This is a genomic window from Microbacterium gilvum, assembly GCF_039543865.1.
GTDB lineage: Bacteria > Actinomycetota > Actinomycetes > Actinomycetales > Microbacteriaceae > Microbacterium > Microbacterium gilvum.
This window is the reverse complement of the sequence record NZ_BAABKO010000004.1, coordinates 1-113474: the sequence shown is the minus strand read 5'-3', so window position 1 is coordinate 113474 and position 113474 is coordinate 1. Positions and strand designations below refer to the sequence as shown.

At 70.7% G+C, this 113474-nt stretch carries 108 protein-coding genes (1 of these 108 running past the window's edge); 28 read left to right on the top strand and 80 right to left on the bottom strand.

The window, feature by feature from the left end:
* The 4 genes in view from ABD998_RS11730 to ABD998_RS11715 are tightly spaced (at most 46 nt apart) and all read right to left on the bottom strand, a layout consistent with a single transcriptional unit that may run on beyond the window.
* Positions 1–1070: the 5' portion of a lipopolysaccharide biosynthesis protein gene (locus ABD998_RS11730; protein ID WP_345439331.1), read on the bottom strand. The gene continues 121 nt to the left of window position 1, outside the view; only the first 1070 of its 1191 coding nucleotides appear in the window; its start codon is at positions 1068–1070; the stop codon falls past the left edge of the window.
* 46 nt (positions 1071–1116) lie between these two features.
* Positions 1117–2244, bottom strand: coding sequence for a glycosyltransferase (locus ABD998_RS11725; RefSeq protein WP_345439329.1), 1128 nt, complete (start codon positions 2242–2244; stop codon positions 1117–1119).
* Positions 2241–3083 (bottom strand): glycosyltransferase family 2 protein, encoded by an 843-nt coding sequence (locus ABD998_RS11720; RefSeq protein WP_345439327.1) that lies wholly within the window; start codon positions 3081–3083, stop codon positions 2241–2243. Before ABD998_RS11720 ends, ABD998_RS11725 begins: the two co-directional genes overlap by 4 nt.
* Positions 3080–3640, bottom strand: coding sequence for an LbetaH domain-containing protein (locus ABD998_RS11715; protein ID WP_345439325.1), 561 nt, complete (start codon positions 3638–3640; stop codon positions 3080–3082). Before ABD998_RS11715 ends, ABD998_RS11720 begins: the two co-directional genes overlap by 4 nt.
* A gap of 51 nt (positions 3641–3691) precedes the next feature.
* Between ABD998_RS11715 and ABD998_RS11710 the strand changes: the two genes are divergently transcribed.
* The 5 genes from ABD998_RS11710 to ABD998_RS11690 all read left to right on the top strand — a co-directional run bounded on the left by ABD998_RS11710 (position 3692) and on the right by ABD998_RS11690 (position 9746).
* The gene (locus ABD998_RS11710) at positions 3692–4990 is read left to right on the top strand and encodes a glycosyltransferase (protein ID WP_345439323.1); all 1299 of its coding nucleotides are present in this window, start codon (positions 3692–3694) and stop codon (positions 4988–4990) included.
* Between the two features lie 161 nt (positions 4991–5151).
* Positions 5152–6216, top strand: coding sequence for a GDP-mannose 4,6-dehydratase (gene gmd, locus ABD998_RS11705; RefSeq protein WP_345439321.1), 1065 nt, complete (start codon positions 5152–5154; stop codon positions 6214–6216).
* Between the two features lie 33 nt (positions 6217–6249).
* Positions 6250–7230: a GDP-L-fucose synthase family protein gene (locus ABD998_RS11700; RefSeq protein WP_345439319.1), complete on the top strand. Its 981-nt coding sequence runs from the start codon at positions 6250–6252 to the stop codon at positions 7228–7230.
* Complete coding sequence (locus tag ABD998_RS11695; RefSeq protein WP_345439317.1) at positions 7227–9077, top strand: DUF4012 domain-containing protein; 1851 nt, start codon at positions 7227–7229, stop codon at positions 9075–9077. The genes ABD998_RS11700 and ABD998_RS11695 overlap by 4 nt, the downstream gene beginning before the upstream one ends.
* A 96-nt stretch (positions 9078–9173) precedes the next feature.
* Positions 9174–9746 (top strand): hypothetical protein, encoded by a 573-nt coding sequence (locus tag ABD998_RS11690; RefSeq protein ID WP_345439315.1) that lies wholly within the window; start codon positions 9174–9176, stop codon positions 9744–9746.
* A gap of 390 nt (positions 9747–10136) precedes the next feature.
* Here the strand turns inward: ABD998_RS11690 and ABD998_RS11685 are convergent, their stop codons facing one another.
* Positions 10137–10805: an endonuclease/exonuclease/phosphatase family protein gene (locus ABD998_RS11685; protein WP_345439313.1), complete on the bottom strand. Its 669-nt coding sequence runs from the start codon at positions 10803–10805 to the stop codon at positions 10137–10139.
* Positions 10806–10922: 117 nt separating this feature from the next.
* On the opposite strand from ABD998_RS11685, the gene ABD998_RS11680 reads away from it, so the two are divergent.
* The 4 genes from ABD998_RS11680 (at position 10923) to ABD998_RS11665 (ending at position 15795) form a co-directional block, all read left to right on the top strand.
* Positions 10923–12542, top strand: a complete 1620-nt coding sequence (locus ABD998_RS11680; protein WP_345439311.1) for a sensor histidine kinase — start codon at positions 10923–10925, stop codon at positions 12540–12542.
* Positions 12539–13672, top strand: coding sequence for a hypothetical protein (locus ABD998_RS11675; protein WP_345439309.1), 1134 nt, complete (start codon positions 12539–12541; stop codon positions 13670–13672). The genes ABD998_RS11680 and ABD998_RS11675 overlap by 4 nt, the downstream gene beginning before the upstream one ends.
* Positions 13669–14670, top strand: a complete 1002-nt coding sequence (locus ABD998_RS11670; RefSeq protein ID WP_345439307.1) for a glycoside hydrolase family 6 protein — start codon at positions 13669–13671, stop codon at positions 14668–14670. The genes ABD998_RS11675 and ABD998_RS11670 overlap by 4 nt, the downstream gene beginning before the upstream one ends.
* A gap of 69 nt (positions 14671–14739) precedes the next feature.
* A complete protein-coding gene (locus ABD998_RS11665; protein ID WP_345439305.1) occupies positions 14740–15795 on the top strand; it encodes a response regulator transcription factor in 1056 nt (351 codons plus the stop codon).
* A gap of 4 nt (positions 15796–15799) precedes the next feature.
* On the opposite strand, the gene ABD998_RS11660 is transcribed toward ABD998_RS11665, so the two are convergent.
* The 4 genes from ABD998_RS11660 to ABD998_RS11645 form a co-directional block, all read right to left on the bottom strand.
* The gene (locus tag ABD998_RS11660) at positions 15800–17242 is read right to left on the bottom strand and encodes a glycosyltransferase family 2 protein (protein ID WP_345439303.1); all 1443 of its coding nucleotides are present in this window, start codon (positions 17240–17242) and stop codon (positions 15800–15802) included.
* 100 nt (positions 17243–17342) lie between these two features.
* Positions 17343–18005: a fructose 1,6-bisphosphatase gene (locus ABD998_RS11655; protein WP_345439301.1), complete on the bottom strand. Its 663-nt coding sequence runs from the start codon at positions 18003–18005 to the stop codon at positions 17343–17345.
* Between the two features lie 263 nt (positions 18006–18268).
* Positions 18269–18901, bottom strand: coding sequence for a hypothetical protein (locus ABD998_RS11650; protein WP_345439299.1), 633 nt, complete (start codon positions 18899–18901; stop codon positions 18269–18271).
* 172 nt (positions 18902–19073) lie between these two features.
* Positions 19074–19937, bottom strand: a complete 864-nt coding sequence (locus ABD998_RS11645) for a tRNA pseudouridine synthase A (RefSeq protein ID WP_345439297.1) — start codon at positions 19935–19937, stop codon at positions 19074–19076.
* A gap of 220 nt (positions 19938–20157) precedes the next feature.
* Between ABD998_RS11645 and ABD998_RS11640 the strand changes: the two genes are divergently transcribed.
* A complete protein-coding gene (locus ABD998_RS11640; RefSeq protein ID WP_345439295.1) occupies positions 20158–21756 on the top strand; it encodes a DUF4832 domain-containing protein in 1599 nt (532 codons plus the stop codon).
* 49 nt (positions 21757–21805) lie between these two features.
* On the opposite strand, the gene ABD998_RS11635 is transcribed toward ABD998_RS11640, so the two are convergent.
* The 4 genes from ABD998_RS11635 to ABD998_RS11620 all read right to left on the bottom strand — a co-directional run bounded on the left by ABD998_RS11635 (position 21806) and on the right by ABD998_RS11620 (position 27826).
* Complete coding sequence (locus ABD998_RS11635) at positions 21806–23734, bottom strand: DUF2264 domain-containing protein (RefSeq protein WP_345439293.1); 1929 nt, start codon at positions 23732–23734, stop codon at positions 21806–21808.
* The gene (locus ABD998_RS11630; protein WP_345439291.1) at positions 23731–25611 is read right to left on the bottom strand and encodes a heparinase II/III family protein; all 1881 of its coding nucleotides are present in this window, start codon (positions 25609–25611) and stop codon (positions 23731–23733) included. The genes ABD998_RS11635 and ABD998_RS11630 overlap by 4 nt, the downstream gene beginning before the upstream one ends.
* A complete protein-coding gene (locus ABD998_RS11625; protein WP_345439289.1) occupies positions 25608–26636 on the bottom strand; it encodes a hydroxyacid dehydrogenase in 1029 nt (342 codons plus the stop codon). The genes ABD998_RS11630 and ABD998_RS11625 overlap by 4 nt, the downstream gene beginning before the upstream one ends.
* Positions 26637–26734: 98 nt before the next feature.
* On the bottom strand, positions 26735–27826 hold the full coding sequence (locus tag ABD998_RS11620) for a substrate-binding domain-containing protein (protein WP_345439287.1): 1092 nt from the start codon (positions 27824–27826) through the stop codon (positions 26735–26737).
* A 130-nt stretch (positions 27827–27956) separates the two neighbouring features.
* Between ABD998_RS11620 and ABD998_RS11615 the strand changes: the two genes are divergently transcribed.
* From ABD998_RS11615 to ABD998_RS11605, 3 genes are read left to right on the top strand one after another with little or no spacing between them, the layout of a single operon-like run.
* Positions 27957–29288, top strand: a complete 1332-nt coding sequence (locus tag ABD998_RS11615; protein WP_345439285.1) for an extracellular solute-binding protein — start codon at positions 27957–27959, stop codon at positions 29286–29288.
* A 4-nt stretch (positions 29289–29292) separates the two neighbouring features.
* Positions 29293–30288 carry a carbohydrate ABC transporter permease gene (locus tag ABD998_RS11610; protein ID WP_345439283.1) on the top strand — a complete coding sequence of 332 codons (996 nt, stop codon included), beginning with the start codon at positions 29293–29295 and terminating at the stop codon, positions 30286–30288.
* A 1-nt stretch (position 30289) separates the two neighbouring features.
* Positions 30290–31165: a carbohydrate ABC transporter permease gene (locus ABD998_RS11605; protein WP_345439280.1), complete on the top strand. Its 876-nt coding sequence runs from the start codon at positions 30290–30292 to the stop codon at positions 31163–31165.
* A 21-nt stretch (positions 31166–31186) separates the two neighbouring features.
* Here the strand turns inward: ABD998_RS11605 and mtnN are convergent, their stop codons facing one another.
* The 52 genes from mtnN to ABD998_RS11345 all read right to left on the bottom strand — a co-directional run bounded on the left by mtnN (position 31187) and on the right by ABD998_RS11345 (position 73992).
* A complete protein-coding gene (gene mtnN / locus ABD998_RS11600; RefSeq protein WP_345439278.1) occupies positions 31187–31876 on the bottom strand; it encodes a 5'-methylthioadenosine/S-adenosylhomocysteine nucleosidase in 690 nt (229 codons plus the stop codon).
* Positions 31873–32328, bottom strand: coding sequence for an S-ribosylhomocysteine lyase (locus ABD998_RS11595; protein WP_345439871.1), 456 nt, complete (start codon positions 32326–32328; stop codon positions 31873–31875). The genes mtnN and ABD998_RS11595 overlap by 4 nt, the downstream gene beginning before the upstream one ends.
* A gap of 159 nt (positions 32329–32487) precedes the next feature.
* Complete coding sequence (locus ABD998_RS11590) at positions 32488–33948, bottom strand: SulP family inorganic anion transporter (RefSeq protein ID WP_345439276.1); 1461 nt, start codon at positions 33946–33948, stop codon at positions 32488–32490.
* Positions 33949–34156: 208 nt separating this feature from the next.
* Positions 34157–34747 carry a 50S ribosomal protein L17 gene (gene rplQ, locus ABD998_RS11585; protein WP_345439274.1) on the bottom strand — a complete coding sequence of 197 codons (591 nt, stop codon included), beginning with the start codon at positions 34745–34747 and terminating at the stop codon, positions 34157–34159.
* 35 nt (positions 34748–34782) lie between these two features.
* Positions 34783–35772 (bottom strand): DNA-directed RNA polymerase subunit alpha, encoded by a 990-nt coding sequence (locus tag ABD998_RS11580; RefSeq protein WP_345439272.1) that lies wholly within the window; start codon positions 35770–35772, stop codon positions 34783–34785.
* 142 nt (positions 35773–35914) lie between these two features.
* Positions 35915–36313 carry a 30S ribosomal protein S11 gene (gene rpsK / locus ABD998_RS11575; RefSeq protein WP_345439270.1) on the bottom strand — a complete coding sequence of 133 codons (399 nt, stop codon included), beginning with the start codon at positions 36311–36313 and terminating at the stop codon, positions 35915–35917.
* 28 nt (positions 36314–36341) lie between these two features.
* Complete coding sequence (gene rpsM / locus ABD998_RS11570; protein ID WP_345439268.1) at positions 36342–36716, bottom strand: 30S ribosomal protein S13; 375 nt, start codon at positions 36714–36716, stop codon at positions 36342–36344.
* 167 nt (positions 36717–36883) lie between these two features.
* On the bottom strand, positions 36884–37000 hold the full coding sequence (rpmJ, locus tag ABD998_RS11565) for a 50S ribosomal protein L36 (RefSeq protein WP_005050492.1): 117 nt from the start codon (positions 36998–37000) through the stop codon (positions 36884–36886).
* A gap of 64 nt (positions 37001–37064) precedes the next feature.
* Positions 37065–37292 carry a translation initiation factor IF-1 gene (infA, locus tag ABD998_RS11560; RefSeq protein ID WP_156242004.1) on the bottom strand — a complete coding sequence of 76 codons (228 nt, stop codon included), beginning with the start codon at positions 37290–37292 and terminating at the stop codon, positions 37065–37067.
* Positions 37293–37457: 165 nt separating this feature from the next.
* Positions 37458–38147 carry a DsbA family protein gene (locus ABD998_RS11555; protein ID WP_345439265.1) on the bottom strand — a complete coding sequence of 230 codons (690 nt, stop codon included), beginning with the start codon at positions 38145–38147 and terminating at the stop codon, positions 37458–37460.
* A gap of 22 nt (positions 38148–38169) precedes the next feature.
* Entirely contained in the window at positions 38170–39012 is an 843-nt protein-coding gene (gene map, locus ABD998_RS11550) for a type I methionyl aminopeptidase (RefSeq protein WP_345439263.1), read from the bottom strand.
* 1 nt (position 39013) lies between these two features.
* The gene (locus ABD998_RS11545) at positions 39014–39610 is read right to left on the bottom strand and encodes an adenylate kinase (protein ID WP_345439261.1); all 597 of its coding nucleotides are present in this window, start codon (positions 39608–39610) and stop codon (positions 39014–39016) included.
* A complete protein-coding gene (secY, locus tag ABD998_RS11540; RefSeq protein WP_345439259.1) occupies positions 39607–40932 on the bottom strand; it encodes a preprotein translocase subunit SecY in 1326 nt (441 codons plus the stop codon). The genes ABD998_RS11545 and secY overlap by 4 nt, the downstream gene beginning before the upstream one ends.
* A 110-nt stretch (positions 40933–41042) precedes the next feature.
* Positions 41043–41504, bottom strand: coding sequence for a 50S ribosomal protein L15 (rplO, locus tag ABD998_RS11535; protein ID WP_345439257.1), 462 nt, complete (start codon positions 41502–41504; stop codon positions 41043–41045).
* Positions 41504–41689 (bottom strand): 50S ribosomal protein L30, encoded by a 186-nt coding sequence (rpmD, locus tag ABD998_RS11530; RefSeq protein ID WP_345439255.1) that lies wholly within the window; start codon positions 41687–41689, stop codon positions 41504–41506. Before rpmD ends, rplO begins: the two co-directional genes overlap by 1 nt.
* Positions 41689–42342: a 30S ribosomal protein S5 gene (gene rpsE / locus ABD998_RS11525; protein WP_345439253.1), complete on the bottom strand. Its 654-nt coding sequence runs from the start codon at positions 42340–42342 to the stop codon at positions 41689–41691. The genes rpmD and rpsE overlap by 1 nt, the downstream gene beginning before the upstream one ends.
* A gap of 20 nt (positions 42343–42362) precedes the next feature.
* Positions 42363–42722 carry a 50S ribosomal protein L18 gene (gene rplR, locus ABD998_RS11520; RefSeq protein ID WP_345439251.1) on the bottom strand — a complete coding sequence of 120 codons (360 nt, stop codon included), beginning with the start codon at positions 42720–42722 and terminating at the stop codon, positions 42363–42365.
* A 2-nt stretch (positions 42723–42724) separates the two neighbouring features.
* On the bottom strand, positions 42725–43261 hold the full coding sequence (gene rplF / locus ABD998_RS11515; protein ID WP_345439249.1) for a 50S ribosomal protein L6: 537 nt from the start codon (positions 43259–43261) through the stop codon (positions 42725–42727).
* Between the two features lie 7 nt (positions 43262–43268).
* Positions 43269–43667 (bottom strand): 30S ribosomal protein S8, encoded by a 399-nt coding sequence (rpsH, locus tag ABD998_RS11510; protein WP_345439247.1) that lies wholly within the window; start codon positions 43665–43667, stop codon positions 43269–43271.
* 152 nt (positions 43668–43819) lie between these two features.
* A complete protein-coding gene (rplE, locus tag ABD998_RS11505) occupies positions 43820–44410 on the bottom strand; it encodes a 50S ribosomal protein L5 (RefSeq protein ID WP_345439245.1) in 591 nt (196 codons plus the stop codon).
* Positions 44411–44412: 2 nt separating this feature from the next.
* A complete protein-coding gene (gene rplX / locus ABD998_RS11500; RefSeq protein ID WP_345439243.1) occupies positions 44413–44772 on the bottom strand; it encodes a 50S ribosomal protein L24 in 360 nt (119 codons plus the stop codon).
* Between the two features lie 3 nt (positions 44773–44775).
* Entirely contained in the window at positions 44776–45144 is a 369-nt protein-coding gene (gene rplN, locus ABD998_RS11495; RefSeq protein WP_345439241.1) for a 50S ribosomal protein L14, read from the bottom strand.
* On the bottom strand, positions 45141–45425 hold the full coding sequence (gene rpsQ, locus ABD998_RS11490) for a 30S ribosomal protein S17 (RefSeq protein WP_345439239.1): 285 nt from the start codon (positions 45423–45425) through the stop codon (positions 45141–45143). The genes rplN and rpsQ overlap by 4 nt, the downstream gene beginning before the upstream one ends.
* Positions 45425–45730, bottom strand: a complete 306-nt coding sequence (gene rpmC / locus ABD998_RS11485; RefSeq protein WP_345439237.1) for a 50S ribosomal protein L29 — start codon at positions 45728–45730, stop codon at positions 45425–45427. Before rpmC ends, rpsQ begins: the two co-directional genes overlap by 1 nt.
* Complete coding sequence (gene rplP / locus ABD998_RS11480) at positions 45730–46149, bottom strand: 50S ribosomal protein L16 (RefSeq protein WP_345439235.1); 420 nt, start codon at positions 46147–46149, stop codon at positions 45730–45732. The genes rpmC and rplP overlap by 1 nt, the downstream gene beginning before the upstream one ends.
* Complete coding sequence (rpsC, locus tag ABD998_RS11475; RefSeq protein WP_345439233.1) at positions 46149–46904, bottom strand: 30S ribosomal protein S3; 756 nt, start codon at positions 46902–46904, stop codon at positions 46149–46151. The genes rplP and rpsC overlap by 1 nt, the downstream gene beginning before the upstream one ends.
* Positions 46904–47299, bottom strand: coding sequence for a 50S ribosomal protein L22 (gene rplV / locus ABD998_RS11470; protein WP_345439231.1), 396 nt, complete (start codon positions 47297–47299; stop codon positions 46904–46906). Before rplV ends, rpsC begins: the two co-directional genes overlap by 1 nt.
* A gap of 22 nt (positions 47300–47321) precedes the next feature.
* Positions 47322–47603, bottom strand: coding sequence for a 30S ribosomal protein S19 (gene rpsS, locus ABD998_RS11465; protein ID WP_135063327.1), 282 nt, complete (start codon positions 47601–47603; stop codon positions 47322–47324).
* Between the two features lie 11 nt (positions 47604–47614).
* On the bottom strand, positions 47615–48454 hold the full coding sequence (rplB, locus tag ABD998_RS11460) for a 50S ribosomal protein L2 (protein WP_345439228.1): 840 nt from the start codon (positions 48452–48454) through the stop codon (positions 47615–47617).
* A gap of 21 nt (positions 48455–48475) precedes the next feature.
* Positions 48476–48775 carry a 50S ribosomal protein L23 gene (rplW, locus tag ABD998_RS11455; protein ID WP_345439226.1) on the bottom strand — a complete coding sequence of 100 codons (300 nt, stop codon included), beginning with the start codon at positions 48773–48775 and terminating at the stop codon, positions 48476–48478.
* The gene (rplD, locus tag ABD998_RS11450; protein WP_345439224.1) at positions 48772–49431 is read right to left on the bottom strand and encodes a 50S ribosomal protein L4; all 660 of its coding nucleotides are present in this window, start codon (positions 49429–49431) and stop codon (positions 48772–48774) included. Before rplD ends, rplW begins: the two co-directional genes overlap by 4 nt.
* 5 nt (positions 49432–49436) lie before the next feature.
* On the bottom strand, positions 49437–50096 hold the full coding sequence (rplC, locus tag ABD998_RS11445) for a 50S ribosomal protein L3 (RefSeq protein ID WP_345439222.1): 660 nt from the start codon (positions 50094–50096) through the stop codon (positions 49437–49439).
* Between the two features lie 8 nt (positions 50097–50104).
* Complete coding sequence (gene rpsJ, locus ABD998_RS11440; protein WP_156242027.1) at positions 50105–50413, bottom strand: 30S ribosomal protein S10; 309 nt, start codon at positions 50411–50413, stop codon at positions 50105–50107.
* Between the two features lie 374 nt (positions 50414–50787).
* Positions 50788–51741 (bottom strand): aggregation-promoting factor C-terminal-like domain-containing protein, encoded by a 954-nt coding sequence (locus ABD998_RS11435; protein WP_345439220.1) that lies wholly within the window; start codon positions 51739–51741, stop codon positions 50788–50790.
* A gap of 1 nt (position 51742) precedes the next feature.
* A complete protein-coding gene (locus ABD998_RS11430) occupies positions 51743–52570 on the bottom strand; it encodes an aggregation-promoting factor C-terminal-like domain-containing protein (RefSeq protein WP_345439218.1) in 828 nt (275 codons plus the stop codon).
* A gap of 310 nt (positions 52571–52880) precedes the next feature.
* Positions 52881–53783, bottom strand: coding sequence for a dihydrodipicolinate synthase family protein (locus ABD998_RS11425; RefSeq protein ID WP_345439216.1), 903 nt, complete (start codon positions 53781–53783; stop codon positions 52881–52883).
* A 98-nt stretch (positions 53784–53881) separates the two neighbouring features.
* Positions 53882–54100, bottom strand: coding sequence for a hypothetical protein (locus ABD998_RS11420; protein ID WP_345439214.1), 219 nt, complete (start codon positions 54098–54100; stop codon positions 53882–53884).
* Positions 54101–54202: 102 nt separating this feature from the next.
* Entirely contained in the window at positions 54203–55792 is a 1590-nt protein-coding gene (locus ABD998_RS11415; RefSeq protein ID WP_345439212.1) for a sugar transferase, read from the bottom strand.
* 103 nt (positions 55793–55895) lie between these two features.
* On the bottom strand, positions 55896–57992 hold the full coding sequence (locus ABD998_RS11410) for a DUF4012 domain-containing protein (protein ID WP_345439210.1): 2097 nt from the start codon (positions 57990–57992) through the stop codon (positions 55896–55898).
* A 38-nt stretch (positions 57993–58030) separates the two neighbouring features.
* Positions 58031–60217, bottom strand: a complete 2187-nt coding sequence (locus tag ABD998_RS11405; RefSeq protein ID WP_345439208.1) for a glycosyl hydrolase — start codon at positions 60215–60217, stop codon at positions 58031–58033.
* Between the two features lie 106 nt (positions 60218–60323).
* Positions 60324–61937 (bottom strand): DUF4012 domain-containing protein, encoded by a 1614-nt coding sequence (locus ABD998_RS11400; protein WP_345439206.1) that lies wholly within the window; start codon positions 61935–61937, stop codon positions 60324–60326.
* Positions 61938–61983: 46 nt separating this feature from the next.
* Positions 61984–63342 (bottom strand): acyltransferase family protein, encoded by a 1359-nt coding sequence (locus ABD998_RS11395; RefSeq protein ID WP_345439204.1) that lies wholly within the window; start codon positions 63340–63342, stop codon positions 61984–61986.
* A complete protein-coding gene (locus tag ABD998_RS11390) occupies positions 63339–64742 on the bottom strand; it encodes an O-antigen ligase family protein (RefSeq protein WP_345439202.1) in 1404 nt (467 codons plus the stop codon). The genes ABD998_RS11395 and ABD998_RS11390 overlap by 4 nt, the downstream gene beginning before the upstream one ends.
* Positions 64739–65845, bottom strand: a complete 1107-nt coding sequence (locus tag ABD998_RS11385) for a glycosyltransferase (RefSeq protein ID WP_345439200.1) — start codon at positions 65843–65845, stop codon at positions 64739–64741. Before ABD998_RS11385 ends, ABD998_RS11390 begins: the two co-directional genes overlap by 4 nt.
* Positions 65842–67140 carry a lipopolysaccharide biosynthesis protein gene (locus ABD998_RS11380; protein WP_345439198.1) on the bottom strand — a complete coding sequence of 433 codons (1299 nt, stop codon included), beginning with the start codon at positions 67138–67140 and terminating at the stop codon, positions 65842–65844. Before ABD998_RS11380 ends, ABD998_RS11385 begins: the two co-directional genes overlap by 4 nt.
* Positions 67137–68213 (bottom strand): glycosyltransferase, encoded by a 1077-nt coding sequence (locus ABD998_RS11375; RefSeq protein WP_345439196.1) that lies wholly within the window; start codon positions 68211–68213, stop codon positions 67137–67139. Before ABD998_RS11375 ends, ABD998_RS11380 begins: the two co-directional genes overlap by 4 nt.
* Positions 68213–68779 carry an acyltransferase gene (locus ABD998_RS11370; RefSeq protein ID WP_345439194.1) on the bottom strand — a complete coding sequence of 189 codons (567 nt, stop codon included), beginning with the start codon at positions 68777–68779 and terminating at the stop codon, positions 68213–68215. Before ABD998_RS11370 ends, ABD998_RS11375 begins: the two co-directional genes overlap by 1 nt.
* A 26-nt stretch (positions 68780–68805) precedes the next feature.
* Entirely contained in the window at positions 68806–69357 is a 552-nt protein-coding gene (locus ABD998_RS11365; protein WP_345439192.1) for an acyltransferase, read from the bottom strand.
* Positions 69354–70715, bottom strand: a complete 1362-nt coding sequence (locus tag ABD998_RS11360) for a hypothetical protein (RefSeq protein ID WP_345439190.1) — start codon at positions 70713–70715, stop codon at positions 69354–69356. Before ABD998_RS11360 ends, ABD998_RS11365 begins: the two co-directional genes overlap by 4 nt.
* Positions 70712–71809 (bottom strand): glycosyltransferase, encoded by a 1098-nt coding sequence (locus ABD998_RS11355; RefSeq protein ID WP_345439188.1) that lies wholly within the window; start codon positions 71807–71809, stop codon positions 70712–70714. The genes ABD998_RS11360 and ABD998_RS11355 overlap by 4 nt, the downstream gene beginning before the upstream one ends.
* Before the next feature lie 8 nt (positions 71810–71817).
* On the bottom strand, positions 71818–73194 hold the full coding sequence (locus ABD998_RS11350) for a tyrosine-protein kinase domain-containing protein (protein WP_345439186.1): 1377 nt from the start codon (positions 73192–73194) through the stop codon (positions 71818–71820).
* Positions 73195–73317: 123 nt separating this feature from the next.
* Complete coding sequence (locus ABD998_RS11345; protein ID WP_345439184.1) at positions 73318–73992, bottom strand: arsenate reductase/protein-tyrosine-phosphatase family protein; 675 nt, start codon at positions 73990–73992, stop codon at positions 73318–73320.
* 98 nt (positions 73993–74090) lie between these two features.
* Between ABD998_RS11345 and ABD998_RS11340 the strand changes: the two genes are divergently transcribed.
* The 7 genes from ABD998_RS11340 to ABD998_RS11310 all read left to right on the top strand — a co-directional run bounded on the left by ABD998_RS11340 (position 74091) and on the right by ABD998_RS11310 (position 83146).
* Positions 74091–75044 (top strand): NAD-dependent epimerase/dehydratase family protein, encoded by a 954-nt coding sequence (locus ABD998_RS11340; RefSeq protein ID WP_345439182.1) that lies wholly within the window; start codon positions 74091–74093, stop codon positions 75042–75044.
* A gap of 52 nt (positions 75045–75096) precedes the next feature.
* Positions 75097–76617, top strand: a complete 1521-nt coding sequence (locus ABD998_RS11335) for a glycoside hydrolase 5 family protein (RefSeq protein WP_345439180.1) — start codon at positions 75097–75099, stop codon at positions 76615–76617.
* A 169-nt stretch (positions 76618–76786) separates the two neighbouring features.
* The gene (locus tag ABD998_RS11330) at positions 76787–78334 is read left to right on the top strand and encodes a hypothetical protein (RefSeq protein WP_345439178.1); all 1548 of its coding nucleotides are present in this window, start codon (positions 76787–76789) and stop codon (positions 78332–78334) included.
* A 20-nt stretch (positions 78335–78354) separates the two neighbouring features.
* The gene (locus ABD998_RS11325) at positions 78355–79296 is read left to right on the top strand and encodes a glycosyltransferase family 2 protein (RefSeq protein WP_345439176.1); all 942 of its coding nucleotides are present in this window, start codon (positions 78355–78357) and stop codon (positions 79294–79296) included.
* Positions 79297–79597: 301 nt separating this feature from the next.
* A complete protein-coding gene (locus ABD998_RS11320; protein WP_345439174.1) occupies positions 79598–80800 on the top strand; it encodes a polysaccharide biosynthesis protein in 1203 nt (400 codons plus the stop codon).
* Positions 80800–81792 carry a glycosyltransferase family 2 protein gene (locus ABD998_RS11315; RefSeq protein ID WP_345439869.1) on the top strand — a complete coding sequence of 331 codons (993 nt, stop codon included), beginning with the start codon at positions 80800–80802 and terminating at the stop codon, positions 81790–81792. Before ABD998_RS11320 ends, ABD998_RS11315 begins: the two co-directional genes overlap by 1 nt.
* A gap of 364 nt (positions 81793–82156) precedes the next feature.
* Positions 82157–83146, top strand: a complete 990-nt coding sequence (locus ABD998_RS11310; RefSeq protein WP_345439172.1) for an endonuclease domain-containing protein — start codon at positions 82157–82159, stop codon at positions 83144–83146.
* Between the two features lie 191 nt (positions 83147–83337).
* On the opposite strand, the gene ABD998_RS11305 is transcribed toward ABD998_RS11310, so the two are convergent.
* The 3 genes from ABD998_RS11305 to ABD998_RS11295 form a co-directional block, all read right to left on the bottom strand.
* Positions 83338–84366: a hypothetical protein gene (locus ABD998_RS11305; RefSeq protein ID WP_345439170.1), complete on the bottom strand. Its 1029-nt coding sequence runs from the start codon at positions 84364–84366 to the stop codon at positions 83338–83340.
* Entirely contained in the window at positions 84363–85790 is a 1428-nt protein-coding gene (locus tag ABD998_RS11300; protein WP_345439168.1) for an O-antigen ligase family protein, read from the bottom strand. The genes ABD998_RS11305 and ABD998_RS11300 overlap by 4 nt, the downstream gene beginning before the upstream one ends.
* Positions 85791–85865: 75 nt before the next feature.
* Entirely contained in the window at positions 85866–86873 is a 1008-nt protein-coding gene (locus ABD998_RS11295) for a LacI family DNA-binding transcriptional regulator (protein ID WP_345439166.1), read from the bottom strand.
* Between the two features lie 146 nt (positions 86874–87019).
* On the opposite strand from ABD998_RS11295, the gene ABD998_RS11290 reads away from it, so the two are divergent.
* From ABD998_RS11290 to ABD998_RS11270, 5 genes are read left to right on the top strand one after another with little or no spacing between them, the layout of a single operon-like run.
* The gene (locus ABD998_RS11290) at positions 87020–88336 is read left to right on the top strand and encodes an ABC transporter substrate-binding protein (RefSeq protein WP_345439164.1); all 1317 of its coding nucleotides are present in this window, start codon (positions 87020–87022) and stop codon (positions 88334–88336) included.
* A 2-nt stretch (positions 88337–88338) separates the two neighbouring features.
* Positions 88339–89208, top strand: coding sequence for a carbohydrate ABC transporter permease (locus ABD998_RS11285; RefSeq protein WP_345439162.1), 870 nt, complete (start codon positions 88339–88341; stop codon positions 89206–89208).
* Positions 89205–90035 carry a carbohydrate ABC transporter permease gene (locus tag ABD998_RS11280; protein WP_345439160.1) on the top strand — a complete coding sequence of 277 codons (831 nt, stop codon included), beginning with the start codon at positions 89205–89207 and terminating at the stop codon, positions 90033–90035. Before ABD998_RS11285 ends, ABD998_RS11280 begins: the two co-directional genes overlap by 4 nt.
* Positions 90032–91909 (top strand): alpha-L-rhamnosidase-related protein, encoded by a 1878-nt coding sequence (locus tag ABD998_RS11275; protein ID WP_345439158.1) that lies wholly within the window; start codon positions 90032–90034, stop codon positions 91907–91909. The genes ABD998_RS11280 and ABD998_RS11275 overlap by 4 nt, the downstream gene beginning before the upstream one ends.
* A complete protein-coding gene (locus ABD998_RS11270) occupies positions 91906–94467 on the top strand; it encodes a glycoside hydrolase family 78 protein (RefSeq protein ID WP_345439156.1) in 2562 nt (853 codons plus the stop codon). Before ABD998_RS11275 ends, ABD998_RS11270 begins: the two co-directional genes overlap by 4 nt.
* 25 nt (positions 94468–94492) lie before the next feature.
* On the opposite strand, the gene ABD998_RS11265 is transcribed toward ABD998_RS11270, so the two are convergent.
* From ABD998_RS11265 to ABD998_RS11255, 3 genes are all read right to left on the bottom strand, one after another.
* The gene (locus ABD998_RS11265) at positions 94493–95464 is read right to left on the bottom strand and encodes a glycosyltransferase (RefSeq protein ID WP_345439154.1); all 972 of its coding nucleotides are present in this window, start codon (positions 95462–95464) and stop codon (positions 94493–94495) included.
* Positions 95461–96534: an acyltransferase gene (locus ABD998_RS11260; RefSeq protein ID WP_345439152.1), complete on the bottom strand. Its 1074-nt coding sequence runs from the start codon at positions 96532–96534 to the stop codon at positions 95461–95463. The genes ABD998_RS11265 and ABD998_RS11260 overlap by 4 nt, the downstream gene beginning before the upstream one ends.
* An 87-nt stretch (positions 96535–96621) precedes the next feature.
* Positions 96622–97662: an LLM class flavin-dependent oxidoreductase gene (locus ABD998_RS11255; RefSeq protein WP_345439150.1), complete on the bottom strand. Its 1041-nt coding sequence runs from the start codon at positions 97660–97662 to the stop codon at positions 96622–96624.
* Between the two features lie 229 nt (positions 97663–97891).
* Here ABD998_RS11255 and ABD998_RS11250 point away from each other — a divergent pair, with 229 nt between their 5' ends.
* Positions 97892–98596: a DUF3800 domain-containing protein gene (locus ABD998_RS11250; RefSeq protein WP_345439148.1), complete on the top strand. Its 705-nt coding sequence runs from the start codon at positions 97892–97894 to the stop codon at positions 98594–98596.
* A gap of 434 nt (positions 98597–99030) precedes the next feature.
* Here the strand turns inward: ABD998_RS11250 and ABD998_RS11245 are convergent, their stop codons facing one another.
* The 7 genes from ABD998_RS11245 to ABD998_RS11215 form a co-directional block, all read right to left on the bottom strand.
* Positions 99031–99948, bottom strand: coding sequence for a siderophore-interacting protein (locus tag ABD998_RS11245; RefSeq protein ID WP_345439146.1), 918 nt, complete (start codon positions 99946–99948; stop codon positions 99031–99033).
* A gap of 154 nt (positions 99949–100102) precedes the next feature.
* Positions 100103–101200, bottom strand: coding sequence for a glycosyltransferase (locus ABD998_RS11240; RefSeq protein WP_345439144.1), 1098 nt, complete (start codon positions 101198–101200; stop codon positions 100103–100105).
* A gap of 78 nt (positions 101201–101278) precedes the next feature.
* Positions 101279–103099 carry a DUF4012 domain-containing protein gene (locus tag ABD998_RS11235; RefSeq protein WP_345439142.1) on the bottom strand — a complete coding sequence of 607 codons (1821 nt, stop codon included), beginning with the start codon at positions 103097–103099 and terminating at the stop codon, positions 101279–101281.
* A gap of 81 nt (positions 103100–103180) precedes the next feature.
* The gene (locus tag ABD998_RS11230) at positions 103181–104320 is read right to left on the bottom strand and encodes a glycosyltransferase (protein WP_345439140.1); all 1140 of its coding nucleotides are present in this window, start codon (positions 104318–104320) and stop codon (positions 103181–103183) included.
* Positions 104320–105243 carry an NAD-dependent epimerase/dehydratase family protein gene (locus tag ABD998_RS11225; protein ID WP_345439139.1) on the bottom strand — a complete coding sequence of 308 codons (924 nt, stop codon included), beginning with the start codon at positions 105241–105243 and terminating at the stop codon, positions 104320–104322. Before ABD998_RS11225 ends, ABD998_RS11230 begins: the two co-directional genes overlap by 1 nt.
* A gap of 31 nt (positions 105244–105274) precedes the next feature.
* Positions 105275–106285: a glycosyltransferase family 4 protein gene (locus tag ABD998_RS11220; protein ID WP_345439137.1), complete on the bottom strand. Its 1011-nt coding sequence runs from the start codon at positions 106283–106285 to the stop codon at positions 105275–105277.
* Between the two features lie 165 nt (positions 106286–106450).
* Positions 106451–107527: a hypothetical protein gene (locus tag ABD998_RS11215; protein WP_345439135.1), complete on the bottom strand. Its 1077-nt coding sequence runs from the start codon at positions 107525–107527 to the stop codon at positions 106451–106453.
* A 300-nt stretch (positions 107528–107827) separates the two neighbouring features.
* Between ABD998_RS11215 and ABD998_RS11210 the strand changes: the two genes are divergently transcribed.
* A complete protein-coding gene (locus ABD998_RS11210; protein ID WP_345439133.1) occupies positions 107828–109069 on the top strand; it encodes a polysaccharide pyruvyl transferase family protein in 1242 nt (413 codons plus the stop codon).
* 75 nt (positions 109070–109144) lie between these two features.
* On the opposite strand, the gene ABD998_RS11205 is transcribed toward ABD998_RS11210, so the two are convergent.
* Both ABD998_RS11205 and ABD998_RS11200 read right to left on the bottom strand, forming a co-directional pair.
* Positions 109145–110590 (bottom strand): lipopolysaccharide biosynthesis protein, encoded by a 1446-nt coding sequence (locus ABD998_RS11205; protein WP_345439131.1) that lies wholly within the window; start codon positions 110588–110590, stop codon positions 109145–109147.
* Between the two features lie 42 nt (positions 110591–110632).
* Positions 110633–112684 (bottom strand): glycosyltransferase, encoded by a 2052-nt coding sequence (locus tag ABD998_RS11200; RefSeq protein WP_345439130.1) that lies wholly within the window; start codon positions 112682–112684, stop codon positions 110633–110635.
* 306 nt (positions 112685–112990) lie between these two features.
* Between ABD998_RS11200 and ABD998_RS11195 the strand changes: the two genes are divergently transcribed.
* Positions 112991–113474: NAD(P)-binding domain-containing protein (locus ABD998_RS11195; protein ID WP_345439129.1), on the top strand; the 484-nt coding region annotated here is incomplete at its 3' end.

The following is a 113474-nucleotide window of genomic DNA, read 5'->3' as shown; positions in this document are numbered from 1 at the left end:
GCCACAGAGGCCAAGAGGAGGACCGTAGAGAGCACGCCTACGGCGACGACGTAACTCTCCTCGCCTCTTCCCTGCAGAACTCCTGCAACCGCGCTCGACATGCCGATGAGGACGATCGCGAGGAGGCTCCAGGCGAGGACATCGACACTCGACGCATACTCCTCCCCCAGCAGCCCGGTGATCATCCATGCGGGGATGAGGAAGGCTGGGAGGACGACGACGATGCCGCCGACCGTACCCCACAGGAGGCGCACGCCGGCCTTCCTCGCGAACACGCTGTCTCGCGTGGCCGAGTAGGGCAGCAGGACAGAGCCGATCGCACCGGGGATCAGCAAAGCCGGTTGGCCGAGCCGAGCGCCCGCCCCGTAGGCCGCGGAGACCGCTGGCCCTGCGAGCGCGCCGACGATCGCGACATCCATCAGCCGCAGTTGTCCGGCGACGTACGGGATCATGTACTTCACGCCTTGGCGGAGGACGATCTTCCGATCGGCATGGGGACCGTCGCTCGCCGTATGGCGGGCGATATACATGCGTCCAGCGACCACCGCGAAGAGCGCACCGCCGACATATCCAGCGGCGTACGCCATCACGCCATCGATGCCGAGCCCGTTCGCGATGAACATCAGTGCCAGCGCGACGATCCGGCGCCCCGTCACCGAAATGGTCGTCGCGGTCCTTGCGCCGTCCGCGATGGGGACGCCGAGCAATGTGTCCGCGTACTTCTCGCCGAAGAGCGCCAGGGCGAGGATGGCAATGGGAATTCTCATGCTGTCGTCGAGAACGATCAGGACGACCGCTGCAGTCAGCAGGTACCCCGCCATCGCTGTGACCTGATTGATGGCCAACGCGGCGCGGACGGCGGGGTGGTCGCCGAGCGCGCGTGCCTTCGAGATGTACCCTGCCATTCCCAGGTCGCACACGGCGCAGACGACGACGATCGCGCCCGTCGCCGCCGCTGTCACGGCGAACTGCTCCACCGAACTCCATCGAGCGAGCAGCACGAGCGCGAGAGCCTGGGCCACGCCCGAGATCCCCCTCGACAGGATGAGATTCAGAACCTGAGTCAGCATCTGCTGTCCTTCGCCTGGCGAGCGACGACCGACAGCGATACGACCGTCACGATGACGTGCCGTCGAGAACAGCGATCCAACGGCCGGCGACGGCTCCCCAGGAGAACTGCTCCTCGGCTTGGCTCCGGACCGACGCGCGGGTGGTGGAAGCGTAGGCCGAGATGACGCGCTCGACAGCCGCTGCGATGGTCGATGGGCGAAGGTCTTCCAGCATCTCGACGGCATCGCCGCGAAGGAGCTTCGCCGCAGCGACGTTCACCGACGCGATCGTCGGGAGCCCGTGGGCGGCTGCTTCGGCGACGCCGATACCGAAGTTCTCGTCCTCGCTCGGCAGGATGAAGATGTCCGCGTCGAGCAGTGCATCGGTCTTTTTGGGGCCCGCGAGGAGCCCTGCGAAGTGGACGCGGTCCTCCAGATCGAGACGGGCGACGAGGTCGCGTAGACCATCGACGTATTCTGTCTGCCCCGCACCAGCGACATTCAAGCGGACATCGATCCCGGATGCAGCAAGGACGGCGACCGCTTCGATGGCGAGATCGACTCGCTTCTTCGGCGCGAGCCGTGACAGTGTGAGGAGTCGCACGGGCGCCGACGGCGTTCTCGAGCCGATGACGATGTCCGCCAGTCGGGTTCCCACGCCCGCGTACGCCACTCTCGCGAACCGCCCCGAGCTGACGATCTCTTCGGCCTCGATCACCGATCCGGCAACGACCGCCGACACGCCTTTCCGTACGACCCAGCCCGCGGTCGCCTCGAACAGCCGCTTCTTGGTGGCGTTCCGCGCGCGATCGTATGCGGTCAGCGAACCGTGAGGCATCAGGAAGACAGGAACGTTCGCCGAGCGCGCGAACATCACCGCAAGCGGTATCCACCAGAGGAAATACCCATGCAGAATGACTGCGTCGGCCGCACGAATCGTCCGGATCGCATTTCGAAGCCCGGAAGACGCGTGCTCCGTCCGCGATGACCGGATCCGTCTCGGAGCGCTGTCGGGAAGGACACCGCCCTCATCGACATAAGACTGGACGACACTCCCCGCGTCGTCTCCGCGCAGCCAGAACAGCTGCGCCTGCACGTCCTCGACGGCGTTGAGGGCGAGATTCAGTTCGAACGAGTTCCTCGCTGGCCCCCCGTCTTCGTGGGCGAGGGTGTTCGCGATCTGTACGATCTTCACCGTCCGTCGGCCCCTGCGCGAGCGAGTTCGCGAGTCTTGACCTCGATCTGCCAGTAGTACATCGACAGCGCGAGCGCGTAGTCGATGCCGGCACGCCCATCGAGGAATCCTGCCCGCGCGACGACGGAGTACAGGAAGAACAGAACCGGTTTGAAAGGCACGGCGTCGAAGATGCGGCCCTTCGTGGTTCGCTTGCTCGCGATCTCCTTGCGCGCCGCATCGTGGAGTCGAAGGTGCGCCTCCCAATCCGAGTACCGGTTGTGCCGCGCGAACCAGCTCGACACCGGATCGCGGTCGTCATGCATGAGCCGCGCCTTCAGCGAGCCGATCGAGCCGTCGGCGACGGGCTGATAGTGGCCCTCGACCTCGCGGATTCCGGGGGCGCCGAGATCGTCGACCACGGGGAATCGGGCGCTCGTCGTGTCGAGCAGCGAGCGCTTGGTCACCCGATGACCGTGCATCAGGAACTTGCCCGCGAAACGGTAGGAGAGGTGGATGTCGTACGCGGAGTGAGTCCGTGCCTGCAGTTCCGCCTCGAGACCGCGGATCTCGTCGACGAGTTGCGAAGACGGATACTCGTCCGCGTCGAGGAGCAGCACCCAGTCGTTCTTCGCGCCCGCGTTCTCGAGGCCCCACTGCTTCTTCTTGGGGTACGAGCCATCCCATGTGAAGTTCACCACGCGGGCGCCGTGCGCCTCCACGATCGAGACGGTGGCATCATCGCTGTTCGAATCGATGACGATCACATCGTCGAAATCCTTGAGATGATCGAGCGTATTGCCGATCGTCGCCTCCTCGTTCTTGGCGAGGATCACGACCGAGACGTGGCTGATGGTCATGCGGATGCCCTTTCGAATCGTTCGCCGACTTCCCCGGCGGCATCCCACACGGCGTTCGCCGCGACGTCGGCGTCGACCCGAGTCATCGGCTTCACCAGCGCCGACCGCCCGACCGTCACGCCACCGAGCACCATGCAGCGGCTCGTGATCCAGGCGCCGTCCTCGATGCGGATGGGACGGGTGACGAGCGCCATGTCGCGTCGATGCGCGTGGCTGCCGGTCGTGAGCATCGTCTCCTGCGAGATGACGACGTCGCTGCCGACGTGGATGTGGTCCTGGTTGTGGAACCAGACGCCCTCGCCGATCCACGAGCGATCGCCGATGTGCAGCTTCCACGGGAACTTCACCCGCGTGCGCGGCCGGAAGATGACACCGCGGCCGATCTCCGCGCCGAAGGCGCGCAGAACGCGCACCCGCAGGCTCGAGCTGATCTGCCAGGCGTTCGTGACGAGCAGCAGCTCGCACACCGCCCAGAGGTAGACGACCCACCTCGGTCGATCCCACGCCGCGCGCTCTCCGGGTGCACGCGACAGGTCGATCACAGGAATGTTTTCCAACGGACCTCTATCCGAAATATTGGGTTATCTGGATCAGGGTATCCTGCCCACATGACCAGCCCGCTCCCCCCGGTAGTTGTGCTCGGGTTGAACTACCCACCCGAGCCCACCGGCATCTCGCCTTACACAGGCGCCCTCGCTGCTGGCCTCGCCGCGCGAGGCCACGAGACGCGGGCCCTGACGACGCATCCCCACTATCCCGACTGGCGCATCCGGGCAGGTTACGGGCAGTGGTCGCGGAACGAAAATATCGATCACGTGGCCGTCGAGCGGCTGCTTCATTACGTTCCGCGTCAGCCGCGTCGGATATCTCGACTCCTGTCGGAAGTCTCCTTCGGCCTGCGTCTCGCGCTCCGCTCATGGGGCCGACCGGGCGCGGTCGTCGCGGTGTCCCCCGCCCTCTTCTCGAGCGCGATCGCGTACGCCAGTGCGCGCCTGCGCTACCGCAGCGTCCCGTTCATCGTCTGGGTGCAGGATCTCTACTCCCAGGGGCTCGCCGAGTTCGACGGACGCGAGAGCGCCGGCGTGCGCCTCGCTCGCGTCGTGGAGCGCTGGCTCCTCGGGCGCGCCGACCGCGTCGTCGTCATCCACGATCGCTTCGTGCCCCGCGTCCGCGACGATCTCGGCGTCAGCGCGGATCGCATCTCGGTCATCCGCAACTGGACGCATCTGCCTCCCATCCCCGAGGTCGACGTCGCCGCCGCCCGCGCCGGATTCGGATGGTCCGAGGGCGAGAAGGTCGTCCTCCACTGCGGCAACATGGGCGTCAAGCAGGGCCTCGAGAACGTCATCGAGGCGGCGCGGCTCGCGGCGCAGCGGGGCGAGCACGTGCGCTTCGTGCTCGTCGGAGACGGCAGCGAGCGCGCCCGGCTCCAGAAGCTCGGCGCCGGCATCCCGACCCTGCAGTTCCTCCCGCCCCTCGACAGCCAGGACTTCCCGGCCGCCCTGCGCGCCGCCGACGTCCTGCTCGTCAACGAGCGCCCCGGCGTCTCCGAGATGGCCGTGCCGAGCAAGCTGACGTCGTACTTCTCCGCCGGCCGGCCCGTGCTCGCCGCGACCGACCCGCTCGGCATCACTGCGGAGGAGGTCCGCGCCGCCGGTGCCGGCGTCGCCGTGCAGAGCGGCGCTCCCGACGTGCTGCTCGACGCCGCGATCGCCCTGGTCGCCGACCCCGAGCGGGCCGCCGCCTACGGCGAGAGCGCCCAGCGCTATCGCGAGACCGTGCTCGACGCCGACTTCGCGATCGACCGCTTCGCGACGCTCGTCTCGACGCTCGCAAGCGCCGCGCCCGCCGCGGCGGCCGTCGGCCCCGCGACCCAGGAGCCCCCGATGCCCGCCCTTCCCGCCTGATCCGCACGCGTGCCACGACGCGAACGGAAATACCGGTACGACGACGACACGACCTCCGTCTACTCTCTCCCCTGTCGCCGCTCGCGGCGACACTCCACCCGCTGTTCCTCCCCTGCCCATCCGTCGCCTCCCAGGCGCACCTCCTCCCCCAGGAGAACACCGTGACCAAGCGCGCACTCATCACCGGCATCACCGGCCAGGACGGCTCGTACCTCGCCGAGCTGCTCCTCGCCAAGGGCTACGAGGTCCACGGCCTCATCCGCCGCGCATCGACGTTCAACACGTCGCGCATCGATCACCTCTACGTCGATCCCCACGACCCGTCCGCCCGCATCTTCCTCCACTACGGCGACCTCAGCGACGGTGCGCGCCTCGTCACGCTCCTCTCCGAGATCCGCCCCGATGAGGTCTACAACCTCGCCGCGCAGTCGCACGTGCGCGTCTCCTTCGACGAGCCGGAGCACACGGCCGACACGACCGGCACCGGCACCATCCGCCTCCTCGAGGCCGTGCGCCTGGCCGGCATCGAGACGCGCTTCTACCAGGCGTCGTCGTCGGAGCTCTACGGCGCCACCCCGCCGCCGCAGAACGAGGAGACCCCGTTCTACCCGCGCTCGCCCTACGCGGCCGCGAAGCTCTACAGCTACTGGATCACGAAGAACTACCGCGAGGCCTACGACCTCTTCGCCGTCAACGGCATCCTCTTCAACCACGAGTCGCCCCGACGCGGCGAGACCTTCGTCACCCGCAAGATCACGCGAGCCGTCGCGCGCATCAAGGCGGGCGTGCAGAAGGACCTCTATCTCGGGAACCTCGACTCCATCCGCGACTGGGGCTATGCGGCGGAGTACGTCGAGGGCATGTGGCGCATGCTGCAGGCGGATGAGCCCGAGGACTTCGTGCTCGCGACGAACGTCGGCTACACGATCCGCGAGTTCCTCGACGCCTCGTTCGGCCACGTCGGCCTCGAGTGGCAGGAGTTCGTCAAGTTCGATGAGCGCTACCTGCGCCCGACCGAGGTCGACGCCCTCATCGGCGACGCGACCAAGGCGCGTGAGAAGCTGGGATGGACCCCGACGGTCGACGGCGCCGCCCTCGCCAAGATCATGGTTGACGCCGACATCGCCTCCCTCGAGCACGAGGGCAGGCAGTGGATCGACACCGTCGACCTCGAGTCGTGGAGGAACCCGGCTCCACTGCCCTCCCAGGTCGTGTCCGTCAGCTGACGGCGCGACGCCCCTACCCGAAAGCAGAAGACCATGACCGCCGTTGACGGAGTCGAGTACTCCCCCGCCGAGCTCGATCGCGACGCGACGTTCTACGTCGCGGGGCACCGAGGCCTGGTGGGGTCGGCGATCTGGCGAAGGCTCGAGGCCGGCGGCTTCGAGAACCTCGTCGGCCAGACCTCGTCGGAGCTGGACCTCCGCGAACGCGACGCGGTCTTCGACTTCTTCCGCGCGACGCAGCCGCGCTACGTCGCCCTCGCCGCGGCGAAGGTCGGCGGCATCCTCGCCAACAGCACGTTCCCCGTCGACTTCCTGAGCGACAACATCCGCATCCAGACCAACGTCATGGATGCCGCTCGGGAGGTCGGCGTGGAGCGGCTGCTCTTCCTCGGCTCGTCGTGCATCTACCCGAAGTACGCACCGCAGCCCATCCGCGAGGACTCCCTCCTCACGGGCCACCTCGAGCCCACGAACGACGCCTACGCGATCGCCAAGATCGCCGGCATCCTGCACGTGCAGTCGGTGCGCCGGCAGTACGGCCTGCCGTGGATCTCGGCGATGCCGACGAACCTCTACGGCCCGAACGACAACTACTCGCCCACGGGATCGCACGTGCTCCCCGCGCTCATCCGCCGCTACGACGAGGCCGCGAGCGCCGGCGACGCCCGCGTCACCAACTGGGGCACGGGAACGCCGCGCCGCGAGTTCCTGCACGCCGACGACATGGCCGACGCGAGCCTGCACCTCCTCGAGCACTACGACGGCCCCGCGCAGGTCAACGTCGGCACCGGCAGCGACATCACGATCCGCGAGATCGCGGAGACGATCGCCGGCGTCGTCGGCTTCGAGGGCGAGACCGACTGGGACACGACCAAGCCCGACGGCACACCGCAGAAGCTGCTCGACGTCTCGGCCCTCGCCGCGGCCGGATGGACGTCGAAGATCTCCCTCGAGGAGGGGATCGAGCGCACGGTGGCGTGGTACCGCGCGCACGTCGGCGCACTGCGCGGATGACGACGGACACCCTCGTCGACACGGCGGCGCCCGCCGTCTCCCGGAGCGGGCGCCGCCGTCGTCGTGCGCGGACCCCGCGCGAGCGCGCGGGGCGCATCACGGCCGTCGTGGCGCTCGCGCTGCTCGGGCTCCTCGTCCTCGGTGCGATCTGGATCGGGGCACGCGGCGCGCTCGCGGCCTGGCACCTCGACCAGGCGCAGCAGAAGGCCGGGGGGCTCCAGGCGACCCTCGTCGAGAACCCCGCGGCGGCGTCCGCGACCATCGCGGAACTGCGCGACGACGCCCGCGCCGCTCGCGAGCTCACCTCGGATCCCCTCTGGTCGCTCGCACAGGGCCTGCCCTGGATCGGGCCCCAGCTGACGGCCGTCGCCACCGTCGCCGCGGCCCTCGACGACGTCGCCTCCGACGTCGCCGCGCCGCTCGCCGACGCGGCGCCCGCTCTGCTCGCGGCGCTCTCACCCGCCGACGGCCGCATCGACCTCGCCGCGCTCGAGGCCGCCCAGCCGGTCGCGGTGCGCGCCGCCGGCGTCGCGCACGATGCCTCGCTGAACGTCGCCGCCTTGCCGGTCCCCGCCCTCGTGGGGCCGCTGCGGAGCGCCGTGGAGCAGGGTTCGGGCGTGCTCGAGCAGCTCGACTCCGCGACCGACGCGCTCGCGCGCGCGCTCGTGCTCCTGCCGCCGATGCTCGGCGCGGATGGGCCGCGCACCGTCCTCGCCATCGTCGAGAACAATGCGGAGTGGCGCTCTCTCGGGGGCCTCGCCGGCTCCCTCGTCGAGCTGCGCACCGACGACGGCGCCGTCGCGCTCGGCGAGCAGGCGTCGGCGACCTCGTTGACGCAGTACGCCGCGCCGCTCGACGTGCTGCCCGCGGAGCTCGACCCCATCTACGACGGCAAGCCGGGCCGGTTCGCCCACAACGTGACGCAGATCCCCGACTTCGCGATCGCCGCGCAGCTCGCGCAGCGGTTCTGGCAGAACGACCACGACGTCGCCGCCGACGCGGTCGTCGCCCTCGATGCGGTCGCGCTCTCGTACCTGCTGGCGGCGACGGGCGATGTGACGCTCTCGACGGGCGACACCGTCGGCTCGGGCAACGCCGTCTCGTTCCTGCTGAGCGAGGTCTACGAGCGCTACGACGATCCGGCTGCGCAGGACGCCGTCTTCGAGGAGACGACCTCGCTCGTGTTCGCCGCCCTGTTCGACGGCCGCGCCGACGCCGCCGAGCTGCTGAACGCGTTCGTCCGTGCGGGAGCCGAGGGCCGCTTCCTCGTCTGGAACGACGACCCGGCGCTGCAGAGCGTGCTGGACAGCACGACGCTGCAGGGGGCTCTGCCCGCGAGCGACGCCGGCACGACGGCGTTCGGCGTCTACCTCAACGACGGCACCGGCTCGAAGCTCGACTACCACCTCGCAGCGGGTGCCTCGGCGGCCTGGTGCACGCGCGTGGACGGCGGGCTCGCGACCGCCGCGCTGCGCGTGGATCTGCGGTCAGACGTGCCCGCCGACGTGGGATCCCTCGCCCCGTACGTGACGGGCGCGGGCGACGACGGGCTCACGGTCGGCGGCACCGTCGCCGGCGACGCGCGCACGGTCGCCTACGTCTACCTGCCGACCGACGCCAACGTGCAGCGGGTGCGCGTCTCGGCCGGCACAGCGACCCCGGTCGGCTTCCACGACGGCCACGCCGTCGTGCAGTGGGACGTCGTCCTCGGCCCCGGCGAGGCCGCGCACCTGGAGCTGGTCGCATCGGGCACCGCGATGGGTGAGGACCTCGATATCGCGATGACGCCGACACTTCATGAAACGGAAACCTCATCGGTTGGCGCCGCGTGCGCGACTATGCCATAGTTCCTGTATATCGGCCATGTACCCGGGGAGTGCCCATCCCCGCGACCGGGCCTGACGTACCTCCTGCGCCACCCCGTTCTCCTCTCCCCTGGAGTCATGACCATGAAGAAGCCCGCTGCTCTCCTCGCCACGCTCGGCGTCGCGGGCGCGCTCGCCCTGAGCGCTCCCCTCACGGCGTCGGCCTACACCCCCTCCGCTCCCGAGGGAACCACCGCCGTCGCCCCCGGCGGCACCGCGACCCTCGGCTTCGGCGGCTTCGCCCCGGGCGAGACCATCACGTTCTCGCTCACGGGCTGGAACGCCTCCGGCGCGTCGCTCGCGACGATCGTCCGCACGGCCGTCGAGACGGCCTCGATCACCAAGCCCGCGGCGGCCGACGGGTCGACCACGGTCGACGTCACGCTCCCCGCTGACGCCGCCGGCGCCTACACGGTGACGGCGACGGGCGGCACGAGCGGCGCATCGGCGTCGGCCGCGCTCGACACCGGCATCCCCGTCCCGGCCGAGGCCGGAGGCGGCTCGGGAGACGGTTCCGGCTCCGACTCGCTCTCCCCCACCGGCGGCGACCTGACGTCGGTCGGCCTGTGGGTCGGCGGCGGTGCCCTGCTGCTCGGCGGCGCCGCTGTCGTGACGGCGACGGCCATCCGCCGTCAGCGCAGCGACAGCTGACACCCTGCATCACGCGAACGGCCGGCGAGCGAGAGCTCGCCGGCCGTTCCGCGTGTGCGGGGGTGAGAATCCGGGGGGGTGCGCAGCGAAGCGGCGAATAGACTGTCCCCGCCAGCTGGGGGACAGGTGGCGGGGACAGCCGTTCTTCACGGACGCGGATCCCAGAGACGGTCGACCGCGGCGTCGGCAACGGGGTCGGCCGTCTTTCCACATCGACGTGAAGCGAGCGAGCTGGCGCACGACGGTCGATCTGTCGGGTACGGTCGCCGGGTCATCCCTCGATCGAGAGGTGCGTGCGGCTGATCCCGTCGGGTGCGGATCCGCCGCCTCGATCGGAGAGGCGCTCTGCACTCGATGCTAGCGGATACCCGGGCAGCAGCGATATACCGATCATCGGTAGCTCGCGCTCACGAGGATCGGAAGGTGGTCGCTGCGCCCCTGCGGCAGCGTCGTGATGTCGTCGATCGAGAGCCCCGCCGAGGTCGCGAAGTCGTAGTGGCCCTTGAAGAAGCGGTACCGCGTGTACGTCCGCGCATCGCTCAGGGTGAGGTCGTAGCCGCTGCCCTTGATCCGCTCGTGCAGGCGCTCCTTGAAGACGGGGTAGTTGTAGTCCCCCACCATGAGCGTCGGGAGTCCCGGCCCCAGCCGCCCGAGCGCCCCCAGCGCCGAGCGGATCTGGTGCCGGCGCAGCGAGTTGAGCGCCGTGAGCGGAGCGGCGTGGAACGACGCGAACACGACCTCGCGCCCCGCGTCGATGTCGAACATCCGCGCACCCAGCAGCCGCTCGTGGGCGGGCTTCAGCACGATGTCGTGCAGCGAGCGCTTGAGCGACAGCACGACGACGTCCTCGAGCCGGAACATGTTCTCGCGGTAGTACAGCGCCAGCCCCAGCCGGTTCCGCTCGGTGGCCTGCGCGAGCGTGAGACCCGCGACCTGCCGGGGCAGGGCCGTCGTGTCGGCCTCCTGCAGGCACAGGACGTTCGCCTCCCACCGCTCCACGAGGTGCTCGAGCTCGGCCGCGGCGGCGTGCTTCCTCAGGTTGTAGGAGATGACCCTCATCTTCGTCAGGCTATGCCCGCGCGATGCGGACCGGCTATGGCTTGCATGCGCGTGTCCTGCATGGCAGGGGTGGGCGCCGGCGGCTGCCCGGGGCCCCGGCGCCACTAGGCTCTGCTCATGGGAGCGCACGGCGACGACGTCACGTCGTTCGGCGATCCCCGCTCCCGATCCGTCTGGCTGTGGCAGCTCGTGCTCGCCTTCGGCACGGTCGCCATCGCCGCCGTCGTCGCGCTGCTCGAGCCGTCGCTCTTCACGGGCGCCTCCTTCATCGGGGGCCTCACGCTCGTCATCGCCGTGACCGTGGCGACCGCGGCCATCCCCTGGCGCCGGCTCGGCAAGACGGCGATCTTCGCGGTGCCCGCCGCAGACATCGTCGCGATCGGCATCCTCGCGGCGGCGAGCGACGTGCGGCTCGGCTTCCTGTGGGTGTTCCCGATCGCGTGGATCGCGACCTACTACACCGTCCCCTGGCTCATCGCCGCCCTGTGCGGCGTCGGCGTCGTCATCCTCGTCACGGGCTTCACGACCGCCTTCACGACGACGCACGCGCTCCGCCTCTTCATCGTGCTCATCGCGCTCGCTTTCATGGGCACGACCATCCTCATCGGGACGAACCGCACGCGCGCATCCGCGCGTCTCCTGCGACGCCGATCGCGCCAGCTGCAGGAGGCGCTCGCGCGGGCGCAGCAGGAGGAGCAGCGCCGCGCCGCCCTGCTCGACACGCTGCAGACGGGCGTCGCGCAGGTCGACCCCGACGGGACCATCCGCACGACGAACGCCGCGTTCCGGCGGATGTACGGCATCGAGGCGCTCGCGCAGCTGCACCCCACGCGCGCCGTGGAGTACCGCGAGCGGCGAGGCGAGCCCGTGCCCGTCGACGAGACGACGATCGCCCGCGCCGCCCGCGGCGAGACCTTCTCGGGCCGACGGGTCTGGCTCTTCGACGCGGATGGCCGCTGGCGCGTCCTCGAGGTCGCCGCGCGCTACCGCCTCGACGGGATGATCGTCGTCGCGGAGGACGTCACGGCGCAGTCGGAGGCGGCGCGCGAGCGCACCTCGATCGCCCGCGTCGTCTCGCACGAGCTGCGGAGCCCCCTCACAGCCGTCCTCGGCCACACCGACCTGCTGCTCGAACGCGACGACCTGCCGGAGGCCGCCCGCGAGCAGCTGCGGGTCGTCGAGAGCGCCGCCGAGCGCATGGAGCGGCTCATCGCGGGCATCCTGCAGGATCCCGGCCGCGACCCCGCCGACTGCGACACCGTGCTCGACCTCGCCGCGGTCGTCGCGTCGTCCGTCGACGCGTTCTCCCCCGCCGCGGCGGCGGGCGGCGTCGCGCTCGAGCGCCGCGGAGCCGAGAGCATCCCCATCATGGGCGACGCGTTCCGGCTGCGTCAGGTCATCGACAACGTCGTCGGCAACGCCGTCAAGTACACCCCGCGCGGCGGCCGCGTGTCCGTGGAGGCGGAGCTGGCCGACGCCGGCGCGCGCGTCGTCGTGGCCGACACCGGCATCGGCATCGCCGACGACGACCTGCCGAACGTGTTCGACGCGTACTTCCGCTCCGCGTCCGCGCGCGACTCCGGCCTGCCCGGCACGGGCCTCGGCATGGGCATCAGCCGCGACATCGTCGCTCAGCACGGCGGACGGCTCGAGGTGCGCAGCGAGCTCGGCAGCGGCACGGCCGTCACGATCCACCTCCCCCGCACCGCCGCCGACGACATCGAGGAGCCCGCATGACCCCCTCCGCCACCGGCGTGCCGTTCATCGCCATCATGACGCTCGCCTGCGTCGCGATGATCGGCCTGGGGTTCCTCTCCCGCCCCTCCCGCGCGACGGCCATGTGGTCGTTCGCGTTCGTCCTCGGCATGCTCGCCTCCTACGCCATGCTGGCCGCCGCGATCGTCGACGACGAGGCGCTCCGCGCGCTCGGCGCGGGCATCTTCCTCCCGGCGAACGGCTTCATCTGGCTCGGCCTGCGGCACGCGTCGGGCTCGGGTCGGGGCGGATGGCCGTGGGCCGCCGGATACCTCGTCGCCTCGCCCGTCGCGCTGCTCGCGACGGCCCGCACCGACGCGTACTCGATCGCGTTCCGCATCGACTTCGTCGTCGCCGCCGTGTTCGCCGTGCTCATCATCGTCGAGCTCGTGCGCCTCTTCCCCGTGTTCCGGGAGGAGCTGCTGCCGCTCGGCTTCGGCGCCGCCATCTTCCCCGTGTTCGCCGTGTACACCCTCCTCGACGGCGTCGTGCGCGCGCTGGGCGCCCCCGCCGACGACGACCTCGCCACCGTCCGGGGCGTCAACGGCGTCGGGACGGGCGTGTACGTCGTCTGCGCGCTCATCACGCTGCTCCTCGTCGCACGACGACCGCGCGCCGCGGTCGGCGAGGGCGAGAGCGCCGCCTTCGAGGCCGTCGCCCGCGGTCGGCTCGCGCGGGCCGCGGCCGCCGACGACGCCTGGTGGTCGCTCGTCGACATCCGCCTCGACGACCCCGCCGACCTGCGCACCGCATTCGGGGGCACGGCGTTCGAGCGCACCGCCGAGCGCTTCCGCGCCGACGTGCTCGCCGTCCTCCCCGCCGACGCCGACATCGAGCGCCACGACACGCGTCTGGTGGCCCTCGTCCCCCGCTCGCAGGAGGCCGTGCGCCGTCTCCTCGTGACGCTCCTCGCGCGCGTGTCCGCCGCCGACCATCCGAACGGCATTCGGGTGTCGGCGAGCATCGGATGGGCGCCCGTCGCACCGGTCGGCTACGACCTCGAGGCGCTGCGGACGGCCGCCGCAGAGGCGCATGCCATGGCGTTCGAGAAGGGCGGCGACCGCTGGGAGCGCGCCGTCGAGCCGTGCGCGACGGACGCGGGCGGGCGGTGAGCCCGTCGTTCCGGTCCCCGCGCGTGCTCGTGCCGCTCGCGCTCGCGGCCCTCGTCGCCGTCGTCGCGGTGATCGTGGTCGTGGGCGTCGTCGTCGGCCGCTGGGTGCATGAGATCACGGCGCGACCGCCCGCCGTGGGCACGACGTTCATCGCGCCCGACATCTCCGAAGCGGCCCGCGCCGCCTCCGACGACGATGCGACGGATGCCGAGCGTGCGGCCGCAGCATTCCTCGCGTCCCAGCCGACGGCGTACTGGCTGACGCCCGAGCGCCATCCGGCGGGCGAGGTGGGCGAGACCGTGGGCGCCCTCGCCGCCCAGGCGCGCGACGAGCGGGCCGCCTTCGCGGTCGTCGTCTACGGCCTGCCGGGGCGCGACTGCGGCGGGCACTCCACGGGAGGGCTCGACCCCGACGCGTACGCCGACTGGGTCGGCGAGATCGGCGCCGCCCTCGACACGGCGCGCGACGTGCAGAAGGTCGTCGTGCTCGAGCCGGACGGGCTCGCCCTCGCGCCCGAGTGCGGCCTCGTCGAGGAGCGCACGGCCCTGCTGCGCGACGCCGTGGGCGCGCTGCAGTCCCCCGGCACGTGGATCTACCTCGACGGAGGTCACAGCGACTGGCTCGGGCCCGAGCGGATGGCCGAGCTCATCTCTGCCGTCGACGTCGCGGGCCAGGTGCGCGGCTTCGCGACCAACGTGTCGAACTACCAGGCCATCGCCGACGAGTTCGCGTACGCGCACGAGCTGTCGGACCTGCTCGACGGCATGCACGCCGTCGTCGACACCTCGCGCAGCGGCGCCGGCACCGCCCCGGCCGACTGGTGCAACCCGCCGGGTCAGCGGGTCGGAGAGGTGTCGGGGGAGTACGGCGACGACGTCGTCGACGCCAATCTGTGGCTGAAGCCGCCCGGAGAGAGCGATGGCCCCTGCCACGGCGGCCCCGAGGCCGGCGCCTGGTGGGCGGACGCAGCGGTCGCCCTGACGGAGGGCGCTCGCTGACCCGCGAAGACGCCGCACGCACTCCGGGTAGGGTGTCCGGAGCGGTATTCCGCGCGAGAGGAGACGAGGATGAGCGACCCCGGGGCCCCGCTGAAGACAGCGGTGATCGTCGAAGACGACCCCGACATCCGCCACCTCCTCGTCGACGTGCTCGAGGCGGCCGGGTTCTCGACGGTCTCGGCGGGCAACGGCATCGACGGCGTGCGCGCCGTGCTGCAGTACCAGCCGCTCATCACGACGCTCGACGTGAACATGCCGGGCATCGATGGCTTCGAGGCCGCCCGCCGCATCCGCGCCGGCAGCGACACGTACATCATCATGCTCACTGCCCTCGAGGACGAGGCCGACGTCGTGCTCGGCCTCACCTCGGGAGCCGACGAGTACCTGGGCAAGCCGTTCCGTCCCCGCGAGCTCCGTGCGCGCATCGAAGCGCTCCTGCGTCGACCGCGCTCTGCCGCGGCGCAGGCGCCGCGGCAGGACGCGTCCGGCCCGTCGTTCCCCGGAACGCGGCCGACGACCTCGGCCATCCCGACGACGCGCGAGCCCGCGGCGAGCGCCGGATGGCCGCAGGCGGCACCGCAGGGATGGCCGCAGCCTGCGGGCGCGGCCCCCGTCCCGCCGTCTGCGTCCGATGCGCCCGACGGCTCCGCGCCATCCGGCCCGCCGCCCCACGCGCCAGGGCAGGGCATCGGGTCCTCTCCCGGTCAGGGGCGCCCCATCGTCGTCGGACCCGACGCCGGTCCGCAGGAGGGCGCCGTCGCGCGTCGCACGGCGGGCCTCGGCCCCCATACGCTCGTGCACCGCGACCTCTTCGTCGACCCCGAGAGCCGCATCGCGCGCATCGACGACGCCGACCTCGATCTGACCCGCACCGAGTTCGACCTGCTCGCCGCGCTCATGGAGTCGAAGCGCCGCGTGCGCAGCAAGGCCGACCTCACGCTCGTGCTGCGAGGAGAGTCGTACGTCACGAGCTACTTCGTCGGCGAGGCCGACAAGCGCGCGATCGAGGCGCACATGACGAACCTGCGCCGCAAGCTCGGCGACAGCCCCGTGTCGCCCCGGTACATCGAGACCGTGCGCGGCGTCGGCTACCGCCTCACGTCGGACCTCTCGCAGGCGTACTGATTCGTCAGACCCGGTAGCCCTGGTGGCGGCGGAGCAGCGTGAAGAGCATCGAGACCGTCTGCACCACGGTCACGACGCCCAGCACGGGCCATCCGACCCAGAGGATCGACGACTGCACGACGGGACCGAGCATCGACCACACGACGGCCGTCGCGACGAGCACGACCGCGAACAGGGCGAACGGCAGCCAGTAGGTGCTGCGGCCTCCCGTCTCCGCCCTCGCCTGCATGGCCCAGTTGTCGACCTTCTTGCGCGACAGGAAGCGGCTCCACGACCGCAGGAAGTGGCTGAGACGCACCCACATGAACAGCTCCGCCGGGACGATGAGCCCCGCGAACAGGTAGTCGCGTCGCGACCTCGATGCCATGGTGTGCGCGATGCGCAGGTTGAGGGCGGTGGCGACGGCCGGCGGGATGAGCCACCATGCCGAGAAGACGAAGGCGTTGATGGAGAGCGATCCGGCGAGGAGCAGGAGGAACGCGACGCGCACGAAGAGGTTCGTGAGCATGCTGCCGTTCTCGAGCCACCGCAGGCGGAGGTTGGGGTGGAACGGCTGCCCCTTGGTGTCTCCGCGCTGACCCGGCCACATGAGCTCGATGGCGCCGTAGGTCCACTTCACCTGCTGCGCGTCGTAGGCGCGCAGCGTCGTCATGCCGCCCACGTCGGCGCGCGCGAACGGGCTGATCTTCGTGAGGTAGCCGGCGCTCTTGATCTGCAGCGACAGCAGCGAGTCCTCCACCTCGCTGTCCTTCACCCACGGCGTCGACTGGTGGTTGGCGGCCATGACGTCGCGCAGGGCCGCGGTGGCGAAGATCGAGAACTGGCCGCCGAGCACGGCCATGTTGCGGCCGCGCAGGAGGTTCTGCATGTTGAAGGCCGCGAACTGCGTGCGCTGCCCGGCGATGAGGAACTTCGCGATGCCGCCCGCGATCGGCCGGTCGTCGATCGAGTAGATGGCCGAGATGCCGCCGATGCGGGTGTCCGAGACGGCCTCGGTCTCGAGGTACTCGACCGCCCGAGGGTCGGCGACGGTGTCGCCGTCGACGCCGAGCAGGTAGTCGTACCCCTCCACGAGCGAGTAGCCGTAGTTGAGCGCCCCGACCTTCTTGTCGGGGTTCTTGCCGATGTCGTGGACGAAGACCTCGGTGAACTGGTCGCCCAGCTCCGTCGACAGCTCGTGCGCGCCGGCGTACTGCGACGCGACGCGCACCGTGCCATCCGAGGAGTTGTTGACCACGACGTGGATGACGTCGGGCACGCGCGTCTGTCCGAGGAGCGCCTCGACGACGGCGCCGATCGACTCCTCCTCGTTGTACGCGGGGATGACGCAGCCGATCGTGGATCGGTGTCCCGGCACGTCCTCGAGCACCGACGCGAAGTCGTCGGCGAAGCCGATGGGCTCGATCGCGCTCGAGGCGGTGATCGGAACGAGGTCCTGCGGCTCCACGTCGGCTCCTGTCGTGTCGGGTGCGATTCCAGTCTGGATGATCGACCTCGGGCGCCGCGCAGGGCCACCTCAAGATCGGCGCAAGGTGCCGGCGCCGGGATCAGCCGGCGAAGATCTCGATCGGGAGGGTGAGGTGCACGGTCTGCTCGAGGAACGAGGCGTCGTCGTTCGCCGCGCCCTCGGCCGAGAGGGTGAGCGCGAAGTCGAGGGTGAGGCCGGTCGTCCCCTCCGGCAGCTGGCCGATCACGGTCTCGGGCACGAGCAGCCCGCCCTGGAAGCTGTTGAGGAGCAGGCCGCGGTCGGAGCGCAGCGTGTCGGTCGGCACGAGCGTGCGCGGGTCGGCCGTGAACTGGAACGGGGCCGGCGTCTGCGATGGGCTGAGCGTGGAGGAGATCGAGACCTGCGACAGGTACACGCGCCGCTTCTGCTCGAGCACGGCCTTCTCGGGGACACGGTAGTCCGAGACGTTGACGGCGAACCCGAACGTCTTGTCGGAGGCCGTCGTCCACTCCTGCGTGCGCTTGGGGTCGGCCGCCCAGACGTCGACACGGACCTCGAGGTCGTCGGCGACGTCGACCGCGAGCGACACCGAGCCGTCCTGTGTGAACGCCGAATCGAACGCGGGCGCCGTCGCGTCGACGGCTGCCGCGTCGGGCGTGCGCTCGACGACGGGTGCCCCGATCGCCGCGACGATCTGGCTGCAGCCGGTGGCGGCGAGCGCGGCGGCGAGGAGCGCGGTGGCGGCGAGGATCCGGCGGTTCATGTCGGACGGCCCTTCGGAGGTCGGGGCCCGTGCGCGCCCGCAGGGGGATCGGGGCGCGCACGGGCACGGGATCTGCCCCCGCGCGCCAGGGGGGTTGGGCGCGGGGGCAGGGCATGCGCATTCGGGTTACGCATCGTTCGCCGCCCCTCCCCAGAAGGGCGACGAGACGATGCAATCACGTCGGACGTCCGGGATCGAGCGTCTCGCGCCTTCCCTCGGGCAGTCTTGCGCTCGTCTTGAGGTTCGGGCGTTCCCGACGAGGGTCAGCCCGCGATCGCGACGGTGAGCGTGTCGGTGGCCGTCTGCTTCGCGTACTCGTCGGATGTCGGGGTCGTCTGCACGAGCAGCTCGTACCTCATCTGCACGGTCACGGCGGTCGCCCCCTCGGGCACCCCGCCGATCGAGAACGTCTGCGAGTAGCTGTACGGCGAGCCGACGAGGTAGCCGTGCGGTTCGGTCGACGCGTCCTCCTGCACGGCGAGCGCGTCGCCCGTGTCGGGGACGACGGTCATGCTCGCCCGCTGGAGGTAGACGCTCTGTCCGTCGTCGGGCGTGATCGTCGTCGACAGCGAGAGGCTGATCGGCTTGACCGCCGTCGCCGTCCACTCGTCCATGGCGAGGTCCGACCAATAGGTCACATCGACGGAGACGGCGCCGGCCGTCAGCTGGCGCGTCGTGCTGCCGGTCGCGAGGTCGTTGGGCACGGGCGAGGGTGCCGCCGAGGGCGTCGCCGCCGTCGTCTGGTCGCCGAAGGTGCGGGTCGGCGTCGGGGTCGGAGTCGCCGCGCTCGGCGCGGTCGTCTCGGCCGCCGAGGTCTCGAGCCAGGGCGCGGAGCCGCATCCCGCGAGCGCCGCGGCGAGTACGACGATGCCGATGCCCGTTCCGAGCCTGCGCATGACGCGTCCTTCCCTCCCCCGCGCAGTATTCTACGGGCGCGGGTGGCGCCCCTCGCCGCGCGAGTTGGCGCCCATCGCCGCGCGAGTGGGGGCTTTCGGCCGCTCCCCAGCCCGGAAAGCGGCCGTTTCCACCCACGGGCGGGCGGCGCCGGGCGGGCGGCGCCGTCCGCGCTCAGCCGCCGATCTCGTCCGCGTCGCGCCGGTTGCGGGTCTGCTCGGCGCGCGCGCCCAGCTGATCGGCGTCGGGGTAGCCGACCTCGGCGAGCGTGAGGCCCCGCGCCGCGAGGACCTTGAACTCGTTGGTGCGGACGAGGGCGTCGCGGATGACCGGAAGGTGCTCCGGGGCGAGCCTCCCCTCCCCGACCGCGACGCACGCCCCCACGAGGGCGCGCACCATTGAGTGGCAGAAGGCGTCGGCGCGCACGTTCGCGACGAGGACGCCGCGCTCGTCGCGCCGCCAGTCGAACTCGAGCAGCGTGCGGATGGTCGTGGCCTCGGGCCGCGGCTTGCAGTAGGCGGCGAAGTCCCACAGGCCCACGAGCCCGCGCGCTGCGGCGTCCATGGCGGCGACGTCGAGGTCGGCGCGCACCGTCGTCGTGCGCAGCCGCTCGAGCGGGTCGTATCCGACGAGCTGATCCGCGATGCGGTACTCGTATCGGCGCCAGGTCGCCGAGAAGCGCGCATCGAAGCCGTCGAGGGCCGTGGACGTGCGCGTCACGGCGACGTCGGAGTACTGCCCCAGCACGCCGGAGAGCCGTTTCGCCACGGGGGCGATCTCGTCGTCGACGGGCGGGGCGTTGCGGCGTCGCTGCGTGAGGCGCTCCCACTGCTGGTCGTCGACATCGGCATGGGCGACCTGCCCGCTGGCGTGCACGCCGGCGTCGGTGCGTCCGGCGACGACGAGCTGCACGGCCGATCCCGCGATGCGCGAGAGGGCGGCCTCGAGCGTGCCCTGCACGGTGCGGAGCGCCGGCTGCCTCGCCCAGCCTCGGAAGTTCGTGCCGTCGTAGGCGATGTCGAGCCGGATCCGCCGCATCGGATCAGGATATCCGGGCCCGCGTGTTCGACTCGTGTGCGACCGGTCCGGATCCGTTGACCATCCGCCGCGCACCCCAGAAGGATGGTCGTCGACGAGGAGGTGCGCACCCCTCGTCCGGGCGCTCCGCCCGATCACCGACCCCGTCCGGAGCCGTCGTGCTCGTCGTCGATGACGCGCGCCCGCCTGCGGGGCCATCATCCGCTCGAAGGAGAGAACGATGGGAACGAGACCCGAATTCGACAGGCGCTCGGTGCTGGGCTTCGGCGTCGCCGGTGCCCTCGCGGCCGCGGCCGGCGTCATCGGCGCCGCCCCGGCGCATGCGACGGGCCAGGGCGCCGCGACGGGCCAGGGCGCCGCGGCGACGGCGGGAGCCACCGCGAAGCCGTCGCGCACGGTGCGCGCCGTGTTCGGACACGACGCGGTCCGCGTGCTGCGCAACCCGCTGAACGGCTGGGTGCTGTACAGCACCGCGACGCCCGCGCCGGACTACTGGGAGCACTACGACGCCATGACGGTGCCCGGCATCGACGGCCCGGTGAAGGTGTCGGACTACGCCCCGACGCTGTACATGCGCCTCGCCTGGTCGGTGCTGAATCCCGAGGAGGGCGTCTACGGCTGGGATGTCGACGAGCAGCTCAAGGGGATGATCGCCGAGGCGCGGGCGCGCGACATGCGCCTCGCGTTCCGCGTCGTCGTCGACAGCCGCGACAAGCCGCGCGGCTTCTCGCCCGACTACGTTCGCGCGGCGGGTGCGCAGGGCTACGAGTCGACGAGCGGCTCGCAGACGCTGTGGTCTCCGTATCCGGACGACCCCGTGTTCCAGGAGAAGTACGCGGCGTTCCTCGAGGCGTTCGCCGCCCGCTTCGGCGACCCTGCCGAGATGGACTTCGTCGACGGGTACGGCCTCGGCAAGTGGGGTGAGGGCCACTCGATGCTCTACCTCGATCCGGCCAACCGCGAGGCGGTGTGGAACTGGAACATCGACCTCTACACGCGTCTCTTCCCCCGCGTCCCGCTCGCCGTCAACTACCACCGGCTCATCGGCGCCGTGGGCAGCGGATGGGGCGCCGCCGATCCCGAGAGCCGGCGCATGCTCGACAGCGCGTACGAGAAGGGGTGGGTGCCGCGTCACGACGCGTTCGGCATGACGACCTACTACGGCCAGTGGGAGCGCGAGGTGGCCGGTGCCTGGCTCTATCGCCGCCCCATCATCATGGAGGGCGGCTGGGTCACGGGCAGCCACAGCTACTCCGACGACCCCCGCGGGTACGAGACGCCGGCCGACGTGCGGCAGGGGGAGTACGACGACTCGGCGCAGGCGCACGTCAACTCGATGGACTTCCGCGTGGGCGAGACCGACTCGTGGTTCGAGGAGCGCTTCGACCTCGTGCAGGCGTTCAACGCGCGGGGCGGCTACCGTCTGCACCCGGCCGCGGTCGAGGCGCCCGCCGCGCTCGCCCCCGGCGCGCAGGCCGTCATCTCCCACTCGTGGGTCAACGAGGGGTGGGGCTTCCTGCCCAACGACCTGCCGGCGTGGGCGCACAAGTACCGCATCGCGTTCGCGCTGCTCGACGGCGCCGGCGACCCCGTCGAGGTGCTCGTCGACGGTGCCGTGGAACCTGCCGAGTGGCGCGCCCACCGCGACAACGCGTACTCCTTCACGGGGCGGATCGGCCAGGTCCCCCGCGGCCGCTACCGGTGGGGCGTCGCGGTCGTCGACACCACCCGCGGCGACGAGCCCGGCATCGAGCTCGCCTCCGACGGCGAGACGACGGCGAGCGGATGGCTCGTCGTCGGCGGCTGCACGGTCTCCTGATCGGTCTCGGCGGACGGGCGAGGCGCGGAGGATCCGCCCCTCGCCCGTCTCATCGTGCGAGGACGCCGTCCCAGGGCACGAACGACGCGACGTCGACGACGTGGACGACGCCGTCGTCCCACCGCGCGGTGACGACCGTGCCGTCCACGTCGAGGGCGACGCGTCCGCGCGGATCGCGCGGCCGACGCGAGAGCGCGTGCAGGCTCGCGAAGACGGAGGGGTTCCGGTCGGTCTCCCCGCGGAGCACAGGCACCGCGGAGAACCGGGCGAACGCATCGCAGCCGTCGTGCTCGACGACCTCGGTGCGCGCCCAGCCGTGCAGACCGACGATCGCGCTCGAGAGGCCCGCCGTGTTGGTCACGGAGGCACGCCGCCCATCGGAGCGCCCGGCGACCGCCCGGTCGTCGGCGACAGCCCAGCCGCCCTCCCTCACGGATCGCGGGCCATCCGACAGCACGAGGTGGACGCGCAGCTCGTCGTCGCCGTGGACGATCGTCACGGACGTCACAGCGCAGCCGGGCAGGGGCCGGCCATCCCGCTGCGGGATGTGCACGGAGCCCGCGATCGCGCCGTCCGCGCGCATGGCGCGGATGACGCCGCGGCGGCTCGCACGCCCGTCATCGGCGATGAGGGCGAGGTGGCCGTCGACGCCGTCCTCCCACGCCCGCCCCGTCCCCGGCGCGGTGTGGCTCGAGTACCCGAGCTTGGCGTAGTGCGGGTCGTCCGGGTCGGGCCGTGTCGGCTCCACGGGGATCTCGCAGTGGTCGCTGCCGTGGTTCGCGAGGCGCACGATGCCGTCGCTCTGGCGCACGACGATCCACCCCGCCGCCGCGATCGCACGCGCGCCGGGGGCGCCGTCAGCCGGCTGCGCGCGCTCCGGCTCGGTCCACACCGGGGCGTCGGCGGGCAGCGCGAGCCCGAGGAAGCCGATGCCCGCGAGGTACGACGACCCGAAGCCGCTGTACGTCTGCGCGATCGGCTCGTGCGGGCGCAGCCATCCGAGGCCGAGGGGTTCGTCGATGCCGGCTCCCGCGTCGACGAACCGGCGCAGCACTCCCGAGGCGAGCCGCCTCGTCGTGCCGTGGGAGAGCGCGTTCGCGCCCGACATCTCCGCGCACCAGAGCGCGGCGAGCACCGCCGTCCGGTAGGTGAGCGAGCGCCCGATGTGCACGGGCGAGCCGTCGGCGGCGACGAGGTCGGCGAACGACTCCGTGAAGGCGCGCAGCCGCTCGAGATGGCGCGTGGCGGCCGATCCCGTCATGCGGTGCCAGGCCCAGAGGTACGGGTGGATCGCCCAGGCGTTGTAGTAGTCGACGGCGTGCTCCGGTCCGTCCGTGTACCACCCCTGTTCGAGGTACCACGACTCCACGCGGGCGACGTTGCGTGCGCCGATGGCGCCGGACGCGTCCTCCCCGACCGACCTCAGGAACCCCTCCGCCATGGCGGGGAACAGCTGCCAGTTGTTGTGCCACACCTCGAGTCGCGCATGGTGGCGCAGCCACGCCGCGATGCGCCGCTGCTCCGGCCGGGTGAGTCCACCCCACAGACGATCGCCCGCGATGTGCAGGCCGAAGGCGATGTTCGCGGCCTCGACGATCGAGTTGGTCACGCCCGTCACAGGAGCGCGGCACTGCACGCCGAGGGGCCATGCCTCCGCGCCATCCGGATCGGTCCCTGCGAGCAGGGCGCGGGCGTACCGCTCCCGGATGCGATCGGCCGCGTCCGTGTCCGCCCCCGCGATGACGGGGGCGGCGAGGAGGAACGAGCGGCCGATCGCCTCCATGCTCTCCCGGCGCTCGCCGTCGGCCGTCACGCGCCCCGGCAGCCGCGGCGCCGCCCCGCCCGGGCTCGCGAACCTCTCGACCTGGTCGAGCCAGCGCAGGGCGACGGCCTCCCAGTGCGCGCGCGTCCATCCCGTGAACGGCGAGAGCTCACGGTCTTCGGGCGGCGGGGCGAAGGCGGGCAGCGGCGCGCTCACGGGGTCCTCGTCTCGACGGGGCGGACGGCGATCCGCAGCGCGCCGGCGTGGGCCGGCTCCCGCGGGGTGAGAAGGACGCGGAAGACGGCGTCTCCCCAGGCTTCGGACAGGCGCTCGTCGTCGACGGGGACCCGTTCCACGACGACATCGAGGCCGTCCGCGGGGAACACCAGACGCGCGGGTCCGACGACGAGCCCGTGCTCGTCGTCGACGGGCTCGACGGCCGTCATGAGGACGAGCGTCATGCGCCGCGCGTCGGCGAACTCCCACGCGTCGTCGACGACGACCTCCCGCGCGGTGCGATCGAGCGAGACGGCGCGCGTGCAGCGGAGGAGGCCGCTCTCCGCGGGGTAGGCCGGCGCGAGGTCCATCGACAGCGCGGCGCGCACTCCGTCGTCGGAGAAGACGACATCGGCAGCGCGGAATCCGGCGCCCTCGCGCTGCTCGACGCCGTCGGGAAGCGGCACACCGTGCCATCCGGAGCGCATGGTCCAGATCGTGTAGCGGGTGGCCGGCTCGAACGTCGCGCGCCGGTAGGCGCCCACGCCGACGTCGATGAGCACGGGACGCCCGTCGAGCGACACGATCACCCCGCCTGCGTCGTTGTGGTTGTGGCTGACGTCGTTGTGCCCGCCCTTGGCGGCGATCGCGAACCCCGAGACGTCGTGCCCGCGTTCGCGCGCGACCGCGATCTCCGTGCTGGGCGCGAACCACGATGCGGGCATGCCCGGCTCCGCAGGTCCCGCCTGCTCCCAGCCCGGATCGCGCAGCGCCGCGAGCGTGCGGAGGAAGAGCGGCGCCAGCTGCCCGCCGAAGCCGAGCGGATGGGCGCGCCCCATCCAGCGCGCATGGCGCACGACGGCATCGTCGTCGATTCGCGCCCCGAACCGCGCGAGCAGGTGCCAGACCGCGTTCTCGGGGTGCACGGCCGAGCCGTCGGAGAAGTTCACCTGCCGCTCGGCGTCGATCTGCATGCGCAGCGGGAAGCGGCACATCTCCGCGACCGGCGGCACGCCGTATCCCTGGAACACGCCGCCGGTGAGGTGCTCGACGGCCTCGAGCGCCTCGAACAGCGTCGCGCCGGCCCACCACCAGTACGTCGCGCCCTCGTCGCACGACCCGTCCGGCGCGTACCCGTCTCGGAAGCGGTCGAGGATCGCCAGTGCGCGCTCGACGGCGCGCTCGAGTCGGTCGCGGTCGTCCTCGACGGCGGCTGCGCAGGCGAGCACGTTCGACACGATCCACGGCGCCCAGTTGTTCGGGGGCGCATCGACTCCGTGCCAGAAGTACGTCTCGCGCTCCCACGGGTCGAGCACACGTCGCCGGATCTCGTGGCGGACGCGGTCGCGGATGCCGGGGAACCGGCGGTCGAGCGCAGCGCCGGCGATGGCGTCGACGGCCGCGAGCATGCCGCCCGTCGCGGCGCACGCGAGATCGAGGATGTCGCGGCCGGGCTGCGGCAGCAGGGGGCGCTCGCCGGTCTCGGGCAGCGCGTAGTGGTTCGGCAGGCACCAGGCGCTGAGCTCGCAGAGCCGCCAGACCGCGTCGGCGAGACGCGGGCCCCACCCGTCGTCTCCCGTCGCCGCCCAGGCGAGCGCCGACGACGCCGTCTCGCCGAGCAGCGCCTGGTGGGCCCGCTCGTACGGCAGGCGCTCCCCCGTCTCCCCGTAATGGACCCAGAGCGCGAGGCTCGGTGCGGCGGCCGCCGCCTGGTCGCGTCGGCGGTCGGCCTCCGCGCAGAGCGAGGCGACGACGGAGGGCGGCAGGTGCGCCCACGCATCGCGGTCGTCGATCGGAGGCGCAGGGCGCCATGCGTCCGGGCGGACGGCCGCTCTCGCCATGGGGTCGAACCGACCGAGGAAGCTGTCGCGCGTCACGCGATCACCTCGAGCCGGTCGGCCGTGATCGTCTCGGCGAACGCCCCCGTCGTGCCGAAGCGCACGACCTCGTCGACGATGTGGGTCGCGAGGCGTCGCAGCTCGTTGCCCTGCGACCCGGCGATGTGCGGCGTGAGGAACGTGTGCGGCGTCGACCTCAGCCGGGAATCCGCCGGCAGCGGCTCCACGGCCGTGACGTCGAGCACGGCGGCGATGTCGCCGCGCTCAAGCCGGTCGGCGAGCGCCTCCTCGTCGACGAGATCGCCGCGTGCCGTGTTCACGAGCGTCGTGCCCGGGCGCATGAGGGCGATCGCGCGTCGGTCGATCATGTGGTGCGTCGTCGGCAGGGAGGGCGCGTGCAGGGTGACGACGTCGCTCGTGGCGATCAGCTCGTCGAGGGGCACGCACGGGACGCCGAGCAGCGCGCGCCCGGCGTCGTCGAGCGTCGGGTCCGTCACGACCACCTCCATGTCGAGCGAGGAGAGATGCCGCAGCAGGAGCCGGCCGATGTGCGATGCGCCGACGACGCCGACCCGCACGCCGTGCGCTCCGACCGTGGGCCATGCCGACTCCGCGTGACCGGGCCGGCCGGCGCGGAGCTCGTCCGCGGCCCAGAAGGCGCGCTTCGCGGCGAGGATGATCGCCGCGAGCGCGTACTCGGCGACGGGGACGGCGTTCGCGCTCGCGCTCGATGCGACGACGACGCCGCGCGCGAGCAGCGCATCCGAGACGACGGGACGGATGGTGCCGGCCGAGTGGGCGACGGCCCGCACAGCCGGCAGCGCCGCGAGCACGTCGCCCTCGATGACGGGCGTGCCCCATCCTGTGACGACGATCTCCGCGTCGGCGAGGAGCGCGCGGTGCGCGGGCTTCTCGGGGTCGAGAGGGTACGGGGCGAGCAGGCGCAGCGCCGGCTCGGCGTGCAGCCGCGCCGTGTCGGCGGCGTCGAACACCCGTCGGAACGTCTCGTCTGGCATGAGGAAGGCGACCCGTCGTCGCCCGTCGTCCTCGGTGGTGTGCGGCATCGTCGACCCCTCCATCGCATCGCGTCGGCGCCGACCATCTGAATACGGCGCTCACGGAGGCGTCAAGGTCCCGCGTTCAAACGATCATGAGTCGAACATCATCGAGGGGCACCGGTGGAGCGGCGGAGCACGAGGTTGGGCCTCAGGGTGACGTGCCGCGATGCCAGGGCACGCTGGGGCGTCGCCGAGACCCGGTCGAAGAGCATGTCCGCGGCGAGCCACCCGATGTCGCGCTTGGGCGGGCCGACGGCCGTCAGCGGCACCGCGGCGAGCGCGGCCACCTCGTCGTCGTAGGCCACGACCGACAGATCGCCCGGCACCGCGACGCCGAGCGCGATCGCGGCCTCCACGAACTCGACGGCGTATCGATCCGAGTGGACGAAGACCGCCGTCGTGCCGTCGGCGAGACAGCGCTGGATGAACGCCGCGCTCTGCTCGCGGATGCCCGAGCGGTGGTCGACCACGACCGTCTGCGCCGCCACCCCGAACGATGCGGCCGCCCTGTCGAAGCCGACGCGCAGGTGCGGCATCGTGGGCGTCTCGAACGTCACCATGCCGACACGGCGATGCCCGAGCTCGGCGAACAGCCTCACCGCCATGGTCGCGCCGGCGGCGTGATCCGAGCGGACGAGGTCGAGGGCGCTCGCCGTGGGGGCGTCGTCGAGCGAGCGCTCCACGACGACCGCAGGGACGGGCGAGTCGAGGAGCTGCTCGAACGTCGGCACGGCGTCGTTGACGCTGGAGGTGACGAGCAGCCCGTCGACGCCGGCCTCGATGAGCCGCCCGATCTGGAAGCGCTCGCGCTCGGCCTCGTAGTCGGAGATGCCCAGGACGAGTCGCCCGCCGAGCGTCTGCACGCGCTCGACGGCGCCGTCGACGATCGAGGGGAAGTAGTAGCTGGGGTCGGGCACGACGAAGCCGAAGGTGAAGAGCGGCTCGTCGTAGTCGGGCACCGGCCCGCCGGATGAGCGCGGGGCGGGGCGGTGCGCGCCCGCGGCTGGAGGGCCGCTCTCCATCGCCACCGCGCCGCCGTGCACGCGGCGGAGCAGGCTCTGCTCCGCGAGCTCGCGGAGGTCGCGACGGACCGTCATGGCCGAGATGCCCATGCGCTCGGCGAAGTCGGTCGCCGAGAGGCTGCCGTGCAGGCGAAGCTCCGAGAGGATGCGCTCCTGCCGCTGCGAGAGATCCATGTCCGCTCCATGTTCGATTTCTGATCGAGTGAATACGCTGCCTTGACTTTAGCGGCACGCGATTTCCAGGATGAGGATCGTTCCGGATGGCCCGCGCGCCCCGGACCCACGTAGCAACGGAGGTACGTCCATGCGCCCACCCGCGCCCTTCTCCCGCCGGGCCTTCCTCGGCGGAGCCCTGGCGGCGGGGCTGTCCGCCCTGACGCTGACGGGCTGCTCCACGAACGCCTTCAGCGGCAAGTCCCGCACCATCACCGTCATGACCGTCGCGAACGAGGTCACGGACGAGCTCCTCGCGTCGTGGGAGGCCGCCTACCCCGACATCGGGCTGTCGTTCATCACCTTCGACCAGATCCGGCTGAACTCGATGATCGCCGCAGGCAACCCGCCCGACGTCGTGCGGGCGACAGGGGCGTCGCAGTCGGCGTACTACGCCGCGCGCGGCATCTCGCATCCGCTCGACGACTACCTCCGCGCGAGCAGCGTCCTGCGCCTCGACGATCTCGCCGCCGTCAACGACGTCTGGCGGTGGGACGGCACGACCCAGGGCGCCGGCGCCTACTACGGGATCACGAAGGACTGGTCGCAGGACCTCATGTACTGGGTCAACACCCGCATGCTCGAGGAGGCGGGCCTGCCGCTGCCGACGGACGACGCCCCTCTGTCGCACGCCGACCTGCTCGAGTACGGCAAGGAGATGACCTTCCGCTCGGGCGGCAAGGTCACGCAGTACGGGCTGTTCCAGACCACGCCGCGGATCGCCGGGATCTCCACCATGGTGGCGTCGGCGGGCGGCAGCGTCTACAACGACGACCTGACGGAGATCGACCTCACCTCCCCCGAGGCTCGCCAGGCCCTGCAGTGGTACGTCGACGTCGCCGCGGCGCGCATCGGCTACACCCTCGTCGACGTCAGCCCGGAAGGCTGGGACTGGCCCGGCTTCTCGGCGCAGCGGCTCGCGATGGACGGCGCGGGCTACTGGATGACGGGCCAGATCACGCCCGACCAGGAGGTCGAGCCGTACGCCCGGCTCTGCGCCGCGCCCATGATGGGCAGGACGCGCGTGAGCCCGACGACGGCCGCGACGGGCTTCTGGATCTCGGCGAAGTCGTCCATGAAGGACGAGGCGTTCGCCTTCGTGGAATGGTTCTGCGGCGGCGAGCCCGCCGCGCAGCGGGCGACGACCGGATGGGGCATCCCCACGGTCGACAGCCTCGTCGAGCGTCTTCCGCAGGAGACCGAGCTGCAGAAGGCGGCCTACGCCACGCAGGTCAACGAGCAGAAGTACCTCTCCGTCGTGCCGGCCTCGCCGTTCATCGACGCCACGGCGATCGACGCCTCGCTCGCCGACGCCTTCGCCCGCGCCGTGCGCGGCGACATCTCCGTCGGCCAATGGGCCGACTCCGCCACCGACTCGGTGAACGCGCTGCTCCGCACGGGCGCGTCGCTCGTGGGGAAGTGATCGCATGGCCATCCTGACCACCGCTCCGGCCGCCGCACCGGCGCCCGACGCCCCCGCGCCCTCCCGCCCGCGCCGCCGGCCATCCGCGCGTCGTCGGATGGAGGGCCGCGCGTTCTACGCCTTCATCTCGCCGTGGCTCGCCGGCACCGTCCTGCTCACGCTCTTCCCGCTCGTGTACGCGTTCGTCATCAGCATGACGAACTGGGACGGCATCTCGCCGTCCTTCTCGTGGGTCGGGCTCGGCAACTACGGCGACGTGCTCGTCGACCCCGGCACGTGGGCCAGCCTCGGCCGCACGGGCGTGCTCGCGGCGATCGTCGTCCCGATCACGATCGTCGGAAGCCTGCTCCTCGCTGTGCTCCTCAACCAGCGCGTGCGAGGACGCACCTGGTTCCGGTCGTTCATCTACCTCCCGGCGATCGTGCCGCCCGTCGCCGCGACCCTCACATGGAAGCTCATCTTCGACCGCGACACCGGCGCCCTCAACGGCCTCCTCGCCCAGCTGGGCCTCGACGCCGTGGACTGGTTCAACGGCGACGCCGTCTTCGGCGTCCTCATCGTCGTCATGCTGTGGGGCATCGGCGGCGGGGTCATCATCAACCTGGCCGCCCTGCAGGACGTCTCCGCCGAGCTGACCGAGGCGGCGGTCCTCGACGGCGCGAACGCCGCCCAGCGCTTCTGGCACGTCACGCTGCCCGCCATCTCGCCGGTCATCCTCTTCCAGACCATCACGACGACGATCGGCGCCCTGCAGACGTTCGTGCCCGCGCTGCTCCTCTCCCCCGCGTCGGGTGCCGCGGCCATCACCGCCGTGCCGGAGGCGAACCAGATCTTCATGATCGACGTCTACGCCAAGTACTTCGCCTACTCGCAGTACGGCCCCGCCTCGGCCATGCTCTGGCTGTTCTTCCTCGCCATCCTGCTCGTCACCGTGCTGACCTTCAAGATCGGCGGGAGAACGGTGTTCTACGCGGTCGACCCGTCCGAGAAGGGACGCTGACATGTCCACCACCACCCGCGTCATCACGACCGCCGGCGCACCGCGCCGCGTCCGCGAGCGGCTGCGCGCCCGCCCCGTGCTGTTCGCCGTGCTCGCGATCATCTCGATCGCGCTCCTGCTGCCGTTCGCGCTGCTGCTCATCACGGCGCTCAAGACGCCGGAGCAGCTCTCCAGCGGCGACTTCGTGTGGTTCCCCGTGCCTCCGGCCCTGGGCAACTTCGCACAGGCCGTGACCGAGCAGCCGTTCTTCGTCTACGCCGCGAACTCGTTCTTCCTCGCCTCGCTCTCCGGCCTGCTGTCGACGTTCTTCTCCGCCCTCGTGGGCTACGGCTTCGCGCGCCTGAAGGGGCCGGGGAAGGGCTTCCTCTTCGGCGTCCTCATCTCGATGATGCTCGTGCCCGGCATCGTGACGCTGATCCCGACGTACCTGCTGTTCGCGCGGATCGGCCTGGTCGGCACGTACTGGCCGTGGGTGCTGTGGGGCATCGCCGGATCGCCGTACCTGATCTTCCTCTACCGCCAGTTCTTCGCGGGCCTGCCGCGCGAGCTCGAGGAGGCGGCCACGCTCGACGGGTGCTCGCGGTTCGGCACCTTCCTGCGCATCTTCATCCCCATGTCGAAGCCGATCATCGTGACGGTGTTCGTGCTGTCGTTCACGGGCGTGTGGGGCGACTTCATCACTCCCAACCTGCTGCTCAACTACGACAACACGACGCTCGCCGTCGCGCTCACGACGGGCTACGTCAACGACCAGGGGTTCCCGCTCAACAACCTCATCGCCGCCGCGTCGATCCTCTACGTCGTGCCGATGATCATCGTGTTCCTGTTCGCGCAGCGCAGCTACGTGGCCGGCTTCGCCACCTCGGGCATCAAGTAGGCGCCCTCGGGGGGGATCGCGCTACAGCCGCGCGATCCCCGCCAGCACGACGCGCGCCGACAGCTCGGCTGCGCCGTCGAGGTGCGTGCGGAACTCGGTGCCGTCGGGGGCGCACAGGTCGCTGATGGCGCGCACCGACACGAACGGCACGCCGTGGTTGTGGGCGATCTGCGCGACGGCGGCCGTCTCCATGTCGACGACGAGGATTCCCGGGAAGGTTGCGCGCAGCCCGCGCGCGATGTCGACCGTCACGAACTTCTCGCCCGAGCCGATGCTGCCGCGGCGCACCGTGACGCCCTGCGGCGCCGCCACGACGAACGCGGCGGAGGCCGCGCCATCCGCCTCGTACGACGCCGGCATGCCGGGAACCTGCCCCGCCTCGTAGCCGAAGGCACGGGCATCCGCCTCGACGTTGACGTACCGGTCGCCGACGAAGACGTCGCCGACCTCGACGCCCGCCGCGAGCCCGCCCGCCGAGCCGGCGGAGACGAGCAGCACGTCGTCGCCGTAGCGGTGGAGGGCTCCGACCGCGGCGTCTGCCGCGTTCACCATCCCGACGCCCGACTGGACGAGGACGACCGTGCGCCCGCCGACGACGATGCCGTGGTGCACGGCGCGCGCGATGCGGACGGGCTCGCTCACCTCGGAGGCCGCGTCGAGGAACGGCTGCGCCTCCTCCTCCATCGCGACCTGGACGACGAGGGTCGTCATGCCGCGAACACCGTCGTCCAGGCGTCGCGCTCCGCGAGGAACGCGCGCGCCGCCCGCTGCGCGCCGTCGAGCGTGTGGTTCGCACCCCATCCGCACTGCACCTCGTTCGCGGCGGGCACCTCGTCGGCCGCGAGGATGTCCTCGAGGGTCGCCTGCACGAGCGCCGCCACCTCGTCGACCGAGTGCTCGCCCTGCAGGATGAGGTAGAAGCCCGTCTGGCACCCCATCGGCGAGAAGTCGATGACACGATCGGAGTGGTTGCGGCTCTTCTCCGCGAAGAGGTGCTCGAGCGAGTGCACGGTCGGCATCTCGAGGTGCGCGACGTTCGGCTGCGCGAAGCGCACGTCGTACTTCACGATGACGTCGCCTGCCGGCAGCTGCTTGCGGTCGGCGAGGCGCAGATAAGGCGCGGCGACGATGCGGTGGTCGAGGTTGAACGACTCGACGTTCATGCGGGGCGTTTCGGTCACCCTCCGAGCCTACGCGGATGGCCGCGGCGCGGCGCGTGCATCCGGACACAGTGCAGGAGATCCACCCCGCAGACGGACCGGATGCCCCCGATCCGGGCGCGCCCGCCCTCGGATCTCCTGCGTCGTGTCCGGGCGACTCGCCTACTCGCCCCCGAGCGTCCCGCTCAGCCGCCCGTGGAAGCGCCGCGACGGGGCGTTCAGCCCGACGATCTCCACGGCGATGCCGCGGCGGGCGTACTTCGTCTCGATCGCGTCGAGCGCCGCGACCGACGACGCGTCCCACACGTGCGAACGCGACATGTCGATGACGACGTCCGGCGGGTCCTCCGCGTACGCGAACTGGTTCGTGAGGTCGTTCGACGACGCGAAGAACAGCTCGCCGTCGACCTCGTAGCGGGCCACGCCATCAGCCACGGTGCGGCGCACGGTCGTGAAGTGCGCGACGCGGCGCGCGAACAGCACCATGGCGAGGAGCACCCCGCCGCCCACGCCGATGGCGAGGTTGTGCGTCGCGACCGTGGCGACGACCGTGACGAGCATGACCGCCGTCTCGCTCCGGGGCATCCGACGCAGGGTCGACGGCCGCAGGCTGTGCCAGTCGAACGCCGCGACCGAGACCATGATCATGACGGCGACGAGCGCCGCCATGGGGATCACGGCGACGACGTCGCCGAGCAGCACGACGAGCACGAGCAGGAAGACGCCCGCCAGGAACGTCGAGATGCGGGTGCGGGCGCCCGACACGCGCACGTTCATCATGGTCTGCCCGACGACGGCGCAGCCGCCCATCCCGCCGAAGAGCGCGGACGAGAACTGCGCGACGCCCTGGCCCCATGCCTCGCGCGTCTTCGACGACCGCGTGTCGGTGATCTCGTCGACGAGCTTCGCGGTCATGAGCGACTCGAGCAGGCCGACGAGGGCGACCCCCACCGCGTACGGCGCGATGATGCGCAGCGTATCGAGCGTGAGCGGCACATCCGGTAGGAACAGCGACGGCAGGCTCTCCGGCAGCGCGCCCTCGTCGCCGACCGTGGGGATGTCGATGCGGAAGACGACGGCGACGACCGTGAGCACGATGATCGCGACGAGGGGTGCCGGGATGGCGGTCGTGAGCTTCGGGAAGGCCACGATGATCGCGACGCCCGCGACGACGAGCGGGTAGACGAGCCATGGGACGCCGACGACGTGCGGGATCTGCGAGATGAGCACGAGGATGGCCAGGGCGTTGACGAAGCCCGTCATGACGCTGCGCGGGATGAAACGGAGGAGCTTCGCGACGCCGAGCATCGCGAGGAGGACCTGGATGACGCCCGCGAGCATGATCGTCGCGATGAGGTAGTCGAGACCGTAGGTCGGCGCGACGGGGGCGACGACGAGGGCCACGGCTCCGGTCGCCGCCGAGATCATGGCCGGACGCCCGCCGACGAACGCGATCACGACGCCCATGATGAACGACGAGAAGAGCCCGACGCGCGGGTCGACGCCCGCGATGATCGAGAACGCGATCGCCTCGGGGATGAGCGCGAGTGCGACGACGAGTCCCGCGAGCACCTCGCGGGTGAGCAGTCGCGGAGACCGGAGCGTGCGGAGGACGGCGGACACGGGGCTCCTCGGGACGTGCGGGATGCGGGCGGACGACCCCTCCCCACCCTACGGCCCCTGGCGGCGCCTCCTCTCCGAAGTGGCCGGCCGGCGCCGTCGTCGCCCGTGCTCCCCGCAGGCGTGTCGACGAGCCGGGCTCCACACGACGGCACCCGCACGCAGAAGCGCCCCGCACCTGACGGTGCGGGGCGCTTCGAGAGCGGGAGGCTTACTTGGCCTCGGTCTCCTCGGCAGGGGCCTCGGTCTCCTCGGCAGGGGCCTCGGCGGCCTCGTCGGCGGCCGGAGCCTCGTCGGCGGCGGGGGCGTCCTCGGCCGGAGCCTCGACGACCTCGGCCTCAGCCACCTCGGCCTCAGCGGCCTCCTCGACCGGAGCCTCGTCCTCGACCGGCGCAGCAGCGGCGGTCTCGGCCTTCGGGGCGGCCTTCTTCGTCTTCGGCGACACGGGCTCGAGCACGAGCTCGATCACGGCCATGGGGGCGTTGTCGCCCTTGCGGTTGCCGACCTTCGTGATGCGCGTGTAGCCGCCCTCACGGTCCGCGACGAGCGGAGCGATCTCGTTGAACAGGACGTGCACGACTTCCTTGTCACCGATCACGGAGAGGACCGTGCGACGGGCGTGCAGGTCGCCGCGCTTGGCCTTCGTGATGAGGCGCTCAGCCAGGGGACGGAGGCGCTTGGCCTTCGTCTCCGTGGTCTTGATCGACTTGTGGGTGAACAGAGCCGCGGCGAGGTTCGCGAGAAGCAGACGCTCGTGGGCGGGGCCGCCGCCGAGGCGGGCACCCTTCGTGGGCTTGGGCATTTCTTGTTACTCCAGAATCGGGGCGGGAAGTCGGATCAGAGGGACTCTTCGTCGTAGCCGCTGTAGAAGCCGGTGCCGTCGAAACCGGGCACCGAGTCCTTCAGCGACAGACCGAGCGAGACGAGCTTGTCGCGCACCTCGTCGACCGACTTCTGACCGAAGTTGCGGATGTTCATGAGCTGCGTCTCCGAGAGGGCGACGAGCTCGCTGACCGTGTTGATTCCCTCGCGCTTGAGGCAGTTGTACGAGCGGACCGACAGGTCGAGGTCCTCGATCGGCATCGACAGCTCGTTCGAGAGGACGGTCTCCACCGGCGCGGGGCCGATCTCGATGCCCTCCGCCTCGACGTTCAGCTCGCGCGCGAGGCCGAACAGCTCGACGAGCGTGCGGCCTGCCGACGCGACGGCGTCGCGGGGCGCGATGGATGCCTTCGTCTCGACGTCCAGGATGAGCTTGTCGAAGTCGGTGCGCTCACCGGCACGGGTCGCGTCGACGCGGTAGCTCACCTTGAAGACCGGAGAGTAGATCGAGTCGACGGGGATCTGACCGGCCTCGGCGTACTCGTTGCGGTTCTGCGTCGCCGAGACGTAGCCGCGACCGCGCTCGATCGTGAGCTCGAGCTCGAACTTCGCGTCCGAGTTGAGCGTCGCGATGACGAGCTCGGGGTTGTGCACCTCGACGCCCGCGGGGGCAGAGATGTCGGCGGCCGTGACCTCGCCGGCGCCCGTCTTGCGCAGGTACGCCGTGATGGGCTCGTCGCGCTCGCTCGACACGACGAGCTGCTTGATGTTGAGGATGATCTCGGTGACATCCTCCTTCACGCCGGGGATCGTGCTGAACTCGTGCAGCACGCCGTCGATGCGGATGCTCGTGACAGCCGCGCCGGGGATCGACGAGAGGAGGCTGCGGCGGAGCGCGTTGCCGATCGTGTAGCCGAAGCCGGGCTCGAGCGGCTCGATGACGAACCGGCTGCGGAACTCCGAGATCTTCTCCTCGGTGAGGGTCGGACGCTGTGCGATGAGCACTATGTGTTCCTTTCGATCAAGTGCCCGCTATATGACACTTGCGTGGATGAGGTCTTGAGTTGTACTCGGGACCCAGCGCGAGCCGGGCCGGAACGGCGAATGCGCCGGGGTGCTCTCGCGAGCACCCCGGCGAAGACGGTTCTCAGACGCGGCGGCGCTTCGGCGGACGGCAGCCGTTGTGCGCCTGCGGCGTGACATCCGAGATCGAGCCGACCTCGAGGCCCGCGGCCTGCAGCGAGCGGATCGCGGTCTCGCGACCCGAGCCGGGGCCCTTGACGAAGACGTCGACCTTCTTGACGCCGTGCTCCTGCGCCTGGCGCGCAGCGGACTCCGCGGCGAGACCGGCGGCGAACGGCGTCGACTTGCGCGAGCCCTTGAAGCCCACGCCACCCGACGACGCCCAGCTGATGACAGCGCCGGACGGGTCGGTGATCGACACGATCGTGTTGTTGAACGTCGACTTGATGTGGGCCTGGCCCAGCGCGATGTTCTTCTTCTCCTTGCGGCGCGGCTTGCGCGCAGCAGTCTTGGGTGCAGCCATGTTCTTCTCCTGAACCTATCCGCGCGCCTTAGCGGGCCTTCTTCTTACCGGCAACGGTGCGCTTGGGACCCTTGCGCGTACGCGCGTTGGTCTTCGTGCGCTGACCGCGGACCGGGAGGCCACGGCGGTGACGGAGGCCCTCGTAGGAGCCGATCTCGACCTTGCGGCGGATGTCGGCCGCCACCTCGCGGCGGAGGTCGCCCTCCACCTTGTAGTTGCCCTCGATGTAGTCGCGCAGCGCGACGAGCTGGTCGTCCGAGAGGTCCTTGACGCGGATGTTCTCGTCGATGCCCGTGGCGGCGAGGATCTCGTTCGAGCGGGTACGGCCAACGCCGTAGATGTACGTGAGTGCGATCACCACGCGCTTGTCGCGCGGGATGTCGACGCCGGCAAGACGTGCCATGCGGTTCTCCTGTTGTCGATGGAGGTGTGGAGCAGGATCGGTGCCCGGGCCTCCGCCCCGAGGTGTCCCCCGCCGTGCGGGTTCTGATCCTGCCGAGATTCAGTTGTCGATGTCTGCGCTGAGCGCCTCGCGAGGCCCCGTATGAGGATCCTCTTGCGAGGCTCGGCTCAACCCTGGCGCTGCTTGTGGCGCGGGTTGCTCTTGCAGATCACCATGACGCGGCCGTGGCGGCGGATCACCTTGCAGTGGTCGCAGATCGGCTTGACGCTGGGGTTGACCTTCATGTTGCTTCCTGTTCGCTGTCTTCGTACCGGCGTGCGGGCACGCCGGTCGTTACTTCTCGGCCGATCAGCGGTAGCGGTAGACGATACGACCGCGCGTGAGGTCGTACGGGCTCAGCTCGACGACGACGCGGTCCTCGGGGATGATGCGGATGTAGTTCTGGCGCATCTTGCCCGAGATCGTCGCGAGCACCTTGTGCCCAGCGGGCTTGTCGAGCTCGACACGGAACATCGCGTTCGGCAGCGCCTCCACGATGGTCCCCTCGGACTCGATGACTCCGTCTTTCTTCGCCATAGCCTCGCTCGCGTAGCTGCAGACCGGCCGGTCTGCGGTGGGTGGGATGGTGGTGCCGGCTCGTCTCGACGACACGCCGCGATGAGGCGCAAGGCACCAAAGATCTATGTTAGGTCACGTCGGGCGTGTCGGCAACCTCGGCGTGTCGCCGCGTCGCGCCGGCGGTCACTGCGTGAGGAGAGGCGCGAGATCGGTCTCCGGGCCGGAGAACGTGAGGCTCACCATCTCGCCGTTGACGACGATCGTCGGCGTGGAGATGCCCGTGGCGCCCTCCGCGATCGGGGTGTCCTGCGTCTTCTCGGTGACGTAGTCCATGTACTCGCCGTCGGCGATGCACGACGCGGCATCGCCTGCACCGACCTGCGAGGCGTAGTCGGCGAGCTGGTCGTCCGTGAGGCCCTCCGTCGACTCGGCGGGCTGGTTCGCGAACAGCTTGTCGACGTAGGGGTAGAAGGCCTCGGGGTTCGACTCCGCGACGCAGTACGCAGCGCTCGCGGCGCGGGTCGAGTACTGGGTTCCCATCGACGCGTTGTCGAGGATCGAGATGGGGTGGATGACGAGGGTCGCGTCCCCCGACGACACCTTCTCGCTCACGTACTCGCTGTACCCGTCCCAGTACTGCCCGCAGTACGGGCACATGAAGTCGACGTACTCCTCGATGACGTCGGCGCCCTCGCCCAGGCTGATTCCGCCCGTGTCCTCGTTGACGACGCCGTCGGCCGGCGCCGCGGCGGGCGCCGAGGCGGCGTTGTTCATCGTCACGACGAGCGCGCCGACACCCACCACCGCGACCACGACGACGATCGAGATGATGATCGCGAACCAGTTCGTCTTCTTGCCAGGGCTTGCCATCATCACTGCAGTCTTCTCCGGTCGGTCAGGCGAGGGGCTCGGGGACGACGCCGAACGCGGCGAGAGCGGACGCTCCCCCGTCGGGCGCGGTGAGAACCCAGATGCCGCCATCATGCACGGCGACGCTGTGCTCCCAGTGAGAGCCGTCGGAGCCGTCGACGGTCGAGACGGTCCACTCATCGTCCTCGACGAACACCTCGTCCGATCCCGCCGTCATCATCGGCTCGATGCACACGGTGAGACCGGGGCGCACATCCGCGCCGCGCTCGGGGGTGCGGTAGTTGAAGATCGACGGGGCCTCGTGCATCTTCCGCCCGATGCCGTGGCCGACGTAGTCGCGGAGGATGCCGGCCGGCGCGCCCGTCGACAGCGGGTTCGCCTCGATGAAGTCCTGGATGGCGGCGCCCACCTCGCCGAGGTGGGATGCGCGGGCGAGCGCGGCGATGCCGGCCCACATGGACCCCTCCGTCACGCGCGAGAGCTCCTCGCGACGCGCGGCCACCACGGGGTCTCCCCCTGGCACCACGACAGTGATCGCCGAGTCGCCGTTCCAGCCGTCGGGCGTCTCGGCTCCCGAGTCGATCGACACGATGTCGCCCGCCTCGATGACGCGTCCGCCGGGGATGCCGTGCACCACCTGGTCGTTGACGGAGATGCACGTCGTGTGGCGGTACCCGCGCACGAGCTGGAAGTTCGAGCGCGCACCGCGTGCGACGATCACGTCGTGCGCCGCCGCATCGAGCTCGCCCGTCGTGATGCCGGGGCGGATGATCCGCCGCACCTCGTCGAGCGACGCCGCCGTGACGAGGCCGGGTGCGACCATCCCCCGCAGCTGCGCGGCGTTCTTGTAGGGCGAGCGCCGGAACACGCTACGCGGCCACGCGCGCGAGACCGCGCGCCCCGAGCGCGGCGAAGATGCGCTCGGTGATCTCGTCGAGCGAGCCGACGCCGTCGATCCGGTCGACGATGCCGCGCGCGCCGTAGACGTCGAGGATGGGCGCCGTCTCGGACTCGTAGATGTCGAGCCGCTTCGCGATCGCCTCGGCCGTGTCGTCGGTGCGCCCCTGCTCCTCGGCGCGCTTGGCGATGCGCGCGATCGACTCGTCGCGCGGCACGTCGAGGAGGATCACGGCGTCGAGGCTCTCGCCCCGGCCGCCGAGGAACGCATCGAGGTGCTCCACCTGCGCCGCGTTGCGGGGGTACCCGTCGAGCAGGAATCCGCCCTGCGCGTCGTCCTGCGACAGCCGGTCGCGCACGATCTCGCTCGTCACCTCGTCGGGCACGAGGTTGCCCGCATCGGTGATCGCCTTGACGGTGCGGCCGAGCTCGGTGCCCTGCTGGATGTTCGCGCGGAAGATGTCGCCCGTCGAGACGACGGGGATGCCGAAGGCCTCGGCGACGAGCACGCCCTGCGTGCCCTTGCCGGAGCCCTGCGGTCCGACGATCAGGAGGCGGGTCGCGGTCATCGGAGGAGCCCTTCGTAGTGGCGCTGCTGCAGCTGCGCGTCGATCTGCTTCACGGTCTCGAGGCCGACGCCGACGATGATGAGGATCGAGGCGCCGCCGAACGGGAAGTTCTGGTTGGCGCCGACCGTCGCGAGGGCGATGAGCGGGATGAGCGCGATGAGGCCCAGGTACAGAGAGCCGGGGAGCGTGATGCGCGTCAGCACGTAGTCGAGGTACTCGGCCGTCGGGCGGCCGGCGCGGATGCCGGGGATGAAGCCGCCGTACTTCTTCATGTTGTCGGCGACGTCGACCGGGTTGAACGTGATGGCCACGTAGAAGTACGTGAAGCCGATGATGAGGAGGAAGTAGACCGCCATGTACGCCGGGTGGTCGCCCGTCGTCAGGTAGTTGTTGATCCACGTGACCCAGCCGGGCAGATTGCCCTCGGAGTCGGGCGTGGAGTTGAACTGCGCGATGAGCGACGGGATGTACAGCAGCGACGACGCGAAGATCACGGGGACGACGCCCGCCATGTTCACCTTGATCGGGATGTACGTGTTCGTCCCGCCGTAGGTGCGGCGTCCGACCATCCGCTTGGCGTACTGCACGGGGATGCGGCGCTGCGACTGCTCGACGAAGACGACGGCCGCGACGACGACGACGCCGACCGCGAGCACGAGCAGGAAGATCTCGAAGCCGCGCGCCTGCCAGATCGACCACATGGCGGCGGGGAACGTCGCGGCGATCGACGTGAAGATGAGCAGCGACATGCCGTTGCCGATGCCGCGCTCGGTGACGAGCTCGGCGAACCACATGATGAGCCCCGTGCCGGCCGTCATCGTGATGATGAGGAGCAGCTGCGCCCACCACACGTCGTTCGTGAGCAGCTCGGTGCACTCCGGGATCCCCGTCACGCCGAACAGCTGACCGCTGCGCGCGACGGTGATGAGCGTCGTCGACTGCAGCAGCGCGAGCGCGATCGTGAGGTAGCGCGTGTACTGCGTGAGCTTCGCCTGGCCCTGCTGGCCCTCCTTGTAGAGGGTCTCGAAGTGCGGGATGACCACGCGCAGCAGCTGGGTGATGATCGTCGCCGTGATGTACGGCATGACGCCGAGGGCGAAGATCGACAGCTGCAGCAGTGCGCCGCCCGAGAACAGGTTCACGAGCGAGAGGAGGCCCTGCGCGCCGGACGTCTGGTCGATACAGCTCTGCACGTTCGGGAAGTTGACGAACGGTGCGGGGACGTGCGCGCCGAAACGGTACACGGCGATGATCCCGAGCGTGAAGCCGATCTTCCGACGCAGGTCGGGCGTGCGGAAGATCCGCGCGATGGCGCTGAACAAGGAAGGGCCTCCCAGTGGAATGGAGCGATGCGCGACCGTTATCAGGCGCACCACGCTCCAGAGTAACGGAAAGGGCCGGAGGCGCTCGCCTCCGGCCCTTTCACGGGGTCTTACTTGATGCTGCCGCCGGCGGCGACGATCTTCTGCTCAGCCGAGCCGGAGACCTTGTCGACGTCCACGGTCAGGGCGACGGCGATCTCGCCGCCTCCCAGGACCTTGACCTTCTCGTTCTTGCGAACGGCGCCCTTGGCGACGAGGTCGGCGACGGTCACGTCGCCGCCCTGGGGGTAGAGCTCCGCGAGCTTGTCCAGGTTCACGACCTGGTACTCGACGCGGAACGGGTTCTTGAAGCCGCGGAGCTTCGGGGTGCGCATGTGCAGCGGCATCTGCCCACCCTCGAAGCCCACGCGCACGGTGTTGCGGGCCTTCGTGCCCTTCGTGCCGCGACCGGCCGTCTTGCCCTTCGAGCCCTCACCGCGACCCTTGCGGGTCTTCGCGGTGTTGGCGCCGGGGACGGGACGGAGGTGGTGGGCCTTCAGCACGCCGGGGCGCTGCTCGTTGCTCTCAGCCATCAGTCGATCTCCTCAACCTTCACGAGGTGAGCGACCGTGCGCACGTAGCCGCGCGTCTGCTGGTCGTCGGGACGGACGACCGAGTCGCCGATCCGCTTGAGACCGAGGCTGCGCAGCGTGTCACGCTGGTTCTGCTTCTCGCTCACCTTGGACTTGATCTGCGTCACCTTCAGACGCGAAGCCATCAGGCACCTGCCTTTGCACTCGCGGCGGCCTCGGCCTCCGCACGCACGAGACGAGCCGGGGCGACCTGGTCGAAGTCGAGACCGCGGCGCGCGGCGACCGCACGGGGCTCCTCGAGCTGCTTCAGGGCCTCGACGGTCGCGTGCACGATGTTGATCGTGTTCGACGAGCCGAGCGACTTCGAGAGCACGTCGTGGATGCCGGCGCACTCGAGGACGGCGCGGACGGGGCCGCCCGCGATGACACCGGTACCGGCGGCAGCCGGACGGAGCAGGACGACACCCGCGGCCGCCTCACCCTGCACGGGGTGCGGGATGGTGCTGCCGACGCGGGGGACGCGGAAGAAGTTGCGCTTCGCGTCCTCGACGCCCTTGGAGATGGCCAGGGGCACCTCGCGGGCCTTGCCGTAGCCGACGCCCACGACGCCGTTGCCGTCGCCCACGACGACGAGCGCCGTGAAGCTGAAGCGGCGACCGCCCTTGACGACCTTCGACACGCGGTTGATCGTGACGACGCGCTCCAGGAACTGGCTGTCGGCGCCACGGCCGTTGCGGTCGTTCCCGCGGCTGTTGCGATCGCGACCGCCGCGGCGAGGCTCACGCTCGCGGCGCTCCTCGGTCTGCTCGGGCGCTGCCTGAGCGGCTTCGGTGGTCACTTCGGTCTCCTTGATCTCACTCACAGGTTCAGGCCTCCCTCGCGGGCGCCGTCGGCGATCGCGGCGACGCGGCCGGCGTAGCGGTTGCCTCCGCGGTCGAACACGACGGCCTCGATGCCGGCGGCCTTCGCACGCTCGGCGACGAGCTCGCCGACCTTGCGGGCCTTGGCGGTCTTGTCGCCCTCGAACGAGCGCAGGTCGGTCTCGAGCGTCGACGCGCTGGCGAGGGTGTGGCCCTTGCTGTCGTCGACGACCTGGACGAAGACGTGGCGCGCGGAGCGCGTGACGACGAGGCGCGGACGCAGCTCGCTGCCCACGACCTTCTTGCGAAGGCGGGTGTGACGACGCGACCGGGCGGCGGACTTCGACTTCACAGCCATGATTACTTACCAGCCTTTCCGGCCTTGCGACGCACGACCTCGCCGGCGTAGCGCACGCCCTTGCCCTTGTAGGGCTCGGGCTTGCGGATCTTGCGGATGTTGGCAGCCACCTCGCCGACGGCCTGCTTGTCGATGCCGCTGACGGTGAGCTTGTTGTTGCCCTCGACCGTGAACGTGATGCCGGTCGGCGGCTCGACGGTGACCGGGTGCGAGAAGCCCAGGGCGAACTCGACGGACGAGCCCTTCTGCGCGACGCGGTAACCCGTGCCGACGACCTCGAGGCCCTTGGTGTAGCCCTGGGTCACGCCGATGATGTTGTTGGAGATGAGGGTGCGGGTGAGGCCGTGCAGGGCACGCGACTCACGCTCGTCGTCGGGGCGGGTGACGAGAACCTGGTTCTCCTCGACCTTGACCTCGATCGGCTTCGCGACCTCGAGGGCGAGCTCGCCCTTGGGGCCCTTGACCGCAACCGTGGACCCGTCGACCGTCACAGAGACGCCGGCGGGGATGTCGATGGGAAGACGTCCGATACGCGACATGGTTCGATCACCACACGTAGGCGAGAACTTCTCCGCCCACGCCCTTCTGCTCGGCCTGGCGGTCCGTGAGGAGCCCGCTGGAGGTGGACAGGATGGCGACGCCGAGTCCGCCGAGGACGCGAGGGAGCTCCGTGGACTTCGCGTACACGCGGAGGCCGGGCTTCGACACGCGCTTGATGCCGGCGATCGACCGCTCGCGGTTGGGGCCGTACTTCAGCGTCAGCGTGAGGGTCTTGCCCACGCGGGCGTCAGACTCCTCCCACGACGCGATGTAGCCCTCCTGCTTGAGGATGTCGGCGATGTGCGTCTTGAGCTTGCTCGACGGCAGCGACACGGAGTCGTGGTGCGCCGAGTTCGCGTTGCGCAGACGGGTCAGCAGATCTGCGACCGGGTCTGTCATTGTCATATGACTTGTCCTTCGTTCATGAGGTTTCGGCTGCCGTTACACGACAGACGACCTTCGATGACTGGCTGTGTTCAGTTGTGGGATGCCATGCGTGTGGCCCCCGCGGCACACGACCGCGGGGGCCACACGCATGAAGCAAACGCCCTAGTGTATCAGGCCTCGTCGTTCTTGCCCACGAAGGGGAAGCCGAGGTGGCGCAGGAACGCGCGTCCCTCGTCGTCCGACTTCGCGGAGGTGACGATCGTGATGTCGAAGCCGCGGACGCGGTCGATCTTGTCCTGGTCGATCTCGTGGAAGATCGACTGCTCCGTCACACCGAAGGTGTAGTTGCCGTTGCCGTCGAACTGCTTCGGCGACAGGCCGCGGAAGTCGCGGATACGGGGCAGGGCGAGCGAGATGAGGCGGTCCAGGAACTCCCACGCGCGGTCACCGCGGAGGGTGACGTGCGCGCCGATGGCCTGACCCTCGCGCAGCTTGAACTGCGCGATCGACTTCTTGGCCTTCGTCACGACGGGCTTCTGGCCGGTGATGGCGGTGAGGTCTGCGACCGCGCCCTCGATGACCTTGCTGTCGCGAGCGGCCTCGCCGACACCCGTGTTCACGACGACCTTGACGAGGCCGGGAATCTGCATCGGGTTGGCGTAGCCGAACTCGTCCTGCAGCTTCTGGCGGATCTCGTCGCGGTAGACCTGCTTCTTGCGCGGCTGGATTTTGCCAGTCTGCGCTGCGGTGTCCGTGCTCATTGTCAGATGTCCTTACCCGACTTCTTCGCGTAGCGCACGCGAACCGTCTTCTTGACGCCGTCCTTGACCTGCTCCTCCACGCGGAAGCCGACGCGGGTCGGCTTCTTCGTCTCGGGGTCGACGAGCGCGACGTTCGACACGTGGATCGGGGCCTCGAAGGTCTCGATGCCACCCGTCTTGGTGCCGCGCTGCGTCTGGCCGACGCGGTTGTGCTTGGTGATGTAGTTGACGCCCTCGACGACGACGCGGTTGCCGCCGTCGACGATCTCGAGCACCTTGCCCTGCTTGCCGCGGTCTCCGCCGCGCTCGGGCTTGGCGCCGGTGATCACCTGGACGAGGTCGCCCTTCTTGATGTTCGCCATGAGTTACAGCACCTCCGGGGCGAGCGAGACGATCTTCATGAACTTGCGGTCGCGCAGCTCACGGCCGACCGGGCCGAAGATGCGGGTGCCGCGGGGCTCCCCGTCGTTCTTCAGGATCACGGCGGCGTTCTCGTCGAACTTGATGTAGGAGCCGTCGGCGCGACGAGTCTCCTTGACGGTGCGGACGACGACCGCCTTGACGACGTCGCCCTTCTTCACGTTGCCGCCGGGGATCGCGTCCTTGACGGTGGCGACGATCGTGTCACCGAGGCCCGCGTAGCGGCGGTTCGAACCGCCGAGCACGCGGATGGTGAGCAGCTCCTTGGCGCCGGTGTTGTCGGCGACCTTGAGTCGGGATTCGTTCTGAATCACTTGGCCTTCTCCACGATCTCGACCAGGCGGAAGCGCTTGGTCGCGCTGAGCGGACGCGTCTCGTTGATCACGACGAGGTCGCCGATGCCGGCGCTGTTCTGCTCGTCATGAGCCTTGAGCTTCTTGGTGCGACGGATGACCTTGCCGTAGAGGGGGTGCTTCACGCGGTCCTCGACCTCGACGACGATCGTCTTGTCCATCTTGTCGCTCACGACGTAGCCGCGGAACGACTTGCGGTAACCGCGCTCGACGGTCTCCTCGGTCTTGTTCTCGGTGGCCATCACTCAGCCTCTCCCTCGGCGGCAGCCGGCTCTGCAGCCTTCTTCGCCTTGCTCTTCTTGGCCTTGGTCTCCACCGGCGCGGGCGTCGCGCGGATCCCGAGCTCGCGCTCGCGGATCACCGTGTAGAGACGGGCGATGTCGCGCTTGACGGCGCGGATGCGGCCATGGCTCTCCAGCTGGCCGGTGGCCGACTGGAAACGGAGGTTGAACAGCTCCTCCTTGGCCTTGCGCAGCTCCTCGGCGAGGCGCTGGTCTTCGAACGTGTCGAGCTCCTTGGGGGCGAGCTCCTTGGTGCCGATCGCCATTACGCGTCGCCCTCCTCGCGCTTGATGATGCGTGCCTTGAGCGGCAGCTTGTGGATTGCCCGGGTGAGTGCCTCGCGAGCGAGCTGCTCGTTGACACCCGCGACCTCGAAGAGGACGCGGCCCGGCTTGACGTTGGCGACCCACCACTCGGGCGAGCCCTTGCCGGAGCCCATTCGGGTCTCGGCCGGCTTCTTGGTGAGCGGACGGTCGGGGTAGATGTTGATCCACACCTTTCCACCACGCTTGATGTGACGCGTCATGGCGATACGAGCCGCCTCGATCTGACGGTTCGTCACGTAGGCCGGCGTGAGCGCCTGGATGCCGTACTCGCCGAAGGAGACCTTCGTGCCGCCGGTCGCCGCGCCATCCCGCTTGGGGTGGTGCTGCTTCCGGTACTTGACCTTGCGGGGGATGAGCATTACGCCGACGCTCCTTCCGCGACCGGAGCGGCCTCGTCGTTGCGACGGGGCCCGCGGCGGCCGCCACGGTCGCGCGAAGCGGGCTTGCGCGAAGCCTCTTCACGCGCGAGTTCCTTGTTGGTGAGGTCGCCCTTGTAGATCCAGACCTTCACGCCGATGCGGCCGAAGGTGGTCTTCGCCTCGTAGAAGCCGTAGTCGATGTTCGCGCGCAGCGTGTGCAGCGGCACACGACCCTCGCGGTAGAACTCCGAACGGCTCATCTCGGCGCCGCCGAGACGGCCCGAGACCTGGATCCGGACGCCCTTGGCGCCGGCGCGCTGGGCGCCCTGCAGGCCCTTGCGCATCGCGCGGCGGAAGGCCACGCGGGCGCTGAGCTGCTCGGCGACGCCCTGGGCGACGAGCTGAGCGTCGGCCTCGGGGTTCTTCACCTCGAGGATGTTCAGCTGGATCTGCTTGCCCGTGAGCTTCTCGAGCTCGCTGCGGATGCGCTCGGCCTCCGCACCGCGACGGCCGATGACGATACCGGGGCGCGCGGTGTGGATGTCGACGCGCACGCGGTCGCGGGTGCGCTCGATCTCGATGCTCGAGACGCCGGCGCGGTCGAGCGTCGTCGTCAGGAGCTTGCGGATCTTGATGTCCTCGGCCACGTAGTCGGCGTAACGCTGACCCGGCTTGGTCGAGTCAGAGAACCAGCGCGAGACGTGGTCCGTGGTGATGCCGAGACGGAAGCCGTACGGGTTGACCTTCTGTCCCATTACTTGCTCGCCTTCTTCTGCTCCGCCGGGGCCGCCTCGGCGGCGTCCGGCGTGGAGAGCACGACCGTGATGTGGCTCGTGCGCTTCTTGATCTGGAACGCGCGGCCCTGGGCACGAGGCTGGAAGCGCTTGAGCGTCGTCCCCTCGTCCACGAAGGCGTTCTTCACGTACAGGTCCTGCTCGTTCAGGTACTCGCCGGCATTGCCGGCCTTGACCTGCGCGTTGGCGATCGCCGACTCGACGAGCTTGTAGATCGGGTCCGAGGCGGACTGCTGCGCGAACTTGAGGATCGCGAGCGCCTCCTGGGCCTGCTTGCCCTTGATGAGGGCAACGACACGGCGAGCCTTCTGAGGGGTCACGCGGATGTGTCGCACACGTGCGATGGACTCCACCATTTCTCTCTCCTCTCAGGTCGCCTTAGCGGCGACGGCCCTTCTTGTCGTCCTTCACGTGACCGCGGAAGGTGCGGGTGGGCGCGAACTCGCCCAGCTTGTGGCCGACCATGGTCTCGGTCACGAACACGGGGATGTGCTTGCGACCGTCGTGCACGGCGATGGTGTGTCCCAGCATGGCGGGGATGATCATCGAACGGCGCGACCAGGTCTTGATGACGTTCTTGGAACCCGCCTCGTTCTGCGAGACAACCTTGCGAAGCAGGTGCTCGTCGACGAAGGGGCCCTTCTTCAGACTGCGTGGCATCTTCTTGACTCCTACTTGCGCTTCTTGCCGGCGTTACGACGACGAACGATGAGCTTGTCGCTTTCCTTGTTCGCGTGACGGGTGCGGCCCTCAGGCTGACCCCACGGCGTGACGGGGTTGCGACCACCGGAGGTCTTGCCCTCACCACCACCGTGCGGGTGGTCGACCGGGTTCATCGCGACACCGCGGACGGTCGGGCGCACGCCCTTCCAGCGCTTGCGGCCGGCCTTGCCCCAGTTGATGTTCGACTGCTCGGCGTTGCCGACCTCGCCGATCGTGGCGCGGCAGCGCACGTCGACGTTGCGGACCTCGCCCGAGGGCAGGCGCAGCTGGGCGTAGGGGCCGTCCTTCGCGACGAGACGCACCGAGGCGCCCGCCGAACGAGCCAGCTTCGCACCGCCGCCGGGACGGAGCTCGATCGCGTGGATCACCGTACCGGTCGGGATGTTGCGCAGCGGCAGGTTGTTGCCGGGCTTGATGTCGGCGCCGGCACCCGACTCGACGACATCGCCCTGGCGCAGCTTCTCGGGCGCGAGGATGTAGCGCTTCTCGCCGTCGAAGTAGTGCAGGAGCGCGATGCGCGCGGTGCGGTTGGGGTCGTACTCGATGTGAGCGACCTTGGCGTTGATGCCGTCCTTGTCGTTGCGACGGAAGTCGATGACGCGGTACTGGCGCTTGTGCCCGCCGCCGATGTGGCGGGTGGTGATGCGGCCCTGGTTGTTGCGGCCGCCCGTCTTGGCGAGCGGGCGCAGCAGCGACTTCTCGGGGGTCGATCGCGTGATCTCGGCGAAGTCAGCCACCGACGAGCCGCGGCGACCCGGGGTCGTGGGCTTGTAATTGCGAATAGCCATTGTTCTCTCCTCCTCCGCGGGTCAGGCGACGGCCGTGAAGATGTCGATGGTGCCCGACTTCAGAGTCACGATGGCGCGCTTGGTGTCCTTGCGCTTGCCGGTGCCGAAGCGGGTGCGGCGGGACTTGCCGACGCGGTTGATCGTGTTCACCGAGGCGACCTTCACATCGAAGATCTTCTCGATCGCGAGCTTGATCTCCGTCTTGTTCGAGCGGGGGTCCACGATGAACGTGTACTTGCCCTCGTCGATCAGGCCGTAGCTCTTCTCGGAGACGACGGGCGACAGGATGATGTCGCGCGGGTCCTTGTTGAGCGCGGTCATGCCGAGACCTCCTGGGTGGCGCCGGACTTCAGCGCGATGAACGCGTCGATCGCGGCCTTCGTGAACACGACGTCGTCGGACGTGACCACGTCGTAGGCGTTGAGCTGGTCGGCCGACAGGACGTGCACGTTCGCGAGGTTGCGAACGCTCAGCCAGCCGAAGTCGTCGGTGCGGTCGAGCACGACGAGGACCTTCTTCGAGGTCGTGACCTGTGCGAGGAAGGACGCAGCGGCCTTCGTCGAGGGCTTCTCGGCGCCGAACGCGTCGACGACGTGCAGGCGGCCGCCGCGGAGACGGTCGCTGAGCACGCCCGCGAGGGCGGCGGCGATCATCTTCTTGGGGGTGCGCTGCGAGTAGTCGCGCGGCTTCGGGCCGTGGACGATGCCACCGCCGGTCATGTGCGGCGCGCGGATCGAGCCCTGACGGGCGTTGCCCGTGCCCTTCTGCTTGAAGGGCTTGCGGCCGGCGCCGGAGACCTCGCCGCGACGCTTGGTCGAGTGCGTGCCCTGGCGAGCCGCCGCGAGCTGCGCGACGACGACCTGGTGGATCAGCGGGATGTTCGTCTTGACGTCGAACACCGAGGCGGGAAGCTCGACCGTGCCGGTCTTCTTGCCGTCGGTTCCGAGAACGTCGAGGGCGAGCGTGGAGTCAGCCATCTAACTCAGGCTCCCTTCACAGCGTTGCGGACGAAGACGATCCGACCGCGCGCACCGGGGACGGCGCCCTTGACGAGCAGCAGACCCTTCTCGGCGTCGACGGCGTGGACCGTGAGGTTGAGGACGGTCACGCGCTCGCCGCCCATACGGCCGGCCATGCGCATGCCCTTGAAGACGCGGCTCGGGGTCGACGATGCGCCGATCGAACCGGGCTTGCGGTGGTTGCGGTGCGCACCGTGCGAAGCCGAGACGCCCTTGAAGTTGTGGCGCTTCATGACACCCGCGGTGCCCTTGCCCTTGCTCGTGCCGACGACGTCGACGAGCTGGCCGGCCTCGAACGTGCCGTCCACCGTGAGCTCCTGGCCCAGGGTGTAGTCGGCGGCGTCCGCGGTGCGGATCTCGGTGAGGTGACGACGGGGCGTCACGCCCGCGGCCTCGAAGTGGGCCGTGAGGGGCTTGTTCACCTTGCGGGGGTCGATCTGGCCGTAGCCGATCTGCACGGCGTTGTAGCCGTCCTTCTCGACCGAGCGCAGCTGCGTGACCACATTGGGGGCGAGCTCGATCACCGTGACGGGGATGAGCTTGCCGTTCTCGTTCCAGACCTGGGTCATCCCGAGCTTCGTGCCCAGGAGGCCCTTCGAAACCTTGTTGTTGATGTCAGCCATGTCGGACCTCAGAGCTTGATCTCGATGTTGACGTCAGCAGGGAGGTCCAGGCGCATGAGCGAGTCGACCGCCTTGGGGGTCGGGTCGACGATGTCGATGAGGCGCTTGTGGGTGCGCATCTCGAAGTGCTCGCGGCTGTCCTTGTACTTGTGGGGCGAACGGATGACCGCCACGACGTTCTTCTCCGTCGGGAGCGGCACCGGGCCGACGACCTGAGCGCCGGCACGGGTCACCGTGTCGACGATCTTGCGCGCCGACGAGTCGATGACCTCGTGGTCATACGACTTCAGGCGAATGCGGATCTTCTGTCCCGCCATTGTCTGTCTCTCTTTCCGCGTCGTACCTCGGGGGCATTGGACGCACAGGCGCATGTTCGATGCCGCCCGGAGGCGGCTGATGCTGCACCGCTGTTCATCTGTCAGTCCGCACTCCTCCCCCGGAGGGGTGGAGGGGGGTGATGTCGTTCTGCTGCCCGCGGCCTAGATCCCTGCGCGTTGCCGCGCCGTCTATGCACTGCCCTGGCAGTGATCCGCACGCGCCGAAGCGCACGCCGGAATGTGGAACCTGTCTATTCTGCCATCCCGCCGATGTCGGCGCAACCCGGGCGTGTCGCGTCGCGATGCCAGTCGTCCGTAGGAGACGACGACGGGGGCGCATCCCTCGGATACGCCCCCGTCGTGAGCCAGGCTGGTCAGTACCAGCCGACGGATTCGGAGTGGCTCCACGCCCCGCACGGCGTGCCGTACGTTCCGGCGATGTAGCCGAGCCCCCACGCGATCTGGGTGGCGGCGTTCGTCTGCCAGTCGGCGGCGACGGAGCCCATCTTGCTTCCGGGGAGCGCCTGCGGGATGCCGTACGCGCCGCTCGACGCGTTGTACGCGCTGGCGTTCCAGCCCGACTCCTTGTTCCACAGGGCGACGAGGCAGGAGAACTCGTCCTCGCCCCATCCGTACTGCGACGACGCCATCTCGCGCGCGATCTCCTGCGCCTCTGCGGCCGAGGCCGTCGCGGCAGCGGGAGCGGGCACCTCGACGGCCTGCTCCTCGACGGGCGCCTCCTGCGCGGCCTGCTCCGCCGCCTCCTGCGCGGCCTGCTCTGCCGCGGCCTGCTCCGCCGCGGCCTGCTCCGCCGCGGCCTGCTCCGCCGCCGCCTGCTCGGCGGCGGCCTGCTCCGCCGCGGCTTTCTCCGCTGCGGCCTTCTCGGCCGCCGCCCGTTCGGCGTCCGCCTTCTCGGCGGCGTCCGTCGCGGCGACGACCTCCGCCGTCTCCGCCTCCGTCTCGTCGACCGCCGCCTGCACCGACGCGACGGGGAGCTTGTCGTACGCGCCCGCGGTGCGGATGTCCGCGGCCAGCGCCGTCGTGTCGACCGAGGCGTGCGCGCCCTCGACGGCCTGCTCCGCCGCCGCGATGGCGTCGTCGGCCGACGCGACCGTGCCCGCGTCCTCCGCCGCGACCGCGAGCGCCTCGGCATCGCGCGGCACGGGTGCGAGCTCGGCGGCGGCCGCCGCGACCGTGCCGCTCGCGACGGTCAGGCCGACGGCGAGTGCGGCCCCGATCGTCCAGCGGCGACGGCGACGGCGCTCCTTCTCCCGGCGGAGCAGGGCGAGGTGGTTCGGCCGCGGGAACGGCGTCAGCAGCGGCTCCATGTCAGTACCAGCCCGTCGACTGCGAGTGACTCCATGCGCCGCACGGCGTCCCGTAGACCGAGGAGATGTACGACAGCCCCCATGCGATCTGCGTCGCCGCGTTCGTCTGCCAGTCGTCGCCCGCGGTCGCCATCTTGCTGCCGGGCAGCGACTGCGGGATGCCGTACGCGCCGCTGGAGGCGTTCTGCGCCGTGTACGACCAGCCCGACTCCTTGTTCCAGAGCGAGACGAGGCACGAGAACTGGTCGTCGCCCCATCCGTACTGCTCGGAGGCCATCGTGCGGGCCGTCTCCTGCGCGCCTTCCACGGTGTTCGCGGCGGCGAGCGCCTCGGCGGCGGCGGCTTCCGCAGCCGCCTGCTCCTCGGCGGCCTTCTGGGCGGCGGCCGCGGCCTCGGCCTGCACCTGCGCCGTCTCCGCCACGACGGCGTCCGTCTCCTGCTCGGCCTCGTCGACCACGCCCTGCACGGTCACGACGGGCAGCTTGTCGTAGCCCGCGAGGGTGTGCACGTAGGCGCTGAGCTTCGAGGTGTCGACGGAGGCCTCGGCTGCGGCGATGGCGGTCTGCGCCTCGTCGATGGCCGCGGTCGCGGCCTCGACGGTGTCGGAGTCTGCGCTGGCAGCCGTCACGGCGTCGACCGCGCGGGGGCCGGGCTCCGCCGCGGCGGCGGCGACGGTTCCGCCTGCTGCGCTCACGCAGAGCGCGAGCGCCGCGCCGATCGCCCAGCGGCGGCGGGAGCGGCGCTCCTTCTCCTTGCGGAGCAGCGAGAGGTGGTTCGGGCGTGGGAACGGGGTGAGAAGGGGCTCACCCGCTTCGAGATCACGGGGCAATGCAACGTCCTGTCATGGGGCTCGACAGAGCCGGGGGCAGACCGGTGTCGGGGTGCACCGGCCGCGGCGGCGTTCGGGCGCCGGCCACAAGACGAAGACCCTGGGCGCCGAATCTGGGCGGTTCCTGCGTGGGAGCCCGGAACGGGGTGCGCGGCGCCCGCGCGGCACCGACCTCCAGGTAACGGAAAGGTAACGGCAGATCCGCGTCCTGACGCGGATCGCGCGGTCGTGCACACCGGCGCGCGGAGACCGACCTCCGAGTCCCCTGGAAATCCGCTGTGCCGCTCGGTTTCCGGCGCCTTCGCGGGGACTAAAGCAGGCGCTCCGCCTCCAGGATGGCGCCGACGGCGTCGATCTCGGACGGGAGGAGCGCGCCGAGCGGCTCGGACGTGCGCGGCGAGTCGATCGCTCCGCGCAGCCACATCGCGGCCTTGAACGACCCGAGCGCCGCCGCCGTGGCGCCGATGCGGCCGCGGTCGGCGACCTCGACGATGCGGAACAGCCGGATGAGCCGCTCCTGCTCCGCGCGGGCGGCGGGCAGGTCGCCGCGCGCGACGGCGTCCGACAGCCGCACGTAGCCCTGGGGATCGACGTTGCCGAGCCCGGGGACGATGCCGGCGGCGCCGAGCTCGAGCGCGAGGTCGGCGAACAGCTCCGATCCCGTGAGCGCCGGCACGTCGCCCAGCGCCCCGAGCGCCCGACGGAAGCCCGCGATGTCGCCGCTCGAGTCCTTGAAGCCCGCGATCGCCCCGTCCCCGGCGAGCTCGCGGAGGACGGATGCGGAGAGCGGCACATGCGTCGCCGACGGGATGTCGTATGCCACCACGGGGATGGACACCGCCGCCGCCACCACGCGGAAGTGCCGCGCGATCTCCGCGGGGTGCGGGGCGATGTAGAACGGCGGCGTCGCGACGACCGCATCGGCGCCGGCCTCCTCGGCGCGCTCGGCCTGCCGGACGACGCGCGCCGTGCCCGTGTCGACGACGCCGGCGAGCACGGGGACACGGCCGTCCGCCGCGGAGACCGCGACCTGCAGCGCGCGGACGCGGACCTCGTCGGAGAGCAGAGCGACCTCGCCCGTGGAACCCGCGACGAAGACGCCGGACGCTCCGGCGGCGACCTGCTCGTCGACGACCCCGGCGAGGCTCGCCTCGTCGAGCGCGCCCTGCGCGGTGAGGGGAGTGACGACGGGGGGCACGACGCCGTGGATCATGCGTCGCACCCTAGCGGATGGCCGCGAACACGAGGGGTGCCCGCCCCGACGCAGACGGCACGGGGCCCCCGCTTTCGCGGGGGCCCCGTGACGTCAGCTCAGCGCTCGTTGCCGACAGCGCCGTCGAGGTTGTCGCGCACCTCGTCGATCTTGCCGTCCACCGAGTCGGGGAGCACCTTCTTCGCGAAGTCGGCGACGCCGCCGAGCACCTTGTCGCTGATGTCCTCGGCCTGGTCGCTCTTCAGCGCCTCGTCGACCTTGTCCTTGTTCTGCTCGTACAGGTCCTTGCCCTTGTTCACGAGGTCGTCGAGACCCATGTCACCCTCCTCCACGGCACCGGCCATCGGCACCGCGCTCATTCTGGCATCACGCCGTGGACGAGCGGAAGAGGGCGCGGAGGGCGGGATCCCCGGGGAGCGTCAGGACGCCGTCTCGCCCGGGAACAGGGCCGCCTTGCCGGTCTTGAGCAGGATGACGATGTCGCCCATCACGCTCCAGTTCTCGACGTAAGACAGGTCGAGGCGCACGCTGTCGTCCCACGAGAGCGTGGATCGTCCGGACACCTGCCAGAGGCCCGTGATGCCGGGCTTGACGAGGAAGCGCCGGTACACGTGCTCCGCGTACTGGTCGACCTCGCGCTGGATGGGCGGGCGCGGGCCCACGAGCGACATCGAGCCGCCCAGCACGTTGAAGAGCTGCGGCAGCTCGTCGAGGCTGAACTTCCGCATCACCCGGCCGACCTTCGTCACGCGCGGGTCGTCCTTCATCTTGAACTGGACCTCGTTGCCGTGGTCCTGCTGCGCGATGAGCTCCTCGAGCAGGTGCTCGGCGCCCACGACCATCGAGCGGAACTTCAGCATCTGGAACTCGCGCCCGTGCCGCCCGATGCGCGTCTGCTTGTAGATGACGGGACCGGGCGACGACACCTTGACGACGAGCGCGAGCACGAGGAAGACGGGGCTCAGCAGCGTCACGATGACGAGCGATCCGAAAAGGTCCATCATCCGCTTCACGAAGCGCTGGCCGGGCGAGAACCGAGGCGTCTCCACGTGCATGAGCGGAAGGCCGGCGACAGGGCGCATGTGGATCCGGGGGCCGGCGATGTCGGTGATGCTCGGCGCGAGCACGAGGTGCTGACGCCCCGCCTCGAGCGCCCAGGACACCTGCTTGACCCGCTGCGGACCGAGCTCGTCGGTGCTCGTGATGACGATCGTGTCGGCTCCCGTGACCTCGATGGCGCGTTCGACCGAGCCCACGGATCCCATCACGGGGATGTCGGTGTCGGTGAGCTGGCCGGCGACGCGGCCGGTCGGGATGCACGCGCCGACGATCCGGTAGCCCGCGCCCTTCGAGCGCTTCAGCTCACGGGCGATGTGCGCGACGGATCCCTCGGAGCCGACGAGCAGGACGCGTGCCGAGTACTCCCCCGTCGCGCGGCGGCGCGCCAGCCACCTGCGCCAGAGGAAGCGCTCGAAGAAGAGCGCGAGCACGCCCGTCGGGAGCGCGATGAGCAGGTAGCCGCGGGCGATCTCGACCTTGAGGAGGAACGCGGCGATGGCGATGACGCCGAACAGCATGAAGCTCGCGTCGAAGATGCGCTTGTACTCCGCCGTGCCCACGCCGATGACGCGGTCGGATCGCGTGTCGTTGAGCGCGAGCACCATCATCCACAGCAGGACGACGACGCCGGAGAGCAGCGTGTACGACGTGAGGCCCGGCCACGTCGGGATGGGCATGGCGATCACGGTGTGCATGCCGAGCCAGCTCAGCTGCGTGCCGAACACGACGATCGTGAGGACGATGAAGTCGGTGAGGCGGAGGAATCCCGCGTAACGGCGCCGCCAGCTGTAGGCGGGAGGGGCGCTGGCCGCGACGACGGGCACCTTGCCGCTCGCGGTGCGCAGCACGGCGGGGAAGTCCGTCGGTCCGGTCAGCGCGCTGTGGACGGCCGCCGCGGCGGACGAGTCCGCCGGGCCGGCCCCGGATGCGCGCGTGATCTCGGTCGTCAAACGTCTGCCCCCGGTCGATCGTCGTACGGATTGACTGACCGAGTGTACCGCGCGGAATATCTCCCGCCGGTATCACCGCGCTCACGCAGGGCAGGACTCCCCGTCAGCCGCAGGGCGTGACGGTGCCCGTCGTCGTCTGCACCATGGGCGTCGTCCGCAGCGCGAGGGGGCCGAAGTCGCCCTCCCCCGAGAACGTCGCCGTGACGGTCGCGAGCTCCGACGGGTTGAGGTACGTCTCGAACCAGGCGACCGGCCGGTCGAGGTCGACGACGTCGTCGCGCTTGAGCGCGACCTCGTCGCCCTCCACCGACACCGACTCGACCGTCGTGCCGGGAGGGCCGTAGACGTACACCTGGGTGCGGAACGTGGTCGGCCCCCAGTCGAGGTTGCCGCTCTTCACGTAGTCCGGCAGCGCGTCGGCCGCCTCCTGCGTGATGTCGAGGTGGAGGGTCGTCGTGACCTGCACGGTGGAGCCCTCCGCGGTACACGTCTGCGTCGCGTCGACGTTCGACTTCATGTAGTAGTCGATCTTCGACGCCGACTCGTCGCGGAAGAAGACGCCCACAGTCGTCTGGTCGACGTTGTCCTTCGGGAGGATGCCGGCGACGCGCTCGCCCGCGATCTGCGTCTGGACCTCGTCGTGCGAGGAGTGGAAGAGGATGTTCCCGCCCTCGATGCCGTGGTTGATCGCCCACAGCATGGACTGGATGTCGAAGTCGCCCGTGGAGACCTTCGCGAACACCTGCTCCGCGACGCTCGCGAAGAAGTCGTCGACGACGGCCGGGTCCTCGTAGCTGTTCCATCGGCTGTAGACGTCGCTGAGGAGCAGCTGCGCGGCGTTGCCGCTGTCCATGACGTCGCCCGTCGTGAGCGTGATGGGACCGGTCGCCTCGAGGATGTACCCCAGTGCGATGGGATCGATCGAGGCGACGCCGTCGATCGTGTCGTCGGCGATGTCGCGCTGCCAGAACCTCGTGACGATGTCGGCCATCGTCGGGAAATCGGGTCGCGACGACGACGTGTTGATGTGGTGCACGAGGTAGTCGCTGTAGAGGTCGATGGCGCTCTGGTCGACGTCGGCGTCGACCGGCACGAACTCCTGGTAGTCGGCGCTCGACGCCTGGTTCGCGATCGCGAGGTTGCCGGAGTCGGCGGTCATGAGCGTCTGCGAGGCGGCGGAGCCGCCGAGGCCCACCGACTCGGCGTTGTTCTGGAAGACGAGCAGGTAGTTGCGTGCCCCGTTGGCGCCGAGGAGCTCGGGGCCGTACTCGAACGCGGGGGCGGCGACCTGCATGACGGAGTCGACGAGGTTGACGCCCGTCTGCACCTGCGGGATGAGCGCGCCGGAGTCCTTGACGGCGGCGATGCCGTCCGCGATGCGCACGACGTCGTCGGTGGAGTCCTCGAGGAGCGGCAGCACGCGGGCGATGATCGACTCGTCGGTGTCCTTCGCCATCTCCTCGAGCGCGGGCGTGCCGATCTTGTTCGTCACGACGTCGAGCGCCTCGGCGGCCAGGCGGACCCCCCGCAGGTTCTCCCCCGCCCACGGGACGAACTCGGCGAGCCGCCACACGGGGTCGACCGACACGGCGGCCGCGGCCGCGGCGTGCTCGCCGAGGATCGGGACCGACACCGGCAGCGTGCCGCCGTCCTGGATGTGGTTGACGACGCGCTGCGCCGCCTCGAGCTCGCTCTTCACGATGAGGGCGCGGGCGCCCAGCCAGACCACGGCGAGCAGCAGCACCGACACGGCGATCAGGATGCCGTTGCGGATGCGGCGCCGACGGCGGCCTCGGTCGGCGCCGTCGGCGGAGGGCGGCACAGGGGGCTCGGCGGGCGGGCGGGTCATGTCGAGGCGCTCCGTCGGGGTCTCGTGGGCCGCGGGCAGGATGGTCGTGGCCGGCTCTGCGGCGCCGGACTCCGCGGGCGCACCGGACACCGCGGGCGCACCGGACGCGGCGGGTGCCGACGCGGTGGCGCGGCCGTCGTCGGGCCCCGTCACGGCCGCGCGGTCGAGGATGCCCCCGCGCGGCTTCCCGAGCTCGAGGCGCGCGGTGGCCGCGGCGTCGATGCCGGTCGCGTAGAAGCCGGCGACCTGCGTGGGGTCGGCTGCGCGCGCGGCCTCTGCGGCCTCGCGCGCGCGGCGCTGCTCGCGCCGGCTCTGGGGCGCTCCGGAGGCGCCGTCCTGCGTGTGGGGCATCCCCTAACCCTACGGAACGTTCTGGGAGAAAACCGCGATCACTCCTCCGGACGCGCGGACGTCTCGGAGGGCGACGGCGTCGCGGACGGCGTGCCCGTCGGCTCCGGCTCGTCGGCCGTCGAGAAGTCGCCGGCGAGGAACACCGCCTCGCCCGTGAGCGGCACCGTCACCTGGCCGTCCTCCGGCTGCAGCGTCGTGACGGCGCCCGACGCGTCGGTCATCTCGATGGGCCCCGACGCGGTGTAGGTCGCCGTCGCCTCGCCGTTCAGCGTCCACGCGACGCGCACGCCATCCGCCTCGTCGCCGAACAGGAACGAGAAGCTGCCGTCTCCGATGTCGTCCGCGCCCGCCGCAGGTCGCCCGCCCAGCTGGTCGATGAGCAGCGCCTGCGTGAACGCCGCGGGCTTCGGGGCGGCCGTCGCGACCGACTGCGCCTCCTGGTAGAACATGCCGAAGTTGCCCTCGTGGTTGTTCGCGTCGGTGCTGTCGTCGACGAGGTCATACCAGTAGTACTTCTCGACGCCGTTGGCGAGGCTCACGACCTGCGCGGCCACGACGTTCTGCGCCTGCACGTCGAGCGAGCGGGCCTGCCCGAGCTCGTTGCCCGTCGTCCATCCGAACTCGGTGATCCAGATCGGGATGGTCGACCCCGCGCCCGCGTTCATGTTGTTGTTCGCGTCGGAGATGGCGGCCGCGACGTTCTCCGGCTGCTGGTAGTAGCTCGGGTTGTAGGGGTGGAAGCTCATCGCGTCGGAGTGCGCGAGCGCGTCGGTCTGCGACCACAGCTGCGCGAACCACGGGCTGTCGTAGTTGGCCGTCGACCCCGATACGACCGGCACCGACTCGTCGACGTTTGCCTCCACGGCCGAGATGAGCGGTGCGTAGCACGAGGGCGCCGTGCCGCATCCGCCCGTGTTGAAGCGCTCGTGGTTGAACTCGTTGAACACCTCGAGCCCGACGACGTCGAACCGGTCGGCGATGGCGCCGGCGTACCGCCCGTAGGCGTCGAGCGCGGTCTGCGAGGACGGCGGGTTGCCGCCGTCGTAGAGCGGATTGCCGTAGTTGACGATGCCGAGGAGGCCGATGCCGTGGGCGTGCATCTTGTCGAACTCGGTCGTGTAGTGCTCGCTGAAGCTGTACACGCCGGGCGAGGTCTCGTTCTGCTCCCAGAGCACGTCGTTGCGGGCCGAGCCGAAGCCGACGGAGGAGAGGATGTCGGCGGCGTCGGCGTACCAGTACTGGTCGACGTGCGTGATGGCTCCGATGCGCTCGTCGGGGGCGATGCGGGAGCCCTCGTAGTCGACGACGGCGACCGGGGTCGACACGCTCGCCCCCGACGCGTCGGCGACCGAGACGGTGTAGTAGCCCTGCGTGACGCCCTCGAGCGGAACCGACGAGACGCCGTCGCGGAGCGCGGCCGTGCCCTCGGCGGCGACCGAGCCGTCCTGGCGCGTGACGGTCCAGCTCGCGTCGCCCGCGCCCATCCGCACGCCGAGCGCCGCGCTGTCCTGGCGCAGCACGAGGCTGTTGTTGAGGATGCCCCAGTCGGCCGTGACCGACTCGAACGAGGGGTTCGGGACGACGTTCTCGCCGCCGTCGGCGGAGAGGATGACGTCGTCGACCCCGAGGCCCGTGACGGGCCCGTCGATCTGGATGGCGACGGTCGTCTCGGTCGCGCCGGCGGGCGCCGTGTACTCCCCCGTCACCTCGGTCCACGTCGCGTCGAGCTCGGGCAGCTCGATGCGCGTCTCGCCGACGAGGATGGCGGCGGAGACCGGCTCGGGGAGCGTCGCGAGCTGCCGCACCTGGGCGGAGAACGCGTACGTCGTGCCCTCCTGGACGGGGGCGGTGGTCGTGAGGGCCGCGACGGGCGCGTCGACGACGGGCGCGTCGACGTACGCCGCCGTCTCGCCGCTCGCGGCATCGCCCGTCTGCGCGCCGACGTCGGCGATCTGCGCCGGCGAGGCGCCCGTCCATCCGTCGACGGCGCCCTCCACGGGCGTCGACACGGGGAGCTCGACGGGCTCGGGGGTCGGCGTCGGGGTGGGCGTGGGCGACGGCGAGGCCGTCTCCGTCGGCGTGGGCGTCGCGGCCTCCGTCTCGACCGGAGCGGGCTGCTGCGTGAGCGAGAGGGCGAGCGCGGCACCGCCTCCCAGCACCGCGACGGCGCCGACGGCGCTCGCGGTGATGATGGCGATCTTCTTGCGGTTCCGGCGCGGTGACATCGGCCTGTCCTTCCCCCGAGGGCTGTCGATGCGTCCATCCTCGCATCCGCGCGCGTCGCGGCGAGCCACCGGCGCCGGGGCGTCGGGTCCGAGGCGCCGGGGCCTCTCAGCAGTAGACGTCGACGACGCGCACGGGCGTCTCGCGGATCATCGGGGTCGACGTGACGTCGAGCTCGGGGGCGTCGACCCCTTCCGCGCGGAAGCGCACCGACACCTCGTCGGATGCCCCTGCCGCGAGAGCCACCCCGATCGTGACGACCGTGCGCCCGTCGTAGCGGCCGATCTCGAGGTCGTCGATCGCGATCCGCGCCGCGCCCTGGCGCACGCCGTCGACCGCGAACCCGGGCGGGGCGACGACGTCGACGCGCGTGACGGTCGTGCCCTCGGGCAGCTCGGCGTGCTGCAGCGCCTCGGGGAGGCCCTCGGCAGGCACGGACGACACGAGCGACGCCGTCACGGTGATGGCCGTCTCGTCGGCCTGGCAGCGGTCGGCGGCGACCTCGACCGTCGCATCCAGCCGCGCGTCGAGCTTGAGACCCGTGAGGTCGTTGAACGCGACGGCCACGTCGCTCTCGCGCACCTCGTTCTCGAGCTCGCCGGCCAGCCCCGTCCTCTCCACGAGCCGCTGCTCGGCGTCGTCGGCCGACCAGATCGAGAAGCGGCCCTGCTGCGCCGATTCCGCGAGGGCGGCGACGAGGGGCGGGAGCGGTGCCTGGCCGTTGACGACGGCGAGGAAGATCGACGAGCTCGCCCCCGCGTAGAAGGCGTCGTGCTCGAACGGGTCCGGATAGCGCTCGTAGACGTCCCACAGCAGCGTCTCGGCCGCGTTCTCGGACGTGAGCTCCGTGCCATCCGACAGGGTCACGGGGCCCGTCGCCGCGAGCAGGTTCCCGAGGGCGACGGGGTCGAACGACAGCACGCCGTCGACGGCGTCGCCCGTGACCTGCTGCCAGCGGGTCGCGACGACCTGCGCCGTGGTCGCGAAGTCGAAGGCCATCGCGGCGTGGTCGACGCTCGTCGCGGCCCCCTGCCCGAAGAGCGCGACGGTCTCGCCGTCGACGGCCTCGATCTCGTCATCGGCGGGCTCCCGCAGCTCGGCGGCGTCGACCGCCGGCGCGATCTCGATGCGGCCGCCGTCCACCGTGAGCTCCGCGAACGCCGTGAGGGCGCCGCCGTGCGTGCGCAGCTCGGCGTTGTTGGGGAAGACGAGCACGTAGCGCCGCTCCCCCTCCGCGCCGAGCGCGGCCGGCAGCACGTCGGCCGCCGTCGCGAGCCCGTCGACGATGTCGCCCACGCGGGCGAGCTGGTCGCGCAGCTGGGTGACGGGAGCGGCCACGGGACCGATGAGAGCCGAGGTGTCGATGCCGTCGAGCACCTCGCGCGCGGCGTCGATCGTCGCGTCAGCGCCGCGCACGGAGGGGGCTGTCGCCGCGAGCGCCGCGAGGTCGATCCGCCCGTCGACGGGGCGGAACGCCTCGATGTCGATGCCCGCGGCCTCCGCGACCGCTCCCTCCGCCACGGCGACCGCCAGATCGGCGGTCGCCGAGACGGCGCGGAGATTGGGCCCGGCGAGCGGGATGCGCTCGGCGGCGCGCCACAGGTCGTTGTCGACCGAGTCGGCGGCATCGCGCGTGTGCCGGAGGAAGGCGTCGAGGTCGTCGTCGAGCGCCTCCCGGTCGTCGGAGACGATGTCGGCCTGGATGTCGGCGACGAGCGGCATGGCGCGCTGCAGCGCCGCCCGCGCGATCGAGGGGCGACGAGGGCGTTCACGACGTCGACGCGGGGTCGCCGTCGCGCGCGGACGCGTTGCCGGCCACGGCGGGCTCCGCGGCGGCCGGCGCCGCGGGGGCCGGCTCCGCGGCAGGGGTCGGCGCGGCGGGTGTCGCGCCAGGGGGCCGTCGCCTCGCCTGGTCGGCGCGGCGGATGCGCGACGCCCACGCCTGGGCGGGCCGCTCCACCGCCCAGTACGTCGCCGACGCGGCCGCGACCGTCAGCAGCGCGACGACGACGACGTTCTGCGCCGCGCCGAGCGGGGTCTCGCCCGCGAACCAGCCGAGACGGGTGACGATGATGAGCACGGGATAGTGCCAGAGGTACGCGCTCAGCGAGATGACGCCGAGGTAGTGCAGGGGCTGCACGTCGAAGGCGCGCGCGAGTCGGGAGACCCCGCCGGCGTGCGTCGGCAGGAGCAGGAACAGCACGAGCGCCGCAGAGAAGAGCCCGAACGCCGCGCTGATGAACCGCGGCGCCGTGGCCATGCACACCGCCGTCAGCGCGAGGCCGGCGAGGCCGACGAAGACGCACAGCAGACGCAGCGGCAGGCGTCCGACGCGGATGTCGACCCCCGATTTGACGGCGAGGAAGAGGACCACGGCGATCATGCCGAGCCCGAAGTTGTCGCTCCAGACGAGCAGGCTGCGGCTGAAGACCCCGAGCGGGTTGTCGCCCCACTCCGCCTCGAGGATGCCCATGCCGGATGCCTTCTCGATCACGAGGCCGACGACGCGGGCGACGACGCCGATCGCGAGGAGCGCGATCGCGGGCAGGAGCGCGGCTGTGAAGCGGCCGACGCCGCGCCGCACGACGAGCCAGGCGGCGCCCGCCGCCAGAAGCGGCAGCAGCGCGTAGAACGTGAGCTCGACGGTGAGCGTCCACGAGGGGTTGAGCCCCGTCTGCAGCTCGCTCGGCAGGTAGTTCTGCAGCACGGTCATGTGCAGGAGCACCCGCAGCGGGTCGTGGATGCCGCCCGTGCCGGCGTCGGAGTAGTGCTCGAGCGACAGCGTCGCGTTGCTCACGTAGACCGCCGACAGCAGGACGGCGGACAGGAGGAAGATCGCGAGGTAGCCCGGGTACACGCGCAGCAGGCGCGAGGTGACGTACACCTTCAGCGACGGCTGAGGGCGGTCGCGCAGCAGCGCCGCGGCGAAGGGCCAGTAGATGAGGAACCCCGACATGACGAAGAAGACGACGATCGCCTGCCCGAAGATGTCGAAGCGCACCGTCGAGAGCACGACGGGGTTGAGGGCTCCCATGACGTGCACCGTGATGACGCACAGCAGGAGGATGCCGCGGAGGCCGTCGAGGCCGACGAGGCGGTCGGTGTTCCGGGCAGCGGTGGCGCTCATGTCGGCTGCTCCTCTCGGATGGCGGGGGTGGTGATCGGGGCGGGGATCGCGGCGCGCGCGGGGAGCGTCGCGACGACGTCCTGCGCACGCTGGACGAACACGAGGAAGAAGGCGAAGGCGGCCGTCACGGGCGGGATGGTGATGACCGGGAAGTCGAGCTGCAGCGCGACGGCGGTGAAGCCGATGAATCCGGCGCCGACGAAGCCGGCCTGCGGGTCGTGGCTGCGGAGCTGCCGGACCGACGCCACCAGGCCGTAGACCAGCACGGCGCAGAAGGCGAGGCCGACGAGCAGGCCGCCGCGGTACACGGCGAGGAGCGGGGCGTTGGCGACGTGGTTCACGCTGATGCCGACCGCTCCGTCGCGGAACTCGATGCGTCCCCAGCCGAGCCCGAAGAGCCACGCCCCCTCCATGTGCTTGGGGAAGTCGCGCAGCGCGTCGGAACGCGCCGACGAGCCGACGTCGCCCGCGCCGAAGGAGTCGAAGATGCGGTCCTGCACGCTCGGAACGGCGAGGAGCACGGCGGCGCCCGCGGCCGCGAGCATCACGAGCCCCGCTTTGGGCCCGAACCTGTCGCGCTGGAAGAGGATGTACACGGCGAAGGCGACGACGACCGCGCCCAGCGCCGCCCGGCTGAGCGTGAGGACGAGAGCCGCGACGAGGACGCCGGCGACCAGGATGCGCGCGGCGCCCGTGTACAGCGCGAGCGCGAGGATGAACGCGACGAAGAGGAAGATGCCGCCCGCGTTCGGATCGACGTAGGTGCCGGTCATGCGCACCGTCATTGTGCCCCCGTCGACGACGTAGCGGAGGTTGTCCTCGCCGCTCGTGCCGTATCCGAGGAACGAGAGCATCGCGAGGCTGGACCCGCTGCGGTCGAAGAGGAGGAGGGCGAGGCCGTACGCGCCCGCGAGCACCGAGCCCACGACGTAGGCGCGCCCCATCGTGCGCAGGGCATCCGGCTGCAGACGCAGGGCCGAGACGGTCGTCGACGTCGCGATGAGCCACTTCGCGAACTCCGTCACGTCGTACTGCGTCGACAGCGTGATGACGAGCGACAGCGCGGAGAAGACGACGAGGCCGAGCACGAGCCAGTCCATGGGCAGCAGCCGCGCGGAGCGGCCGGCGGGCAGCTGCACGACGGCGGTCACGCCGATGAGCAGCCCCATCATCAGCACGAGCGGCAGCGGCGATGACGGCAGCACGCCGAACGGCACGGCCGCGAGCAGGAACGCATACGCCGTCATGATCCACAGCGGACGGCGCAGCGCGACCCAGATGCCGAGCGGAAGGCCCGTCAGGAGCAGCGCCGCGAGCCGCACGAGCTCGTTCGCGTCGCTCGCGAGCGCCGCGCCGAGCACGGGGGCGAGGAGCGCCAGCAGCAGGATGACGGCCCTCATGAGGCGAGCCACTCCTCGATGCGCCGGTGGGGCACGCGCTCCTCCCAGCGCGAGCGGTTGACCTCGTAGAGGCGGTCGCTCTCGCGCACGGCCGCGTCGCGGTCGAGCAGGAACCGCCGGCAGCTCTGCACGAACTGCTCCCGGTCGTCGGCGACGGGGATGCCGAAGATGTCGGTGTGCGATCCGAGCGCGGCGGCGGTGCCGACGACGGGGAGCCCGCGGCTCGCCGACTCGAGCAGCTTGACGCGCACGCCGCCGCCCGTGAGCACGGGTGCGACGAGCGCTCGCGCCGACTCGAGCACGGCGTCGAGGTCGTCGGCGAAGCCGATGTCGGTCATGCCCTCGGGAAGGGCCCGGGGGCCGTCGCCCGCGCGGCGCCTGCCCACGACGACGAGCTCGGCGCCGGGGATGCCCCGTGCGATGTCGGGCCACCACTGCGCGATGAGCTCGAACGCCTCGTGGTTCGGCGGCCACGTGCGGTCGCCCAGGAACACGAGCCGCGTGCCGGTCGCCGCGACGGGCGCCTGCGCCGCGGGCGGCAGCGTCAGGTCGAGCCACGAGACCCGCGGGACCCCTCGCGACCGGTACATCTCGGCCTCGTCGCTGTCGTACACGCCCACCGAGACGGCAGCGCGCGCCGTGCGCACCTCGTCGGCGAGGATGCGCACGGCCTCGAGGCGCCCCGGCAGGCCGCGGATCTCGCGGAAGATGAGCGACTCGGAGTTGACGGTGTTGAGGTAGAGCGGGGTGCGCCCGCGGTGCGACGAGCGCAGGAACGACTCCGTCATGTAGTTGTGCTCGGCGACGAAGAGGTCGGGGTCGCGCCGCTCGATCTCGGCGCGCAGGGCAGGCACGTCGAATCGCTCGTGCACGGTGCTGCGGCGGTTCAGCAGGCTGCGCGCGACGAGCCGCGACGCCGAGACGGGGGGCTTGGAGATCCGGGTGACGTCGGCGTCGGGCGAGGGCTCCGGCCGCCGTGAGAGCGCGATCGAGTCGACCGACATCGACTCGCGCGCGATCCGCATGACGAGCCGCGACAGCGCGATGTCTCCGCCGTGGTCGACTGTGGGGTCCTTCGCGAGCAGGAAGGTGGCGCGTCTCACTGCGGGGTCCTCTCGGAGGGCGGGGCGGGGGCGTCCGCTGGAGGGTCGAGGTCGAGGTCGGCGGGGATGGGCGGGGTGCCGGCGACGACGGGCTCGACGGGAGGGGCGAAGACGACCGGTTCCGCATCGGGCGCAGCAGCGCGCGCCGGCGTCCACGCTCGGACGACGCGCAGGTACCAGACGACGAGGACGATCTCGGCGACGACGCAGGCGACGGCCGCGCCGATCGCCCCCGCCTCCGCGAGCAGGGCGACGAGCCCGAGCTTCACGGCCGCGGCCGTCCAGCCCGCGGCGACGCGATGGCCGTCCCGGTGCTGCACGTACAGGATCGTGGTGAGGATGAGCGCGAGCGCGTGCAGGGCGACGAACAGTCCCATGATGATCAGCACGACGCCGAGACCCGCCCACGGGTTCGGGACGACGACGAGCACGAGCCCGAGGAGGCTCGTGCCGCCCCCGAGGCCGAGGGCGACGATCGCGATCACCCGGGCGCTGGGCCCCGCCTTCGGGTCCCCTCCCGCCTCGCGCAGGCGCTCGTGGTAGGTCTGCACGAACATCTGCGCCACCGTCGTCGCCGCGAGGGCGAGGACGGAGGCGAGGGAGAAGACGCCGGCGATCTCCTCTGTCGTGAGGAGGCCCAGGAGCAGGATGTCGCCCTGCAGGTACACGGCGAGCGCCCCGGCGTCGAGCCACAGCAGTCCCATCTCGCGCGCGCGTCCGGGCACGGCGGGCCGGGCGCCCCGCGCGGTCCACAGGGCGAGGGCGCACACGACGAGGTAGGGGGTCGCGTAGAGGAGCATCGCGAGCGCCAGGGAGGCGCCGGGGACGAGCACGAGGTAGCCGCCCGCCACGAGGATCGACGCCGCCTGCCGGGCGGCGTCGCGCCGCATGACGACATGGGGATGCCCCTCGCGGAGGCTGCGGCTCTTGAGGGCGTTGAAGGAGATCTCTCCGCCCGCGATGAAGAGCGCGAACCCGGCGGACGGCGACAGCGCGAAGACGGCGGCGCCCGCGGCGAAGAGGCCTCCGCCGACGAGGGCGCGCGTGATCCGCTCGGCGCGGAACCGCCCGTCGTCGACGCGCAGCGCCCGGACGAGGAAGATGTTGTCGACGGGCGCGGCGATGATCGCCGAGACGGCGTAGGCCATCGCGTAGACGCCGTAGTCGCCGATGCCGAGCTGCGCGATGAGCAGCAGCGTCCACAGCAGCCCGATGACGCGGCCGAAGACGACCCACCCCGATGCAAGGCCGGCGCGTAGCAGGTGCGGGTTCCGCAGCAGGGCGAGGAGCTTCACGAGCTCCTCCAGTGCGCGAGGTAGCCGTCGACCACCCGCTCGGCGGATCGCGACGTGCGCAGCGCGCAGGCGCCGGCCGCGAGCGCCGCGAGCCGCTCGTCGTCGTCGACGAGGTCGTTCGCCGCTCGCGCGAGGTCGGCGCCGTCTCCGTCGACGACGACGGCGCAGCCATCCGCCTCGAGCTCGCGGAGCGAGCCCTGCGCCCGCGCGATGACGGGCGTGCCGTAGGCGATGGCGCGCGACACCGTGCTGGCGGCCGGCATCGCCTCGACGCCGTAGATGCGTCGCGCGACGTACGGCACGACGAGCGCGCGGATCGAGGTGAAGAACGCGTCCTCGTCTGCGCCGTTCACCTCGCCCAGCACCTCGACGCCGTCGATGGCCGGCAGCTGCTCGGTGCCGCGCCCCGCGACCCGGATCGCGATGGAGGGGTCGAGATGCGCGCGCAGCTCCGCGAGGCTGTCGAAGCCCTTGCCGCGGTACACGTAGCCGAACAGCCCCACGGCGCGGGGCCGCTCCGCGACGGGCGTCGCCTCGTCGCGCTCGGGCACGAACAGCGACGAGGCCCGCACCTCCGAGCGCGTCATGAGACCGCGCAGGTGATCGGCGCCCGTGCGGCTCAGGGCAAACAGGGTGCGTCCCGCGTTGACGCGGCGCTCGAGCCGCGCCGTGAGCCCCTTGATCGGATAGTGGATGCCGTGGCTCAGCAGCCGTCGCGACGCCACGAACCGCGTGCGGAACGGCCACCACACGGCGAGGGGAGGATCGTGCACGGTCGAGGTGACGGTGACGCCGTCGAGCCCGTACGGACCCCAGAACGGCAGCATCTCGCCGCCGGACTGCTCGGTGTGCACGATGACGGGCCCCGCGGCCTCCGCGACGATGCCGCGCACCTGGCGGCGGCCCGCACGCAGGCCGCGCACGGTGTCGGTGCCGGGACCGTCCGTGCGGATCTCGACCACGCGGCCGACATGCGGGCGGACGACGTCGATGAACTCGTCGGCGTAGTCGCCCACGCCGCTGCGACCCGAGCGGGGGGCGATGTAGACGAGCGTCGCGGAGGAGAGGTCCATCAGAAGAACGGCGGGCGGTAGCTGGGGCTGTACGCGAGCTTCGACTCGCGCTGCGCGCGGACCTTCGCGGGCACGCCCGCGGCGATCTCCATCTCCCCGATGTCGGACGTCACGAGCGACTGCGCGCCCACGACGGCGCCGCGGCCGATCGTCACGTCGGGAAGCACCGTCACGCGGCTCGCGATCCAGGCGTGGTCGCCGATGACGATGGGCTTGAGGGAGTAGTCGAAGGTGTCGGAGTGCGGGTCGTGGCTCCCGGTGATGAAGTGCACGTCGCTCGCGATGACGACGGAGTCTCCGATCGTGAGCCCGCCGCGCGCGTCGAGCAGGCAGCGGAAGGCGATCACGACGTCGTCGCCGATGTCGATGCGGTCGATGCCGAGCACGGTGGTTCCGCGGAAGATCCCGGAGCGCTTTCCGATCTTCGCGCCGAACAGGCGCAGCGTTCCGAGGCGCAGGGCGTGGCCGGGCAGATGCGTGATGAAGAAGTTGAAGAAGACGACGCCGAGCCTGTCCCAGATGCGGCGGGCCGTGGACGGCGCGTACTGCGGGTCGATCTCTTGCACGGGCTGATCCGTTCTCGCGGGGGCGGTCAGAAGAACTTGGGGCGGTAGACGGGGCGGTACGAAAGGTTCGACCGCCGGTCGGCGATGTGCTTCGCGGGGATGCCGGCGGCGATCGTGCGCTCCGGCACGTCCTTTCGCACGAGGGAGCACGCGCCGATGACGGCGCCGCGGCCGATGTCCACGTTGGCGAGCACCATCGAGCGGCTCGCGATCCAGGCGTGATCGCCCACCGTGATGGGCGCGAGGATGTACGAGAAGTCGTCCGAGTTCGGAAGGTGGTGCCCGGCGATGAAGTGGACGTCGCTGGCGATCACGACGGAGTCGCCGATCGTCAGCCCGCCGCGGGCGTCGAGCAGGCAGCGGAAGCCGATCACGCTCGCGTCGCCGATGTCGATCCCCGTGATCCCCAGCACGGTGGTCCCCCGGAAGATCGCGCTGTCCTTCCCGATGCGCGCTCCCCACAGGCGCAGCATCGCCTGTCGGAACCGGTGCGAGGGGACGTGCGTGAAGACGAAGTTGTAGAGCACCTCGCCGAAGTGCACCCACACGGCGTGCAGCTTGGTCCGCACCTTGTTCATGCCTTCTCCCTGATCGGTTCGATGGGCGTGGGGGTCGACGCGAGCCCGGCGTCGCGGGTCGCGACGCCGACGACGGCGACGCCGCGCAGCGTGCCGGCCGGCGCGAGTGCGCGGACGGCGGCCTCGAGCGCACCTCGCGTCGTGCGCCCGACGCGCGCGACGAGCACGACGTCGGAGACGTGACGGGCGAGCTCGCGCGTCGATGCGCGGTCGAGGACGGCTCCGCCGTCCACGACGACCTCGTCGTGATCGAGCGCCGCCTGCTCCAGGACGGCGGCCAGCACCTCGGCGTCGAGGAACGCGGCGGCGCCGGCGGGGAGCCGGCCCGTCGTGAGGGTGCGGACGGCGGAGCTCTCCCGCCAGGGGCGGACGGCGGTCTCGAGGGGCTGCTCCCCCGTGACGACCTCGACGAGCCCGCCAGACCCAGGATCGCCCGCCTCCGGCGTGGAGCGCCGGAGATCGGCGTCGACGAGGAGCGACGAGGCCCCCGCACGCGCGGCGGCCAGCACGAGGCCGGCCGCGACGGTCGACGCGCCCTGCCCCCGCTCGACACCGAGCACGAGCGTGACGCGACGGGCGGGCCCGGGGGCGGCGTAGCGCGCGGCCCAGCGCAGCGCGTCGACGCCGCCCGCGACGGGGTCGTCTCCATCGCCAGCGGCGTCGACGGGATCGCGGCGGCGGACGGCGGGGAGGATGCCCAGCACGGGCGCTCCGGAGGCCCGGCGGACGTCGGCGACCGAGCGGATGCGCCCGTCGAAGCTCTCGAGGAGCAGCAGCGCGCCGAGACCCAGCAGGCCGCCCGCGAGGGCTCCCTGGCCGAGCGAGGGCCACAGCAGCGGATAGGCCGCCGCCGACGGCACCGTCGGCTCGCGGATGACGACGACGGAGAGGGCGCTGCCCTCGCCCGTCATGGCGGACTCGAGCTGCAGCTCGATGACGTCGGCGAGCTGCTGCGCGACGGCGCCGGCGATCTCGGGAGCCTCGGTGTTGAAGGGGCTCGACGCCGTGATCTCGATCATCATCGCGTCGACGAGCGGGGTCGCGACGACGCGCTCCGCGAGCTCGTCGGGAGTCGTGTCGAGGTCGAGCTCGTTGACGACGGCCTGCAGCACCACGGGGGTCGACACGATCTCCGCGTAGCTGAGCAGCCGCTGCTGCGCGTAGATCGACACCGCCAGCTCTCCGAGCGGCGTCTCCGCGCCCTGGACCGTGAAGGCGACGGTCGCGTGCGCGTCGAAGCGCGGCGTCGAGAGCGCTGCGGTCGCGAAGCCGCCGAGCGTTCCGAGCAGGAGGAAGACGGGCAGCACCCAGGCGCGTCGGCGCACGGCACCGAGGGCGTGCAGGATGCGCGCCATCATGTCGCCGTCACCTCCGCCACGACGCGCCGCAGCTCGTCGGCGAAGCGCGCCTCCGAGAAGCGCTCGCCCGTGGCGAGGATGGCCCTCTCGTCCCAGTCGCGCTCCTCCAGCTCGTCGATCGCCCGTGCGATGAGGCCGGGCTGCGGCTCATCGAAGTAGACCCCGGTCTCGCCCTCGCACACGGTGTCGAGGAACCCGCCCCAGCGCAGCACGGCGCTCGGCCGTCCGAAGGCGGCGGCCTCGATGGGCGTCAGTCCGAAGTCCTCGTAGCTCGCCGCGACGACGCCGCGGCTGACGGCGTAGAGCCAGCGCAGCTGCGCGTCGGAGAGGTCCTTGACCATCCGGACGTTCGCGGGCGCCAGGGCGCGCAGGCGTGCTTCCTCCGGGCCGCGGCCGACGACGACCAGCCGCCGGTCGGGCATGCGGGCGAACGCCTCGATGACGCGGTCGACGTTCTTGTACGGCAGCAGCCGCGACACGCACAGGTACGCGCCCGGTTCGATGCCGTCCACCGGCTCGAGCGCTCCCGCCGCGTCGGTGGAGTGGGGGGCGGGGACGATCCGCGCGTCGCGCGCATAGGCGTCGCGGATGCGGCCCTGCACGACGGTCGAGATCGCGAGATAGCGGTCGGCGGTCGCGGCGGCGCGGCGATCCCATGTGCGCAGGGCGCCGCCGGCCAGCGAGAGGACGGCGCGCTTGAGCCTCCCCGAGTCGCCCAGATACGCGTCGGTCTGGTACAGCCAGCGCGCCGGCGAATAGCAGTAGACGATCTTCCGCCCCGTCGTCGGGAAGCCGTGAGCCCATCCGCTGCTGCTCGCGAGCACGACGTCGGCAGGGACGCGCAGCCGGCTCGCCGCGAACGGCAGCGCCAGCAGGGCGCTGCGGTGGTCGCGGCGGAGCCTGCCGATGCGGTTGAGCGGCGAGACGCGCACGTCGAGCTCGCGGAACTCGGGAAAGGTCCCCGCGGGGTCGTAGAGCGTCGTGTAGATGGGCGCCCCGGGGAACGCCCTCGCCATCGACAGCACGACCCGCTCGGCGCCGCCGCGCTGGGTGAGGTAGTCGTGGGCGATCGCGATTCGCGGCTCCGCGGGCATGTCGTCGCTCAGCTCTCGCGGGAGCTCGCGCCCTCGTACGCGTACCCGTACGACCCGTAGGCGTCGGGGCCGCGCGTGGCGAGCATGTTAACGACGATGCCGAAGATGTGCGCCCGGATGCTCTCGAGGTTGTGGAGCGCGTGCGTCAGCTGCGTCGTGCGCGTGCGGCCGACGGCGCACACGACGAGCGCGCCGTCGGCGACCTTGCTGAGCACGGCGGCGTCGGTGACGGGCAGGAGCGGGGGCGCGTCGATGACGATCTGGTCGAACTCGCCGCGCAGCTCGGTCAGGAGATCCTCGAGAGCCTTCGAGCTCAGCAGCTCGCTCGGGTTGGGAGGCCGCGTGCCGGCCGCGAGCACCGCGAGCGAGTCGGACTCGCCCCACGGCTGCAGCACGTCGGCGAGCTCGGCCGAGCCGACGAGAACGTCGCTGAGGCCCACGCCGCCCTCGATCCCGAGGTAGTCGGCGGTCTTGGGGCGGCGCAGATCGGCGTCGACGAGCAGCGTCAGCTTGCCGGCCTCGGCGAGCGCGATCGCGAGGTTCGCCGCCGTGGTCGTCTTCCCCTCGCCCGGGAGGGCGGAGGTCACGACGACGACGCGGTTGTCGGCGCCCAGGCTCGCGAACTGGAGGTTCGTGCGCAGGGAGCGGAAGGCCTCCGCGCGCGGGGCGAAGGCGTCGGCGTGCACGATGAGGGGCTGCTTGGCGGCCTCGGTGTCGAAGGTCATCCCGGCGAGGATGGGCACGTCGGTGTGGCTCGTGACGTCGCGCTCGCTGTGGATGCGCGTGTCGAGCGTCTGACGGGCGAAGCCCACGGCGAGACCCGCCACGAGGCCGATCACGCCGCCGACGACGAGGTAGAGCGGGATGGAAGGCGCCGACGGCGACTCCGGCGCGACGGCGCGTTTGACGAGCGCGAGGTTGACGAGGCTGTCCTCGTCGCCGACCTGGCTCTCGAGCTCGTCGACGACGACCGTGCGGAGGTTGTCGGCGACGGCGTTGGCGAGCTCCGCCGCGCGCTCGGGCGAGGCGTCCTCCGCCGTGATCTCGATGAGCACGGTGTCCGGCAGCACCCGGGCGGAGATCGCTCCCGCGAGCTCCTCGGCCGTCGTGTCGAGCTCGAGCTGCTCGATCACGGGGTCGAGCACGACGGGATCCGTCGCCACCGTGACGTACGACTGCATCCGCGCCTGGGTGTAGCTCGATCCCTGGAACGCCTCGACCGCCGACCCCACGGTCTGGGTCGCGACGAACAGCCGGGACGAGGCCTGGTACTGCGGCGTCGCCACGAGGGCGAGCCCCAGCGCGGCGGCGAGACCGAGGAGGACGGCGATCGTGATCGTGATCCACCGCCGTCGCAGGGTGTCGACGAATTCGCGCAGCTCCATCGGGTCAGGCCACCTCTTCCGAGAGTCGTCAGATCCGAGGGCGCACACGCGCGGGCTGGGTGCCCGGGCACATGCGGTGGACCCTCGAGAACGACCACGGGGGAGACGGTCGCGGCTCGAACACTACCGCACGGTTCGACCGGTATTTCGACCGCGGAGTTTCACGAAGGTTTCGGCGAGCAGGGCGACCTCCCCGTCGATGCGATCCGCGGCGTCCCGGTACCCGGGCCGTTCCCCGCCGAACGGGTCGGCGATCTCTATCGCGGCGGCATCCGGCGAGGGGGCGACCGCGCCCCGGCGCCGGGCGGCGGCTTCCGTCATACGACGCAACACCTCGGCGTCGCCGCCGCCCGGATGCCACTGCGCCGGCGGCCGCTCCGCGAGCGACGCCACCAGGTGCGCGTACTCGGGAAGCGTGAAGGCGCGGCGCACGAGCCGCGGTGCGCGGCGCACCGCGGCCGTTCGCTGGCCGCGCGTCATCGTCAGCACGAGGTCGACCTGCGCGAGCACGACGTCGTCGAGCCCGCGGGGCGGGGCGTCGTCGATCGCTCCGCCGAGCCGTTCGATCTCCTCGCGTACCGCGCCCGGTTGCGACACGCCCGAGGCGGGTCTCGTGCCGGCGCTCTCGACGATCAGCGAGCCGGCGTCGACGACGGCGCCCAGGCGGTGTGCGAGCAGGCTCTCCGCGATGCGCGATCGGCACAGATTGCCGGTGCAGAGGAGCAGAACGCGGAAGGGGCCGGCCGGGCCCTCCGCCTGCGAGCGGCGCAGCCGTTCGACGATCGAGGAGAGGGGCACCGGCTGATATTACGGTATCGTCCGGCGGGGGCGCTTCTCGCGCCCGCTTCCCCGATGCCGTCGCCGTCATCACGCCCCGACTCCCCGAAGGGACCGCCATGACCTCTGCTCGACGTGCCCGCATCGCCGTCACCGGCGCCGGAGGGTTCGTCGGCCGGCACGTGGTCGAGGTGGCGAGGGCGCAGGGTCACGAGGCGGTCGCGATCGTGCGCTCCGAACGGTCCGGCTCCGCTCTCGACGGCGTCGCGGACGAGGTCGTGATCGCCGACCTGGCCGCGGGATGGCCCGACGTCGGCGCCGATGCGATCATCCACCTCGCGGGGCACGCGGCCGTCGGGGAGTCGTTCGACCATCCGCAGCGGTACATCGCCGACACCAGCGCGATGATGACGGCTCTGAGCGAATCGCTGCTCGCCACCCCGGAGACGCAGCGGCCGCGCTGCGTCATCGTCTCGACGGGCGCCGTCTACGCATCGCCCGTCGACGACACCCCCCTCGACGAGGAGGCGCCGATCGCGCCGTCGTCGCCGTACGTCGTGAGCAAGATGCTCCTCGAGTTCCAGGCCGAGCACTATCGCCGCCGCGGACTCGACATGGTGGTGGCCCGCCCGTTCAACCACATCGGCCCCCGTCAGCGCAGCGGATTCCTCGTCCCCGATCTCATCGCCTCCCTGCAGGCACTGGCCGAGGGGCAGCAGCTGCGGGTGGGCAACCTCGACACGCGTCGCGACTACTCCGACGTGAGGGATGTCGCGGCCGCGTACCTCATGCTCGCGCTCGCGCCGCGCCTCTCGCGCGCCGTCTACAACGTCTGCTCGGGCGTCTCGCGCTCGGGGCGGGAGATCCTCGCGCTCGTGTGCGCCGCGCTCGACCGCCCCGTGCCGCCGTTGCGGCTCGACTCCACCCGCATCCGCGCCACGGATCCGGCCGTGATCCGCGGCTCGGCCGACGCCATCCGCGATGAGCTCGGCTGGACACCGCGCGTTCCGCTCACGCAGACCCTCTCCGACCTCGTCGAGGCGTGGGAGACGGAGGCAGGGCCCGGCCGCTAGGCTCGTGCCGACCGGCCGACGACGCCCCGCTCCCCCGTCCAGAAGGAGCCCGATGCGCCGACTCACCCGCCTCACCGCCGCCGGCGCCCTGCTCGCCCTGCTCACCGCGTCGGGATGCGCCGCCGAACGGCCATCCGCCCTCCAGCTGCTCGACGGGGTCGCGGTGTACGACGCCGACGCGGCGCAGGTGCGCGTCGCGACGCCGACCGACGGTGTGACCTACTCGCTGTCGGACGCGGAAGGCGGCACGGCGGCGTCGGGTGAGGCCCCCGCCCACGACGGCGTCGCGGTCATCGACCTCTCCGAGGCGGGGCCGGGCTACTTCACTCTCACCGCGGAGGACGGCACAGGCTCCCTCACCTCGAGCCTCGGCATCGTCGCGGACCTCGACGCCGCTCCGTCGCCCCGCTTCGGGACCACCGCGCACCCCTCGCTGCACGAGGGGGTCGACCAGACGGCCGCCGCCGTCGCGGTCGGGGCCGCCACGGTGCGCGTCGACTGGCGGTGGGAGGACGCGATCGAGGCGGAGGGGCGCCTGACGCCGGGCGACGATGTGGAGGCCGAGATCGCCCGCCTGCAGGCGCGGGGCATCACGCCGAACCTCGTGTTCGCCTACTACGGCGAGTGCGACGACGGCCGCACGCCGTCCACGCCGGAGTGCATCCAGGAGTACGTCGACTTCGTCGTGGAGGCGGCGCGCCACTACGGCACGGGTGTCGAGTACGGCGTGTACAACGAGTTCAACGCGACGACGACCACGAGCGCCTGCGGGACGACGGCGGCGTGCTACCTCGAGATCCTCGAGCCCACGGCCGCCGCGGTCCGCGCGGCGGTCCCCGGCGCCGTCGTGACGGGCCCCGCGCTCGGGGCGACCGACGGATGGTGGGACGTGGGAGGGGCCGCCCGGGTGTGGTTCCAGGAGTTCGCGGACCTCGGGGGTCTCGCGCTCGTCGACCGGGTCACCGTGCACGCGTACTCGCTGACGACTCCGCCCGAGGGCAAGCAGGAGGCGGTCGTGCAGGCCGTGCGCGAGATCATGGCCGCCGCGGGCGTCGAGCGGCCGGTGGTGATGGAGGAGACGGGGTACACGACGACGGCGTCCGGCCTGCCGGAGGACGCTCAGGCGGCGTTCCTCGTCCGGGACGCACTGCTCGTGCTCGCGGCGGGCGCGGAGCGCTACATGTACTACAACCTCGTCGACAACTGGGATCGACCGGAGGGCGGGGAGGCGAACTTCGGGATGTTCCGTCATGAGGACATCGCCCAGGGGACCCTCACGCCGAAGCCGGCCGGCATCGCGCACGCGGTGCTCGCGCGCCTCGTCGGCGCCGACTCCCTCGTCGCCGTCGAGACGACGGCGGACCCCGATCTGCACGTCGTGCGCATCGACCAGCCCGACGGCTCGCAGGATCGGGTCGTGTGGTCGGTCGAGCGCGGGCACGTGGTCTCGGCAGCGGCGTCGACCGCGCTCGACATGTTCGGCAGCCCCCTGTCGGCCGACCTCGACGCCGTCGAGGTGGGCGGCACCCCGGTGATCCTGCAGGATTGCGGACCCGTCTCGCTCGCCGGGTAGCGATATATTCCTCAACTCGCATAGCAAAGCCACAGGCTTCTCCGACGAAACATTCCCGACCTCGGATACTGGTATCTTCTGGCCAGAGTCGTCGCCCCCGAGACGACCTGACCCGGACCCCCGTCCGAGATCGGACCCCCCGATGTCCCGACCATCCCCCCTGCGCCGGATGCCCGTCCTCGCCCTCGCGGCCGCACTCATCGCCGCCGTGCTCGTGCCGTTCTCGGCGGCGCCCGCCGATGCGGCGAGCGCGCCGCGGATCACCGACCCGGTGACGATGTACGACGCGTCCTGGGTCGTGGTGACGTTCGCGTCGGCGTCCACCACCGTGACGTACTCGGCGGAGGACGAGAACGGCGTCGTCGCCGGCTCGGGGAGCGGCTGGGCGTACGGCGGGAAGGGCACGCTCGATCTCACGGCGCTCGGACCGGGGTACTACGACCTCACGATCACGGATGCCGCGGGCTCGACGACCACGAGCATCGGGATCGTCTCGCAGCTGAAGGCATCGACCGACACCTCGCGCTTCGGCATCACGGCGCATCCCGACATCCACGCGGCTTCGGTCGACCAGACGGCCGCCGCCGACGCCGTGGGGGTCGCGACCGTGCGCGTCGACTGGCGCTGGGAGACCGCGACGGTCACCCGCTCGGGCGTCACGCAGGACGCGAAGGTGACGAGCGAGGTCGACCGCCTGCTCGCCGCAGGCATCCGCCCCGTGCTCGTGCTCGCGTACTACGGATCGTGCGACGGCGGGAAGACGCCGTCGTCGCGTGCATGCATCGCCGCGTACGCCGACTTCGCCGCCAAGACCGCGCGGCTCTACGGCACGCGCGTCGACTACGCCGTCTACAACGAGCCGAACGCCGAGACGAACACGAGCACGTGCGGGAAGACGCCCGCCTGCTACATCGCGCTCCTGAAGCCCGCCTCCCAGGCCATCAAGGCCGCCGTGCCCCGTGCGACCGTGACGGGGCCCGCGGTGGGCGCCGCCGACGGATGGTGGGACGAGGGCGGCCAGGCGCGCACGTGGTTCGCGGAGTTCGCGGCGCTCGGCGGCCTCGCCTACGTCGACCAGGTCACCATCCACGCGTACACGCTCGCATCGACGCCCGAGGGCAAGGGCGAGAACGCCGTCCGCGTGGCGAAGGAGATCATGGCGAAGGCGGGCCGCGATCTCCCGCTCGTCGTCGAGGAGGCCGGCTACACCACGGCGGCCGGTGGGCTGCCGGAGCACGCTGCCGGCGCCTTCCTCGTCCGCGACGCCGCCCTCGTCCTGGCCGCGGGAGCGACGCGGTACATGCCGTACAACCTCATCGACGCGTGGAACGCGCCCGACAACGCCGCGGCGAACTTCGGCCTCTTCCATCACGAGGACGTCGCCTCGGGGTCGGTGTCGCCCAAGCACGCCGCCGTCACGATGGCCGTGCTGTCGCGGTTCGTGCAGAACGGCGTGCTCACGGTCGAGGAGACGGGGAACGACGACGTGCACTCCGTGAAGGTGACGTGGCCCGACGGCCGCGTCGGCCGCATCGTATGGGCGGTCGCGCAGGCGCACGCGATCGCCGTCGCCGACGGCGGCACCGTCACGGTGAAGGACGTCTACGGAGACGAGGCGTCGGCGACCGCCGTCGCGAACCTCACCGTGCTCGCGGTCGGCGGCCATCCCGTGTATCTCACGGGCACCGCGGCCGGCACCCTCCAGGTGCTGCAGTGACCCGATCGTAGGATGGGGGCATGCCTTCCCTCGACGTCGTCGTGCCCGTCTACGGCGGCTGGGAGCACGTCGAGCCCTGCCTCCGCGCGCTCGCGGCGCAGACCGTCGACGTCACCGTCATCGTCGTCGACGACCACTCCCCCGACGACACCGCCGATCGCATCGCGGCGGCCTTCCCCGAGCTGACGCTGCTGCGCAACACGCGCAACCGCGGCTTCGCGCACACCGCGAACCGCGGCATGGCGCATGGCGACGCGCCGTTCGTGATGCTCGTGAACAGCGACGTCGTCGCCGAGCCGACGCTCGCGGCGCAGGTGCTCGCGGCGTTCGACGAGGGAGGGGACGGGGTCGGGAGCGTCGCGCCGCTGCTCCTGCGTCCGGACGGCCGCATCGACTCCCTCGGGATCACGGCCGACGCGACGGCGGCGGGCTTCGTGCGCTACCACGGGGCGTCGCGCGCCTACCCGGAGACCCCGCCGCTTCTGGGACCCTACGGCGCGGCGGCCGCGTACCGGCGGCGCGCGCTCGGCGAGGTGGGTCTGCTCGACGAGGGCATCTTCATGTACGGCGAGGAGCTCGACCTCGCGTTCCGCCTCCGCGCGGCCGGATGGCGGGCGGTCGGCCTCGACGAGCCGGGCGGCGTGCACATCGGCGGCGCGTCGGCAGGCGAGGGCTCTCCGCGGCAGCGCTACCTGGCCGGGTTCGGGCGCGGCTACCTGCTGCGGGCGTGGGGCGTCCTGCGCACGCGCCGCGCCGCCCGCGCCCTGCTCGTGGAGGCGATCGTGTGCCTGCGCCGTCTCCTCCTCCACCGCGACGTGAAGTCGCTCACGGGGCGCATCGCCGGATGGCGCGCCGCGCGCCGCGAGGTGCGACCCGACTTCCCGCTCGATGCGGTCGATCCGTCGATCGGCCTCATGCTGTCGCTCCGGATGCGCGCGGAGTCGTACTGGGAGCGAGGCTGATGCGCCCCGCGCGGGCGCTGCGCGACTCGCCAGTGCGGATGTACCCGGCGGGGCGCCGTGGCGGCGGCGCTCGCCCGCGCGGCGCCGCTCGCCCGTGCGGCGGCGCTCGCCAGTGCGGCGGCGCTCGCCAGTGCGGCGGCGCTCGCCCGTGCGGATGTCCCGATGTGCGCGCTCACACTCACTCCCCAGTGCGGATGTACCCGGCGGGACGACACCCCCACGCCACTCGCCAGTGCGGATGTCGCGATGTGCGCGCTCACATCCACTCGCCAGTGCGGATGTCCCGGGCGGGACGACGCTGATGTCGCTCGCCCGAAGGCTGCTGAGCTTCTCGACGATCCCGGCGGTGTCGGCGCTCGTCCCCTTCCTCATCCTCCCGATCGTCGCCAGGGTCGGCGACGACGCCTGGGTGGGAGTCGCCGTCGGGCAGTCGGTGGGCGGGTTCTGCGCCCTCGTCGTCGGGCTCGGCCTCAACATCGTCGGGCCGACCCTCGTCGCGTCCGCGCCCGCATCCGAACGCGCCGACCTGTTCGCGACGGGCACGCGGGCGCGACTCCTCGCCAGCGCGCCGGCCGCCGCGATCGCCGCGGTCGCCGCCGCATTGCTCGCCCCCGCGACGCAGACGGCGACGGCGGCCGTCATGGCCGTCGCGATCGCGCTCGGCGGGCTCTCCGCGAGCTGGTACCTCGTCGGCGTCGGGCGCCCGCTGCCGCTCATCGCGTACGAGCTCGCGCCGCGCGCCCTCGCGACCGCAGCGGGAGGCGTCGTCATCCTGCTGGGCGGCGAGGTGCTGTGGTACCCCGCGCTGCTTCTCGCGGCGATCCTGGGTGGTCTGGGAGCGTTCGCCGTCTCCGTGGTCCGCCCCGGCCGGCTGCTGGGCGGCGGATGGCGCGGCTCGCTCGCGTTCGCCCGCGTCCACCTTCCCGCGGCGGCGACGGAGACCGTGAGCGGCGCCTACACATCGCTCGCCGTCACGCTCGTGACCGCGGGGACGACGACGGCCCAAGCCGCGGGATACGTCTCCGGCGACAAGCTGTTCCGGATGGGGCAGACCGTCATCGGCGCGCAGGGCAACGCCTTGCAGGGGTGGGTCGTGGAAGACGGGATGGCCCTTCTCGGAGGGCGGGCGCGGCGCGCGCTCGTCATGCATGCCGTCCTCGGCATACTCGGCTTCGCCGCGTTCGCACTGCTCGGCCCCTGGCTCACGTCCGTGCTCTTCGCCGACCAGGCGATGGATGAGGCCACCGCCATCCTGTTCGGCGTCGCCGTGCTGTGCATCTCGCTCACGACCTCGCTCGGCCGCCACGCTCTCGTTCCGCTCGGCCGCACCAAGGCCGTATTCGCGAGCGTCGTCGCGGGCGCTGTCGTGGGCGTGCCCACGACGCTCGTGCTCTCGGCGCTGTGGGGGTCGGTCGGCGGTGCGGCGGGGCTCGCATCCGCCGAGCTCGTCGTCCTCCTCGTGCAGATCGCGCTGCTGGTCGGCGCCCGGAAGAAGGCGGCGTGATGCGCATCCTCGTCGTGGTCCTCAACTGGAACGGCATCGCCGACACGGAGGAGTGCCTCGACGCGCTCTCGCGGCAGACGCAGCCGCACGACGTGCTCGTCGTCGACAACGGCTCGGGCCCCGACGACGTGCGGCGGCTGCGGGCGCGCGAGGGCGCGATGCGGCTGCGGCTCGAGCCGGAGAACCTCGGCTTCGCGGGCGGCGTGAACGTCGGCATCCGCCTCGCGCAGCACGAGGGCTACGACGCCGTCGCGCTCCTCAACAACGACGCGCTGCCAGAGCCCGGATGGCTCGCCGCGCTCGCGGCCACGCTGGAGGACGAGGATGCGTCGATCGCGACGGGCCTCCTCGTGCGTCGCTCCGACGACGCAGCTGTCGCCGGCACGATCGACACCGCGGGTGACGGGCTGAGCGTGTGGGGCATGCCTTACCCACAGCACCGCGGTGAGCCGCGCGAGGCTGCGCCGACGGCCGGCGAGGTCTTCTCCGCGAGCGGCGGGGCTTCGCTGTACCGCGTCGAGGTGTTCGACGCGATCGGGCTCTTCGACGAGATGTTCTTCGCGTACTTCGAGGACATCGACGTCGGATTCCGCGCACGCCTGGCGGGGTACCGCATCGTCTACACGCCGGACGCCGTCGCTCACCACCGCATCGGGGCGACGAGCGGGCGCATCCCGGGGTTCACCGTGCATCAGTCGTTCCAGAACCTGCCGCTGCTGCTCGTGAAGAACGTGCCGGCGGGTCTCCGCCGCGTCGTGTGGCCGCGGTTCGCCCTGCTGTTCACCCTGATGCTCGGGAAGGCCGTCGCGACGGGATCGGGAGTGCACGCCATCCGTGGGGTGGCCGACGCCGTCCGTCGGCTGCCGCACGCGGTGCGCGAGCGGCGCCGCATCCAGGCCACGGTCGTCGCCGACGTCGCGCCGCTGCTCCTGCGCGATCTGCCGCCCGAGCAGCACGGCATGCGACGGCTCCTGCGCGTTTTCCGTCGCTGACAGCGTGAGGGTGCGCCGACGGCGCGGCCGGCTTGACGGTGCCCGTCGCCCCGCGGGCCGGCGTTCGCCCCGCCGCCGTGCGTTCCCCCGTCGGCGTTCGCCCCGTCCCGTCGGCGTTCGCCCCTTCGCCGTCCGCGTTCACCAGTGCGGATGTCGACGGCGCCGCCACTCGCCAGTGCGGATGTCAGGCAAAACACCCCTTCACACCGACATCCGCACTGACGAACGACGCGACGATCCCCGACACGACAATCGCCCGGACACGGGACGTCCTCCCGTCCACACGGCGACGATCCCGGCGTGTGGCGGATGGTGCCTGTGCAAAACGACTCGCGGAGGAGCCGACCTCCCGCATCGTGGGGCCATGCGCGAACTACCTCCGATACCCGCCGCACTCGGCGACGCCTTCTCCGTCGCGGACGCGATCGCCGCGGGGGTGCCGCGCCAGCGGCTGCTCGCCGGCGACCTCGAACGCCCGTTCAGAGGCGCCCGCGTCCGCGAGGGCGCCATCCTCATCGGAGCGCCCGAACCGGTCGCCGGCCGCGCGCCATCCGATGCACAGCTCGAGGTGGTCGACGCGCTGAGGCGCATGCACTCCCTCGCGCCAGTGATGCCAGAGCGGGCCTTCTTCCTCGGCCCCTCCGCCGCCCTGGGGTGGAACACGCCGCTGCCCGCCGCTCTGCATGGCGTGCTCTACGTCGGCACGCTCCACCCCGGAACGCCGATGCGACGGGACGGACTCCGCAGCGTGCAGATCATGCCCCACCTCGTCGACGTCACCGAGCACGACGGATTCCGGCTCACCACGCCGGCCTCGACGTGGGCAACGCTCGCGCCGTTCCTCAGCGTCCGCGACCTCGTCGTCGTCGGCGACCACATGGTGCGGCTCGAACGCATCCCCGGGACGAGTCGGCTCCGGCGCCCGCCGCTCGCGAGCATCGATGAGCTCGCGGCAGCGGCGGCGGCTGGTCGACGCGTCGGCGTCGGCAAGCTCCTCGATGCCCTCCCTCACGTGAGAACCGGCTCCGCGTCGCGACCCGAGACCGTCACGAGGCTCATCCTCCTCGACGCAGGGCTACCCGAACCCGAGCTGAACGCCGACATCTTCGATGAGGATGGCGAGCTCGTCGCGTGCGGCGACCTCGTCTACCGGCGCGCCCGGGTGGTCGTCGAGTTCGAGGGAGACGGCCACCGCGAGCGCGCGCAGTTCCTCCGCGACATCGATCGGTATCAACGGCTGACGGAGATCGGTTGGGACCGAGTGCGACTCACCGGCCATCACGTCTTCAGGCAGCCCGCCGAGGTCGTGCGCAGGGTGAGCGACGCACTGCTCCGCGCGGGCATGCACTTCTGACCGAACCTCGGCGTTCGCCAGTGCGGATGTGGGCACCCCCGCGACTCGCCAGTGCGGATGTAGGCGAAAAGCCGCCTTCAGGCCCACATCCGCACTGGCGAAGCGCGAAGAGACCCACATCCGCACTGGCGAAGCGCCCCAAGCGCCCCAAGCGCCCCAAGCGTCGCAACCGTCGCACCCGCTGAAAGCCCCTACAACCCCGCGACGCCGTCGCGGCCGAGCTCGCGACGCACGAACGCGGCGGCCACCTCGCGGTCGAAGCGCTCGCGCTCGCCCGCGACGCGGGCGCGGTACGGCTCCTGGGCGGCGAGCGCCGCCGCAGGGTCCGAGAGCACGGCGTCGAGCACGCCGATCGCCGCGTCGACGACGTCGGGGAGCACATCGACCTTGTGCGCCCACGGGAGCGGCACGTCGACATCGTTCGCGCCGGCGCCGCGGCGGGCGACGAGCACGATCGCCCCCATCGCAGCGGCTTCGCGCGGCATGCGGTCCTTGCCGGGGTGCGTGCCGAGATCGAGGTACACGAGGGAGGTGCGCAGCGCCTCCGCGACCTCGTCGCCCGTCATCCCCCGCAGCGGCAGCAGCTCGAGGTCGGGGCGTCGACGCGCGAGCTCGCGCATGATGACCGCCGACTTCGCCGGGTTGTACGCGATCCGCGGCGCCCGGCCCTCGACCGACGCGGCGACCGGCGCGAGCGGCGTGTAGTCGGAGAGGATGGTCCCGACGCGGCCGAGGTGCGCGTGCACATGGTTCCAGGCGTAATGCGACTGAACGAGGTGCCCCGCCCTGGCGAGGATCGCGTCCTCCCCCGTCCGCCATCCGCGCAGGGCGCGCTTGAGGTGACGCAGCCACAGCAGCGGCGGCCGCGACATCCGCGTGCGCTCGATCGGCAGGGTCGAACGGCCCGCGCGCTCGATGACGAACCGCGGCGCGTAGTCGATCGACAGCCACCACACGAACGCGCGCGCGTGCTCGAGGTCGCGCAGCAGCAGCGCCTGCGTCTCGGGCACGACGACGTCGTTGCCCTCGGCGTCGACGACGGATGGCGCCTCCGGGGCGTCGTAGTGAGCGTAGCGCTCGGCGCGCGGCGCGCCCTCCGTGCCCGGCACCGGCACGAGGAACGCCTCCCTGCCCTGCCGGCGGAGGGAGTCGACGAGCTGGTGGAGCGCCTCGGGCCCGCCCGTGGCGAGCCCGCGCGGGTAGTAGACGTAGGTGGTCATGCGGCCTGACTGACGGTGGGCGACGGGACGGGTCCATCCTGCCGCCTCCCGAGGCGCGCCGAGAACGCGACGGCGACGATCGCCCCGAAGAACGGCAGCACGTGGTTGTCGCCGAGGAACGTGGTCGTGTCGAGCATGCCGTGCGCGATGACCCACGTCACGCCGACGAACACGACGAGCAACTCGGCCGACGAGCGCGAGAGCAGCTTCTCGCCGCGGTTCGCGGCGATCCGCCGCACGGTCGCGATCACGGGCCAGAACGACAGCGCCAGGGTGAGGAGCAGCGCGATGAGGCCGGCATCGGCCCATGCCTGGGCGAACAGGTTGTGCGGCGGGAAGAGCTGCAGCCCGCGGCCGGGGAACGCGATGCGCCACTGCTCGACGATGGTGAGCCGCCAGTTGCCGAACCCGAGCCCCGTGAACCAGTGCTCGGGCACCTCTCGCAGCACGACGCCCCACAGGCGCCCGCGCTCGTTGAGCGTGCGGATGGTCTCGAACAGCAGACCAGGACGCGCCGCCGCCACGGCCGCGATGCCGGCGGCGCCGACGACCGCACCCGCCACGGCGACGAGCACGGCGAGGAGGGGCCTGCGCACCGCGACGAGCAGCAGCACGCCGAGCACGGGCAGCGCCGCGATCGCGACGATGGGGGTCTTCGACCCGGTGCCGAGCGACGCGTCGAGCGCGATCGCGCCGATCGCGGCGAAGAGCCAGACCGTGAGACGTCCGGGGCGCTGCAGCGCCCCCCACAGGTAGAGGCAGGCGACGACGGCGAGGAAGAGCGACGCGGTGTTGGCGTTGAGGAAGGTTCCGCCGGCCTTCACGACGTCGTTGACGTTCTCCGTGCTGCCGAGCGCGATGAACTCGACGCCCGGCTCCGTGAACAGGCGCGCGATGGGCGACGTCAGGTACGCGCGCTCCAGGTCGGGGAAGAAGCGGAAGAGCGTCACGAGCCACGACTGCAGGAGCACGGCCGGAGCGCCGATCCTCAGCGCCGAGACGAGCCCGTCGGGCGAGACGCGGATGGTCTCCCTCGCCAGCAGGAACGTCGCGGCCAGCGCGACCGAGAGCAGCACGCCGTATGCGGCCGAGCCGACCTTGTCCGCCCACAGCACGGAGATCGTCTGCCAGACGGCGAGCGCGAGCAGGATCCAGAGCCATCCGTGCCCGCCCGTGCGCCGGAAGCGCCACAGTGCGCCCGGCAGCAGCGCGGCCGTCGCGACGAGTCCGAGGGATGTGAACCCGAACGGCCCGAAGAGCTGCAGCACGCCGAGGACGAACGCTCCCCCGAGGAGGACGCGCGCCGGCAGGCGGAAGGAGAGGAAGACGATGACGGCGGCGCCGACGGCCGCGGCCGCGAGCACGAGCAGGATCTCGATCGGGGTCCGCGAATCGAGGAACGACGGTTCCGCGACGACGATCATCGGCACCCCCAGTCCCGATCGGCTCCCTCCAGGCTAACCCGCGAGCGCTCGCGCGCCGGAATCGGCGTACCCGGGTTACACGGCGGGGGCGCGCGTGGAGCCGCGCACGCGGAGCGCGGCGGGGCTCACGGCGTGCACGGGCTGGTCACGCCCGGCGATGCGCTCGAGCAGCAGGCGCACCGCGGTGCGCCCCATCCCGACGCCGTCCTGGTCGATCGTCGTGAGGTCGATGCCGGGATGGCCGGCGATGTCGACGTCGTCGTACCCCGCGACCGACACGTCGCGCGCCCCTGCGTCGGCGAGCGCGCGCTGCGCCTCGAGGGCGAGCGTGTCGTTCCCGGCGAAGATCGCGGTGGGCGGCTGGTCGGCCGCGAGCAGCCGGCGCGCGGCGTCGTACGCGTCGTCGGCCCCCTGTCCCGACCGCGCGACGAGCGGAGTCGTGCCGAGCTCGGCGGCGATCCGCTCGTACACGCCGAGGCGTCGCCCGTGCGGAGACGTGTCGCCCGGCCGGGCCGTCGCGATCGTGATGTGGCCGATGCGCCGGTGGCCCAGGTCGATCAGGTGCCGGAGCAGCAGCTCGGCCCCGCCCTCGTCGTCCCCCGTGACGGTGTCGTACAGCGGCGAGTCGTCGTGGCGGCCGATCATGACGATGGGCGTCGCGGGCGCGAGCCGCTCGAGCCACTCCTGCTCCACCTCGGGCGAGATCGCGACGAGCCCGTCGACCTGCCGGTCGAGGAGGGCGTCGATGGGGCGGCGCTCCGACTTGCCGGGCGGCGTCGGCGCGACGATGAGCTGGTAGGCGGTGTCCTCGACGACCTCCGTGGCGCCCGTGAGGATCTTCGCGAAGAACGGGTTCGTCAGTGCGGGCAGCTCGAAGCCGATCGTGTGGGTGGCGCCGCGGAGGGCGCGTGCCCCGACACGCGGCCGGTAGCCCAGCTGCTCGATCGCGGCGTTCACACGCTCGCGCATCGCGGGGCTCACGCCGTAGGCGTCGCGGATGACCTTCGACACCGCGGCGCGCGAGACGCCAGCCAGGGCTGCAACGTCCTGGATGGTCGCCTGAGCGGCGGCGGTGCGCGTCACCGCCTCAGGATAACAGCGCGGCAACGATTCGTAGATCAATCTACGTAGATCGATTGACAAACGTTTCAACGCCTCCCTACAGTCGGGGATTGCCGCGCGAGGACGCGTGGCCGAGACGATGACGTTCCCCCTCAGGAGGCCCTCCGATGTCCCTTCGCTCCCCTCGCCGGCTGCTCGTCGGCGCGACCCTCGCGGGCGCCTCGGCGCTCGTCCTCGCCGGGTGCTCCGGCGGCAGCTCCTCGGACGACGGCTCCGAGATCTCGATCCTCATCGACAACGCCGAGACCACGGTCGCGACCATGGAGGCGCTCGTCGCCGCCTTCGAGGAGGCGCACCCCGACATCCACGTCGACATCGAGACGCGCCCGCAGGGCACCGAGGGCGACAACATCGTGAAGACGCGCCTCTCGACGGGCGAGATGACCGACCTGTTCGCCTACAACACCGGGTCGCTGCTGCAGGCGCTCAACCCCGACCAGATGCTCGTCGACCTCGGCGACGAGGAGTGGGTCTCGACGCTGCAGGACAGCTTCACCCCCGTGGTGTCGACCGACGAGGGCTTCTACGGCGCCCCGCTCGGCCAGACGTCCTCCGGCGCGATCTTCTACAACAAGACGGTCTACGCCGAGCTGGGCCTCGAGGTCCCGACGACGTGGGACGAGTTCGTCGCGAACGCCGAGGCGGTGAAGGCGCAGGCGCCCGACGTGGCACCGATCATCCAGTCGTACGGCGAGACCTGGACGTCGCAGGTCCTCGTGCTGGGTGACTTCGCGAACGTCATGGCAGCCGACCCCGACTGGGCCGACGCGTACACGGCGAACGAGGCGAAGTACGTCGACGACCCCGCGTTCGCGGGCTTCCGGCACCTCGAGGAGCTGAACGCCGCCGGCCTCTTCAACGAGGACTACGCGTCGACCACCTACGACGAGGCGCTCGCGATGCTCGCCGACGGCGAGGGCGCGCACTATCCGATCCTCTCGTGGGCCATCCAGAACATCGCCGCGAACAACCCCGACGCCGTCGACGACATCGGCCTGTTCGCCATCCCCGGCGAGTCGGCCGCCGACAACGCGCTCACCGTCTGGCAGCCCGGGGCCGTGTACGTGCCGACGTCGACCGAGGGGGCGCGCCTGGAGTCGGCGAAGACGTTCCTCGCCTGGCTCACGACGCCCGAGAGCTGCGCCGTGCAGGTCGAGGCGACGGGCGTGCCCTACGGTCCGTTCGTGATCGACGGCTGCGAGCTCGGCGACGACGTGCCGTCCGTCGTGACCGACGAGGTCGCGTACTTCGACGCCGGCACGGTGCAGAACGCGCTCGAGTTCCTCTCGCCCATCAAGGGCCCGTCGCTCGAGCAGATCACGGTCGCCGTGGGATCGGGCATCACACCCGCCGCCGAGGGCGCGCAGCAGTACGACGACGACGTGACGAAGCAGGCCCAGCAGCTGGGAATCGAAGGCTGGTGACCATGGCACGCCCCCGTCGCCGGAGCATGTACCCGTCGTGGTTCTTCCTTCCGGCCGGCGTCTTCTACGTCGTCCTGTTCCTCATCCCGACGGGGGCGTCCCTCTACTTCGCCCTCACGCGGTGGACGCTGTTCGACTCCGAGTTCATCGGCTTCGACAACTTCGTCGCGTTCTTCCAGGACCCCGCTCTCTCGACCGGGTTCGTCAACACCTTCGTGTTCGCCGCGGTCACGAGCGCACTCAAGGTCGTGCTCGGGATGGCCCTGGGCCTGCTCCTGAGCGCCCAGATCATCGGCCGCGGGTTCCTGCGGAGCGTCGTGTTCTTCCCCGTGCTCGTCTCCACGATCGGGGTCGGCATCACGTTCAAGGTGCTGCTCGACCCGTTCGACGGGCTCGTCAACCGCGTCATCGAGTTCTTCGGCGCCACGGGGCCGGGATGGCTGACCGACCCGGCGCTCGCACTGCTCTCGGTCGCGTTCGTGGATGTCTGGAAGGGCGTGGGACTCGCCGCGCTCATCTACATCGCCGGCATCGTCGCCATCCCGCAGGAGTACTCGGAGGCGGCGCGCGTCGACGGCGCGAGCGCCTGGCACCACTTCCGCCACATCACGCTGCCGCTGCTTCGGCCGGCGACCGTCACGGTCGTGCTGCTGTCGCTCATCGGCGGCCTGCGGTCGTTCGACCTCATCTGGGCGATGACGAAGGGCGGGCCGGGCTTCACGAGCGACGTCATCGCCTCGGTGATCTACAAGCAGTACCAGGCCGGCTTCTTCGGGCTCTCGACGGCCGGCAACGTCATCCTCTTCCTCGTGGTCGCGGCGATCATCTTCCCGCTGTCGGCCTGGCTCAACCGCAAGGAGACCGAGCTGTGAGCACCCGCGTCTGGCGTGTCGGCGGCGGGCTCGCCGCCATCGTCCTCTCCGTCGTCGTCTTCATCGTGCCGTTCGCGTTCATCGTGCTGACGGCGTCGAAGACGCAGCAGGAGGCCTCGCAGCTCGGCTTCACGTGGCCGACCGAGTGGGCGTTCGTCGAGAACCTCGTCGCCGTCATCGAGAACCGCGACTTCCTGCTTCTGCGCGCCTTCGTCAACAGCATCGTGCTGACGGTGGCGTCGGTGGCGATCATGGTCGTCCTGGCGGCGATGGTCGGCTACGTCCTGCAGCGGAGGTCGTCGCGGTGGAACCGCGTCGTGAACGCCCTCGTCCTGTCGGGGCTCATCATCCCTCCCGCCGTCGTCCCGACGATCTGGGTGCTGCAGTCGCTGGGCCTGTTCAAGACGCTGCCGGGGCTCGTGTTCGTGCACGTCGCGTTCGGGCTGTCGTTCTGCGTGCTCCTGTTCCGCGCGTTCGTGGCGACCATCCCGCGCGAGCTCGACGAGGCGGCGACGATCGACGGGGCGGGGCCGCTGCGGCTGTTCTTCACGGTCGTCCTGCCGCTCCTGAAGCCCGTCGTCATGACGGTCGTCGTCGTGCAGTCGGTGTTCGTCTTCAACGACTTCACCTACGCGCTGTACTTCCTCCCGGGAGACGAGAACGCGACCGTGCAGCTGACGCTCTTCACGTTCTCGTCGCAGGCGGTGAGCAACTGGAACCTCCTGTTCATGGACGTGCTCCTCATCACGATCCCGCCGCTCATCATGTACATCTTCTTCAACCGGCAGATCGTCGCGGGCATGACCTCTGGCGCGGTGAAGGGATGAGGGGGGACGAGATCCTCGCGCTGTCGCGCGCGGCGAGTCCCGATCCGTTCCCGCTGCGCATGGCCGCGGCCGGCGACCGCGACTGGCTGTACGCGCCGGGAGGGTTCGCCCGCGGGATGCTCGACACGGTCGTCGACGACGGCTATGCGGGCGCCGTCGACGTCGGCTACGACCGCAACCAGCGGCCACCCGCGGCGCGCGTGCGGTTCCGCGCCGCCGACGGCGCGATGGTGGAGGCCGTCTCGGATGACGGCGGTCCCGCGTGCCTCGTCGACGACGGACGCGGCTGGCTCGTCGAGCACGAGGGCGCCTGGGTCGAGCCCGACAGGCGGCGCGGGGGCGGCCGTCCGCCCCACCGCGACGACGAGCCGGTCGCCGTGCTGCGACCGGCCCCGCTCGGCGACGGCCTCTTCGACGCGGGGGCGACCGTGCTCGCGCGGCCGGTCATCCGCGCGGCGGCACCGCCCCGCGTGCGGGTGGGCGAGTCGATCGCGGAGGCACGGGCCGAGAGCGGGCACGAGGCGCGGGTCGAGGTCGTCCGGCGCGACGACGGCACCTGGACGACGCGAGCGCGCGTGGGCCTGCGGTACCTCGTCGTGGAGGGCGCCGACGAGGTCGTGCTGGAGGCCAATGCGCGCAGCGTGGAGCGCCCGGGCGCGTTCGCCTGCTCCGACGACGCGCTCACCCGCGTGTGGGCGGTCGCCGCGTACACGACGCGCGTGTGCGCGCAGCGCCTCGACGTCGACGGCCTCAAGCGCGACCGCATGCCGTGGGGCGGCGACCTCGCGCTCAACCTCCTGTCGCACGCCTACGCCCTGGGCGACGGCGAGGCGACCCGCGACACCCTCGACGCGCTCGGCCGACCCGACGGCTACGTCAACGGGATCGTCGACTACTCGCTGTGGTGGGTGGTGTCGCACGCCGCGCACCGCCTGCAGTTCGGCGACACCGTGCCCCTCGCGCGGCGGGCCGCCGACGTCGCCGAGCTGCTCGACGGGCTCTCGTCCGATGTCGACGACGACGGCGTGCTGCGTCCGCGGCGGCCCACCGGGTTCCCCGGCGGACCCGTTCTCATCGACTGGGGCGTCGAGTGGACGCCCGACCGCGACCTGTGTGCGCTGCAGATGCTGTTCGCGTGGGCGGCGCGGGCGGGAGCCGGGCTGCTCGCGCTCGCCGGCCATCCGCGCGCCGCGCACTGGTCGGGGGTCGCCGAGCGGGCGGGCGCCGTGCTGCGGACGCGCGGGTGGGATGCGGGGCGGGGGGTGTGGCGCGAGCACCTCGAGCCCGGGAGCGGCCCTTCGCCGTATCCGAACCTGCTCGCGGTGCTGGCCGGCGTGCACGACGACATCCCGGCGAGCGTGGCCGACGCGATCGCGTCGCGGCTCGACGACGTGCGGACGCCGTTCATGACGGGGTTCGCGCTCACCGCGCTCATCACGGCGGGGCGGCCGGGGGCCGCCGTCGCGCGCATCCGCGAGAAGTGGCTGCCGATGCTCGATCTCGGCGCGACGACGTTCTGGGAGGAGTTCCCGGAGGAGGGCCGCTCACCCTACGAGATGTACGGGCGGCCGTTCGGCAAGAGCCTCTGCCACGCGTGGGGTGCGGCGCCGGCTGCGCTGCTCCCCCGCGCCGTGCTCGGCATCGAGCCGCTCGAGCCGGGGTGGAGCGCGGCGCGGGTGGCTCCGGCACTCGGCGACCTCGTGTGGGGGGCTGCCGTCGTCCCCACGCCGCTCGGCGACCTCGTCGTGCACGCTGAACGTGACATCGTGACGGTGGACGTGCCCGCGGGCATGCGCGTCACAGGGCTGGGCGACGACGTCGTCGGCCCGACCCGCGTCGAGAGGCGCTTCGCCATGGAGGAAGGAACCGCATGACCGTGCACGTGACCCCCGTCCGCTTCGAGCACCTCGACGACGCGCTCGGCGTCGGAACGCCGACGCCCCGCCTCTCCTGGCGAACGACCGCCGACCCCGGATGGGCGCAGGCGGGCTACGAGGTGGAGGTCGTCCGCGGCGGAGCGGGCCGCGTGTTCGCGGTGCCGGGCGACGAGTCGGTGCTCGTGCCGTGGCCGGATGGCCCGCTCACCTCGCGCGAGGAGGCGGTCGTGCGCGTGCGCGTCGTCGGCGCCGACGGATCGGCATCGGGGTGGTCGGAGCCGTCGGCCGTGGAGGCGGGGCTCCTCGATCCGCTCGACTGGGAGGGCGCGGCCATTCAGCCCCCGTGGGACGATGCCGGCGACGACCGCCGGCCGCCGCTGTTCCGCCGGGCCTTCGTGCTGCCGGCGCCGGTGCGACGGGCGCGCCTGTACGCCACGGCGCACGGCGTGTACGAGCTCGAGGTCAACGGCCGTCGGGTCGGGGAGGACGTGCTCAACCCCGGGTGGACGGTGTACTCCGATCGGCTGCGGTACCACGCGTACGACGTGACGGAGCTGCTCGGCGAGGGCGACAACGTCGTGGGGGCCTGGATGGGCGACGGCTGGTGGCGGGGGCGCCTCGGGTTCGGCGGCGGCCAGGCGGACCTGTACGGCGCCGACATCGCGCTGCTCGCTCAGCTCGAGGTCGACCTCGCCGACGGGTCGCGCGTGGTGCTCTCGACCGACGGAGGGTGGACGGCCGCGCCGTCGCCCATCCTGCGCAGCAGCCTGTACCTCGGCGAGACGTTCGACGCGGGTGCCGTGCCCGCCGGCTGGAGCTCCCCCGGCTTCGACGACGCCGGATGGCAGCCGGCGCGTGCCGCGCACATCGCGCACGGCACGCTCGTCGCGCCCGAGGGCCCTGCGGTGCGGTGCACGCAGGAGCTCGCTCCGGTGTCGACGGATCGGCGGCCCGACGGGCGCATCCTCGTCGACTTCGGCCAGAACTTCGCGGGGCGCGTCCGGGTGCGGGCGGCGGGCGGCGTCTCGGGCGACCTGCTCATCCGGCATGCGGAGGTGCTGCAGGAGGGCGAGCTCTACACGCGGACCCTGCGCGACGCGATCTCGGAGGACCGCCACCTCGGCTCAGACGGCTCGATCGACTGGGAGCCGCGGTTCACGATCCACGGGTTCCGGTACGCGGAGGTGTCGGGCTACGACGGCCCGCTCGACGGCATCGAGATCACGGGGCGCGTGTACCACTCCGACATGCGCCGCACGGGATGGCTCGAGACCTCGGACGCGCGTCTCGACCGCCTGCACGACAACGTGCTGTGGAGCATGCGGTCGAACTTCGTCGACGTGCCGACCGACTGCCCTCAGCGTGACGAGCGCCTCGGGTGGACGGGCGACATCCAGGTGTTCGCCGCGACGGCGACGTTCCTGTACGACTGCGCGGGATTCCTCTCCAGCTGGCTGCGCGACCTGGCGGCGGAGCAGCGGCGAGTGGGCACGGTGCCCGTGTACGTGCCGTTCATCCCCGGCGGCTTCTGGTGGACGCCGGGGAGGCCGATCGCGGCGTGGGGCGATGCGGCGGCTCTCACGCCGTGGGATCTCTGGCGCCGCTACGCCGACCGCGAGCTGCTCGCCCGCCAGTTCGCGAGCGCGCGGGCGTGGGTCGACCAGGTGGCGGGGCGCGCGGGGGCGTCACGGCTGTGGGATGGCGACCGGCAGCTGGGCGACTGGCTCGACCCGACGGCGCCGCCGGAGGATCCGGCCGCCGCGCAGACCGATCCCGCCCTCGTGGCGACGGCGTTCCTCGCACAGTCGGCACGGCGCACGGGGCAGATGGCCGAGGTGCTCGGCGACGCGTCGGCGACGGCATACGCGGCGCTCGCCGACGAGGTCGCCGCGGCGTTCCGCGCGCGGTGGTTCGGCGCCGACGGGCGGCTCGTCGACCCGACGCAGACCGGGTATGCGCTCGCGATCGTCTTCGGGCTGCTCGACGAGCGGATGTCCGCGGTCGCCGGTGCGGAGCTGGCGAGCCTCGTCCGCGGCAACGGGTTCCGGGTCGGCGCCGGCTTCGCGGGCGTCAACCTCGTCGCCGACGCGCTCACGTCGACGGGCCATCCCGACGAGGCGTTCGCGATGCTCCTCGAGGACTCCACGCCGTCATGGCTGTCGATGGTCGACAAGGGCGCGACCACGATCTGGGAGCGGTGGGACAGCCTGCTCGACGACGGCACGGTGAACCCGGGCGAGATGACCTCGTTCAACCACTACGCGCTGGGATCGATCGCCGACTGGATGCACCGCGAGATCGGGGGCATCGCGCCGTCCTCTCCCGGCAGCCGCACGGTGCGCATCGCCCCGCGACCGGGCGGCGGGCTGACGTCGGCGCGGGCGCGGCACGCATCCCCGTACGGCGACATCGCGGTGTCGTGGACGCTGTCGGACGGCGTCTTCGTGCTCGAGGTGCAGGTTCCCGTGGGCGTGACCGCCGAGGTGGTGCTGCCGTCGGGCGAGACGTCGACGGTGTCGCACGGGAGTCACAGGTTCTCGACGCCGATGCACTGAGCGGATCTCCGCGGGGCACCGCCCCTCAGCGGCCGCCCGCGGCCGCCGTCTCCGCGAGGGTCGCGTCGATGATGCGCGCCGTGGCGTCCCAGTCGTAGCCCGTCGTCGGCGGCGCGACGCGGGCGGGCGACGCGAGCGACGAGCGGATCGCCGCGGCCCACGCCTCGACGTCGCGTGCGTCGTCGAGGGCGGTTCCGCGGCCATCCGCCGTCTCGGCCACGGCCGCGCATCCGCGCCAGTACAGCACCGGGGTGCCGGTCATGACGCTCTCGAGGGCGGGGAGTCCGAACCCCTCGAGGGTCGACGGCATGACCGTGGCCGCGGCGCCGCGGTACTCCCGGGCGAGCGCCTCGTCGTCGAGCCGCGGCAGCAGGTCGACGCGCTCCGCGATGCCGCGCTCGGCGAAGAGCCGTCGCGCGTCGTCGTGCTCGCCCCCGGGGAGCAGCGCGCGCAGGCGGGCGTCGGGCACGCGGGCGAGGGCGTCGAGCACCGTGACGAGGTTCTTGTGGAAGCGCAGGTTGCCGACGTAGATGACGTACGGGTCGGGGGCCTCGGCGGGCGCGATGTCGGCGCGGAAGGCCTCGGAGCATCCGATGCCGGCGTTGACGACGCGAACCGAGTCATCCCCGAGCCACTCCTCGACAGCGCGCTTCGAGGTCTCCGAGACGGTCAGCACGATGCCCGTGCGGCGGACGACGGGGCGCACGACGAACCGGTAGTAGGCGAGGAACTTGGCGCGGGCGGGCCAGGCGCTCTCGAGCTGGATGAGGTCGTGCAGCGTGAGTAGCTGCCGCTTCGCGCGGATGAACGCGTTGTAGCCGGGCGAGTAGACGAGGTCGACGTCGGGCACGCCGCGCAGGGTGTCGAGCGGGGCGAGGTGGTCGCCGTCGAACCCGAGCGAGACCCACGGGGTGCGCAGCCGCGGGAGGACCTCGCGGGAGTATCGCTGGATGCCGGCGATGCCGTCCCAGCGGGTGTCGATGGCGATGCGGGTCATGGGGTCCATTCTCCCGCCGCGAGGATCCGCCGACGCAGGGGGCGAGGGAGCTCGAACACGACGCGGGCGGGGGTGCGCGAGACGACCGCGTGCACGCCGATGCACACGAGGGCGATGGCGAGCGCGACGACGAGCGGCGCGATGCTGCGGACGACGGGACGGTCGATGAGGAGGCCCCAGTGCGGCACCCCGAGCGCGAGCGCTTCGAGGGCGATCCCGTGGAGGACGTAGATCGGCAGCGTGCGACGGCCGACCCAGGCGAGGGCGGAGCCGATCGGGCGGACGCGGCAGACCCCTGCCATCAAGGCGAGCAGCAGGATGGCCGCGGCCGTGTCGCGGGGGACGGAGAGCACGGCGGCGACGTCGGCGTCGCCTCCCGCCGCGATGATGCCGCCCGCGCCGAGGTAGGTCGCGAGGGCGGCCACGATGAGCGGGAGGTGGTGGCGGCCGATGCGGTCGCGCAGCCAGGCGGAGCCGTAGACGCCGATCGCGAAGAAGACGGCGTAGCGGAGGACGTTGCGGTACTGGTCGCTGTCGTCGGTGACGGGGACGTAGTGGCTGCAGATCGACAGCGCGGCGAGCATGGTGAGGATGAGGGCCGGGTCGACGCGGTGGAGCGTCGTGAGGACGGCGGTCCACACGGCGAGGGCGAAGACGTACCAGAGGAGGGTGCGCGGGAGGACGAGCTGGTTGAGGAAGGCGCCCCAGGCGATGCCCTCCCCCATGCCGATGGGGCCGGTCCAGACGAAGGAGCCGATGAGCCCCGCGAACAGGGCGAAGACGAGGAGCCAGACGGCGTACAGCCAAAACGATGAGGCGACGGAGGCGCGGACGCCGCGGTCGGACCATCCGGCCCGGATGCGGCGGGCGAGGAGGACGCCGCTGAGGAGGGCGAGACCGGGCATGCGGAAAGGGGTCATCGCGTCGATGAACCACGCCCAGAAGGCGGTCGAGTCTCCCGGCTGCAGGTAGCCGATGTAGGCGGACAGGGTCGTGTGCATGAGCACCACCGCGAGCACGCAGACCCCTCGAGACGCGTCGATCCACCCGATGCGGTCGTTCGCAGCCATGGGTTCGATCCTATGCACGGGCGGCGGCGCGGATGGCCGCGCCCCTCAGCGCCCCGGCTCCCGCGGCGCCCCGGCACCCGCGGCGGCTCAGCGCGGCGCGGCCGTGTCCATCCCGAGCCGCCCGCGCAGGGCGAGCGGTCCCGACGCGCCCCAGGCCATCCCGCGCTCGACGAGGCGCGGGGCGACCTCGTCGAAGAGCACGCGCATGGCCGTCCAGCTGGCGGGCAGCGCGATGAACCCGTCGATCGCGCCGGCATCGGCGAAGCGCGCGATGCCGTCGGCGATGGCGGCGCCGTCGCCCGCGAGCGTCCAGTGGGCGCCGCCCGCGCCTCCGACCGACAGCCCGGGGAGGAACCGGACCGCGTCGGGGTCGCGCCCCGCGCGCTCCGCGGCATCACGGAGCGCCGACCGCTGGGCGAGCGCCGCGTCGAGATCGCCCGCCATGCCGAACACGGCGTCGGCGGCTGATCCCGCGAACGCGACGCCGGCGGGCGATCCTCCGGCCTGGAACAGCGGCGGATGGCCCGAAGCGTGCGCCTCGACGGGCAAAGGGCCGGCGACGCCATGCGCATCCACGCGGCCGACCCCGTGCGCGAACCGACCCGATGCCCGGTCGGCGACGATCGCCCCGGCGGGATAGCTCTCCCACAGCGCGTGCACCGTCTCGACGAACCGCCGCGCCCGGTCGTAGCGCTCCTCCGAGGCCGGCGGTGTCGCGATGCCGTGGTTCTCGTGGCCTCCGAGGCTCGTGACGGCGTTCCATCCCGCTCGACCGCCGCTGATGCGGTGCAGCGACATGATGCGCCGCGCCGTGTCGTAGGGCGACGCGAACGTGGTCTGCACGGTCGGCACGAGGCCGATCCGCTGCGTCACCGCGGCGAGCGCCGACACGAGGGTGTGGGAGTCGAGCGTGCTGAACCCCGGCGAGCGATCGAGCACGTCGGGGTCGAGGTGACCGGCATCGGGTGCGAACAGGACGTCGAAGCCGGCGGCCTCCGCGTCGCGCGCGAGGTCGGAGAACGGGGCGAGCTCGAACAGCTCCTCGACACGGCTGTCCGCGCTGCGCCAGCGCTCCGCCCGCAGCCAGGTGGGCGATATCGAGATCCCGAGGGCGAGGCGTCGCGTCATCCCCTCACGCTAGAACAGCCCCGAGCCGGATACCGCGCGCACGCCGTCCTCACCGTGCAGCTGGTGTGGAACGGTGCGGCGTACGAGCTGCGTCAGCTGGGCGAGAAGCCCGCCCTGCCCGCGACGGAGCTCGGGCAGTGACCCGCCGATTGAGGACCCTGCCGAGGAATTGCTCGCCGTGCGTGTCGCGAGCGAGGAGGTCGCGGTCTGGCGCTGTGCGAATGGGATAGTGCCCGCAGAACTCAACCGACTCATCTATGTGGACGATTCCGGGCACCCTCAGTCGGGCCTGGTCGTTTACGGGTGGGTGGAGTTCGCTCCTCATCGATGGGCGGGGGTGCTGCGCGAGTGGCTCGAGATGCGGAAGCGCCTATGGCGTGAGGCTGGCGTACCTGTGACACAGGAGTTGCACACGACGGACTACGTCAACGGTCGCGGCAGAATCTCGCGCAGAGTTCCAGATCGCCATGTTCACGACGGAGTGGACTTCTGGAAGGACTTCGGTCGAGAGATCGCCGTCGAGTGCTTGGAGACCCTGCGATGCGCGGAAGGCCTTCGGGTAGGCGCTGTCTACCGTCGGCGTGGACCACAGGATCTAGCCCGAACCAAGCAGCAGACATACGCGGACCTCGTCGCACGGTTTGAACAGGAGCTCGCAGAAACAGACTCGCTCGCGATGATCTTCATGGACGGTGATGGGAGCGATACGTCCTATCGCTCCACTCACCGTTCCCTCAAGCTTCACCAGAGGCGCGTGATCGAGGACGCTCTGCACCTCGACTCCAAGCACTCCCAACTGGAGCAGATGGCAGATCTTGTCGCTTGGTCCGCCAACGCCTCACTCGACCGGCATCCCAGCAATGAGTTCGCGTGGGAGTGGTACTCGTCGTATCTCGCCGAACGGGATCCGCAGAGAGAGCCCCGACCCATCTGAGCGCAGACACAGCTAGACCCCCTTGATCCACGTGTGCGGAGGGGGTCTGCCCCTCCAGCATACCTCGCATAGGCACCCATAGGCACCCATAGGCACCCATAGACCCACATTCTCTCCGCCATCGCTTCGACGGTCTCGAGCGTCGCGGAGGTGACGGGACCCTGCTCAGCTTGCTCGATGACGGGCATCCGCGAGCAACCCACGACGGCCGCCATGACGGATCTGCAGAGACTGTGCGAGCGGACGTTCGACTGGCGACGTCAGCAGGCTTGGCCGCCGCTCCCCTTGCGCCCGATGGACGGGTGGGGACTCGCGCACGCCGACGCACGAGCGGAGACGGAGATCGACGGGAGCACTGCCGTGCTGCCGAACATTGAAGAGGCGCGCTCCTGGCTTGAGCAGACCATCGGCGTGATCACCTCGGCGCCTCGCGCTCATCCTGCGGGGCGCGACGCCTTCCAGTACCCCATGAGGGCCAGCTGCGAGCGTGGCACGGCGTGGCGGTCGACGAGGTGGCGCCGCAGCGTCGTGACGATCGCGCTCTCCCCCGCGATCCAGAAGTAGCGGTCACCGGCGGGGCCGCCGTCGTCATCGAGGGTCTGACCCGTCCGCGAGTAGATCCGCGTCTCCCACGCGGTCTCGTCGCCGTCGATGTCGACGATGTCGAGGGCGACCGGATGGTCGCCGAGGTGCGCGAGCACGGCGTCCATGAGCGCTCGTCCGTGCGGTGCCCCGTCGCGAGGGAGCCAGCGCACGTCGACCCCGGCGGGGTGCGCGATGGATAGCACGTCGTCGGCGCTCGGCACCTCGATGAGAGCGACGCCGCGGACGGTCGCGGGCGCGTCTTCGAGGATGCGCGCGATGGCGGGCGCGGCGGTCTCGTCGCCGGCGAGCACGACCGCGTCGTGCGGGCCGGGGGCGAACTCGATGCCTGCGCGACGATCGTCGCGGCGCGGCCCCGCGAGGAGGATGCGGTCGCCCGGCCGTGCGGCGCTCGCCCACCGGGTGGCGGGGCCCGTGCGGTCCGGCTCGAGATGCAGCACGAAGTCGACGTCGATCCGGGTGCCTGCGGCGTCCGCGCGCAGCGCGCGGATGGAGTACGTGCGCATGGGGCCGCGCTCGGGGTCGGGCAGAGCCCGGTAGTCGGCCATCCACGTCGCGCCGGCGAGCTGCGGCAGACGGCCGGATGACGATGGGAAGATCAGCCGGATGCGCGCGTCGAAGACGTGCCCAGGTGTCCCGATGCGATCGAGCCCGTCTCCCCCGAACGTGATGCGCACGAACGTCGGCGAAAGCCGCACGACGCCCACGACCTCGGCCGTCGCGATCTCCGGTTGGGGCGGCGCGGGCACGCTAGGCACCTGGTGCGTCCTCTGTCGTCGACACGCGGAGCTCCCTGGTCGTCGAGCACGCGAAGCGCGTCGAGACGCCGCGCCCGCTCCCGATCGTGGCGCCGAGAAGCGGAGGCAAGAACTCGATGACGGACGACGCCACCCGCGCTCCCGTTCAGGTGTGGCGGGCGACGAAGCCCTTGATCTCACGGTCGAAGACGTCGGCGCCGAAATCCTTCGCACGCTGGCGGCAGGCGTCCGCCGACGACGCCAGGGCGCGTTCGACGGCTGCGCGCAGCTCGCTCGGCGACTCCCAGTCGTGCACGTGGGCGCCCGTGACGCCGTCGATGACCGACTCGACCGCGCCGCCGATGGCGTTCGCGAGCACGGGGGTGCCGGCGGCCATCGCCTCGACGGGGATGATGCCGAAGTCCTCGATGGGGGCGAACACGAGCGCCGAGGCGCGCTGGAGGACGGCCGTGAGCAGCGGAGTCGACGGATGGTGCACGAACGTCACGCGGCCGGGGTAGGTCTCGTCGGCGATCGCGCGCAGGCGCTCCTCGTCGGGTCCGGAGCCGGCGAGCACGACGGGCAGGTCGGCGGCGCGGCCCGTGGCGATGGCGGCTTCGAGACGCTTGTAGGAGACGAAGCGCGAGAAGCCGAGGATGAACGCGTCGGGCAGGGAGTCGAGCACGTCGGTCTCCTGCGCGGTGAGCCGCGGCTCGGACATGAACTCGGCGACGGCGACGGGCGGGTAGATCACCTCGGCCTCGCGCTCCCAGGTGTCGGCGATGCGCTGCGCGATGAAGCGGCTGTTGGCCGCGACGGCGACGGCCTCCTGTGCGCGGCGGCGGTCGAGGGGCTTGAGGATGGCCGAGGCGGCACGGGCGGGCAGGCTGTCTCCGCGGCCGTCGAGTTCAGGCGTCCAGATGTAGCGCGCGGGCGTGTGCGCGTAGACGAGCTTGGGGGCCTGGCGCGCGGGGCCGCCGAAGCGCGCGTGGTGGGCGAACAGGTGCGAGCTCGCCAGCACCCAGTCGGGATCGCGCGGAGGCAGGTTGTGCCAGACGGAGGGCATGAACGGCAGCGCGAGCGCCTTGCGACCACGCAACGGCGTGTGGGCGATGATCGTCTCGTTGACGGGCTGGAAGCGGTCGCCCGCGTCGTTCCAGAGGCACCATCGCTCGGCGTACGGGAACGCCTTCGCGATCGCCTCGAACACGTTCTCGGACCCGCCCGCGGGCGAGAGCCACTCGTGCACGATGATGCCGTTCAACGCCGTCTCCCCTTGTGGTGCTGTGGAGTCGATCCTATGCGGGGGAGGCTGTGGGGAGTGTGCGGGCAGCGCGGCGCGTCAGCCGCATCCCGGCGTCGATGTCTCGATCGGCACCGAATCGATCAGAGGTGTGTGGACGATGCCGAGGGGCCCGTACTCTTCATCCTCGCCGCCCGTGAACGTCACCGACACGACGTGCGACGTCGCGGGGTCGTTCTCGATCCGGATGCGGACAGCAGGCCGGCTGAGGTCATTCGTGCCGACATCGGGCTGGATCTCGACCCCGTCGACAGTTGCCGACGTGTATGTCGACCCGACGGGTCCGTAGAAGACCAGGTCGGTCGCCTTGACGCCCTTGGGGTAGTAGCGCCCGGTGGAGATCATGTACGGCAGGCCGGCCGCCTCGCCGGGCTGAAGCGTGTAGTTGTAGGTCGCCTCGGCGGTGAATGTCGGAGCGCCGTCGGCGGTGCACACGTCGCTCGAGGCCGCGACGCTCATGTTCGCGTAGTAGTCGAGCTTGCCCTCTGTCGTGTCGTTGACGAAGACGCCGAGCGCCGTCTCGTCGCTGTTGTCGGTCGGCAGCGGGTTCGTGAATGTCGTGTCCTGCACGACCGACGCCTCGAGCGGGTCGCTGGAGGCGTAGAGGAGACGCCCCTCACCCGACGCCTTGGCGAGGGCCTGGACGAGCGAGACGATGTTCGCCGACCCGCTCGTGAGCTTCTCGAAGACGCCGCCGGCTGCCGCGGCGAAGTACGCGTCCTGCGCCTCGAGGTCTGCGATCGTCTGGTCGGGGTACTTCACGTAGATGTCGTGGAGCAGCGTGTCGACGGCGTTGTCGGCCGTGAGCTTCGCGCCGCCCGGGAGGTCGACCGGCCCCGTCGCCTTGAGCAGATAGCTCAGCGCGACAGGGTCGAACGACAGCACGCCGACACCGGGGTCGCCCAGCGACTCCGACCAGAATGCCCGCACGAGGTGCGCCGTCTGCGTGAAGTCGACGGGCATCGTCGTGTCTTGGATGTAGCGGCCGACCCTATCGGTGTAGAGCGCCTCGGTCGCCTCGTTCAGGTTCGTGATGGGCGTGTCGCGGCCGTTGGAGAAGTTCAGCGACGACGCCTGCTGCGTGATCGTGAGGCGCCCCTGGTCGGCGGTGAGCATGAGCAGCGACGCCGGATTGCCGCCCGTCGAGCGTGCCTCGGCGTTGTTCTGCACGATCACGATGTAGTTGCGCGGGCCGTCCGCGCCGAGCATGGTCGGCAGGTGGGGCATGAGCTCGTCGAGCTTGTTGAGCGTCGGCCAGAGTCCGGCGACGGCCTCCGTCAGCTGGCTCACCGCCGACTCGACGGGACCGAGCAGGGTGGACGTGTCGATCGCCGTCAGGTCGATCTGCACGGTCTCGGTCGCCACCGCCGCCTGCGACATCGGCTCCGCCAGCGCCCGGACGGCATCGAGGTCGATGGCACCGTCCTTCGGGCCGATCGCGGTGACGTCGACCGTCGCGAACGGCGCGAGCGCGTCGCGGACGAGGTCGTCGGCGGCCGCCGCCGCGAGGCGCACGGCCTGGAGGTCGTCGCCGACGACGGGCAGCCACTCGACGCCGCGCCAGAAGAGGTGATCCGTGCTCGCTCGCGCCGCGCCGGTCTTGTCGGCGACGTCGTCAACGAGCGTCTGCATCGCAGCGGAATCGCCCGATCCGATGCTCTCCTGCGCGTTGCTCGCGAGCGGGATGACCTCCTCCAGCGCCGACTTCGCGATGAGCGCGCTCACGGCGAGGACGACCCCGTACACCAGCACGAAGACGACGAGCCCCCAGGGCAGCCATCGGGTGAGGATGCGGCGCCGGAGCGGCTTCTTCACCTTCGGAGCGCCATCGGTGTCGGGCTCGTTCCTACGTGCGCTCATGCTGCTGCGGGACTCCTGCGGTCGGCGAGGGCGTCGACCTTCCGTGAGGCCGTCCGCCCAGCATAGTTCGCGGTCCGCGCGTTAGCTGGATCGGAGCCGGACGGCGGCGAACGGATCACCCTTCGGCAGATCGCCGCGGTAGATCGCGAGCGAGTCGACGCCGATCGGGTCGTCGGTGAAGCTCTCGCGCACGCGCTGCACGGCGGCGATCCCCATCGTCCGGCGGAGGTCTGGCGACTCAATCAGCTCGCGCGTCGCCTCGATGAGCGCGGCGTCGCTGCCGCGGACGTATCCGGTCACCCCGTCGAGCACGGTGTCGCGGTTGCCGACGACGTCCGTCGTGACGGCGGGGATGCCCCTGCCCTGGGCTTGGATGAGCGAGAGCGCCATCCCCTCCCACAGCGTCGGGAACAGGAAGATGTCGGCTTCCGCGAAGATCTTCTCGAGCTCCTCCGGCGTGACCCAGTCCTTCAGTTCGACAGGCGCGTCGCCGATCCACGCCTCGATGTCGGCGTCGGCGCCTCCGCCCACCCAGACGAAGCGTGCGCGGCCTTCCAGCGCCTTCGCGATGGCAGCGAACCGCCACGGCGCCTTCTGGTAGGTGATGCGGGCGGTGGTGACGACGACCACGGGGCCGTCGTGCTCGCGGGGTCCGACGGTCTCGGGAACCGTCGAGATCGGAACTCCGGACTGGAGGTAGCGCACCTCTCGCGCATGCAGGCTCTCCTCGGCCAGGTCGATCTCTCCCGCAGACGTCACCACGAGCGTGCCCTTCCTCGCGCAGACGCGCTCGAGCGCGCGATAGGCAGCCCGCACGATCGACGGCGAACTCTCGCGGAGGAATGCGAAGCCATGAGGCGAGTAGAAGACGGGCGTGCGGACGCCCGTGAGTGCAAGACGGCCCGCGACTCCGGCGATCGAGGAGTGGAGATGGATGGCGTCGTACGCACCAGCCCGCGCTATCCTCCGCAGCTTCGTCATGAGCGCAAGGGTGTTCTTCGCCGTTCCCCCCGCATCGATCGGCGTGAGCAGACGAACCGAGGGGTGGAAGCGCTCCTCCATCGTCTCGCGCGAGGGGGTATCGGGGCGGACCGTGTAGAGGACGCCGACGTCGGCCCCCGCCTCGACCTGGCGTCGCGAGATGCTGTCGACGAAGGTCACGATCCCGCCGCCCATGGCCTCGGTCACGTGCAGAACGCGCGGCGCGCGAGAAGTGCTCACTATTCCCCCTTGACCGCGAGCCAGGTGCGGCGCACCCCTTCGTCGAGATCGACGAGCGGTGCGACCGCACCGAAGTCGCGGTCGAAACGATCGGTGCTCAGCGCGATGTGCTCGACGAAGGTCGATGGCGCCGGTCGGTGCTCGATGCGCGGTTCCACACCGGTCACACGACGGATCGAGTCGATGATCTCATCGAGCGTGTGGGAATGTCCTGATCCGACGTTGTACACGTGGTGCTCGCCGCCGCCGACGAGCTGCGGGGTCGTCAGGAGACGTGCCGCGTCCTCGACGTAGATGTAGTCCCGTTCCATCCCGCCGTCGCCGTAGACGGTGAGCGGCATCCCGAGGGAGACGTTGCGCAGGAAGATCGGGATGACCCCCTGCTTCCGCGTCGGGCTCTGCCGCGGGCCGTAGGGGTTCGAGAGCCGCAGGACGGTCGACCTCAGCCCGTGGACACGCTCGAAGTAGGCGAGGTAGTTCTCGATCGCCAGCTTGCCGATCGCGTACGGCGAGATCGGCTGAGGCAGAGCCGTCTCATCGACGATGACGTCGTCCTGCTCGCCGTAGATCGCGCCGCCCGTCGAGACGAAGTAGAGATGCTGCACGCTTGTCTCCGCGGCGATGCGGAAGAGCTCAATGCTGCCGGTCACGTTGGTGCGGATGTCGAGAAGCGGGTCGCGCTCCGCCGACGCCGGGGTCGTGGTCGAGAGCAGGTGATAGACGATCTCTTGCCCAGAGACCGCGGCTTCGAGGTCGCCGACGTTGAGGAAGTCTCCCGCGATGACACGATGGGGGCGTTCGGCGAAACGCTGCGCACCGGAGAACCTGTCGAAGACCGTCACCTCATGGCCGGCTCGAACGAGTTCGTCGACGACGTACGAGCCGACGAATCCGTTGCCGCCGATGACCAGAACCCTGCTCATCGCATCTCCCCCGCGATCCCCATCGCGTCGCTCACGCGCCGATCTCGCGCTGGAGCGCCTCGATCGCGCCCGCGAGCTGCGGTGCGGCAGAGGTCCAGCGGCACTTCGGCGAGAACGCCCGAGCCTTGCCGACGATCTCGGAGCGGAGCGCCTCATCCGTCGCGAGGCGCGCCACAGCCCGTGCGAGGTCGGTCGGCTCTTCGGCGTCAACCAGCAGGCCGTACCCGCCTTCGTCGAGCATGTCGACCTGCGCGGGGATGTCTGTCGCGATGACGGGAACACCCGCCGCAGCGGACTCGAGCATCTTGAAGGGCGTCGTCACCTTCGCCATCGATCCCGTGTTCGACTTGGGGCAGAGGGTGACGAGGGCACCGGCGACGTAGGTGGCGAGTTCGGCGGGCTTCTTCGGCCCGAGCCAACTCAGTGTCGCGTTCTCCGCGGCCTTGACCGCCTCGCTCTTGACACCGTCGCCGATGACGAGGAGCTTGAGACCCTCCGGCCATTCCGGCGAGCGATGCGCCTCGAGCATGTAGTCGATGCCCTGCCACGGCGCGAGCCCGCCGAAGAAGAGCGCATAGGGCTCGCCGATGTCGCGGGGCTGCGCATCGAAGAAGAGATCGCTCACGCCGCTCGGCATGACATCGACGGGGCCGGGCACGCCAACGCGCTGCTCGCGCACCCACTCGGCGAGACCGCGATTGACGCACAGGACCGACGATCCGTCGCGGAGACTCCTCGTCATGAGCGCTCGGATGCCTGGAATCTTGCGCAGCCACGGATTGGTCTCGTACGTCGAGTCGTCGTTGCCCTGGACGAGGAGGAGGATGCGGCCGCCCTTGCGCCTCCACGCGGGAGCGACGAACGCGAGGAACGGGTGCCAGCGTGTGATGAGGACGCCGCGGTTCGCCGCCTTCCGACCTGCGCGGACCAAGGCGAGCAGTCGGCGCAACTTCGCGATGACGCCTTCGGCGATCGCCTCGGAGTAGATCTGATGGCGTACGGGGATACCTGCCGCGTCGAGCCTTGCGCGCGAGCCATCCATATGCGTCCTCGCAGCCGAGCCAACCCTCGTCGACTCGATCCACAGCATGGTGACACTGCTCACTTCAGATCTCGCTTCGCTATGCATCGGGTTCCAATCGTAGATGTTGCAAGGGCGCCGGCCCGGGAAGCGAAGGCGCTCCCGATGGGCAGAACGCCCCACCTCTCATCGCTCCGTGGCACTCGCATCCTGGTCGACCCCCTCCACGGACCCACCACCCCAACTCCAGGGCAGCGCCTTGCCGACGCGCGGTGTTCCAGAACGCATCGACTGCATGACGACGATCGCGAGCGGCATGAGCGGTGTGAAATGCCGAAGCGCAGAGCCGTAATCAGGCTCGAATACTGCCTGCACCACACCAAATGCCAACATTAGCGCAAGCGATCTCCGCACGAGCACCCCGTCGAGCGTTGCGCCCGATGGCCATCTGATTGCCGAGCGCAACGACACAAGCGGCAGTACTTTCACAAACACGTATCCGATCAGAATCACGACGTATGGAATACCTGCAGTGAACGGCAGCATCAGTGGCACGTAGAGAAGCCAATAGTTGACAAAGATGTCAACTAGCCCACCGATGGGTTGATTGACCAGCTCAATGGGCATGATGATGGTGTTGGCGTCGAGATGGTCCTGCACGGCAGTGCGGAAGTGGTTCGGATCATGACCCAAAACGATAAAAAATGCGAGTCCAACGATCACTGCGCACAGCGCCCCCGAGACGAGCAGATATCTCAGTCGAACCTGCCAGATGGTTACGACTCGGAAGCCGACGTACGCGACCGCCACGATCGCCCAGTAGTCGCGGAAGAAGTAGGCGTAGACGAGCATGCCCGCCACGGCGGTAATCTCCCACCAGATCCGCTTCGGCAGGAGAAGAAGCAACAGGACAAGAGGGATGACAAATACATCCTTCGAGTATTGACCGAGGTAGACGCCGGCAAGGAGGAATGCACTCGATATGTACACAGCGGTGAGAACTCCCGCCGTGCGGCGTCCCGACCGCGCTATGCCGACGATGATCGCCACTGATGCGAGGACGTAGCCGAGCACGGCAGCGACGTCGGGAGCCGCCCCAAGGCCGAGAAGCCGGTAGACGATCGCAACCGGCGTGTATGACCCGTCGGCGAAGTCCGCCTGACCACTCGCTATGAGATAGATGCGGTTCGCGTCTCGCCCGAACTGCTCCGGCAACACGAGGGAGCGAGAAACCGTCAGGATCAAGCCACCGAGAAACCCCACGAGGACCGCCCAGACCAGCAATCGTCGCTGCCATCGGCTTGTCGTGCTCGCGTGTTCCCTCCTCGAACGTCGGGTTCGGAGCGAATGACCCTCGCGATTCATGCAGTCCCCTCTGCACGCGCGGAACTGGACCTGCATGCACTACAACGCCCCCGATCATAAGCGCAACAGCCCGGGAGACACCGGTGGGGCTCACTGCCTAAGGATCGCCGAGCATCTCCGCACTATGCTGAACAAGCCCGCGTTCGCGCTGCTCCCACGCTCGGCGATGCCCGCGAACCCGCAACTGAAGGGGAGTAAATGTCGTTCCGCGACGTCCTACGCAACGCAGCAATCGACTTGGAAGGAGTCCTCGAACGCTTCACCGCCAGAAGCGCGGCCAAGCAGGCTGACAAAGGGGCTCGGAAGGGCCACATCCTCATCGCCGGTCCCGGCGAGGGCAGCATCGGCGATGAGGCGATGTACGAGGCGTTCGTCAAGACCTGTCCCGGGCCGCTGACTGTCATCGCTCGACGCCCCGAGGATCTCCTGTGGACCTCGGACCGCGAGGACGTCGAGTATGTATATCTGCCCTCCTTGCTCTACGGCCAGGGCGGTCGCCGTGCAGCCCTGAAGACCGTCCTCACCCTTGCTCAGTCGGCCGAGAGTGTATCCCTCGTCGGTGCCGACATCATGGACGGCGTGTACAGCGAGTTCGCTTCAGTGCGCCGATTCCGCACCGTCGCAGCGTCCGCGACCTGCGGTGCCGATGCGCGCGTTCTCGGGTTCAGCTGGAACAACGCGCCAGCGCCACGCGCTCGCCGCGCGATGCAGGAGACGAGTGCGATAGCCCAGCTCAGCGCACGAGACGAGCGCTCGGCAGAGCGCCTCCGGGCCGACGGCGGACAACGAGTTGTAACGGTGTCCGACCTGGCGTTTCTCACCGAGCCGAACGTTGCATTAGAGGATCGAGTACTCGCGGACTGGGTCACGCAACAGCGAGCCGAGGGAAGGCAGATCGTCTTGGTCAACGCCAACCCGCGCCAGGAGAAGCGGTTTCCGGGGCTACGCGATGCCTATGTGCGATTGATTCGCACGCTCCTCGACGACGGCATTAGCTGCATCCTCGTGCCGCACGACTCCCGTGGCGGCGAGCGCAGCGAGGAAGCCTATCTGGCGGGCATCGCCTCAGAATTCGCGACAGAAACCGCGCTCTTCCACGTGGAAAACGCGCCGATGCCGGCTCAGGTCGTCGCGATCGCCCGGGAGGTCGACCTCGTCGTCTCCGGCCGGATGCACCTCGTCGTCCTGGCGAGCGTCGCACGCCGAGCGACCGTCGCGTTCGACTATCAGGACAAATTCGAAGGGCTTTACCGTCTCCTCGGGTACGACGGACGTATAGCCGGCCCGGAGGGCGCCGATCGACTGGTTGAACGCGTTCGTGTCGCCCTCACTGAACGTGAGAGCTCGGAAGACGCGCTGAGGGCCTCATGGCCGGAGGTGATCCGACGTTCGACGCTCAATTTGCCCTTCGACCCGCGTACTTCCTCGGGAGCGAACTGACACGACGTCGGTCGATGTACGGCGAAGGGGAGGCGCATCCAAATGGATGAGCCTCCCCTTCGCCGTACATCTCTGTTATCGACGACCGAAGAGTTTTGCCGTGGAAACCGCCTCGGCATAATCCTTTCGCACGATAGGAACCAGGATGGCTGTGAGCACGTACACGAACAAGAAGACAGCGACGCCGGAGAGCATCTGCAGAACGGTACCGTCCACGGCGGCAGACGCGAACCATGCAAGGACCGCAGCGGGCACGGTGGCGAAGAAGACTCGGGCGGCACCGAGGAAAAGGTCGCGCGCAGGAGCCTCTGCCGCCCGCCCGTACCAGATGAGCGAGACGATCCATGTCACGAGAGTCGCCGCAGTGAAACCGCCCGCGATTCCCACAACACCCCAACTGGAGCCGATCAGGATGCAGATCAGGAAGGCGGGTGCGGAGACCAGGTTGACATAGAGACTCAGCTTCGTGACCCCCTTCGAAAGTGCGATCCAATACGTCGCGTACGCGGCGAGTCGGATGGCACCCGCCACGCACAGGAACTGAAAGATCGGGGTGACCGCACTCCAGCGCTCACCCAGCGCGACGACGATCAGCGGGTCTGCGACGGCGATGGCACACGCGAGGACCGGTGCAACGACAACGAGCATGATCTTCTGACCGCGCAGGAGGAAGAGGTTGTAGCGCGCCGTGTCATCTTGAAGTTTCGACAGCACGGGAGTGGCAACACGAGTCGAGGGCGCGTTCAGCTGATTTAGCGGGTTGATCACGAGCTCGAATGCTCGCGAGTACTGGCCGGTCGCCACCGCTCCAAAACGCACACCGGTAACGATCGTGTCGATATTGCGGCTCGCATAGGCGATGGTCTGCGCTCCGAGGAGATGCAACCCATAGGTGATAAGCGGGCGCATCCCGCTCGTTCGCCGGGGCAGTCGCGGCATCCATCGCGCGAAACACCACGCGAGCACGGTCGCAATCGCGACCTGCGCGATCTGCTGCGCGATCAGAACCCAATAGTTGTCGTAGACGGACGCGAGCATGATTGCGACGACTCCACCGATGATCGGTGGCAGGGTCTCAACAATCGCGAGAGCTCGGAAGCGAAGCCCGCGGGCGAGGGAAGCTTTGTGTTGAGCCGAGATACCACTCAGCAAGAAGGTGGATGACAAAGCGATCGTAATCCCGACCAGAAGCGGTTCACCGTATACTGCGGCGATAAGAGGGGCGCCGGCTATTGCGGCCCCCGCCACGACGAGTCCGATCGAAGCCGAGATCCAGAAGAGATTGCTCCGCTGCTGAGTCGAGAGATCCTTCGATTGAATGGCAGCGTTCGAAAGGCCGAGATCGCCGATCAGCTCACCGATGCCCACAATCGCAGTCACCATGGCGACGAGCCCGAAGTCAGCGGCGTCAAGCATTCGCGCGAGAACGACCAGCGTGACCAGGCGCGCAAGGAGTCGAACAAGCTGACCTGCCATCGTGATGCTGGCGCCTCGCGCCGCCGTTCCTCCAAGGCTAGTCATCGGAGCCGCACTCTCGTGCCGGCTCTACCGCCGTGCGCTGACTCATCGTGCGATGGTCTCGTCAATGCGAGCTCGGACTTGTGCGAGTTGGCCACGCGCTTGCTCCAGATCGTCGAGGGTCGTCGACCGGCTGCGCAGCGCGTCAAGCCAGATGCGCTGCCCCTCGCCCGGCCGCGCGAAGAAGGGCGTCGACACAACCGTGCTCAAGGACCGCGTGACCTTCTCGGGGGAACCCGTGCTAAAGCCCAAGGGAACTGCTCCCTCGGTCAGGCCGACGATCAACGCGTGAATACGATCGGAGATGACAGCGACACTCGATCGATAGAGCTCTCGCACTCTCGCTTCCTGAACGCTGTGATCGTCAGACACGGGCCAGTCCATGATGTCGGCATCAAATAGGGCCGCGAGTTCGCGTGCGCGCTCCGCATCTCGTCGTACCTGGACAACGACCACCGGACGGGCCTGCGTCGCCGATATCACTTCGCGCACATCGGACACCCACGCGTCTCCCGGCAAGGGGCGATCGCCACGCATAGCGATCGCCAGGACGTCGCGATCCGACCCATCGTCATCAGCCGCGCCTCCGAGCGCGAACGCCCAGTCCGGTTGCACTTCTCCGACTCCGAATGCGTCTCGCGTCCATGTGTCACGCCAGGTGGCGAAGGCAGCCCTTCTACTTAGTGTCCTCAACGACGTCTGATCGATCGAGGAACCCGGGCGCACGCTGACTCCGGCGAGCAGCGTCCGACCGCCGCGAATCTTGAGCAGCAATGACAGCGGCTCTTGCCAACGACCTTTCCGGTACTCCACATCCGTACCGACGACCTCGCCTGTGTTTGCGGCGAATACCGTGCCTCGGTGCCTCAGTCCGGAGAGGAAGGCCATCAACAACCATGCCGCAGGCGATTCGTATGAGTGATCGGTGTCCCGCAAGCCGAGTCCAGAGTTGTAACCGCTGTCAGGCCCCGTATATGCATGGATATCACCACACCCCCGCAAAGCGTCGAGGTACGCCCGTCTCAGCAATGAATCGCCGATGTTATCGCGCTGTCCTCCGACATTAACAAAGATCTGCACTCGAGCCTTACGGCCGGTCGCCAGCGCTTCTGCGCGGAACACCTCTGCATACCCTGCAGCCACCGTGCGCCAGTCACGCGCATTGAGATCCGGCACCGCTCGATTGGTCTGGCGCAGCTCACTCAATGCGCGGCTGAGCGCGGCAGAGTCGAAGTCACCGTCGTAGGAGACTACCCAGCCAGGGCCGACCTCTCGAGCAATCGCATCATTGGCCGCGGAACGTGGTGCGATGACTGGTCGACCAAGCGACAATGCGACGAGCAACACTCCGGAGTTGTGCATCTCGCGATACGGCAGGACGATGGCCTCCGCAGAGGTCATCTCCGCCACCATCTCTGCATCCGAAATGTGCTCGAGGCGCGTCGTCACCGATGCGTCTGCACGACCCCAGCGTTCCACGCGGCTCTCGATTTGCTGACGGGTGCTCTCTGTCGGCTTCCCGACGACGCGCAGCTCACTTCCAGGTTCAGCTGAGATCTCGAATGCCTCAATTAGCTCGGGCACGGACTTATACGGCTCAATACGCCCGAAGAACAAGAGGCGGCCAGGCACGGATTCGCTCTTCTGAATCTCGCTGAACTGCTCGCGATAATCGCCGTGGAGCACCACTCGATCACGCGATGACAACTTTCCCGTGTCGGCGCCGTTAATGAGGACGCGCGCAGTGGTGAGCGTGTCGAGCTTTGCGAGGAGCCGTACCTCGACTTCATCTCCCCGCTCATGAGGCTCGAGATTGTGGAGCGTCCGCACAACGGGCGTGCGAGCAAGGCGAAGGCGGAGGAGCAGCGCACGGAAGAGAATCCGCTGAACACGTCGCGCCCACGGCGTGCGAGAGCGCATGAGGAACTCGGGCCAATGGATGTGGAGGACGTCATATCTCCCGAGCAATGCCCGCCACCAGCTGAAGTAGAGAAACTTGATATCAGCGGGAGCGTGGCGAACCACCTGATCGATGTACTTGATCGTCGGGCCTGGAGCCGCGACCGATTCGAGCACGCGAACAGTCGTATCGGTCATCGGTGTCCCCCGTGTGTCCGTTGCAAGCTTGCCCGCTATTGCCATGCGGCTTGCGCATGCAAGTAGCCGTCCGTCGCCGAGCGGGCTGAGCATCCATCCTATCGACGCGTCGGGCATACGCCGACGCGCTAGGTATGTGCCCGGAGCCGGTGCGGAGTCCCAGATGCGCCCGCACCGTCGACTGTGTACTGGCTGAGCGCCGTCGAGCTGATCCAGCTCGCATACTGGAGGCAGTACGCGAGCGACGCGAGGTCCTGGTGCTGGAGCCCGCGGTACATGAGCGAAACGAGAGGCAGAAGTCTTCAGATGAAGTTGAGTGTGATCGGGTGCGGGTATCTGGGTGCGGTGCACGCGGCGGCGATGGCGTCGCTGGGGCACGAGGTCGTGGGCATCGATGTGGACCCGGGGAAGATCGGCAAGCTGTCCGCGGGTGAGGCGCCGTTCTTCGAGCCCGGCCTGCCCGAGATCCTCGCCGACGCCCTCGCGTCCGGACGGCTGTCGTTCACGACCGACATCGCCGCGGCCGCCGACGCCGAGGTCCACTTCATCGCCGTCGGCACCCCGCAGCGCAAGGACGGCACCGGCGCTGACCTGACCTACGTGGACTCCTCCGTGCACAACCTCCTCCCCCACCTGCGCCCCGGCGCGCTCGTCGTGGGGAAGTCGACCGTCCCGGTCGGCACCGCCGGCCGCCTCGCCGCCCTCGTCGCCCCCACCGGCGCGCACCTGGCGTGGAACCCCGAGTTCCTCCGGGAAGGGTTCGCCGTGAAAGACACCGTCGAACCCGACC

What these genes read in the sequence shown, in the direction of transcription:
- ABD998_RS11610 (WP_345439283.1), top strand. Translation starts at nt 29,293, where the DNA reads ATGGCCATCCTGACCACCGCTCCGGCCGCCGCACCGGCGCCCGACGCC.
- ABD998_RS11420 (WP_345439214.1), bottom strand. Translation starts at nt 54,100, where the DNA reads ATGGGTCTCGACGACCTCGTGAACAAGGGCAAGGACCTGTACGAGCAG.
- ABD998_RS11325 (WP_345439176.1), top strand. Translation starts at nt 78,355, where the DNA reads ATGCCTTCCCTCGACGTCGTCGTGCCCGTCTACGGCGGCTGGGAGCAC.
- ABD998_RS11675 (WP_345439309.1), top strand. Translation starts at nt 12,539, where the DNA reads ATGACCCCCTCCGCCACCGGCGTGCCGTTCATCGCCATCATGACGCTC.
- rplC (WP_345439222.1), bottom strand. Translation starts at nt 50,096, where the DNA reads ATGGCTGACATCAACAACAAGGTTTCGAAGGGCCTCCTGGGCACGAAG.
- rplR (WP_345439251.1), bottom strand. Translation starts at nt 42,722, where the DNA reads ATGGCTGTGAAGTCGAAGTCCGCCGCCCGGTCGCGTCGTCACACCCGC.
- ABD998_RS11555 (WP_345439265.1), bottom strand. Translation starts at nt 38,147, where the DNA reads ATGATGGCAAGCCCTGGCAAGAAGACGAACTGGTTCGCGATCATCATC.
- ABD998_RS11300 (WP_345439168.1), bottom strand. Translation starts at nt 85,790, where the DNA reads ATGATCGTCGTCGCGGAACCGTCGTTCCTCGATTCGCGGACCCCGATC.
- ABD998_RS11390 (WP_345439202.1), bottom strand. Translation starts at nt 64,742, where the DNA reads ATGAGGGCCGTCATCCTGCTGCTGGCGCTCCTCGCCCCCGTGCTCGGC.
- rpmC (WP_345439237.1), bottom strand. Translation starts at nt 45,730, where the DNA reads ATGGCGATCGGCACCAAGGAGCTCGCCCCCAAGGAGCTCGACACGTTC.
- ABD998_RS11225 (WP_345439139.1), bottom strand. Translation starts at nt 105,243, where the DNA reads ATGAGCAGGGTTCTGGTCATCGGCGGCAACGGATTCGTCGGCTCGTAC.
- ABD998_RS11265 (WP_345439154.1), bottom strand. Translation starts at nt 95,464, where the DNA reads ATGACCCGCATCGCCATCGACACCCGCTGGGACGGCATCGCCGGCATC.
- rpsQ (WP_345439239.1), bottom strand. Translation starts at nt 45,425, where the DNA reads ATGGCCACCGAGAACAAGACCGAGGAGACCGTCGAGCGCGGTTACCGC.
- ABD998_RS11615 (WP_345439285.1), top strand. Translation starts at nt 27,957, where the DNA reads ATGCGCCCACCCGCGCCCTTCTCCCGCCGGGCCTTCCTCGGCGGAGCC.
- ABD998_RS11220 (WP_345439137.1), bottom strand. Translation starts at nt 106,285, where the DNA reads ATGGATGGCTCGCGCGCAAGGCTCGACGCGGCAGGTATCCCCGTACGC.
- rpsS (WP_135063327.1), bottom strand. Translation starts at nt 47,603, where the DNA reads ATGCCACGCAGTCTGAAGAAGGGCCCCTTCGTCGACGAGCACCTGCTT.
- ABD998_RS11720 (WP_345439327.1), bottom strand. Translation starts at nt 3,083, where the DNA reads ATGACCATCAGCCACGTCTCGGTCGTGATCCTCGCCAAGAACGAGGAG.
- ABD998_RS11710 (WP_345439323.1), top strand. Translation starts at nt 3,692, where the DNA reads ATGACCAGCCCGCTCCCCCCGGTAGTTGTGCTCGGGTTGAACTACCCA.
- ABD998_RS11640 (WP_345439295.1), top strand. Translation starts at nt 20,158, where the DNA reads ATGGGAACGAGACCCGAATTCGACAGGCGCTCGGTGCTGGGCTTCGGC.
- ABD998_RS11645 (WP_345439297.1), bottom strand. Translation starts at nt 19,937, where the DNA reads ATGCGGCGGATCCGGCTCGACATCGCCTACGACGGCACGAACTTCCGA.
- rplV (WP_345439231.1), bottom strand. Translation starts at nt 47,299, where the DNA reads ATGGTGGAGTCCATCGCACGTGTGCGACACATCCGCGTGACCCCTCAG.
- ABD998_RS11685 (WP_345439313.1), bottom strand. Translation starts at nt 10,805, where the DNA reads ATGAGGGTCATCTCCTACAACCTGAGGAAGCACGCCGCCGCGGCCGAG.
- rplX (WP_345439243.1), bottom strand. Translation starts at nt 44,772, where the DNA reads ATGGCGAACATCAAGAAGGGCGACCTCGTCCAGGTGATCACCGGCGCC.
- ABD998_RS11315 (WP_345439869.1), top strand. Translation starts at nt 80,800, where the DNA reads ATGCGCATCCTCGTCGTGGTCCTCAACTGGAACGGCATCGCCGACACG.
- ABD998_RS11665 (WP_345439305.1), top strand. Translation starts at nt 14,740, where the DNA reads ATGAGCGACCCCGGGGCCCCGCTGAAGACAGCGGTGATCGTCGAAGAC.
- ABD998_RS11355 (WP_345439188.1), bottom strand. Translation starts at nt 71,809, where the DNA reads ATGCCCGCGGAGCCGCGAATCGCGATCGCCCACGACTACCTCACCCAG.
- ABD998_RS11435 (WP_345439220.1), bottom strand. Translation starts at nt 51,741, where the DNA reads ATGGAGCCGCTGCTGACGCCGTTCCCGCGGCCGAACCACCTCGCCCTG.
- ABD998_RS11330 (WP_345439178.1), top strand. Translation starts at nt 76,787, where the DNA reads ATGCCCGTCCTCGCCCTCGCGGCCGCACTCATCGCCGCCGTGCTCGTG.
- ABD998_RS11350 (WP_345439186.1), bottom strand. Translation starts at nt 73,194, where the DNA reads ATGGAGCTGCGCGAATTCGTCGACACCCTGCGACGGCGGTGGATCACG.
- ABD998_RS11255 (WP_345439150.1), bottom strand. Translation starts at nt 97,662, where the DNA reads ATGACGCGACGCCTCGCCCTCGGGATCTCGATATCGCCCACCTGGCTG.
- ABD998_RS11360 (WP_345439190.1), bottom strand. Translation starts at nt 70,715, where the DNA reads ATGATGGCGCGCATCCTGCACGCCCTCGGTGCCGTGCGCCGACGCGCC.
- ABD998_RS11695 (WP_345439317.1), top strand. Translation starts at nt 7,227, where the DNA reads ATGACGACGGACACCCTCGTCGACACGGCGGCGCCCGCCGTCTCCCGG.
- ABD998_RS11320 (WP_345439174.1), top strand. Translation starts at nt 79,598, where the DNA reads ATGTCGCTCGCCCGAAGGCTGCTGAGCTTCTCGACGATCCCGGCGGTG.
- rplQ (WP_345439274.1), bottom strand. Translation starts at nt 34,747, where the DNA reads ATGCCCAAGCCCACGAAGGGTGCCCGCCTCGGCGGCGGCCCCGCCCAC.
- rplB (WP_345439228.1), bottom strand. Translation starts at nt 48,454, where the DNA reads ATGGCTATTCGCAATTACAAGCCCACGACCCCGGGTCGCCGCGGCTCG.
- rpmJ (WP_005050492.1), bottom strand. Translation starts at nt 37,000, where the DNA reads ATGAAGGTCAACCCCAGCGTCAAGCCGATCTGCGACCACTGCAAGGTG.
- ABD998_RS11545 (WP_345439261.1), bottom strand. Translation starts at nt 39,610, where the DNA reads ATGACCGCGACCCGCCTCCTGATCGTCGGACCGCAGGGCTCCGGCAAG.
- ABD998_RS11410 (WP_345439210.1), bottom strand. Translation starts at nt 57,992, where the DNA reads ATGCCCCACACGCAGGACGGCGCCTCCGGAGCGCCCCAGAGCCGGCGC.
- ABD998_RS11200 (WP_345439130.1), bottom strand. Translation starts at nt 112,684, where the DNA reads ATGACCGATACGACTGTTCGCGTGCTCGAATCGGTCGCGGCTCCAGGC.
- ABD998_RS11275 (WP_345439158.1), top strand. Translation starts at nt 90,032, where the DNA reads ATGAGGGGGGACGAGATCCTCGCGCTGTCGCGCGCGGCGAGTCCCGAT.
- ABD998_RS11210 (WP_345439133.1), top strand. Translation starts at nt 107,828, where the DNA reads ATGTCGTTCCGCGACGTCCTACGCAACGCAGCAATCGACTTGGAAGGA.
- ABD998_RS11310 (WP_345439172.1), top strand. Translation starts at nt 82,157, where the DNA reads ATGCGCGAACTACCTCCGATACCCGCCGCACTCGGCGACGCCTTCTCC.
- rpsJ (WP_156242027.1), bottom strand. Translation starts at nt 50,413, where the DNA reads ATGGCGGGACAGAAGATCCGCATTCGCCTGAAGTCGTATGACCACGAG.
- ABD998_RS11340 (WP_345439182.1), top strand. Translation starts at nt 74,091, where the DNA reads ATGACCTCTGCTCGACGTGCCCGCATCGCCGTCACCGGCGCCGGAGGG.
- ABD998_RS11260 (WP_345439152.1), bottom strand. Translation starts at nt 96,534, where the DNA reads ATGGCTGCGAACGACCGCATCGGGTGGATCGACGCGTCTCGAGGGGTC.
- ABD998_RS11395 (WP_345439204.1), bottom strand. Translation starts at nt 63,342, where the DNA reads ATGAGCGCCACCGCTGCCCGGAACACCGACCGCCTCGTCGGCCTCGAC.
- ABD998_RS11235 (WP_345439142.1), bottom strand. Translation starts at nt 103,099, where the DNA reads ATGAGCGCACGTAGGAACGAGCCCGACACCGATGGCGCTCCGAAGGTG.
- ABD998_RS11305 (WP_345439170.1), bottom strand. Translation starts at nt 84,366, where the DNA reads ATGACCACCTACGTCTACTACCCGCGCGGGCTCGCCACGGGCGGGCCC.
- rplO (WP_345439257.1), bottom strand. Translation starts at nt 41,504, where the DNA reads ATGGCTGAGAGCAACGAGCAGCGCCCCGGCGTGCTGAAGGCCCACCAC.
- ABD998_RS11285 (WP_345439162.1), top strand. Translation starts at nt 88,339, where the DNA reads ATGGCACGCCCCCGTCGCCGGAGCATGTACCCGTCGTGGTTCTTCCTT.
- ABD998_RS11425 (WP_345439216.1), bottom strand. Translation starts at nt 53,783, where the DNA reads ATGATCCACGGCGTCGTGCCCCCCGTCGTCACTCCCCTCACCGCGCAG.
- rpsK (WP_345439270.1), bottom strand. Translation starts at nt 36,313, where the DNA reads ATGGCTGCACCCAAGACTGCTGCGCGCAAGCCGCGCCGCAAGGAGAAG.
- ABD998_RS11625 (WP_345439289.1), bottom strand. Translation starts at nt 26,636, where the DNA reads ATGCCGCACACCACCGAGGACGACGGGCGACGACGGGTCGCCTTCCTC.
- ABD998_RS11405 (WP_345439208.1), bottom strand. Translation starts at nt 60,217, where the DNA reads ATGTCACCGCGCCGGAACCGCAAGAAGATCGCCATCATCACCGCGAGC.
- ABD998_RS11680 (WP_345439311.1), top strand. Translation starts at nt 10,923, where the DNA reads ATGGGAGCGCACGGCGACGACGTCACGTCGTTCGGCGATCCCCGCTCC.
- ABD998_RS11605 (WP_345439280.1), top strand. Translation starts at nt 30,290, where the DNA reads ATGTCCACCACCACCCGCGTCATCACGACCGCCGGCGCACCGCGCCGC.
- rplD (WP_345439224.1), bottom strand. Translation starts at nt 49,431, where the DNA reads ATGGCTGACTCCACGCTCGCCCTCGACGTTCTCGGAACCGACGGCAAG.
- ABD998_RS11690 (WP_345439315.1), top strand. Translation starts at nt 9,174, where the DNA reads ATGACCATGAAGAAGCCCGCTGCTCTCCTCGCCACGCTCGGCGTCGCG.
- ABD998_RS11335 (WP_345439180.1), top strand. Translation starts at nt 75,097, where the DNA reads ATGCGCCGACTCACCCGCCTCACCGCCGCCGGCGCCCTGCTCGCCCTG.
- rpsH (WP_345439247.1), bottom strand. Translation starts at nt 43,667, where the DNA reads ATGACAATGACAGACCCGGTCGCAGATCTGCTGACCCGTCTGCGCAAC.
- ABD998_RS11290 (WP_345439164.1), top strand. Translation starts at nt 87,020, where the DNA reads ATGTCCCTTCGCTCCCCTCGCCGGCTGCTCGTCGGCGCGACCCTCGCG.
- rpsM (WP_345439268.1), bottom strand. Translation starts at nt 36,716, where the DNA reads ATGGCACGTCTTGCCGGCGTCGACATCCCGCGCGACAAGCGCGTGGTG.
- ABD998_RS11620 (WP_345439287.1), bottom strand. Translation starts at nt 27,826, where the DNA reads ATGGATCTCTCGCAGCGGCAGGAGCGCATCCTCTCGGAGCTTCGCCTG.
- rplP (WP_345439235.1), bottom strand. Translation starts at nt 46,149, where the DNA reads ATGCTCATCCCCCGCAAGGTCAAGTACCGGAAGCAGCACCACCCCAAG.
- rpsC (WP_345439233.1), bottom strand. Translation starts at nt 46,904, where the DNA reads ATGGGACAGAAGGTCAACCCGTACGGCTTCCGTCTCGGCATCACCACG.
- ABD998_RS11205 (WP_345439131.1), bottom strand. Translation starts at nt 110,590, where the DNA reads ATGACTAGCCTTGGAGGAACGGCGGCGCGAGGCGCCAGCATCACGATG.
- ABD998_RS11270 (WP_345439156.1), top strand. Translation starts at nt 91,906, where the DNA reads ATGACCGTGCACGTGACCCCCGTCCGCTTCGAGCACCTCGACGACGCG.
- mtnN (WP_345439278.1), bottom strand. Translation starts at nt 31,876, where the DNA reads ATGACGACCCTCGTCGTCCAGGTCGCGATGGAGGAGGAGGCGCAGCCG.
- ABD998_RS11375 (WP_345439196.1), bottom strand. Translation starts at nt 68,213, where the DNA reads ATGGACCTCTCCTCCGCGACGCTCGTCTACATCGCCCCCCGCTCGGGT.
- ABD998_RS11655 (WP_345439301.1), bottom strand. Translation starts at nt 18,005, where the DNA reads ATGAACCGCCGGATCCTCGCCGCCACCGCGCTCCTCGCCGCCGCGCTC.
- infA (WP_156242004.1), bottom strand. Translation starts at nt 37,292, where the DNA reads ATGGCGAAGAAAGACGGAGTCATCGAGTCCGAGGGGACCATCGTGGAG.
- ABD998_RS11365 (WP_345439192.1), bottom strand. Translation starts at nt 69,357, where the DNA reads ATGAACAAGGTGCGGACCAAGCTGCACGCCGTGTGGGTGCACTTCGGC.
- ABD998_RS11400 (WP_345439206.1), bottom strand. Translation starts at nt 61,937, where the DNA reads ATGCCGCTCGTCGCCGACATCCAGGCCGACATCGTCTCCGACGACCGG.
- ABD998_RS11595 (WP_345439871.1), bottom strand. Translation starts at nt 32,328, where the DNA reads ATGAACGTCGAGTCGTTCAACCTCGACCACCGCATCGTCGCCGCGCCT.
- ABD998_RS11650 (WP_345439299.1), bottom strand. Translation starts at nt 18,901, where the DNA reads ATGCGCAGGCTCGGAACGGGCATCGGCATCGTCGTACTCGCCGCGGCG.
- rplF (WP_345439249.1), bottom strand. Translation starts at nt 43,261, where the DNA reads ATGTCGCGTATCGGACGTCTTCCCATCGACATCCCCGCCGGCGTCTCT.
- rplW (WP_345439226.1), bottom strand. Translation starts at nt 48,775, where the DNA reads ATGACCGCGCTCAACAAGGACCCGCGCGACATCATCCTGTCGCCCGTC.
- ABD998_RS11700 (WP_345439319.1), top strand. Translation starts at nt 6,250, where the DNA reads ATGACCGCCGTTGACGGAGTCGAGTACTCCCCCGCCGAGCTCGATCGC.
- rplE (WP_345439245.1), bottom strand. Translation starts at nt 44,410, where the DNA reads ATGAGCACGGACACCGCAGCGCAGACTGGCAAAATCCAGCCGCGCAAG.
- rpmD (WP_345439255.1), bottom strand. Translation starts at nt 41,689, where the DNA reads ATGGCTTCGCGTCTGAAGGTGACGCAGATCAAGTCCAAGGTGAGCGAG.